This is a genomic window from Paenibacillus sp. JT22N1 (assembly GCF_059692155.1).
Genome location: NZ_JCAUAW010000009.1, coordinates 1 through 115,343, shown reverse-complemented (window position 1 = coordinate 115,343; position 115,343 = coordinate 1). Strand labels below are relative to the sequence as shown.

General features: G+C 43.1%; 84 protein-coding genes (1 of these 84 running past the window's edge). 72 read left to right on the top strand and 12 right to left on the bottom strand.

The features are described 5' to 3' along the window. The 7 genes from AC58UU_RS18290 to AC58UU_RS18260 all read left to right on the top strand — a co-directional run. Positions 1 to 475, top strand: the final stretch of a protein-coding gene (locus tag AC58UU_RS18290) for an ABC transporter permease (protein WP_497318011.1). Its footprint begins 494 nt before the window's first position; only the last 475 of its 969 coding nucleotides appear in the window; the start codon falls outside the window, past its left edge; the stop codon is at positions 473 to 475. 11 nt (positions 476 to 486) lie between these two features. Beyond that, positions 487 to 1,368 carry a carbohydrate ABC transporter permease gene (locus AC58UU_RS18285; protein WP_497318009.1) on the top strand — a complete coding sequence of 294 codons (882 nt, stop codon included), beginning with the start codon at positions 487 to 489 and terminating at the stop codon, positions 1,366 to 1,368. Positions 1,369 to 1,433: 65 nt separating this feature from the next. Continuing rightward, entirely contained in the window at positions 1,434 to 3,017 is a 1,584-nt protein-coding gene (locus AC58UU_RS18280) for an ABC transporter substrate-binding protein (RefSeq protein ID WP_497318007.1), read from the top strand. A gap of 107 nt (positions 3,018 to 3,124) precedes the next feature. After that, positions 3,125 to 9,712, top strand: a complete 6,588-nt coding sequence (locus AC58UU_RS18275) for a glycoside hydrolase family 66 protein (RefSeq protein WP_497318005.1) — start codon at positions 3,125 to 3,127, stop codon at positions 9,710 to 9,712. 154 nt (positions 9,713 to 9,866) lie between these two features. Further along, positions 9,867 to 10,934 carry a Gfo/Idh/MocA family protein gene (locus AC58UU_RS18270; RefSeq protein WP_497318003.1) on the top strand — a complete coding sequence of 356 codons (1,068 nt, stop codon included), beginning with the start codon at positions 9,867 to 9,869 and terminating at the stop codon, positions 10,932 to 10,934. A gap of 437 nt (positions 10,935 to 11,371) precedes the next feature. Further along, positions 11,372 to 11,953: a class I SAM-dependent methyltransferase gene (locus tag AC58UU_RS18265; RefSeq protein ID WP_497318001.1), complete on the top strand. Its 582-nt coding sequence runs from the start codon at positions 11,372 to 11,374 to the stop codon at positions 11,951 to 11,953. Position 11,954: 1 nt separating this feature from the next. After that, entirely contained in the window at positions 11,955 to 12,167 is a 213-nt protein-coding gene (locus tag AC58UU_RS18260) for a hypothetical protein (RefSeq protein WP_497317999.1), read from the top strand. A 129-nt stretch (positions 12,168 to 12,296) separates the two neighbouring features. Here AC58UU_RS18260 and AC58UU_RS18255 read toward each other — a convergent pair whose 3' ends face one another. The 3 genes from AC58UU_RS18255 to AC58UU_RS18245 are packed head-to-tail and all read right to left on the bottom strand — an operon-like array spanning position 12,297 to position 14,711. Further along, positions 12,297 to 13,409: a HAMP domain-containing sensor histidine kinase gene (locus AC58UU_RS18255; protein WP_497317997.1), complete on the bottom strand. Its 1,113-nt coding sequence runs from the start codon at positions 13,407 to 13,409 to the stop codon at positions 12,297 to 12,299. Next, positions 13,399 to 14,088, bottom strand: coding sequence for a response regulator transcription factor (locus AC58UU_RS18250; RefSeq protein ID WP_497318300.1), 690 nt, complete (start codon positions 14,086 to 14,088; stop codon positions 13,399 to 13,401). Before AC58UU_RS18250 ends, AC58UU_RS18255 begins: the two co-directional genes overlap by 11 nt. Before the next feature lie 2 nt (positions 14,089 to 14,090). Next, entirely contained in the window at positions 14,091 to 14,711 is a 621-nt protein-coding gene (locus AC58UU_RS18245) for a DedA family protein (protein ID WP_497317995.1), read from the bottom strand. Positions 14,712 to 14,832: 121 nt separating this feature from the next. Between AC58UU_RS18245 and AC58UU_RS18240 the strand changes: the two genes are divergently transcribed. Further along, entirely contained in the window at positions 14,833 to 15,420 is a 588-nt protein-coding gene (locus AC58UU_RS18240; RefSeq protein ID WP_497317993.1) for a sigma-70 family RNA polymerase sigma factor, read from the top strand. A gap of 615 nt (positions 15,421 to 16,035) precedes the next feature. Here the strand turns inward: AC58UU_RS18240 and AC58UU_RS18235 are convergent. Continuing rightward, complete coding sequence (locus AC58UU_RS18235) at positions 16,036 to 17,019, bottom strand: LacI family DNA-binding transcriptional regulator (protein ID WP_497317991.1); 984 nt, start codon at positions 17,017 to 17,019, stop codon at positions 16,036 to 16,038. Positions 17,020 to 17,252: 233 nt separating this feature from the next. Here AC58UU_RS18235 and AC58UU_RS18230 point away from each other — a divergent pair, with 233 nt between their 5' ends. The 4 genes from AC58UU_RS18230 (at position 17,253) to AC58UU_RS18215 (ending at position 22,103) form a co-directional block, all read left to right on the top strand. Next, a complete protein-coding gene (locus tag AC58UU_RS18230; RefSeq protein WP_497317989.1) occupies positions 17,253 to 18,896 on the top strand; it encodes an inositol monophosphatase family protein in 1,644 nt (547 codons plus the stop codon). A 55-nt stretch (positions 18,897 to 18,951) separates the two neighbouring features. Then, positions 18,952 to 19,839: a carbohydrate ABC transporter permease gene (locus tag AC58UU_RS18225; RefSeq protein ID WP_497317987.1), complete on the top strand. Its 888-nt coding sequence runs from the start codon at positions 18,952 to 18,954 to the stop codon at positions 19,837 to 19,839. Beyond that, the gene (locus AC58UU_RS18220; RefSeq protein WP_497317985.1) at positions 19,836 to 20,657 is read left to right on the top strand and encodes a carbohydrate ABC transporter permease; all 822 of its coding nucleotides are present in this window, start codon (positions 19,836 to 19,838) and stop codon (positions 20,655 to 20,657) included. The genes AC58UU_RS18225 and AC58UU_RS18220 overlap by 4 nt, the downstream gene beginning before the upstream one ends. 63 nt (positions 20,658 to 20,720) lie before the next feature. Continuing rightward, the gene (locus AC58UU_RS18215) at positions 20,721 to 22,103 is read left to right on the top strand and encodes an ABC transporter substrate-binding protein (protein ID WP_497317984.1); all 1,383 of its coding nucleotides are present in this window, start codon (positions 20,721 to 20,723) and stop codon (positions 22,101 to 22,103) included. Positions 22,104 to 22,243: 140 nt separating this feature from the next. Here the strand turns inward: AC58UU_RS18215 and AC58UU_RS18210 are convergent, their stop codons facing one another. Next, entirely contained in the window at positions 22,244 to 22,993 is a 750-nt protein-coding gene (locus AC58UU_RS18210; RefSeq protein ID WP_497317982.1) for an esterase family protein, read from the bottom strand. A gap of 15 nt (positions 22,994 to 23,008) precedes the next feature. Continuing rightward, positions 23,009 to 24,013: an ATP-grasp domain-containing protein gene (locus AC58UU_RS18205; protein WP_497317980.1), complete on the bottom strand. Its 1,005-nt coding sequence runs from the start codon at positions 24,011 to 24,013 to the stop codon at positions 23,009 to 23,011. A 535-nt stretch (positions 24,014 to 24,548) separates the two neighbouring features. Between AC58UU_RS18205 and hppD the strand changes: the two genes are divergently transcribed. The 17 genes from hppD to AC58UU_RS18120 all read left to right on the top strand — a co-directional run bounded on the left by hppD (position 24,549) and on the right by AC58UU_RS18120 (position 49,356). Then, a complete protein-coding gene (gene hppD, locus AC58UU_RS18200; RefSeq protein WP_497317978.1) occupies positions 24,549 to 25,664 on the top strand; it encodes a 4-hydroxyphenylpyruvate dioxygenase in 1,116 nt (371 codons plus the stop codon). Positions 25,665 to 25,701: 37 nt separating this feature from the next. After that, positions 25,702 to 26,655, top strand: a complete 954-nt coding sequence (locus AC58UU_RS18195) for a hypothetical protein (protein ID WP_497317977.1) — start codon at positions 25,702 to 25,704, stop codon at positions 26,653 to 26,655. 3 nt (positions 26,656 to 26,658) lie between these two features. Then, on the top strand, positions 26,659 to 27,930 hold the full coding sequence (gene fahA / locus AC58UU_RS18190; RefSeq protein WP_497317975.1) for a fumarylacetoacetase: 1,272 nt from the start codon (positions 26,659 to 26,661) through the stop codon (positions 27,928 to 27,930). Positions 27,931 to 27,998: 68 nt separating this feature from the next. Then, positions 27,999 to 29,156 carry a homogentisate 1,2-dioxygenase gene (locus AC58UU_RS18185; protein ID WP_497317973.1) on the top strand — a complete coding sequence of 386 codons (1,158 nt, stop codon included), beginning with the start codon at positions 27,999 to 28,001 and terminating at the stop codon, positions 29,154 to 29,156. 577 nt (positions 29,157 to 29,733) lie between these two features. Next, entirely contained in the window at positions 29,734 to 30,876 is a 1,143-nt protein-coding gene (locus AC58UU_RS18180) for a substrate-binding domain-containing protein (RefSeq protein ID WP_497317971.1), read from the top strand. 20 nt (positions 30,877 to 30,896) lie between these two features. Beyond that, the gene (locus AC58UU_RS18175) at positions 30,897 to 31,715 is read left to right on the top strand and encodes an MBL fold metallo-hydrolase (protein WP_497317969.1); all 819 of its coding nucleotides are present in this window, start codon (positions 30,897 to 30,899) and stop codon (positions 31,713 to 31,715) included. A gap of 69 nt (positions 31,716 to 31,784) precedes the next feature. Then, entirely contained in the window at positions 31,785 to 32,897 is a 1,113-nt protein-coding gene (locus AC58UU_RS18170; RefSeq protein WP_497317967.1) for an extracellular solute-binding protein, read from the top strand. An 85-nt stretch (positions 32,898 to 32,982) separates the two neighbouring features. Next, a complete protein-coding gene (locus AC58UU_RS18165) occupies positions 32,983 to 33,993 on the top strand; it encodes an ABC transporter ATP-binding protein (protein ID WP_497317965.1) in 1,011 nt (336 codons plus the stop codon). Between the two features lie 12 nt (positions 33,994 to 34,005). Next, positions 34,006 to 35,715, top strand: coding sequence for an ABC transporter permease (locus tag AC58UU_RS18160; RefSeq protein ID WP_497317963.1), 1,710 nt, complete (start codon positions 34,006 to 34,008; stop codon positions 35,713 to 35,715). A gap of 398 nt (positions 35,716 to 36,113) precedes the next feature. Next, the gene (locus AC58UU_RS18155; protein ID WP_497317961.1) at positions 36,114 to 37,883 is read left to right on the top strand and encodes a sensor histidine kinase; all 1,770 of its coding nucleotides are present in this window, start codon (positions 36,114 to 36,116) and stop codon (positions 37,881 to 37,883) included. A gap of 17 nt (positions 37,884 to 37,900) precedes the next feature. Further along, positions 37,901 to 38,635 carry a response regulator transcription factor gene (locus AC58UU_RS18150; RefSeq protein WP_497317959.1) on the top strand — a complete coding sequence of 245 codons (735 nt, stop codon included), beginning with the start codon at positions 37,901 to 37,903 and terminating at the stop codon, positions 38,633 to 38,635. Positions 38,636 to 38,879: 244 nt separating this feature from the next. Then, entirely contained in the window at positions 38,880 to 39,380 is a 501-nt protein-coding gene (locus tag AC58UU_RS18145; RefSeq protein WP_497317957.1) for a TRAP transporter small permease, read from the top strand. Position 39,381: 1 nt separating this feature from the next. Further along, positions 39,382 to 40,677, top strand: coding sequence for a TRAP transporter large permease (locus tag AC58UU_RS18140; RefSeq protein WP_497317955.1), 1,296 nt, complete (start codon positions 39,382 to 39,384; stop codon positions 40,675 to 40,677). 39 nt (positions 40,678 to 40,716) lie between these two features. After that, a complete protein-coding gene (locus tag AC58UU_RS18135; protein ID WP_497317953.1) occupies positions 40,717 to 41,766 on the top strand; it encodes a TRAP transporter substrate-binding protein in 1,050 nt (349 codons plus the stop codon). A 136-nt stretch (positions 41,767 to 41,902) separates the two neighbouring features. Further along, positions 41,903 to 44,554 (top strand): glycoside hydrolase family 3 N-terminal domain-containing protein, encoded by a 2,652-nt coding sequence (locus AC58UU_RS18130; RefSeq protein ID WP_497317951.1) that lies wholly within the window; start codon positions 41,903 to 41,905, stop codon positions 44,552 to 44,554. A 173-nt stretch (positions 44,555 to 44,727) separates the two neighbouring features. Then, positions 44,728 to 47,505, top strand: coding sequence for a glycoside hydrolase family 3 C-terminal domain-containing protein (locus AC58UU_RS18125; RefSeq protein WP_497317949.1), 2,778 nt, complete (start codon positions 44,728 to 44,730; stop codon positions 47,503 to 47,505). Positions 47,506 to 47,577: 72 nt separating this feature from the next. Then, positions 47,578 to 49,356, top strand: a complete 1,779-nt coding sequence (locus AC58UU_RS18120) for an S-layer homology domain-containing protein (protein ID WP_497317947.1) — start codon at positions 47,578 to 47,580, stop codon at positions 49,354 to 49,356. A gap of 84 nt (positions 49,357 to 49,440) precedes the next feature. Here the strand turns inward: AC58UU_RS18120 and uidA are convergent, their stop codons facing one another. Then, positions 49,441 to 51,234, bottom strand: coding sequence for a beta-glucuronidase (uidA, locus tag AC58UU_RS18115; protein ID WP_497317945.1), 1,794 nt, complete (start codon positions 51,232 to 51,234; stop codon positions 49,441 to 49,443). A 22-nt stretch (positions 51,235 to 51,256) separates the two neighbouring features. Beyond that, entirely contained in the window at positions 51,257 to 52,621 is a 1,365-nt protein-coding gene (locus AC58UU_RS18110; RefSeq protein ID WP_497317943.1) for a glycoside-pentoside-hexuronide (GPH):cation symporter, read from the bottom strand. Between the two features lie 250 nt (positions 52,622 to 52,871). On the opposite strand from AC58UU_RS18110, the gene AC58UU_RS18105 reads away from it, so the two are divergent. The 25 genes from AC58UU_RS18105 (at position 52,872) to AC58UU_RS17985 (ending at position 85,306) form a co-directional block, all read left to right on the top strand. Beyond that, entirely contained in the window at positions 52,872 to 54,227 is a 1,356-nt protein-coding gene (locus tag AC58UU_RS18105; RefSeq protein WP_497317942.1) for an ABC transporter substrate-binding protein, read from the top strand. Between the two features lie 233 nt (positions 54,228 to 54,460). Further along, a complete protein-coding gene (locus AC58UU_RS18100) occupies positions 54,461 to 55,801 on the top strand; it encodes an ABC transporter substrate-binding protein (protein ID WP_497317940.1) in 1,341 nt (446 codons plus the stop codon). Between the two features lie 106 nt (positions 55,802 to 55,907). Continuing rightward, on the top strand, positions 55,908 to 57,713 hold the full coding sequence (locus AC58UU_RS18095; RefSeq protein WP_497317938.1) for a cache domain-containing sensor histidine kinase: 1,806 nt from the start codon (positions 55,908 to 55,910) through the stop codon (positions 57,711 to 57,713). Further along, the gene (locus tag AC58UU_RS18090) at positions 57,697 to 59,292 is read left to right on the top strand and encodes a response regulator transcription factor (protein WP_497317936.1); all 1,596 of its coding nucleotides are present in this window, start codon (positions 57,697 to 57,699) and stop codon (positions 59,290 to 59,292) included. Before AC58UU_RS18095 ends, AC58UU_RS18090 begins: the two co-directional genes overlap by 17 nt. 76 nt (positions 59,293 to 59,368) lie before the next feature. Then, the gene (locus AC58UU_RS18085; RefSeq protein WP_497317934.1) at positions 59,369 to 60,835 is read left to right on the top strand and encodes a spore germination protein; all 1,467 of its coding nucleotides are present in this window, start codon (positions 59,369 to 59,371) and stop codon (positions 60,833 to 60,835) included. Positions 60,836 to 60,891: 56 nt separating this feature from the next. Then, the gene (locus tag AC58UU_RS18080; protein ID WP_497317932.1) at positions 60,892 to 61,977 is read left to right on the top strand and encodes a GerAB/ArcD/ProY family transporter; all 1,086 of its coding nucleotides are present in this window, start codon (positions 60,892 to 60,894) and stop codon (positions 61,975 to 61,977) included. Positions 61,978 to 61,991: 14 nt separating this feature from the next. Beyond that, positions 61,992 to 63,176: a Ger(x)C family spore germination protein gene (locus tag AC58UU_RS18075; protein ID WP_497317930.1), complete on the top strand. Its 1,185-nt coding sequence runs from the start codon at positions 61,992 to 61,994 to the stop codon at positions 63,174 to 63,176. A gap of 517 nt (positions 63,177 to 63,693) precedes the next feature. Continuing rightward, positions 63,694 to 64,524, top strand: a complete 831-nt coding sequence (locus AC58UU_RS18070; protein WP_497317928.1) for a carbohydrate ABC transporter permease — start codon at positions 63,694 to 63,696, stop codon at positions 64,522 to 64,524. 11 nt (positions 64,525 to 64,535) lie between these two features. Further along, positions 64,536 to 65,366 (top strand): carbohydrate ABC transporter permease, encoded by an 831-nt coding sequence (locus tag AC58UU_RS18065; RefSeq protein WP_497317926.1) that lies wholly within the window; start codon positions 64,536 to 64,538, stop codon positions 65,364 to 65,366. A 290-nt stretch (positions 65,367 to 65,656) separates the two neighbouring features. Then, a complete protein-coding gene (locus tag AC58UU_RS18060; RefSeq protein ID WP_497317924.1) occupies positions 65,657 to 66,517 on the top strand; it encodes a sugar phosphate isomerase/epimerase family protein in 861 nt (286 codons plus the stop codon). A 361-nt stretch (positions 66,518 to 66,878) separates the two neighbouring features. Next, positions 66,879 to 68,648, top strand: a complete 1,770-nt coding sequence (locus tag AC58UU_RS18055) for a sensor histidine kinase (RefSeq protein ID WP_497317923.1) — start codon at positions 66,879 to 66,881, stop codon at positions 68,646 to 68,648. Position 68,649: 1 nt separating this feature from the next. After that, complete coding sequence (locus AC58UU_RS18050; protein ID WP_497317921.1) at positions 68,650 to 70,254, top strand: response regulator transcription factor; 1,605 nt, start codon at positions 68,650 to 68,652, stop codon at positions 70,252 to 70,254. Between the two features lie 279 nt (positions 70,255 to 70,533). After that, positions 70,534 to 71,898, top strand: coding sequence for a glucarate dehydratase (gene gudD / locus AC58UU_RS18045; protein ID WP_497317919.1), 1,365 nt, complete (start codon positions 70,534 to 70,536; stop codon positions 71,896 to 71,898). 35 nt (positions 71,899 to 71,933) lie between these two features. Further along, positions 71,934 to 72,824: a 4-hydroxy-tetrahydrodipicolinate synthase gene (gene dapA, locus AC58UU_RS18040; protein WP_497317917.1), complete on the top strand. Its 891-nt coding sequence runs from the start codon at positions 71,934 to 71,936 to the stop codon at positions 72,822 to 72,824. After that, positions 72,824 to 73,711: a 2-hydroxy-3-oxopropionate reductase gene (gene garR, locus AC58UU_RS18035; RefSeq protein ID WP_497317915.1), complete on the top strand. Its 888-nt coding sequence runs from the start codon at positions 72,824 to 72,826 to the stop codon at positions 73,709 to 73,711. The genes dapA and garR overlap by 1 nt, the downstream gene beginning before the upstream one ends. Before the next feature lie 105 nt (positions 73,712 to 73,816). Beyond that, positions 73,817 to 74,959, top strand: a complete 1,143-nt coding sequence (locus AC58UU_RS18030) for a glycerate kinase (protein WP_497317913.1) — start codon at positions 73,817 to 73,819, stop codon at positions 74,957 to 74,959. A 90-nt stretch (positions 74,960 to 75,049) separates the two neighbouring features. Next, positions 75,050 to 75,751 (top strand): FadR/GntR family transcriptional regulator, encoded by a 702-nt coding sequence (locus AC58UU_RS18025; protein ID WP_497317911.1) that lies wholly within the window; start codon positions 75,050 to 75,052, stop codon positions 75,749 to 75,751. A 340-nt stretch (positions 75,752 to 76,091) separates the two neighbouring features. Next, entirely contained in the window at positions 76,092 to 77,024 is a 933-nt protein-coding gene (locus AC58UU_RS18020; protein WP_497318298.1) for an ABC transporter permease, read from the top strand. Positions 77,025 to 77,046: 22 nt separating this feature from the next. Beyond that, a complete protein-coding gene (locus AC58UU_RS18015; protein WP_497317910.1) occupies positions 77,047 to 77,928 on the top strand; it encodes a carbohydrate ABC transporter permease in 882 nt (293 codons plus the stop codon). 54 nt (positions 77,929 to 77,982) lie between these two features. Beyond that, positions 77,983 to 79,491 carry an extracellular solute-binding protein gene (locus tag AC58UU_RS18010; RefSeq protein WP_497317908.1) on the top strand — a complete coding sequence of 503 codons (1,509 nt, stop codon included), beginning with the start codon at positions 77,983 to 77,985 and terminating at the stop codon, positions 79,489 to 79,491. 99 nt (positions 79,492 to 79,590) lie between these two features. Next, complete coding sequence (locus AC58UU_RS18005) at positions 79,591 to 81,846, top strand: helix-turn-helix transcriptional regulator (RefSeq protein ID WP_497317907.1); 2,256 nt, start codon at positions 79,591 to 79,593, stop codon at positions 81,844 to 81,846. Positions 81,847 to 81,892: 46 nt separating this feature from the next. Further along, positions 81,893 to 83,047 (top strand): glycoside hydrolase family 88/105 protein, encoded by a 1,155-nt coding sequence (locus AC58UU_RS18000; RefSeq protein ID WP_497317905.1) that lies wholly within the window; start codon positions 81,893 to 81,895, stop codon positions 83,045 to 83,047. A 13-nt stretch (positions 83,048 to 83,060) separates the two neighbouring features. Continuing rightward, a complete protein-coding gene (gene garD, locus AC58UU_RS17995; RefSeq protein ID WP_497317903.1) occupies positions 83,061 to 84,599 on the top strand; it encodes a galactarate dehydratase in 1,539 nt (512 codons plus the stop codon). Between the two features lie 135 nt (positions 84,600 to 84,734). Continuing rightward, the gene (locus AC58UU_RS17990) at positions 84,735 to 85,037 is read left to right on the top strand and encodes a hypothetical protein (RefSeq protein ID WP_497317901.1); all 303 of its coding nucleotides are present in this window, start codon (positions 84,735 to 84,737) and stop codon (positions 85,035 to 85,037) included. A 134-nt stretch (positions 85,038 to 85,171) separates the two neighbouring features. Further along, positions 85,172 to 85,306, top strand: a complete 135-nt coding sequence (locus AC58UU_RS17985; protein ID WP_497317899.1) for a hypothetical protein — start codon at positions 85,172 to 85,174, stop codon at positions 85,304 to 85,306. Here the strand turns inward: AC58UU_RS17985 and AC58UU_RS17980 are convergent. Further along, on the bottom strand, positions 85,303 to 86,118 hold the full coding sequence (locus AC58UU_RS17980; protein ID WP_497317897.1) for a ThuA domain-containing protein: 816 nt from the start codon (positions 86,116 to 86,118) through the stop codon (positions 85,303 to 85,305). The two genes, AC58UU_RS17985 and AC58UU_RS17980, sit on opposite strands and share 4 nt — an antisense overlap. A 155-nt stretch (positions 86,119 to 86,273) precedes the next feature. On the opposite strand from AC58UU_RS17980, the gene AC58UU_RS17975 reads away from it, so the two are divergent. The 8 genes from AC58UU_RS17975 (at position 86,274) to AC58UU_RS17940 (ending at position 95,235) form a co-directional block, all read left to right on the top strand. Next, the gene (locus AC58UU_RS17975) at positions 86,274 to 87,926 is read left to right on the top strand and encodes a GMC oxidoreductase (protein WP_497317895.1); all 1,653 of its coding nucleotides are present in this window, start codon (positions 86,274 to 86,276) and stop codon (positions 87,924 to 87,926) included. A 428-nt stretch (positions 87,927 to 88,354) separates the two neighbouring features. Then, positions 88,355 to 88,936 carry a glycerol-3-phosphate responsive antiterminator gene (locus AC58UU_RS17970; RefSeq protein ID WP_497317893.1) on the top strand — a complete coding sequence of 194 codons (582 nt, stop codon included), beginning with the start codon at positions 88,355 to 88,357 and terminating at the stop codon, positions 88,934 to 88,936. Between the two features lie 149 nt (positions 88,937 to 89,085). After that, positions 89,086 to 90,471 (top strand): alkaline phosphatase family protein, encoded by a 1,386-nt coding sequence (locus tag AC58UU_RS17965; RefSeq protein ID WP_497317891.1) that lies wholly within the window; start codon positions 89,086 to 89,088, stop codon positions 90,469 to 90,471. Next, positions 90,452 to 91,234, top strand: a complete 783-nt coding sequence (locus AC58UU_RS17960) for an HAD-IIA family hydrolase (protein WP_497317889.1) — start codon at positions 90,452 to 90,454, stop codon at positions 91,232 to 91,234. The genes AC58UU_RS17965 and AC58UU_RS17960 overlap by 20 nt, the downstream gene beginning before the upstream one ends. A 14-nt stretch (positions 91,235 to 91,248) precedes the next feature. Then, complete coding sequence (locus AC58UU_RS17955) at positions 91,249 to 92,412, top strand: extracellular solute-binding protein (RefSeq protein ID WP_497317887.1); 1,164 nt, start codon at positions 91,249 to 91,251, stop codon at positions 92,410 to 92,412. 22 nt (positions 92,413 to 92,434) lie between these two features. After that, the gene (locus tag AC58UU_RS17950) at positions 92,435 to 93,310 is read left to right on the top strand and encodes an ABC transporter permease (protein ID WP_497317885.1); all 876 of its coding nucleotides are present in this window, start codon (positions 92,435 to 92,437) and stop codon (positions 93,308 to 93,310) included. Then, entirely contained in the window at positions 93,311 to 94,147 is an 837-nt protein-coding gene (locus AC58UU_RS17945) for an ABC transporter permease (protein WP_497317883.1), read from the top strand. Continuing rightward, a complete protein-coding gene (locus AC58UU_RS17940) occupies positions 94,144 to 95,235 on the top strand; it encodes an ABC transporter ATP-binding protein (RefSeq protein WP_497317881.1) in 1,092 nt (363 codons plus the stop codon). The genes AC58UU_RS17945 and AC58UU_RS17940 overlap by 4 nt, the downstream gene beginning before the upstream one ends. A 135-nt stretch (positions 95,236 to 95,370) precedes the next feature. On the opposite strand, the gene AC58UU_RS17935 is transcribed toward AC58UU_RS17940, so the two are convergent. After that, positions 95,371 to 95,547 carry a hypothetical protein gene (locus tag AC58UU_RS17935; RefSeq protein WP_497317879.1) on the bottom strand — a complete coding sequence of 59 codons (177 nt, stop codon included), beginning with the start codon at positions 95,545 to 95,547 and terminating at the stop codon, positions 95,371 to 95,373. Between the two features lie 99 nt (positions 95,548 to 95,646). Here AC58UU_RS17935 and AC58UU_RS17930 point away from each other — a divergent pair, with 99 nt between their 5' ends. Beyond that, positions 95,647 to 97,455: a glycoside hydrolase family 66 protein gene (locus AC58UU_RS17930; RefSeq protein WP_497317877.1), complete on the top strand. Its 1,809-nt coding sequence runs from the start codon at positions 95,647 to 95,649 to the stop codon at positions 97,453 to 97,455. A 139-nt stretch (positions 97,456 to 97,594) separates the two neighbouring features. Here AC58UU_RS17930 and AC58UU_RS17925 read toward each other — a convergent pair whose 3' ends face one another. Beyond that, positions 97,595 to 100,144 (bottom strand): glycoside hydrolase family 31 protein, encoded by a 2,550-nt coding sequence (locus AC58UU_RS17925; RefSeq protein WP_497317875.1) that lies wholly within the window; start codon positions 100,142 to 100,144, stop codon positions 97,595 to 97,597. 833 nt (positions 100,145 to 100,977) lie between these two features. Here AC58UU_RS17925 and AC58UU_RS17920 point away from each other — a divergent pair. The 3 genes from AC58UU_RS17920 to AC58UU_RS17910 are packed head-to-tail and all read left to right on the top strand — an operon-like array spanning position 100,978 to position 105,654. Beyond that, complete coding sequence (locus AC58UU_RS17920; protein ID WP_497317873.1) at positions 100,978 to 102,780, top strand: sensor histidine kinase; 1,803 nt, start codon at positions 100,978 to 100,980, stop codon at positions 102,778 to 102,780. Further along, positions 102,777 to 104,357 carry a response regulator transcription factor gene (locus AC58UU_RS17915; RefSeq protein WP_497317871.1) on the top strand — a complete coding sequence of 527 codons (1,581 nt, stop codon included), beginning with the start codon at positions 102,777 to 102,779 and terminating at the stop codon, positions 104,355 to 104,357. Before AC58UU_RS17920 ends, AC58UU_RS17915 begins: the two co-directional genes overlap by 4 nt. Before the next feature lie 16 nt (positions 104,358 to 104,373). Next, on the top strand, positions 104,374 to 105,654 hold the full coding sequence (locus AC58UU_RS17910; RefSeq protein WP_497317869.1) for an extracellular solute-binding protein: 1,281 nt from the start codon (positions 104,374 to 104,376) through the stop codon (positions 105,652 to 105,654). A 132-nt stretch (positions 105,655 to 105,786) separates the two neighbouring features. On the opposite strand, the gene AC58UU_RS17905 is transcribed toward AC58UU_RS17910, so the two are convergent. Next, positions 105,787 to 106,335, bottom strand: a complete 549-nt coding sequence (locus AC58UU_RS17905) for a GbsR/MarR family transcriptional regulator (protein WP_497317867.1) — start codon at positions 106,333 to 106,335, stop codon at positions 105,787 to 105,789. A 319-nt stretch (positions 106,336 to 106,654) separates the two neighbouring features. On the opposite strand from AC58UU_RS17905, the gene AC58UU_RS17900 reads away from it, so the two are divergent. The 6 genes from AC58UU_RS17900 to AC58UU_RS17875 all read left to right on the top strand — a co-directional run. Beyond that, positions 106,655 to 107,749 carry a putative 2-aminoethylphosphonate ABC transporter substrate-binding protein gene (locus tag AC58UU_RS17900; protein WP_497317865.1) on the top strand — a complete coding sequence of 365 codons (1,095 nt, stop codon included), beginning with the start codon at positions 106,655 to 106,657 and terminating at the stop codon, positions 107,747 to 107,749. Positions 107,750 to 107,838: 89 nt separating this feature from the next. Continuing rightward, the gene (locus AC58UU_RS17895) at positions 107,839 to 108,873 is read left to right on the top strand and encodes an ABC transporter ATP-binding protein (protein ID WP_497318296.1); all 1,035 of its coding nucleotides are present in this window, start codon (positions 107,839 to 107,841) and stop codon (positions 108,871 to 108,873) included. Positions 108,874 to 108,886: 13 nt separating this feature from the next. After that, complete coding sequence (locus tag AC58UU_RS17890) at positions 108,887 to 110,587, top strand: putative 2-aminoethylphosphonate ABC transporter permease subunit (RefSeq protein WP_497317863.1); 1,701 nt, start codon at positions 108,887 to 108,889, stop codon at positions 110,585 to 110,587. 35 nt (positions 110,588 to 110,622) lie between these two features. Beyond that, a complete protein-coding gene (locus AC58UU_RS17885) occupies positions 110,623 to 111,417 on the top strand; it encodes an HAD family hydrolase (RefSeq protein ID WP_497317861.1) in 795 nt (264 codons plus the stop codon). Then, positions 111,407 to 111,748, top strand: a complete 342-nt coding sequence (locus tag AC58UU_RS17880) for a DMT family transporter (protein ID WP_171686616.1) — start codon at positions 111,407 to 111,409, stop codon at positions 111,746 to 111,748. The genes AC58UU_RS17885 and AC58UU_RS17880 overlap by 11 nt, the downstream gene beginning before the upstream one ends. 320 nt (positions 111,749 to 112,068) lie before the next feature. Continuing rightward, the coding region (locus AC58UU_RS17875; RefSeq protein WP_497317859.1) for an OmpL47-type beta-barrel domain-containing protein at positions 112,069 to 115,343 on the top strand (3,275 nt) is incomplete at its 3' end.

Genomic DNA, 115,343 nt, shown 5'->3' with positions numbered 1-115,343 from the left:
GGGAAATGAACCAATCGCTTGGTATGCGTCTCCAGATTACTGGCCATATATCTTGACAATTGTAAATACTTGGAAGTCGGTCGGATATGCGGCTATCGTGTATTTGGCGGCTATCATCGGAATTGATCAGGAATATTATGAAGCGGCGTTGATTGATGGTGCGGGTAAATGGAAGCAAATGACGAAAATTACGATTCCTTTGATAACACCTGTCATTATCATCCTGACCCTTCTAGCCATCGGCCGGATTTTCAATGCGGATTTCGGATTGTTCTATCAAGCTACCATGGCGTCCGGGATTCTGAAGGAAACGACGGAAGTTATTGACACCTATGTATATAACGCATTGCTGGTAACAGGTGATACGGGACTGGCATCGTCCGCAGGTCTTCTTCAGTCCATCGTCGGCTTCGTGCTCGTCATCTCGGTTAACTTCATTGTGAAGAAATTCAGCAAAGAAAATGCGTTATTCTAGGGGGGCGGAACATGGCAGCGAAAAAAGGTACAAATCCGTTTATCTTGATCATCTTAAGTCTCTTCAGCTTGGCTTGTATCATTCCATTCTGGCTAGTTCTAACCGTGTCTATATCCGATGAGAACTATGTGACGAAACACGGTTACAGCTTCTGGCCCAAAGAACTGGATTTTGTAGCCTACAATTATCTCATTCAGGATTCTGAAAATATCCTTCGTGCTTACGGGGTTTCCATACTCGTCACCATAATTGGAGTAGCTGTAAGCTTGTTTATTACTTCCGCGATGGCATACGCTTTGTCGCGGAGTGATTTCCCTTACCGAAACGCCCTTAGCTTTTACGTCTTCTTTACGATGCTGTTTTCGGGCGGGTTGCTTCCCTGGTATTTGGTCTATACGCGCTTCCTTCATGTGCAGGACACGCTGTTCGCATTGATCCTTCCAGGGCTGATAGGCGGATTCAACATATTCATTATCCGGACGTTTTTTACGAACAGCATTCCCCCATCACTGATCGATTCCGCACAGATCGACGGCGCCAGCGAGTACAGAACCTATTTCAGCATCATTCTTCCACTTTCGCTGCCCGTGATGGCAACAATCGGCTTGTTCACTATCGTATCTTACTGGAATGACTGGTTCACAAGCCTTGTTTTCATCAAAAATGAGAATCTGTATTCCTTGCAGTATTTGCTCAATAAAACACTGATGAATGCCGCATTTCTTCAATCCATTGCCAATAAGGCTTACAGTAACACAGCCAATGTAACGCAGCCGCTTGAATCCATACGTATGGCAATGGCGATGGTTGCGATTGGACCGATGGTGCTAGTATTCCCCTTCCTGCAGAAGTATTTCATTAAAGGCTTAACGGTAGGCGCAGTCAAAGGCTAATTCCGGCTCGTCCGGTTTAGTATATAGAACAGAAGAAGAGTGAACTTAATAGGGAGGTTTAACCAATGAAACGGTTTAAAAAAAGCTCTGTGGTCCTAACGTCGGTTATGCTTACGGCAGCGCTGGCGGCAACGGGATGTTCAAGCAAGAACTCGGGTACAGAAGCTTCCAGCTCTCCACAAGCATCCGCAGCTGCAACAGCCGGTACTAAGGCGCTTGCGCCATACGAAGTCGTTATGGTTTATCCCGATGGTCCGCAGAAGGATTTGGGAATCGTCCAAAACGCAATGAATGATTATTTGAAAAAGACATACTCGGATTTGAACATGACGGTAAAGCTGAATCCCATCGATTGGGGCGCATGGAGCGACAAAACGAATCTGATGATGGCTTCTGCCGAGAAATCGGACTTGATCTTTACCGCTGACTGGATGGGCTTCCAACAGCAGGTATCCAAGGGAGCTCTTCTCCCGCTTGATGATCTGCTTGCCAAATACGGCAAGGATATTGAGGCAGTTGAGAAAAACTATCATGATCCGGCAAAACGTGGCGGCAAGCTGTACGGCATCCATACCCATCAGGAATTGGGCGGCGCACAGGGGATTAATTTTGATAAAGCGTTAGTGGACAAATACAAATTTGACCTGAGTGTTCTGAAATCGGGTGATCTTAAAGATTTGGAACCCATGCTGAAGACGATTAAAGAAAACGAGCCTAATGTAACACCGCTCGTCGGGCCCAGCTTTCCGCTTGAAGCCTTTTACTCCTCAGGCAGCTTGGATACGATTGGAAGCGTAGCTGCTTTAAATGCGAAGAACGCAGATCCTAAAGATTTCAAAGTCATTAATTTATATGAAACACCTCGATATATGGAGCTAGCTAAGTTAACCAACAAATGGTTTAAGGCGGGCTATATCAACAAAGACGCACTTACTGCAGGACTTGATCCTTGGAAAAAATTCCAAGCGGGGAAAGCTTTTGCACTGGTAGGGGATGTCGAAATCCTAGCGAATATGGAAATTGGCTCCATCTCAAAATCGCCGAACGCGTCTTCAAGGTCTGGAAGAGAGATTCTTCAAGTACCTTTAAATATCGACAGGCTGCAGACCGGTAAAATGACTGCAACGATGCAGGCCATTTCCAAAACATCCAAAGACCCGGACCGCGCTATGATGCTCTTGAATTTGTTCTTCAAGGATAAAAATTTGCTGACCTTGTTTAATTATGGAGTCGAGGGCACGCATTATGTGCTGAAAGACGGCCAGATTGGTTTACCGGGAGGTAAGACATCAAGTGATGCCGGATTTTATCACGATAATATGTGGCAAATCGGAAATCAAATGCTGAACTACACTCGCGTAGGCGAAGATCCGAAGAAATATGAGAATTATGAGAAGTTTAACCAAATGGTTTCGAAGAACCCGTCCCGGATGTTCGGATTTGTCTTTGACCCGGAACCGGTAAAAAATGAAATGATTGCCATCGATAATGTAGCCAAAACGTTCGCAGATGGTCTTAAAGCGGGTCAATTAGACCCGGAGGAAAATCTTCCGAAGTTCCTTGAGAAACAAAAAGCGGCAGGCTCTGATAAAATTATCGCCGAGGCGCAAAAGCAGCTTGACGCTTGGCGTAAAGCAAGCGGCAATTAAGTAAGACGCTGGAAGGGTATAATCCTTGGGGGTTATACCCTTATCCATTCATACCTTCCATGCATTCTTCCTACAAAATGAAGATACAACGAAAGGATGATACAAATATGGCAATAAGAAGCAAGTGGTTCAGGGGACTGATAGCAGGGTTTTTCATGCTGCAGACCGTTGCCTTCCAGGCCGGATCAGCGGTAGCGAGCAATGCACCACCACTTATTAAAATGGAAGCGGAATCAGGCCAGGCGGGCTGGGAGCCGGTTGTAGCCAAAACCGGCGGAGTTTCCGTAGAGTACGGCAGAACGGATGAACACGGGCATACCGGCCAGACGCTCATATTCAACGTAGATATGAAGAAAGAAGCATCCGAACTGGTATTCCATTACCGTACGGGCAACAACCCTGTCTTTGATGTGGTTGTCGATGACACCGTCATTGCCCATGAAGTGACATTCGGCCAAACCCAAGGTGGTTGGAGTGGCGGTATGGTTGAGAAGGCAATCAAAGCACCTACACTTATTTCCGCATCTACGCATAACGTTAAGCTTGTTATGGTTTCGGAAGGGCAATACGTGCATGTAGACAGCTTGGAAGTAGCAAGCCAGGAATATGAAGCCGAAGATGCAACGCTGGTTGCAGACACGCAAGGACGAGCTATCAAAACAACAATTGGTTATATTTATGAATTTAAAAAAGAAAGTGATTTTCTTACCTTCGATGTAAACGCTGCCAATTCGGGCCCTATGGATTTGGTGTGGAAATATAAGAACGACGGTTCGTCTCAAAGAGTGGCTAAACGGACGCTTTATGTGAATGATGTCAAGCAAGATAATGTTACCTTTCCATATACGGGCGATGTATGGGGCTCCCTTACAATCCCTCAGGTTCCCCTTCTAAAAGGCTCGAACCGAATAACAATCAAGCTTGAAAATCAGGATGACGATGGGGTGAAATTGGACTTTCTGAAGGTCGGAACGCTTAAATATCAAGCGGAGAAAGCCAATTTTGTCTCCCCTATGCATATTTACAAAAATTTGCTGCTCAATTTTGGTCATATCGGGGATGTTGTAAACTTTAATATTCAAATTCAGCAAGCTGGAGAAACTTCCCTTATCTTCACTTATGCCAATGCAGCTTCTGCTTCTACGAAGACCCTTTATTTAGATGGCAATCCCGTGATTGGCGGAGACGGGAAGCCGGTTAAGATTTGGTTCAACGGAACAGGAAGCCGGGATAAATTCAACGAAGATACGTATTATATCGTTCCTTACTTGGCAGCGGGTTTCCACACGGTAACTTTGAAGCATGATTCGGATGACAAAGGAACCATCGATCTTCGAAGATTGACGCTCGGATTTTTCAGCGAACCATCAATTCGTTTGATGGATGCCGGATTGGCTGCCATGGGCGCAACGCATATCGAACTGGGCACCTCCGAGATGCTTGAAGAGGGCCCGAATATGCTGGCGTCCGAGTATTACCCAAATCGCAGCAAGAAAATGAAGACTTCGCTTAAACAATCGATGAAGGATTATTATAAGTTCTTAACCGCTTACGAGAACGTATTATTCGACAGTAAAGAAGACCAGACTGTGAACGCCAGTGTTTACACGAAAGGCGGGGACTCTGTAGCGGTTAGCGAAGATGGCGCTCCTAACACGCTTTGGACGATTGCCCGCAAGAACACCGACAATATCAGCTTTGGCCGGTATGATATCCTTCATCTTATCAACTTGTTGAACAATGATGGCAACTGGAGAAATGCTGCCAATGCACCGGCTATTCAAAGCAATCTGAAAGTTACTTACCCGGTTGGAACGACAAAAGCTGCTGCTCCGAATCTGAAAGTATATGCAGCGTCTCCAGACCGTGACGGCTGTTTATTGAAAGAATTGTCGTTTGCATGGAATGATACGAATCTGGATATTTCTTTGCCTTCCTTACAGTATTGGGAACTGATTCTTATTGACCGTGATGGAACTGGTTTGGGTCAAGGCTCCGATACAAGCGGGTCGGCAACCACTCCGATTCAGAACATTACTGTGGGTAAAGCCCGGTATAACCCTTCCGAGGAGGCTGTTTTCCATGTTCAAGTGGATCAAAGCACCCCTTGGAGCGGTAATCTTCAGGTTGAGTTTTATCAATTGAATCGCTTGGTCGGTACCAAAACCGTAGCGGTGAGTCAAGGAGCAGCTTCTGTCGATGCAACTTGGACCCCGCCTACAGCTGATTTCCAAGGATACTTAGTTAAAGCTTATGTGGAAGGACAACCTGGCGCATACAAAACCGCTGCTTTGGACGTTTCCAGTGACTGGACGCATTTCCCGAGATACGGCTATGTTACAGAGTTCCCGCAGGAAACCGCCGAACAAAGTGATGCGAAGCTCAAACAATTGTCCACGGAGTATTACTTGAACGGTTATCAGTTTTATGACTGGATGTGGCGTCATGATGTTTCCGTCTATTCCAAAGTAGGGAGCGATGGCAAACCTTTAAAAGATGAGCAGGGCAATTTTATTACGGAGAATATCGAAGCAGATTCTTCTTATACCGACTTGCTAGGTCGTCATCTGTATCCAAAATCGATTATGCAGGAAGTGACAGCCGCCCAGAAATACGGTTCTGCGGCTATGGCTTATGAAATGAACTATGCTGCTCGTGAGAAATATGAGGATTTCGGCGTCAAGCGAGAATGGGGCTTATATAACAAAAATGCGACTTTCCCCAATCCTGATCTGGTTAAATACCAGAACGGCTTCTTCTTTGATTGGGTATCTCCGCCTACGGCCCTGTATCTGCAGGATCCAGGCAATACGGAATGGCAAGCGTATATTACCAAACAGTTCGATCGAGCGGTAAATGTATTTGGATTCGACGGCATTCACTTGGATCAGTGGGGAGCTTCGGATTCGGACTTCCTGTACAGTTATACAGGAAACCCGCGATATTATTCGTTAGATTACAATAAATTAATCAACTCGGTCAAAGATTCTCTGACAACCAATAATTCTGGAAAGAACTATGTTGCTTTCAACATGGTTGGGGGTAATGCCGGTTATTCAACTGTTCCAAGCTCGAATACCAAGACGGATTTCGATTACAGCGAGATTTGGCAGGATAAAGACCAGTACAAGGATTTGAAGCAGGTAATAGATGATACCCGGCAAAAGGACGGCTACAAAGCGATGGTCATCGCAGGGTATATGAATTATAAGCAAGCGGTGGGTGATCAGTACGAAGTTGCCGATGTGGTCGGAGTCCCGAAGACGACGCAATTCATCTCCCGAATTGACAAAGCTCCCGGTTGGGTTGGAGATTTCGGCAAGAAGGATGAAGACCAGATCATCTGGACCGTCAATGTACCTGAAACCGGCGACTATGATTTGGACATCAAGTACGGACATGGCAATGACGGAGGCAACCCGAACGGCAAGCTTAGCGTGAATGGAAATATAGTGGCTCCTTCCATTCCGTTCACTCAGAAAACGGGGTGGGGGAACCCTATAGCGGATGCCGTCGTACACACGACTCTTCAAGCAGGTACAAATACGGTGACGCTCCAGTTAAACACGAGTGATTTGTGGCTCAACGTTGACAGCCTAGATCTAAGCGGTACTGTAAAAGGGGCATCGGTTCAAAAAGTGTATGAGGCCGAATACGCCCAGCTCGTCAGTTGTCATATTGACAATATTGGTAATGTGTACAATTTCGAAACGGATGGTGATTTTATCGCGTTTGATGTCAATGTTCCTATGGCAGGATCCTATGACGTGGCTTTCAATTACGGGATCGAATCGTCTCCTGTACGGAGAGACATTATGGTAAACGACCAACCGGCTATTACAGACGTATCGTTCGCTTCTTCAGGCGGCTGGGATACGTACAAGGAGCAGAATGTATCATTGGCGCTTCATGAAGGCCGCAACACGATTACTTTGAAGACCCATACATCCGACAGCGGAATCAAGGTTGATCGATTGCGTATCGGCAGCGACCGTTATGAAGCGGAGATGGCAGAGATCGGCTGGAATCCGACGCAAGCGGCCCAAATTCAGGTTCATCCTGATGTCTCATCTGAAGTTTACGTCAACAATATCACTAATGCTCCGGATTACGTAGAGTTTAACGTGACGACAGTAACCGAGGGAACCTATCAGTTGGGCTTCAAATATGCTACTCAGAATAACGCTGCTGCTGTGATTTCTGTAAACGGCGTGGAGAAAGCAACGAACGTCGCTTTTAAATCGACAACTGGTTGGGGCGGAGACGGCAAATGGGGATTAAAAACCATCGACCTTCCACTTCAGGCAGGAATGAATAAAGTCAGACTTGCTCTGACATCTAACGGGCAATATGTAAATCTGGACAATGTGCTGGTACAACCGTCAATTGTAGCGGTGGATGATCCCCAACACGTGTCTGCAACCGGAGGAGTAGCTCTTAATAGCACGGGCATTGATGCAAAAACGGATAACTTTAATGGGGAAGCGACTAAATCCGTCACCTTTACATTGGATACGTCGGATGCAGGTCCATATACACTTGGATTCATGTATCGTTCAGGAAACAACAATACCGGCGTAATCACCGTGAATGGTTCCGACATTCCTATAACTTTGCCAAATAACGATTGGTACGGTAGCGACGGTAATTGGAACTACATGAATTTCCAAGCAGCTCTAAACAAAGGCCGCAATACCATTACTCTCATGCTGAATAACTCAAATAACTGGCTCAACCTGCACGCGCTTGTTCTGGAAACGGGCAAGATTGAGGCAGAGGGCACCGACACCACAGTAAACGGCATCACGAAAGGTACCTACTGGTTGGATGACTTTGGTAAATCCGGAGATAGCATTACTTTTGCCTATCATCGTACAGAAGCTGCAACAGTTCCTGTCGTTTTCACTTATAAGGCTGGAACCCAAGGGTCCTATCAGTTGGAAGTGAACGGCATAACAGTTCCGGTATCCTTCGCTGCAACCACTGATTGGCAGATTGTATCGGTAAACGTGACGCTGCAATTGGGCAGCAACACACTGAAGCTGGTGCCGGCATCCAATCAGCAAGCGTCGATTATGTTAGATAAATTGACGATAGGAACGACAGATCTACAAGCAGAAGCAGCTGTTCTTGCTGGAAGTGCCGCAGTTGAAACCGTAGCAGCTGGCAGAGGTTACATCTATGACTTTAAGCAACAGGGAGATTTCTTTACCCTGTCCACGGGTCCGGTTAGTTCCGATGGAAGCTACAACTTAACTTTTAAGTACAGAAATAAAGGTTCTGACACCAAGAGAAGCGTATACATCAACGGTCAAAAAGCAGGCGTCGTCACCTTAGCTGGTGGAACGACCGACTGGGCGGAAGCAGTTATTCCGGTATACGTGTCCTCAAAGTCAAGTAATAACGTCTTTAAGATCAAAATGGAGGAAGCGACCGAACAGACCGGAATTGACATTGATTCCTTGACGTTAGCTTATACGACTCAAGAACCGTCTCCGGACGTAATACCTTGGTTAGAACCGACGCCTTCAGTAACACCGACGCCAACACCTTCACCAGATCCGGTGACCGTACCGTCCGTAAATCCTCCTTCCACTCCGTCGGACACGGTCGTCGTAAATAATGAAGACCTGAAGAATGCAAAAGGCGGGAAGTTTGAAGTCGAGTTGAAAAATGCCGAGAAGAAGGCTCTTCTGCCAGTTCGTGCGGTGAAAGAATACATCACCGATATGCTGGTGCTGACGAAAGGTAAACAGAAGCTGACAATACCAAACAGCATCTTGAATGAAGCAGTTGCTCTTGCTTCCGGCATAAGTAATGCTCAAATTGCCGTGTCGATCAACGATTTGGACGCAGCTCCATTTATTCCAAGCCAGAATTCCAACACGAAGATCGTTGCTATGAGCAATATTCTTGAATTAAGCATCCAGGTAGTGAAAGACGATAAGGTACTGTTTACCGTATCGCAATTCCAAAACCCGGCTGAACTGAGCATTTCCTACGAAGGCTCTAATGCAAAAGAGAACCTTCTGGGAATCTACTACTTCAATGAAAACAAACAAGTTTGGGAGTATGTTGACGGCACAATCGACAAGGCGAACAATAAAGTAGTGGCGCAATTGAACCACTTCAGCAAGTACGCTCTTATCGAATATGTGAAATCCTTCCACGACGTTCCATCCGAACATTGGGCTTCGGAGGCTGTACAAACCTTGGCGGCTAAACAAATCGTCGATGGCAAAACGGATTCGACGTTCGATCCGGATGGACAAACAACCAGAGCGGAGTTTGCAGCATTGCTAGTCCGTGCCCTGGGACTGAAGGCAACAAAAGCAGCACCTTTCCAAGATGTACACCAATCGGCATGGTACGCTGACGTTGTGTCTGCTGCATTTGAAGCTGGCCTCATTACTGGGAAGAGCGATACCAACTTTGCTCCGCAAGACTTGATTACCCGTGAAGAAATGTCGGCCATGATCGTTCGGGGGATGGAGTACAAGAACGGGAAGGCTATCAGAGGCAGTACAGTGGAATTCGTGGACACCGACCAGATTTCTGATTGGGCTATGGGATATGTGAGCAAAGCGACTTCTGCTGGACTGATGCAGGGTCCGGGGGAAAAACGGTTTGATCCGTTACACCTAGCTAAACGTTCCGAAACCGCACAAGTGATTTTCAATCTATTCCAACAATGACAAAAGGGGAATGACTGCTGATGAGCCGCAAACGGCTCGCCTGCGGTCATTCCCTTTTTTAGAATTGAATATCATCTTTCGACTATAGCTAGGTCACAAAAACGGTGGGGAGATCTGTGCTATGGCTGTATACTAAGATCATTAACAAATGAATGTGAGGAGAGAAAGAATCATGAACACGTTTCGAATCGGTTTGATCGGCTTGGGTGGTATGGCCCAAGCGCATATTCGGGGGTTAACCGCTGAAGGCCGTTTTGAGTTTATTGCGGCTAGTGATGTGGAGGCAGAGGTGCTGACCAAAGTAGGGGATCAGCTCAATATCGCCGTTGAAAAGCGATATGCCGATTATATGCGTTTGATTGAAGATCCGGACGTCGATGCTGTTGTGGCCGTAACACCTAACCACGTCCATGCGGACATCGTCCGCGCGTGCCTGCAGGCGCGCAAGCCGTTCATGGCCGAGAAACCTTTTACACGTGTCTTCGAGGAGGCCGTGCCGCTGTTGAAGCTGTACGAGCAGCATCCGGTGCCGGCAATGATCGGCTTCAGCTACCGCTATACGCCCGCTTTCCGTTATGCACGGGAGCTCGCGCGCGAGGGGAAACTGGGTGCGATACGCAGCTTCTCGATCCAGTATTTGCAGGGCTGGGGTGCGGCACAGTACAACACCCCCTATGTATGGCGGTTTAATAAGGATATTACAGGAACAGGCACGCTGGGTGATCTTGGCTCCCATATGATCGATATGGCACGATTCCTCTTCGGGGAATTCCAAGAGCTGTCAGCGCAGTTGCACACGATCATACCCGAGCGTCTGGACCCCACGAGAGGGAAGATGGTTAAGATCGAAGTTGACGACTTCGCGAGCTTCCAAGCGAGGATGACAGGGGATGTCATGGGCGTCTTCCAGACAACACGTAATGCTATCGGATCGGGCAATCAGCACGAGGTGTCTATCTATGGAGACAACGGTACCGTTCACGCTTCAACACTTGAGCCGGATCAGCTCATTTGGATCCGTGCAGAAGAATCGGGCCAGCTCGCCAAGACGGTACTCGAAGCACCGAAGCGGTGTAGAGTTTCACAGTACGCAGATTTTCTAACGATGCTGGAAGGTTCCGTTCCGGAGGGATTTCCAGGCTTTATGGACGGCTACCGTAACCAAGAGGTGTTGGATGCAATCGTCAGTGCAAGTGAAAGGAAGATAACGGTTCATCTTTAAATTACTCTTATACAGACAACTGAAGTTAGAGTGGAACTCTCATTTTTTTGAACTTTTCATGTAATCGTTGTATTAGGGTGCCAGCATTGAGCGGTCGCTAATTGTACATTAACTATGCCGCAAGACCAAATATTTTATTGACCCATTGAACAGCAGAGAGGGCAGACGAATTATCAACAGCCTGCCCTAAACATCGATTTTGTTATTTTTTTTATATCTTGCTCAACAATGTTGTTTAGATACTTTGTCTGTCTAATCAAGGTTTCTTTTGGTTATGGCTTTTTCATTTATTCATTCTTGTATGGCTGATTGAATTCATGGGACGGAGCAAATTATGTTGGAAATGGATCTTTAGAATTAATTCATCATTACCCCTACTTTATCTTCAGATTTTTTAGATAGGATAAGAAGTGTGAAATAAAAGGGGGAATACATGGATGATGAATTTTAAAGTAAGGATGCAAGAAAAGCTTCTGTTTCTATATAAATTTCTACGTTCGCCCAGACAAATTGGAAGTGTAACACCAAGCTCAAAGTTTCTCGCCCAGAAAATGATGGAGCCTATCCCATGGAATAAGACAAAAAGCATTGCAGAGCTTGGCGCAGGTACAGGTGCTATAACCAAATATATTCAAGCAGCCAAAAGTAGAAGTACCAAGGTGTTTCTGTTTGAAAAAGATCCTTATATGCGAAAAGAATTAGAACAACAGTATCCCGAATTTTCCAACTATTCCGATTGCCACAACCTTCAGTTAACCGTTCGCCGCGAAGCCATTGAACAGTTGGATTGCATTATTAGCGGGCTTCCATTTTCCAATTTTCCTCAAACTATGCGAGATAAGCTTATGGAGCAAATCCTCATATCGCTTAAGGATGAGGGTCTGTTCATTGCTTTTCAATATTCTTTACAGATGAGAACGCAGCTGAGCCAACATTTTGAAATTGAAAAAATTACATTTGTTCCATTAAATGTACCTCCGGCTTTCGTATATGTCTGTCGCAAAAAGGAGGCGCAGTAACATGGAAGATGAGCATTTTCCAAGGTTGCAAAACAGCATGAAGACTAAGCTTAGAACTTTTGCACCGTTGTTATGGATATTATGCATTCCTGTATTGAATATCTTTTATGGTGTATTGAATCATGGAGGTGCTAACACCAGAAGCTTGATGACTGCTTTGGATGAACGAATCCCGCTCATTCCTTCATTCATTCTCCTTTATTTGATTTGGTAAAATATGGTGTAAATGGAGGAAGTATATATGAAAAGTAATTATTGGCAAAGGCTGCAGAGCCATGAAAAACGGATGTTTTTCTGGTGCAATCATGTGATAAGCCATACCTTGATTGGAACAGGAAGTGCATTATTCATCGTTATTTTGAGTAGTTAAGGCGAAGGTAGAGATGAGGGAAGGATGCAAGGGAAACTCTGTGCAGAATGCATAATGTCCTTGATGATGTTCGAGCCAAATCCGTCCGCCGTGCAGCTCAACAATATTTTTAGCAATAGAAAGACCTAGACCGAAGCCAGATGGCATATTTTTATCGTTCCGGGAGGGCTCCATTTTATAGAACCTTTCAAACAAGTGCTCCTCTTGCTCCCTGGTAATGGGTTTACCCATGTTCTCAACAGATAAGGTAATTCGGTCTTCCTTAACGAATAGCTGCACCATAATCTCTGAGGGTCTCACGGAAAATTTCAAGGCATTCATTAATAAGTTATCTATAGCTCTAACCATCTTCTCAATATCCATATAAACCATAACAGGTATAGAAGGTAAAGCCTTTATTATTGAGATTTCCTGCTCTTTGGCAACAGGCTCAAATTCATTGATCATTTGCTTCAATAAACTCTTGAAATCGACTTCTTGAAAAGATAACCGTACATTAGGGTCGCTAAGCCGTGTATATTCAAACAAATCGTCAATAAGTCTCTTAAGCTGCTGGGTTTTATTAAACGCATGATCGATAAACATTTCTTGCTCTTTTGCGTCATGAAAAGCATGGGTTTTCAATAAATCCAGATAGCCGATAATGCTGGTTAGCGGTGTTCTTAAATCATGCGAAACATAGGTGATTAGCTCCATTTTTGATTTTTCCAATTGTCGTTCTCGTTCCATTTGGATTTGCAATTGTTCTGCCATATCATTGATGTTTTGCGCTACAAGCCCCAACTCATCCTGTCTGGATAAGGGAAGCCGGTAACTCCAATTTCCATTGGACATCGATTTCAATCCATCCGTAATTGCCTTAAAGTAACGAACGATATGGCGAGTCAATAATACGAAGCTGAGGAAGAAGGAGAAGATAAAGGCGCCTAAGGGAAAAAACTTATAAATATATCCTGATTGCGGGCGGTAGATGGTTACGATTGTGCTCATGAAAGTGGCCAGTATCAGGCTGAAAACAAAAGCCCACAACATTTGGCCACGAATACTTTTTTTGCCGTTCAAGTAGGTCCAGAGTTTATTTCTCAATCTTGTATCCCACTCCCCAGACCGTTTTAATATATTGCGGTTCTCTTGGATTGATCTCAAGCTTCTCACGGATATTGCGAATATGAACCATAACCGTATTATCGGAATAAAAGGCGGTTGGTTCCTTCCATACACTTTGATATATTTTATCAACATTAAACACTAGCCCACGATGAGTGGCTAACAATTCCAGTATGGCAAATTCAATGGGAGTTAATGATTTTTCATGGCCACGTACGATGACGCTATGCTGGCCTTTTTTAATTACCAAATCATCTAGACATATTTCGGAGTCATCCACATCGGGATTGCTAGCCGTGAAATTTTGCCTTCTGAACTGGGCTTTTACTCGCGCGATTAACTCCAAAGGGTTAAACGGTTTCGTCATATAATCATCTGCCCCCGTTGAAAGACCCATGATTTTATCCAGATCTTCTCCTTTTGCCGAGAGCATAATAATAGGGATATTGGATTCCTCACGGATTTTTAGACAGGCGCGAATGCCATCCAAATTAGGCATCATGATATCCAGAATGATCAAATGAATGTTCTCCTGTTGAAGAATTTCTAAAGCCTGAACCCCGTCTTCCGCTTCGATAACATGATATCCTTCATTCCGAAGATAAATCTGAATGACGTTGCGAATTTCCCGGTCATCATCAGCAACTAATATCGTCATGTTCAATCTTCCATCCCCCCTCTAATAACTTTTTTATGTCGAAAAAACAATCGAATAAGCATAGCGACTAGAGCTATTGCGAAAGGAATCCACAACAATCGTATTCCGTAAGTATAGATTATATTTCCTATTTCTTGTACATGATCCCCCACAAAACGTCCCGCCGTAAAAAAGAATAGCGTCCAAACAAAGCCTGTCGTAAAAGAGAAAAGAGCATAACGCCTAAAGCTCATTTTATTCATCCCAACCAGATAAGGCATGACGTGTCTGACAACTGGGAAAAAGTAACTGATGCAAAGTGCAAAGCTGCCATACTTTCGTATCAAATTTTCTGAAAAGGTGAAGTATTTCTCGAATTTTTTCTTTCGACGCAGCTTATCTAAAATAGGTAAACCGACAAATCGACCCAGCACATAACCTAAAGATAATCCGGATATTACTCCAAAGTACGTCAGCAGAAACGCAGGAAAGATCTGCAAGGTGCCGTTAGCCGTTACAGCGCCACCCGTCATAACTACGACCTCGTCGGGTATCGGCATACCCGCTATGCCTAGCCATAGAGCAAAAAATAAAGCCGCGTAGCCAAAATGTTGAATCATGTATAGCAGCGTATCGAAGCTCATAATCATTCACTCCTTCTTTGTTTAATATCTTCAATGATACTTATAAAATCTTAGGAAAAAATAAAGCTTATCTGAATTTTTTATAAGGATAAATTAAGAATAAGCCCTACTATTTCCGAGTATGGAGTTCTTCTGTAATTTGTTACCCGAAATTACGTTGCTTCAAGTACACAACCTCAAAAAATTCGACAACACAGGAGAAGATTTGGAAGATTTGATCTCGATCGGGACGATTGGATTGATCAAAGTTATCGAATCCTTTTCCCCAAACAAAGGGACAAAGCTGGCGACTTTTGCAGCACGTTGTATCGAGAATGAGATCTTGATGCATCTGCGCTCTTTGAAGAAAACACGCAAAGATGTGTCCTTGCATGATTCCGTCGGAACGGACAAAGAGGGGAATGAAATAACGCTCATCGACATTCTCGGTACGGAAGCCGATGACGTGGTGGATAAGGTGCAGCTCAAAATAGAGAAGAGCAAAATCTATCGGAATTTAGAGATATTGGACGAACGTGAGAAAGAAGTCGTAGTCGGGCGGTTTGGGCTAGAGCTCGGTAGGGAAGAGCGGACGCAGCGGGAAATTGCGAAGGAGCTAGATATCAGTCGCTCCTATGTACGTACGGTAATCTTGATTACGCATTATTGGCAGGTAGCGAAGAAGGCGAAGCGGTTTATGCGGTTTTGGGAAAGACAGATAGTCCATTAACTAGGAATTAATGAATACTAGATTTAGGGGTCATTGAGGTTGATTTACTAGACTAATCCGTCCAGGAATCTTAAGGTACTCTATAGTTACTCTTTTTCTAAATAAAGAATTTCATTTAAGTATGTGCATTCACCTCTTTGGCCTGAGGTCGAGATTTAAGGAAAATCCCAATGAAACTCATGATATATAGGACAGTTATATGTATATCTAAATAAAAAGAGTCTCTTCAAAATAGAGACTCGACTCAATAATCATCTCTCCATAACCAAAATTTATCACCTTGACATACAATGATCCGATCTAACCATGTTCGAAAATTAATAGCTAAATTCAACGAATTCTCAATCTTATTACCTGATTCAAACCAAAATAAGTAATCACTACGATTAGCTCTCATTCTATCGGAATCAATGAACAAAACATCGCCTAGGTATCTGCAAATAATATAATGAAAGCAATTTGGAATAGGATTAGTTTGCTGTATGTGTTTGTCCCACCATATGCGCGAGGTAAGATATGGTGGACTTCGTAGTATATATCGAGGTTCCATTAGAGTGAGTAGATTATTCATAATAAAATAGGGACACAGTCCACTTTAAAAAGTTTAGTAAGAAATTATTTAGAGCTTTCGCGAATTTTCAACTCTGTCGGAACTAAAACTTTTTTGGTTAAACTGCGAACTTCCTCAATTTTTTCAATTAGCGTCTGTACAGCGACCCTACCCATATATTCCGTGGGGATTTGTACGGTAGTCAACGCAGGGGTAGTATATCGCGTCATTTGGTGGCCATCAAAACTTACAATGCTGAACGTCTCGGGAATCGGGATGTTCTTCTCCTTCAGGAAGTCTAGCGCCCCAATCGCAAGTGGATCGTTAGCTATAAAAAAGGCTGAAGGCAGCGGACCATCATTCATCGCTCGTTCCATTAATTTGTATCCGTTCTTAAGACTGTTCTCGTCAATGTACATCCTCGTACTATTAAATTCAGGGAATTTCGACATATATCGTAGAAAGATTTGATCTCTTCGCTCTTCCATATCGATATCCACGCTTTCATAACTTCCAATGTAACCAATGTCATGATGCCCAAGCTCCGTGAGATAATTTAGCGCTGAATGGATGGCTCGCTTCGTATCGAACCAAACGGAGTCATATTTGTTATCGTCAGGACATCTGCCGATGATCAGAATATGATCCGTGTGGAGCGAAGCTACCATATCCTTAATCTCTTCATTCGTATAGTTTCCCTGTATGATAGCCCCGTGTAAATTTTCGAAGGCGACGTTTGAAGCATTAAATACGTTGACGATATCGATTTCGTACTGTGAACAAATTTTATCGATGCCACTGCGGATAGAGAAATGAAAATCATTTTCCAAATGGTTGTAAAATATGGCGGGTTTGTATACCAGGGCCAGCCGATAATATTTCTTATTGTACCGTTCCACAACCGTCTTGTATCCCATTTGCTTGGCAACTTCCATCACTTTGTTTCTGGTCTTGTCAGAGACGTTAAAGGATTGATCGTTGTTCAGCACCCGTGAAACGGTAGTAGTCGAAACATTAGCTTGCTGGGCAATATCTTTAATGGTAACCAAAAGGGTTAACCTCCTAAAATAATTAGTAATAGTTTTAGTTATATTATAACTAATTATACGCCAAAAACTATAATTTGGAAGTGGGAATACCTAGATTTACTTAATATTAATATAATAAATGATTTAAATTTACACTTATATAGTAAATTATACACTATAAATAAGATTATTTATTTACCAAATATGTATCGGTGAACAAATGATTAAATGATCGATCAAGGAGCTGGCAAATCATGCAAGTGGAAAACGAAACTTATCAGATGGCAATCGATTGGGTAGTGGAAGCAGGCGAAATGATTAAGAAACGAATGAAGGAAAGTATTGATGTTAAGCATAAAACGAACCATTCCGATCTCGTGACAGCGGTAGATCGTGAGATAGAAACGTACTTTGTGAACAAAATTATGGAGAATTATCCGCTTCACAATATTTTGGGCGAGGAAAACGTCGGAAATCAGGTTTCAGACAGTACTTATTTATGGATCATTGATTCTATTGATGGGACGAGTAATTTTATTAATCGCAAAAAAGATTTCGCCATTTCGGTAGCCTTCTGTAACAACAATCAGGGAGTATTCGGTATTGTTTACGATGTGATGGCAGGGAAGTTATACCGTGCTCAAAAAGGCAGCGGAGCTTTCTTGAATGATACAAAGCTTGATTCTATTAATAAAAGCAGCTTACTCGAAGATGAGCTGGTTGCTATTAATACACCATGGAAAGACATGGAGGAAATGAAACAATGGCAACAATTGTACAAGTTAGCTACCCAAGTTCGAGGCGTAAGGGTTTACGGAGCAACAACGATAGAGTTGTGTGAAATGGCCACGGGTACCTTAGGCGGTTTTGCCCAATATTTTGTGAATGCGTGGGATTATGCTGCAAGCCGAATTATTTTGGAGGAAATTGGCGGTAAGTTTTCAGATTTGGATGGAAATGACATTGACATGGTATACAAAGGTGGAGTTGCTGCAGCAAGCATTTGCATTCATGAACAAATAATCCAGTCACTAAGAGGTACGAACTTGGAAAATAGTACCCAATCGTCCTTCGAACAAATTTACTCTGATTATCTAGATCCTAATGGCAGGGTATTAACAGTTGCTCATCGAGGAAACTGGAAGCAGGCTCCAGAAAATTCTCTTAAAGCCATTCAATTTTCAATGAATTCAGGTATAGATATGATTGAAATCGATGTTCAAATGACGAAAGATGGCAAATTAGTTCTAATACACGATGATACGGTCGATCGTATGACGAATGGCTCCGGTAAGATTACGGATCTCACATTTGAAGAAGTTCGCGCGCTTCGTCTCAAACAAGGTGAAGGCGGAGAGAATTCTCACCTCACAAGCGAAGTAATTCCTACACTCGAAGAAGTATTGTTATTGATAAAACATAAAGTCATGGTGAATTTAGATAAATGTTGGCACATACGCGAAGAAGTTTACCAGATCCTTGTTAATACGGGAACAGTGAGACAAGCATTATTCAAGAGTTCAGCAGAAATTGATGAAGTTGAGGAATTCTTAACGAACAAAACCGAGTGCCCGGAATATATGCAGATTATTGATGAGTCAAATCAACATTTATTGGGTCAATTGGATCAGATTCTTACGAGGATAAAACCTAAAGCGTTTGAGTTATCATTCCTTCAAGATGATAGCAGCATCATTTCTACAGAAACACTTCAGCATTTAAAGGGAAAGTGCAGAATTTGGACCAATACGATGTGGGACTCTTTATGCGGAGGGCATTCGGATGAAGTATCGTTCGTAAATCCGCCAATGGGATGGGGCTGGCATATCAGTCGCGGGGTCAATATGATTCAAACGGATTATCCGCAAGAGTTATGCGATTATTTCAATAAACAGTGAGGAAAAGATGCGCAATATAGTCAGTTACTCGATTTAATAGGGAGGCTTCAAAGTTTTGATCAAGCGATTAAAAGCATTTAAAGAAGCAGCGGTCGGATATGGATTTTTACTGCCATCATTATTAGGCTTTAGCATCTTTTTATTTTATCCGTTGTTCATGTCGATCTATTTAAGCTTGCATAGCACGAATGCACGTGGGAAGATCACCGAGTTTGTTGGACTCTCGAATTTTATTGAATTACTCAGTTCCGAGCATTTTTATCAGAGTTTAAAAATCTCGTTGATGTTTGCTCTGTTGACAATACCAACAACGATAATCATTTCTTTACTGCTTGCCGTCTTGACTCAAAAAAAGAATGTGTACAATTTGTTTTTTCAATTCATATTTTCGATTTCGATTGCGATGCCGGTTGGTATAGCATCTGTCATTTGGAAAATTTTATTCCATCCTTCCGCTGGTATGTTGAACTATTTCGTAGGTTTAGTTGGTATACCCCCAGTCGGATGGTTAACAGATCCTGCTTACGCGCTGATATCTATTTCAATTATGACGGTTTGGTTAAATATTGGTTTTGTATACCTTGTCATCCTGAGCGGGGTCAAAGGTATTCAAGAAGATATGTACGAAAGCGCCAAAATAGATGGGGCAGGATCGCTCTCCATGTTTTTCAAAATTACCTTGCCATTATTATCGCCCACCTTGTTCTTTATAAGCATTATATCCGTGATAAACGCACTTCAGAGTTTTGCTCAAATCAAGATTTTAACCGAAGGCGGTCCTTTGGGTTCAACGAATGTAGTTGTCTATGATTTGTATCAGGAAGCCTTTATCAATTATCGATTCGGCACCGGAAGTGCTCAAGCGATTGTGCTATTCCTGATTCTTCTTGTATTTACGCTAGTACAGTTCCGACTAGGGGAAAGGAAAGTGCATTATACATGAATATGAAAATGAAGGATGCAGCCATATTTATTGTACTTACCCTATTGTCTTTGGTCATGATTTATCCTGTGTTCTATTCCTTCTCAGCCTCTTTGATGACAGCGAAGGAGATTGATTCCTTTCCTCCGGCTCAGCTGCCGTCAAGCTTTTACCTGGAAAACTTCAAATCTGTGTTTGCTTTTGTGACTGTCGCCCAATTCATGCTTAACAGCTCCATCGTCTCTTTAGCGATTACAGGAGGGCATTTGCTTACTGCAAGTCTGGCGGCTTATGCCTTCGCTTTTGTCCGGTTTCCAGGCAAAAACGTTATTTTCTCATTGTTTTTGGCAACGATGATGATCCCGTGGGAAGTGACGATGATTCCTAACTTTCTGACGATGCGCAGTTGGGGATGGATTGATTCTTATTGGGGGCTGATCGTGCCGTTTATGGCAACCGGGTTTGGTACATTTTTATTGAGGCAGTTCTTCTTGCAACTGCCCCGGGAAATCTTTGAAGCGGCAAAAATGGACGGATATGGGCATTTTAGAATGTTTTTGAATATTGTGCTCCCACTATCCCGTTCCGCTATGGCGACATTGACGGTATACAGCTTTATTGGGGCGTGGAATAGTTATCTTTGGCCTTTATTAGTTACCAATGAACCGACCATGCGAACCGTGCAAATCGGAGTTACGATGTTGAAATCCGAAGAATTCAACTCATGGAATTTGATCTTGGCGGGTGTGTCACTGATGATGCTCCCTCCATTATTGATGCTGGTATTCGGATTAAAACAGCTCGTCGGCAATATTACACTAGGCGCACTCAAAGGCTAAAATACCCGAGATTCTCGGTTTCATATAAAAATCATCCAACCATTTAAGGGAGAGAATAATCCAATGAAACAATTAAAAGTGAAAGCCTCTTTATCCATTTCGCTTATACTTGCCATGCTGTTCGTTCAAGGCTGCGGAACGTCAACAAAGTCTCCAAATACTGCAGCAACTCAACCGACGAAAGAAACAGCCGCCATTCCTGCAAGCACCGCTCCAATCTCCATCACCTGGTGGCATGCGATGGGAGGAGATAACGGTAAGGCAATCGATCAAATAGTAAGTGATTATAATGCCTCACAATCAAAAATTATCGTAAAGGCATCGTTCCAAGGGAGCTACGACGAATTGCTGACTAAAATGAAGGCGTCCTTCGATTCGAAAAGCGGACCCTCCCTAGTTATGGTAAACGATGTAAATACCCGTTACATGATTGATTCCAAGGCTATTTCACCCGTGCAAACCTTTATCGAAAAAGACAAATTTGATATTTCCCAGTTCGAAGAACACATCTTGAATTATTACACAATCAATAACAAACTCAATTCGATGCCGTTTAACACCTCAAATCCTATTTTGTACTATAACAAGGATTTATTTAAAGCGGCAGGCCTAGACCCGGAAAAACCGCCGGCAACGTTTGAAGAAGTAACAAAAGCGGCCAAAACGCTCACCAAGAATGGAGTTGCCGGCTTCAGCTTTTATATTGAACCTTGGTTAATGGAACAGTCCTTTGCAAGACAAGGAGAAGAATATGTAAACAACAGCAATGGCCGTACGGCGCTCGCTACAGAATCCTACTTGAATAAAGAAGCAGGTGTTAAGACGCTGACATGGTGGAAGAGTATGGTTGATGATAAAAGTGCGCTGAATTTCGGCAGAACGGGCGATGATGCTAAAAAAGCCTTTTTAGCGGGACAAACTGCTATCTATATAACTTCGACTGGCGCTCTTCGTGGCGTTGTTGATTCGGCGAAAGGTAAATTTGAAGTAGGAACCGGCTTTTTGCCAAAACCCGAAAGTTCTTCAAAAGATGGAGGAGTGGCTATTGGCGGGGCAAGTAACTGGATCTTGAACAATAAATCTCAAGACGAGCAAAATGCGACTTGGGAGTTTATGAAATACTTGTCATCCACTAAAGTTCAGGCTTATTGGTCCGTTAGCTCCGGTTATTTCCCGATAACAAAGAAGGCATATGACGAGCAAATAGTTAAAGATAATATCGTAAAATATCCGCAATTTAAAACAGCAATTGATCAACTTCATCAAACAAAATCGACCTACAATTCCCAAGGTGCTGTAATCGGGGTGTTTCAAGAGCAGCGGGAGCTTGTTAAAACAGCTATAGAGGAAGCGTTAAACGGCAAGAAAACACCTCAGGATGCCTTAGATACTGCGGCGGAAAACGGCACGAAAGCGATTGTAAAATACAACCAAGCGAACAAATAGGATAGAATTTCACACGGAAAGCTGGAAGAGGAAGGTTCCTTCCAGCTTTTTGTCATCTATCACGCCTAGCCAAGCTTGGAGCAACTAAACGTGGTGCAAAACGATGATTTAATTTGATTTCTGTTGAATCAATTCCGGTTTTATAAACAATGATTTACATAATAGCTGATTTGCTTCCTCCACCAATACCAATCATGATTTACATCATATCCCCAAAATTCTACACATGCTGGGACATTTTTCTCCTGTAATACTTCTTTGAGTTTCTGAGTCTCCGACCTCATTAAATCCTCATAGGCGCCTTGTCCTGTGCAAATAATGATTTTGCTATTCCTATATTGATTCAGATAATAATCTTCATCTAAGTTTTTTAAATAATGCAGAGGCGAATGATAATAAACCGTCAAATTCATATAATCTCCAAAAAAACGATTTGTCGAATACAAACCACTTAAAGCAATTAAACTATCAAAATATTGCGGATGCCGAAAGAAAAAATTGGCGCTGTGATAAGCACCCATCGAACATCCAGTCACTAAAATTTTATGATCGCGCCCCCCATTGTTCTCTTTACTTTGCTGAAGAATGGTTGGAATGAGTTCTTCTTTCACGTATTTATCATATTTGTCATGGCCGTTGATTTTTTCTTCAATTCTCAAGTTATTCGCATAAAAAGTTTCTTCATCAATACCGTCGCAAGTCCATACTTGAATTTGACCTTGAGTAATAAAACTTTCTAAAGCGTCGATCATTCCGTTCTCTTCATATTGAAAAAATCGTCCGCAGGAGGTTGGGAACACGAGCAAAGGTTTTCCTTGATGTCCATAGGTTTTGTATTCCATATCTCTATGTAAACTATTGCTGTATTTTTTTTGATAGGTTACTTTCATTAAGTCACCTCTTCATCATGTTTCCATGGCATGAATATAATCAACGATTTCTTTCACTTCATCTAGTCTCTTAGAGCGAAATTGATACGCATAATTCCCCCTTGACTGACTTTGTAAACCTTTGATCCTATCGTGATTAACCATTTTTTCCCGAAATTTATGCATGATCTCGTCATGCCCATGCACGTATTTGAGATGGTTTTTACGGCTAGCAAACCCGGTATAGTACTTTCCAACATAAGGCCCTTCAACCTGATTGTGCACAACCATATTCGCCCATTGTTTATAGATATCTATATCGAATGTGTAATTAATCGCATCTGTCATCCAAGTGCCGGGCGGCCTCATATTTACTTCAAGCGCAATAATTTTTCCATCTACATTGGATTTGAAAAACTCGATATGAAAAAAACGTTCCTTGATCCCATAAGCATTGATGATCTTACTTCCGGCTTCTTCAATTTCCTCACTCATTTCTTTTAAACAAAAATAATTGAGATGATTTCCTGAATTGACTGCTTCCATAATACTATGAGGAAATTCGTGACTTGCAGCGAATACGATCTTACCATTCTTGTCCACAAGCCCGTCATAGGTTTGAATTATACCATCAATAAACTCTTGCATAATAAAATCGACTTCAGACGGCTTATTTTTTAAGAAATGCTCCAACTCAAAATCATTGGTAATTTTATAAGTCATATTCGCTCCTGAGCCTTGATTCGGTTTTACGACGATGGGATACCCCACTTTCGTGACAAATTTCTTTGCTTTCACCCGATCAACACTCGTTATGGAGCGTATCGTGTTCACGCCGCTCTTATTAAAAAACTTTTCCATTTTCGATTTATGCTTCAGATTGTAAATAAAATCGAGCTTTGTCCCATAAATATTAAAATCTGTACGGATTTGCGCCTCGAGCTCCAGCCAATGTTCATTAAGCGATTCAAAGCGATCTATTCTACCATATTTATGGGTATAGTAACCGACCGCTCGTAGAACCTCATCGAAATTTTCCATGTTATTGATCTTTTTATATTCTGTAAGAGAATGTTTAAGCTTTTCGTTCAGAGAGTAATAATCTGCATCGCCGATTCCGAGTACATTTATTCCACATTTTTTTAAGTGATAGCAAAATTCCATACAGTACTTTGGAAAATGTGGCGAGAAAAATATAAAATTCATCATATTGGCCTCCCTGACTACTTTTATCTAAAATCTTATCCTGTCGTTACCCTGTTTTCAAGAGGATAATCAATTGTAAAGATCAACTTTATATTACAGCTTTCATGCCAACAATGGGTACTATCGTTAAAGATCCAATAACATAGAAGTTTGTCATCTTGAACGGCAAAATCATATGCTTTAGGAGGACGAAAAAAGGTGTAGAAATTGAAGTTTGAATTTTGGAGCACTCTGCAAGCATTTTAACAGGTTAAAGCGGATGTGCGTCGATACGGGTATACTCTGTCGTGTGTTTTTGCAGGATTTTTTGAATCGCACTATACTCAAAATGTGGGAAAAGGATATTATTCCCAAGGAGGCTGTGAAAATTATGAAAAAGGGAGCTTCGAAGAATAACGGAAAGCAGCAGGATTTCTTCCCGATTCATGACTTTGATTATGTTGAATTTTATGTTGGAAATGCCAAGCAAACAAGCTACTTTTTGTGCAGAGCTTTCGGATTTAAGATTGTTGCTTATGCAGGGTTGGAAACTGGACAGCGGGATAGAGTTTCCTATGTGCTGGAACAGAAGAAAACCCGGTTTGTCGTGTCCGGTTCTTTGAAAGATGATCATCCGATCAGCGATTTTGTGAAAAAGCATGGCGAAGGAGTAAAAGACATTGCACTTCGTCTAGAAGACGTTGAAAAGGCTTACATGGAGGCTATCTCAAGGGGGGGTATCCCGATTCAGGAGCCGCAAGTATTAACGGATGAAAACGGTACAATCACAAAAGCAACGATAGGAACTTACGGCGATACGGTGCATACACTCGTAGATAGAAAGAATTACAAGGGGATTTTTATGCCTGGTTATCATCAGGTTGATCACATGATTCCTTATGAGGAAGCGGGCCTGATTGGCGTCGATCATGTTGTTGGAAATGTGGAACAGATGGAAGAGTGGGTTTCCTATTACGAAAACGTTATGGGATTTACACAAATGATTCACTTTGATGATAAGGATATCAGTACGGAGTACTCGGCGCTCATGTCGAAAGTCATGCATAACGGAGGACGAATTAAATTCCCTCTGAACGAACCGGCAACCGGAAAGCGCAAATCGCAGATTGAAGAGTTTCTTGAATTTTATAAAGGCGCGGGCGTTCAGCATGTAGCGATCCTGACAAACGATATCGTGCATACCGTGCATAAGCTTCGCGCTAATGGCGTAGAATTTCTCGACACTCCGGATGCCTACTATGAAATGCTTTCCGCTCGGGTAGGTACGATCGATGAAGACATTCAAAAGCTTCACGAAAATAAGATTCTGGTTGATCGTGATGATGAAGGATATTTATTGCAAATTTTTACAAAGCCTGTCGTAGACCGTCCTACTTTATTCTTTGAGATCATCCAGCGCAAAGGATCGAGAGGTTTCGGAGAAGGGAATTTCAAAGCGTTGTTTGAATCGATTGAAAGAGAACAGGCCCGCCGTGGGAATCTATAATCTTGATTTTTAGTTGCGGATGAAAGGAGGTGCGGCGATGTACCAGAGCGTTCGGCTTTTCATGGAGAAGCTAATTGATTATGCGGGGCTTTTTCCTCCGGCAGGGCTGCCGATTGAAGCAGCAATCCGGAATTACCAAGCATATAGTCTCGATCAAGATAGCTGGATGATAGGCAAATTTATTATCCCTGTCTCAAGGTTGCAAGAACTAGTCCCTTATATGCCATTGTTTTCGAGAGATCGTCCACTTATGCTGTCGGTCATTGGAGATCGAAGCAGCGATGCTGATGAATGTAAGGAACTGTTGGCGGAGAGCCTTGAGAAGATTCAATCGTTCGGAGATCAATTTCAAGCAGTAGCCCAGATTGATGTGCTCGATTTACCGCTGCCGCCGATTCCGTTACAAGCTCATCTTCTGGAGGCGATCGGAAGAGAGACCTCTAAGCTCGGGTTGCAGACATTCTGCGAATTGACATATGTGTTAAATGAGGAATGGGAATCAAGAATGATCGCTGCTTTGGATGAAATTGCTGCATATAATGAAACAAGTGGGTTGAGTTTTGGTATTAAACTAAGAACCGGAGGCATTACAGCCGAAGCATTCCCTACAGCCAATCAGGTTGCCCTTGTACTGGCAGGGTGCAGGGACAGAGAGCTCTCATTGAAATTTACAGCAGGGCTGCATCATCCTGTTCGCATGTACCGCAATGAAGTTAAGACGAAGATGCATGGATTTCTTAATGTGTTTTTTGCGGGATTACTGGCTTACTCGTACAAGTTGGAGATTCAAAATATTGCGGAAATCCTTGAAGACGAGCTTCCGGAAAGCTTCAAATTTTCAAATGACGGCTTGCATTGGAGGCATCTCTCTATGACTTCTTTTGAAATCCAGGCCTATCGCAATGAGGGAGTATGCTCTTATGGGAGCTGCAGCTTCGATGAACCGCGTGACGAGATGCGAGAATTTCAATTACTGGAGCAGAGGAGTTAAACCATGGTCCGTTCTTTTATACAAGTGGAGCCGGATTCGCATTTTCCTATACAAAACCTGCCATATGGTGTATTTCGCCCCCTAAAAGGCGGACTACCGCGAATCGGCGTTGCGATCGGAAAGTATGTGCTGGATCTGGCCGTGTTAGACACTGCCGGCTGTTTTGACCAGACGGCAGTGTCTGGTAAAAACATATTTAGTCAACCGTCGTTGAATGCGCTAATGTCTCTTAGCCGTCCAGTTTGGAAGGAACTTCGGTGGGCCATCCAGCGACTGTTAGATGCCGAAGAACCGACTTTACGCGATAATGAAGAACTGCGAGCCATCGCCTTTTATTTTCAAAACGATGTAGAGATGCTGCTGCCTGCAGAGATTGGCGATTATACGGACTTCTATGCTTCAAGAGACCATGCAACTAATGTTGGCATCATGTTCCGCGGTAAGGAAAATGCGCTTATGCCGAATTGGCTGCATCTGCCTGTGGGTTATCACGGGAGAGCCAGCTCCGTAGTTATCAGCGGATCGGAGGTTCGTCGCCCGCAAGGGCAGATGAAGCCGGCGGACTCGGCTGCGCCTATCTTTGGCTCAAGCCGTCAGCTGGACTTCGAATTGGAAGTGGGCTGTCTGATAGGAACAGGGAATGAGCAAGGTTTGCCGGTTTCTGTTGAAGAAGCCGAAGATTATATATTTGGGCTTGTACTCGTAAATGATTGGAGCGCGCGGGATATTCAATCATGGGAATACCAGCCGCTAGGACCTTTCCTGGCTAAAAATTTCGCTACCTCTATATCGCCATGGGTCGTGCCTCTTGAAGCATTGGAGCCATTCCGCGTTCCTGCCCCGAAGCAAGATCCGGAACCACTTCCCTATTTGCGGCAGAACAGCCTGGGATCTTTTAATATCCAATTAGAGGTTTATTTGCAGAGTGAGTCCATGAAGCGACCGGACCGCATCTCGGTCAGTAACTTCCGCTATTTGTATTGGACGATGGCACAACAGATTGCTCATCATACGATAAGCGGCTGTAATTTACGTCCCGGGGATTTGTTGGCTTCCGGAACAATTAGCGGCCCTGTGAAGGAGTCTCGAGGCTGCATGTTGGAATTGACATGGCGTGGAACTGAGCCGCTACAATTGGAGAATGGCGATGATCGTGTTTGGCTGGAGGATGGCGACTGTTTAACGCTCACCGGCTGGTGTCAGGGAGACGGCTACAGAGTCGGTTTCGGAGAGGTAACCGGTCGTGTGCTGCCGGCAAATTACCCCATAAAGTGACGACAAGCTCTGGAGCATATTCCGATTACTTTGGGGGGGCCCCAAGTGAACCTAAGGAGGATGATCATATGCCTTTTTATCACCGTATGGGTGAGATTCCCAAGAAAAGACATACGCAGTTCAGGAAACAAGATGGCTCCTTGTACCGGGAACAGGTCATGGGTACAAAGGGATTTTCGGGTATACAGTCTATTCTTTATCATCATTCCGCTCCGACAGATATCGTAAAGGCCGATATCTATGCACCCTTTAAGATAGAGTTTGAAGAACAAGGAGCTTTGACATACAGGCACTTCCTGGCTGGACAGTACGTAGATACGGGAGATGCGGTAAACGGCAGGCACTACTTGCTTGGAAATGAAGATATATTAATATCCGTTTCCAATCCTACGCAAACCATGGATTATTATTATCGCAATGGGGACGGGGATGAATTGTTGTTTGTTCATCGGGGGACGGGCAAAGTTGAGACGATATTTGGCACACTCAGCTACCGTCCAGGGGATTACATCGTGATTCCGGTGGGCACAATTTATCGGATCGTTCCTGAGCCGGGTGATTCTAAATTTTTGAACGTAGAAACGAATAGTTGGATTAGCACACCAAAGCGCTATCGGAATGAGCATGGACAGCTTCTAGAGCATAGCCCTTTCTGTGAAAGAGATATTCGGCTGCCTGAAACATTGGAAACACATACAGATACAGGCGAATATGAGGTAAGAACCAAAACCAGAGGGTATTTGCACTCCCATATCTACAATCATCATCCATTGAACGTTGTAGGTTGGGATGGCTATTTGTACCCTTATGTTTTCAACATTGGGGACTTCGAACCGATTACAGGACGAATTCACATGCCTCCGCCCATTCACCAAACGTTCGAAGGGAATAACTTTGTCGTTTGCTCGTTTGTTCCAAGATTGTTTGATTACCATCCGGAATCTATTCCGTCTCCGTATTATCATAACAATGTTGACAGCGATGAAGTGCTCTACTACGTCGAGGGCAATTTTATGAGCCGCAAGGGCGTTGAGGAAGGCTCGATTACCTTGCATCCGTCAGGGATTCCTCATGGACCTCATCCGGGTAAAATTGAAGCCAGCATCGGTAAGAAAGAGACTTTAGAGTTAGCGGTTATGATTGATACCTTCCGTCCATTACGTGTGGTGAAAGAAGCTGCACAGTTAGAGGATCAGAATTATCCATACAGCTGGGTTCAAAAATAGCTAGGAAGCATACATGCACAGGGTCGGACGATTATTTTGATTACACATGACTTATTGATTGCGCAGCAGGCGAAGCGGATTGTGTGGTTTCGGGATGGGCGGTTGAATGAAGTTGTATAGTGTTTATAAGACCTGAACTCCTTGGGAAATAAGGAGTTCAGGTTTTTTATTTTTAAAATGGTACAGCATTCAAATAAAAGCTGCTACTTTTTGGGTGGTAATTTTTATTTACTTCTCGAATAATTAAATATCTTTTAGTTATTTGTGAAGTATGTAAAGAAGTGGAGGGGCGAGCCTAAATCAATTTTGTAAATTTAATGGCATGGAAGTATGGATATAAATTGATATAGAGATCGTTGATGAATCTAGAATTTTTGAAGCGAAATGCTTATTTTACAAAAACTTAACGACCTATGTCATTGTATATGTCAGTGACATGGATTAAGCTCACTATAGATCACTGATCTATGTGTGATTCTTAGCAGTATGTGAAGCAACATTAATCATATAAAGGAATGATGAACTAACCGCCAATGCTGCAGTTCATGATTTTGATTAAAACGAGGGATAACTAGTAATGAAAAATGCACACGCGTCAAAGAAACCGAGTCTACTGTACCTGCAAATAGCTGATAAGGCCATAGGCATTATCCAGAGCCGCAGGCTTCAACCGCATGATCCCGTCCCTTCGGAAGGAGAGCTTGCGAAGTTGTTCGGTGTTAGCCGGATGACGAGTAAGCTGGCGCTGGAACGGTTGGTCGAGCAGGGTCTGGTGTACCGTTTGCCGAGAAGGGGGACCTTCCTTTCCGGACCAAGGGATGGAGAGCCTTACAACGGAGTACTTTCGTCGGAAAGTAAAGCGCTTCCAGTTGAGGAGAAGCGGAGTAAGCAGATAGCTCTCATAGTGCCCCATCTATCTGATTACACATCAAAAATTATCGCAGCAGCAGAGATCGAAGTGCGAAAACACGATTGCGATCTTATTCTGAAAATCAGCAAAGATAAAGATGATGAGGATCGTTGCCTGCAGAGACTTGTTGAAGGGGGAATAGACGGCATCGTATTATTTCCCCAAGGGCGCAAGACATGCAGTGACCAGGTGCTAAGATTGAAATTACAGCAGTTTCCGATTGTTATTATCGATCGAATTTTTCGTGAGGTTCAGATTGATTGCGTGTATCACGATCATTATAAGGGTTCTTACCAGATGACCCAGTATTTGATCGAGAAGGGGCACCGGGAAATCGGATACACCTCGAACTCGATAGATAATATCACTAGCAGGGAGGAGAGGTATCTAGGTTATATCCAGGCGCTGCTCGATCATGCGATTCCCGTCAAAAACCAATATATTCATTTTAAAAGCGTGGAATGCAATCCAAGTCGTATTAACGAGAGCGACCCTGAACAGGAACGGTTTATTCAGGAAAATCCGCAGATGACAGCTCTCATGTGCGGGGATGATCATGTGGCCATTTCAACCTTATATACAGCCTTGAGTATGGGGATCCCTGTCCCAGATAAGCTTTCAATTGTTGGGTTCTCCGATATCCATTTATCAGCGTTAACGCCGATTCCTCTTACAACGGTCAGACAGGATACCGGGCAGCTTGCCCAATCGGCATTTAATCTTCTTATGAAACGCATAAATCATTCACATGAGAAAACGATTACCATCAAAATTCAAACGAAGATCGTAGAGAGGAAATCCGTTCTTTAGGATTGACAGAAGGAGTTAATATGAAAATTCATTTTCTTGGAACCGCAGCTGCAGAGGGCTTTCCGAATGCATTTTGCCGCTGTGAGCATTGTCTCAAAGCTCGGAAGCTTGGAGGAAAAAACATACGTACACGAACCTCGGCCATCATTGACGATGTAATCAAGTTCGACTATTCGCCAGATTCTTACATGCAGGCGCTTCGCGACAACATTGATTTGGGCGCTATCGAGCACCTGCTTGTCACCCATACGCACTCCGATCATTTTAATGCTTATGATTTGGAATGCCGGAGAGCGGGAATTGCTCACGAACTTCAGCATCCGATGCATATCTATGGGAATGATGCCGTGATGTACCATACGCGTGTTGCCATCGGCCGCTTTGAAGGAGAAAGGTTTGCTTTTCATCTGCTGCGCCCATTCGAGACGATAGAGGTAGGTGATGCACTTGTTACACCGCTCCTGGCGGATCATGACCGTATGGAAACATGCTTGTTGTATGTGATCGAAAAGGATGGCAAAAAGCTGCTGTATGGACATGATTCGGGCTGGTTTCCAGAAGCTACTTGGGCATGGTTAAAGGGGAAAAATCTGGATTGTGCTATACTCGACTGCACGCACGGATACACGGGGAATTCACGGGATCGCAATCATATGTGTATTGAGACGGTGCTGGAGGCTCAGCGTGAATTTCGGAAAGAAAACATATTGAAAGAGGAAGGGCACATCATCGTCACGCACTTTAGCCATAATTCCAAACTGCTTCACGATGAATTTGACGAAATTTTCAAACCCGCTGGGGTTGTGGTGGCCTATGATGGATTGATTTTTAATATCTAGAAATCCAGATGCTAATAGTCCCGCTTTTTATAAAAAATCAATCTATAACCTAAAGGAGAGTCAAAAAAAATGATGAGAAAAATGGTAAGCGTATCTTTGATATCAATCATGTGTTTAGCGGTAACTGCCTGCGGTGGAGGCAATACAAACGGTAAAACTGCGGGGACTACCGCACCGACTAGTACACCGGCCGCATCTGCACCTGCATCGAAAGAACCAGTTAAGAATGAAAAGTTGATTGTTTATACGAACGCGAATTCAGACGGCAGAGGCGATTGGTTAGTCCAGAAGGCGAAAGACGCTGGGTTTGAAATCGAAATTGTCGGGGCAGGCGGAGCCAATTTAACGAATCGCTTGATAGCCGAGAAAAACAATCCGGTTGCGGACGTCATTTACGGATTAAACAATATGCTTTATGAAAATTTAAAGAAAGAAAAAGTTCTTGCCAAATATGCCCCAGCATGGGCGGGAGAAATTGAAGCGGGCTTGAACGACGCGGAAGGATATTACCACGGTTTGGTCAAGCAAGCCATTCTGATTGGCTATAATCCAAAGACTTATACGGCGGATACAGCACCGAAGGATTGGTCCGATGTGTATAGTAATTCTCAGTTCAAAGGGAAATATGAGACTCCAACTCAGCTTGATCAAATTACTCCTCAGCTAATAGTGGCAAGCATATTGACCAAATACAAAGATGACAAAGGCCAGTATGGAATTTCAAAGCAAGGCTGGGATGAAATCAAGAAGTTGTATGACAACGGTGTCCCAGCTGTTAAAGGTGAAGATTTCTACCAAAATATGGTTAACGGAAAATCCCCGATTGGAGCCGTCGTTTCGGGCACTCTGCAGGCAAAAGAGAAACAATATGGGGTTAAAGCGGGAATTGTAAGTCCAAGTAGTGGAGTACCAATGATTGTAGAACAAGCGGCCATTGCGAATGGGACTAAGAAAATGGAAACGGCAAAAAGGTTTATCGACTGGATCGGTTCGGCGGACGTGCAAGGACAATTTGCCGCACAATTCAATGCCATGCCTGCGAATACGAAAGCTGTTGCAAAAGCAAACAAAGATGTACAAGCTCTTTATGCTTCAATCAAGCCAATAGCTTTTGACTGGGTATTTGTTGCTGGAAATCTTGGGAAATGGGTAGAAAAAATTCAATTGGAAATTATGAAATAAGGTTTGATGATTCAGGGCTGCATGTTGGAATATTCCATGCATGCAGCCTGTTATATTTAAAAAATACTTTTTACAGAGGTTAAAAATGATTACATTTAAAGATGTTCAAATTCATTTCGGCGATTTCCATGCTATCAAGAACCTCAATCTTAACATCAGAGAAGGAGAATTTTTTACGTTTCTCGGGCCTTCGGGATGCGGGAAAACGACTATTCTTCGGAGCTTGGTCGGTTTTATTAAACCTACGAGCGGACAGATTCTGTTGAATGACCGGGATATCACCCCAGTACCTATTGAAAAGCGTGAAATCAGCATGGTCTTTCAAAGCTATGCTCTGTTTCCCACATTAAATGTATACGAAAACATTGCTTTTGGCATGCGGGTGAAAAAGTTCTCTAAAGCCGAAGTAGATGCGCAGGTTAAAGAGATTGCCCGAAAAGTAGATTTAAGCGAGGAACAGCTTGTCAAAAAAGTGTCCGAGTTATCGGGCGGTCAGCAGCAGCGTGTGGCTATCGCGAGGGCTCTTGTGCTCAAGCCAAGCATACTTGCATTGGATGAGCCTTTGTCCAATTTGGACGCCAAGCTGAGAGTGCAATTGCGTAATGAATTAAAGGATCTTCAGAAGAAGTTTGGGATCACTACGGTATATGTAACGCATGACCAGGAAGAAGCTTTGACTTTATCGGATCGAATCGCTGTATTTAACAAGGGGATTGTTGAACAAGTCGGTACGCCGCGGGAAATTTACAATGAATCTAAGACGGAATTTGTTTGTAACTTTATAGGCGATATTAATCTGATTCAACCGGCGATTATTCAGAACTCTCCCTTAAAGGATTTCATTGATCCTGCCAAAAAATCGTATATTCGAAACGAAAAAATAAGCCTCACACCAATAGCTCAGGGTAAAAATGCCGTACAACTAAAAGGGAAAATTGTGGATCAGGAGTTTTATGGCATTTACACAAAGTATTCGGTGGAGATTACAGACGGCGGGATATTGAAGACCGTTGAAACAGAAAAAGGACATGACCAATACCAAACGGGAGATGAGATTGACATTTATATGCACGCTGGCGATATTTTGCAGTACTAGGGGGTAACATTGTTGAACGTACAGATTACTAAAAAAGCGCGGTCGTCCGTCCCTTTGTCCACATTGATATTCTATGCTTTGATAGCATGGTTTGTCATCGCCTTTCTGATTTATCCGAATCTTAATGTTTATTATGAAATCTTTTTCGGTAAAGGAAATTTTTCATTTGAACCCGTTCAAAAGCTATTATCCTCCGCTCGTGCCATGAAAAGCTTGTACAACAGCTTTATTTTAGCGATTTCGCTTATTTTTACGGTAAACCTTGTCGGGATCTTTTTGGTTCTGGTTGTCGAGTACTTTGATATCAAAGGCGCAAAAATATTAAGGCTTGGCTATTTTACAACTCTCATCTACAGCGGCGTTGTGTTGGTATCCGGTTACAAATTGATTTACGGTGAAACGGGACTTATGACGAAAGTCTTGGCCTTTGTATTTCCTTCCTTTGATACGACGTGGTTTCACGGCTATTGGGCAGTGCTATTTGTCATGACGTTCGCCTGTACATCCAACCATGTCCTTTTTCTAAGCAATGCTATGCGTAAAGTGGATTTTCAAACAATCGAAGCAGCGAAAAACATGGGGGCATCGCCCTTTTATATTCTGAGACGCGTCGTACTTCCCGTTTTGAAGCCGACTATTTATGCGTTGACGATTCTCCTCTTTCTTACAGGATTAGCTGCAACTTCGGCGCCTCTGATTCTGGGAGGGACGGAATTTCAAACGATTACGCCTATGATTCTTGCCTTCGCCAACAGTACTTATTCCAAAGATTTAGCCGCGTTGCTCGCGCTCGTTCTCGGATTGGCAACCATGGTTTTGCTGTCCATCATGATCCGGTTTGAAAGAAAAGGAAATTTCATGTCGGTATCCAAAGTTAAATCCGAAATGGTTAAGCAAAAAATCATTAATCCGCTTGCGAATGTGCTTACCCATGCCGCAGCCTATCTTCTGTTTCTGATCTATGTCATTCCGGTCATTCTCATTATTGCTTTTTCCTTTACAGATGCCCAAAGCATTGCAAAAGCATCGATTTCCTTTAGCAATTTGACATTGAACAATTACATCCATGTGTTTTCAAGTCTTTCCGCTTTTAAACCTTATCTGGTAAGTGTCTGCTATGCAGCGGCAGCGTCAATTACCGTCGTGGCTTTGGCTTTAATGGCTTCCCGGATATTGCATAAATATAAAAACTCCTGGACGAATATGTTGGAGTATTCCCTGCTGATCCCGTGGATGCTGCCTTCAACCTTAATTGCAATCGGCCTGATTGTCACCTTTGGCACACCTCGGCTTATTATTGGCAATAACGTGTTGGTCGGATCCGTATGGTTGCTGTTCATTGCCTATGTGATCGTCCACATTCCATTTACTCTTCGTATGGTGAAGGCATCCTTCTTCAGTCTTGACAGCAATCTTGAGGATGCAGCCAAAAATTTGGGCGCCAAATCCTTTTATACCTTCAGAAGGGTACTTCTGCCCATCATTCTTCCCTCTACGCTGGCTGTCCTTGCTTTGAATTTCAACGGGATATTGGCGGATTATGACCTGACGGTATTTCTGTATCACCCTCTGTACCAGCCGTTAGGCATCGTTATCAAAAATAGTACAGACGCAGATGCGGTGGCTGATACAAAAGCGCTGACTCTTGTCTATTCTGTGATTTTGATGATTATGTCTGCCCTTACCTTATATTTTGTATACGGTAGAAGAAGTAAAGGCTAGCATTGAAAATGAAAAAACCTTCCTACTGATATTATCCCCTTATGGTTGACAGTGAAGAAAAGTCCATGGGTACAAAGGACTTGAAGCTGCTAAACTGGAGGGGATTTTTTTATGGCAAAAAAAGGGACAAGTATTTATCCATTACAGAAAAAATAATTCCAAATGCGTAAAATTTGTTGCATGTATTTGGAATAGGATTGAATTATAATTCATTTGTAATTGCTTACATTTATTTTATCAGAGATTAAATTGCGAGATTAAAATTGATTCGATGTAACCTACATTTCATCTTAAATGTGTACAAACGTTTTATCCTATCGAGAAGGTGAAACTTGAAAATCTGCTTAAAACAAGGCATAAAAGCATTCATCCGAATCATTTTTTTGCGGGACCAAAGTTTGGCTACAAAACTTCTTGCGTACTCCGCCCTTCTTGTGGTTGTTCCAATGTGCTTTATCGGCATCATATCCTATCAACGTGCCGCCAATGTCCTGGAGCGCGAATCCCGCCAGTCTAGCTGGCAGATTATCGAGCAGGTGACCACTCATGTCGAATATTATGTAAACGACTTTGAAATTAGCATTTTAAAAATATTAAACAGTACAAACATGAACAACTATATAAAAATGAAATCGCGGGAAGAAATTGATCAAAGCCGCATTCGCGATATCGTAAAGCAGGAGCTGCGCAATGCGGTCTATTCTAGGTCGGATATTTCAAACATCACCGTCGTCCTGGACGGGATTGAAACGATCGATATCATTGATAACAATTTTAAACACCCCGAAAACACAATAGTCAACGAATACTGGTATTCGACCATCCCTTATACGAGTGAACCGAAGATATTCACCAGGACGTTGCTATGGGGCGATCATAAAGAACAAGTCATCAGTATAGCAAGACGTCTGGTGAGCCCGATGACACTAGAGCCGATTGGGATGATTGTGATGGATGTTAACTTCAAAAGATTTCAGGAAATTGCAGAAAAAGTCATTATCGGCCATACCGGTTACCTGTACATTATTGATTCGGAAGGTCATTTTGTATATCACCCCAACTTGTTGGAATTGGGCAGTTCAGCGAATTTTGAAAAGTTAAACGATATTTTGAATGGTGAGAGCGGTTCATTTGTCACTTCCGGAGTCCCCAAGGGACTGGTAACATACAGCCATTCATCTTTTCTCGACTGGACGCTAGTTACCTCGATTCCTTACAACGAACTGATTCAAGGCACGGAATACATTCGACGTACCATTCTGTATATCGGCATTATTACACTAGCTATCGCTTACTTATTAGCTTTCGTCTTTGTGGATAGTATCACAAGGCCGGTTCGACGGCTATATCAGTATATGAGAAGGGTTGAATCAGGCGACTTCTCCGGTCATATTCTAGTTGAATCCAAGGACGAAATTGGTATGCTTGTTCATGGATTTAACACAATGGTAACACGGCTGCAAGGCTTGATGGATGAAATCTATTTCTCCAAGCTTAGAGAAACTGAGCTCGCTTTGCGGCAAAGAGAAATCGAATTGAAAGTGCTGCAATCCCAAATCAATCCCCATTTTCTGTACAATACGCTTGAGACGATTCGAGGAATGGCGCTCGAACATTCACAGTATGATATTTCATCCATCGCGTCTTCAATGGCCCGTCTTTTGAGGTACAATTTAAAAAATAAAGGGCAAACAGTTACATTGGAAGAGGAACTGCACTCCGCCGAAATTTATTTACGCATCCAAAAGTATCGGTTTGAACATAGATTGGTGTACGAAATGAATATACCGGATTGGGCCCAACAGCAATCTATGCCCAAATTCTCCATTCAGCCCGTCGTGGAAAATAGTATTATTCATGGTATCGAACCAGCCCTAGGCACAATTAGAATCACCATTTCTGCCATCCTGAATTCAGAAGACAACTCATTCATAATCCGAATTCAGGATACCGGGATGGGCATTTCCGAACAAACGCTTCAGAATATACGCCGCAACCTTGAGCAAAAAGATGTCATAGCGGACGGAACTAACATCGGGATTATCAATGTACATCAGAGAGTTCGCTTGCTATTCGGAGAGTGCTACGGCATTTCGGTAGAAAGCGAGGTTGAACATGGGGTCGTAATTGACATTAAATTACCGCTATCTGCCCCGGCAAAGATGTAGGATGGAGGTAATGGTGAATGTATACAATTTTGCTGATAGAAGATGAGAGATGGGTCCGTACTGCCTTTAAACGGACTGTGGAACTGACGGGCCTGCCTTTTGCGGTAACCCATGAAAGCAGTAATGGTTTGGAAGCGCTTGATTGGCTGAAGAATAACCAGGTCGACCTGATTATGGCAGATATAAGGATGCCTGTTATGGACGGATTAACGTTCGTTGACCAGTTTCACGAAGGTAGCCACAGACAATCCGTTATCATAGTCAGCGGCCATGACGATTTTTCTTATGTCCAGCGGTGTTTGCGAGCAGGCGTTTTTGATTATTTGTTAAAACCCGTGGAAGTCGAAGAAATGAGAAGCTGCCTGAATAAATGGATGAAGGAACAGACCAGATCATTGGAAGCTATCGCCCGTCCTAACCTCGAAGACAGGATTGGCATGTCCCCAATCGAAAAGGTAATCGAACTCATCAAGGTTAACCTTCCAAAAAATATTAGCTTAACGGAGGCTGCGGCTGCAGTACAATTGAATCCCAGCTATTTAAGCCAGCTCTTCAAGCAGCGAATGAATCAAACATTTTTGGATTATACGCTGCGATTGCGAATGGACGAAGCGGAACGGCTGCTCGTTCACACTTCGCTTAGAGTGTGGGAAATTGCCCAGCGACTCGGATACACGGATTTGTCTTATTTTGGAAATACATTTAAGAGAATAAAAGGAAAAACGCCAATAGAATTTCGCAAATCGGTTTAATCAATATAGGAAAGGGTCAAGGCGCAACATAAGGCCTTGTCCCTTTTTTATATTAGCGAGCGGGCGTAACTGCTCCATGGTATTAAATTATTTGTGATATCTAAAAAAGTTACCATAAAACCTAAAAACCGGGCAGTTATCAGCAACGTACCAATTCATTACAATAGATATTGTACAAGAATATGAAAGTGCTTACAAAAAATACAGGGCATTTTTCCATGAAAAGGAGGTGAGAGAGAGGGCTATGAGAACGATCAAAAAAGTCGCTTTAATTATTGATAGTTTTTTTGAAAACTTCGCCCAAGTTTCTTTATTAGCGATGATTCTCATCGTTACAATGCAAGTCATAACCCGCAAGCTGTTCAATTATGTTTTTTTCTGGTCTGAAGAAATTACAATGGTGCTGCTGATCTGGTTCACCTTTATGGGGATCGCCATCGGGTTTCGGGAAAAGCTGCATTTGGCCATCGATTCGTTTACTGCCAAATTACCACGGAAGGTTAATCTCGGTATCGATAAACTTGTAAGTTTTGGAAGCCTTGCTTTCGGGATTTTTATGATCAAATACGGCTGGGACTTTACCGTTCTGATGAACAGCTCAACACTGCCAGCAACGAAACTGCCGAACAGCGCATTTTACGCTGTAATGCCGCTGGCTGGAATCATGATTAGCTTGTATGCCATGCTAGAGCTCCTGGGAGTCAACACGAGACGTCATGAAGGAATGGAGGAAGGAGGACACTAACATGGATACGACTACAATCGCCATATTAATTTTGGCCATCAGTTTTACAGTTATGCTTGTTTTACGCTTTCCTGTTGCGATTTGCCTCGCAGGTTCAACCATATTAACGCTTATTTATATTCAGGTACCTCTGGAAGTTGTCGGCCAAAGGATGATTCAAGGGGTTAACTCGTATGCTTTGCTGACGATCCCATTTTTTATTTTAGCTGGACAGATCATGGGTGAAGGCGGACTTGCCCTGCGGTTAGTCAATTTTGCACTTCTCATTGTCGGACGTATCCGGGGCGGATTGGCTATGGTTAACTGTGTTGCCTGTCTATTTTTTGGTAATATTTCTGGATCCGCAGCAGCCGACGTATCCTCCATCGGTTCTATCATGATTCCGATGATGAAGAAAAAAGGGTACAGCGAAGATTTCGCGGTAGGATTGACGACTACGGCTGCCATTCAAGGCGTTGTCGTACCGCCAAGCCACAACCTGATTCTATATTCCCTGGCAGCAGGGGGGACATCCATTGCCGCTTTGTTTCTAGCCGGTGTTGTTCCCGGCATTATCCTTTGCGTTTGCTTGATGGTTGCAAGTTATTTTATGGCTATCAAAAAAGGGTTTACACAAAAACATGTGACCGAACGCAAAGATATACCTAAAATTTTGTTTGACGGCATCATTTCGATCATGCCAGCCATCATTATTCTTGGCGGAATTTTTTCAGGTTGGTTTACCGCATCAGAATCCGGCGCAATCGCCTGCTTATACGCATTCATTGTCACCTTTTTCGTATATCGTGAAATTCCGCTCAGCCGGATGTGGATTATCTTAAAAAGATCACTTCGTACCGTCTCCATGGTATTGTTCCTGATTGCCGCTTCGGATGCCTTCAGTTGGGTGCTCGCGTACCTGAAAATACCTGCGCTCGTTACGGATGCTTTATTGCAGATTTCTCACAATCCAATTATTATTTTGCTAATCATTAACGTTTTGCTGCTAGTTTTGGGAGCACCAATGGATATGGCACCCCTGATTTTGATCATGACGCCGATCCTGCTTCCTGTTGTTACGGCACTAGGGATGGATCCGGTTCATTTCGGCATTATCATGATGTTAAATTTGGGAATCGGGCTGCTTACTCCGCCTGTCGGAACCGTATTATTCATTGGCTGCGCCATCGGCAAGATTTCGATCGGGCGTGGAACAAGAGCTATGGCGCCGTTCGCTCTCGTGCTTGTCGCCGTATTAATGGTATTAACTTATGTACCGTCGCTAACCATGTGGTTGCCTAATTTAATGAAGCATTAACCAATGCAATTATAATGAAAACATTTAGGGGGAAGAAAAATGAAACTTTTCACGAAACAAACAACGGTGATCTTAGGTTCGACGCTTTCCATCAGCTTGCTGCTGGCTGGCTGCGGAGGCGGTGCCGACACCACCAAACCTGCTAACTCTGCTAACTCTTCAGCTACGCCCAAAGCCGAAGGCAAAAAGTATACCTTCCGTCTGGCTGATACGCATCCGGATAATTATCCGACTGTCCTTGGTGACAAGAAATTCGCCGAGCTCGTTAATCAAAAATCCAATGGACGAATTAAAATCGATGTGTTTCCGAACTCCCAGCTTGGAGAAGAAAAAGCGGTCATCGAACAGGTACAGCTCGGCGCCATTGAGTTTACCCGTGTAAGCTCAGGCCCTCTCGCCGAGTTCAATAAAGCATTAGGCGTATTCAGTCTTCCGTACATCTTTGACAACGCAGAGCATGAATGGAAGTTTCTCGAAAGCGACAAAGGTAAAGAATTATTAAGCAGTCTGGAATCCTCGAAATTGAAGGGCTTAGCCTATTATGATTCCGGCGCGCGGAACTTCTATTCGAAAAAACCGGTGAAGAGCGTCGATGATCTGAAAGGCATGAAACTCCGCGTTCAACAGAACAAAATCAATATTGATCTGATCGAAGCTCTTGGCGCCAACGCAAGCCCGATGGCGTACGGCGAAGTTTTTAGCTCCCTGCAGACTGGTGTTATCGACGGTGCCGAGAACAACTATCCGAGCTATGATTCCTCCAACCATTATCAAGTTGCGAAAAATTTAGTTTTGGATGGCCACCAACGTGTTCCTGAAGTCGTGATGATCAGTAAAGCAACTTGGGATAAATTGGGCGACGAAGATAAAAAGATTATTCAAGAAGCGGCAACTGAATCCGTGAAGACTCAACGTGAAGAATGGGCCAAATTCGAGAAAAACTCCGAAGCGAAAGTGAAAGCCGCCGGTGCAACAGTTACTGAAGTAACGGATCTGAAGCCTTGGCAGGATAAAGTGAAACCAGTAATTGACAAATACCGCAACGACTACAAAGATGTGCTGGATGGTATTGATAAAGCAAGAAAATAAGAAAAAGGAAAAACAACAAGACTATGTGCAATTAAAATGCTACATTGTCTTGTTAATCCCCTTGATTCCGGATTAGGGTATTTAATTGTATTTGAAAGCGCTTTTAAAAAACGAGGTATGTAGGAGGATAAAAAATATGACGTTGAATTCGAATCAATTTAAAAAACTTGCGCTATCTTTAACGATGCTATCTTCGTTTGCTATATCTAATGTAAGCGCTGCCGACGGCAAAGATCAGCCTGAAATCTCCAATCATGTAAAGAACGTTCTTGCAGTCGATGGCAAGCAATTCAAAGATTTAAACGGGAACAGCAAATTGGACCCTTATGAAGACTGGAGACGTCCCGTTGACCAGCGGGTAGACGATCTCGTATCCAAGATGACGATCGCGGAAAAGACCGGAATGATGCTTTCCATGTCGCATTATATGGGAAATAGCAAATCCTGCCCGGCGCCGGATGCAGGCGGAACACCCAATGGCATACTGTGTGAGAATGACCTGTGGCAAACCATTAACAACTTTGCTGTTCCGGGAAGCGAAATGTATGTGCTGGATCCGCCGGTGCTTGGTGCATCTGCTGCTACCAAAGGCATTACAGAGCGTAACTTGCGCTACTTTATCATTCGTGACAATCCAAATGCAAAAGATCTAACGATCTGGACCAATAAGATGCAGGAAGTAGCGGAGAGCACAAGGTTAGGCATTCCAGCCATCATGATCTCGAACCCGAGAAACCATACGTCAAGTCTGGGTTTCGGATTTAGCGAGGCTTCAGGGCAATTTTCTACCTGGCCGGGCGAACTGGGACTTGCAGCAACGAATGACCCGGACCTGGTGAAGAAATTCGGTCAAATTGCCAGACGAGAATGGGACGCATCCGGCATTCGCAAGGGCTACCAGTATATGGCGGATATCGCTACAGACCCTCTTTGGATGCGATACAACGGTACACTTGGCGAATCGCCTGAATTATCGGGGAAAATGATTACTGCTCTTATTGAGGGCTTCCAAGGCGAACAACTCGGTCCACATAGCGTTGCCCTGACCACCAAGCATTTCCCTGGCGGCGGTACGCGTCTGGACGGCCATGATCCCCATTATTCATGGGGGAAACCGAATCCTTATCCGACTGAGGGCAGCTTATTCAAGTATCATGTTCCTTCTTTCCAAGCAGCTATCGCTGCGGGTACCTCTTCTATCATGCCTTATTACGCTAAATTCGATAATTCGTTGAACGCGCCTCAGCTTCCAAACGGACAGACGTTTGAAGAAGTAGGCTTCTCTTACAACAAATACATCATAACGGACGTATTGAGAGGTCAACTTGGATTCAAGGGGTATGTGAACAGCGACACCGGAATTATTACTGCCATGCCTTGGGGCGTCGAAAATCTGACTAGGGTAGAGCGGTATGCCAAGGCAGTGAATGCCGGTGTTGATCTCATTGCTGGAGATCACAATCCTGCAGACCTTGCCCAAGCAGTCAAGGACGGCTTGATTACCGAAGAGAGAATTAATCAATCGGTAACACGGCTGCTGACAGAATCGTTCGAGTTGGGATTATTCGAGAACCCTTACAGGAATCCGGAAGCTTCCCAAGCTATTGCCGATGACCCAACTTCGCAGCAATTAGCGGATGAAGCGCATCGTAAGTCGGTCGTGCTCCTGCGTAACGATAATAATATTTTGCCTCTGACGGACGCGAAACTCGCAAATCAGAAGCTGTATGTTGAGGTCGTGGCCAAATCGAATGCTGCGACGCAAACCGCTAATCTGAAAGCTGCAATCAAGCAATATGATCCTGCAATCATTCTAACGGATAGTCTTGAAGAAGCAACACGTGCCTTAGTCTACGTAATTCCTAGCGGTATATCGGATAAACCGGACGTGCCGTTATCCGTAGTGCTTAACGCTGATACTGGAGTCGATGTAGCGAAGATCAAAGCGATTGAAGACAAGGTTCCCACCATCTTGACTATCAATATGAGCAGTCCTTGGCTGATCGGGGAAATAGAAGAAAAGGCTGCTGCTGTCGTGAGTGTGTTCGGAGTGAAAGCCGAAGCATTGGTTGATGTGCTTCGTGGCCGTTATGCTCCTACCGCTAAGCTTCCTTTCACGTTGCCAGCTAACCAAGTAGCGGTTAACAACAACAAGAGCGACGTCCCTGGCTACGATGAAGGTCCTGACTACGTCTATCGTGACAAAAATAACAACGCATACGGGTTTGGTTTTGGTTTAAGTTATAAGAAAGAAAATCTTGATTCTTACGATTGGGCGAAAAAACAGCTTGAAGAGCTGGCTTCCAAAGAAATTTTGGATAAAAGTGTAAATCTTGGCCAATTCGTTACGCGTGGTGACTTTGTAGTCACATTGCTGCATGCATTAGGTCTGGACAGTAGCAAGAGATTGGGCGAACGATTTGCCGATGTAAACGAAAGTGACTATTATAATAATTCTTTGAGAATTGCCAAAGGTTTAAACATTATTGATGGCACGGGCAACAATGTATTTGATCCTCAAAAACCGATCTCAAGAGAAGACATGATCGTATTGACTGAGCGTGCGCTCCAAGCAGTCAAACCGTTATCGGTCAGCCCGAAGGCCGAAAAGCTAAAACAATTTAACGATTATCTCGAGGTATCGGATTATGCGGTACCTAGCATGGCAGTACTCATCGAGCTGAAGCTTGTTTCCGGTTATAATAATGCGATCCATCCTAAAGAATCTACTAACTGGGCACAAGTAGTCGCTTTGATGTCTAACATTTACGCTAATATCAGAAAATAATTGTTATTATTTACAAAAAAGCTTCTCGAATCCATGAATTGGTCGTTGACTTGTCTGTAATGAAAGGGTGGAAAAGCACTTTAGGAGTGTTGACCATGCGGTTAAAAGGGGATTTACGAATACATTAATCTCTTTTTTCTTTTGATCTATCATACCATTAGGAGGGATTCGGTTTGGCTTCAAATTTTCTTTCAAAAAAACTTACATTGACTTCACTTATTTTTACGTTGATTTTCACCATCGCCAGTGGCAACATCGCAAGCAGCGCCGTTGCCGCTGAGACAACGAATACTTCAACGCCTTGGCTGAATGCATCGCTCACTCCCGAGGTACGTTCCGGACTTCTCATTGACGCGATGACATTGGACCAGAAGATCCAGCAGCTCGCCGGGAGTCCCGGAATTAACCCGCAGCTTCCCCAATGTGGAAATACTTTTCGGCACGTTAACGGCATCCCCGAGCTCGGGATCCCGAATTTCCGGATCACCAATGGTCCCGTTGGTCTTGGTGGCGGTGACTGCAACCCGCAGGACAAGGCCACCGCTCTGCCCGTCGCGCTCGGGCTCGCGGCCAGTTTCGATACTGACCTCGCGTACTCCTTTGGAAACTTGATGGGTGGCGAGGCTCGGACGCTCGGCCTTCACGAGCTCGAAGGGCCCGGCATGAATCTTGCACGCGTAGGGGAAGGCGGCCGCAACTTCGAGTACATGGGTGAGGACCCTTACCTCGCTGGCCTCCTATCTTCGAGCGAAATTCACGGAATTCAAGACAACAACGTCATCGCGATGGCGAAGCACTACGTGCTCAACGATCAGGAGCAGAACCGTGGCACGGTTAGCGTAAACATCGCGGAGAACGTGCTTCACGAGCTCTATCTGCTGCCGTTCGAGATGTCAGTCAAAGATGGCAAAGTCGCCTCGATGATGTGCTCATACAACCGAGTAGGCAACATATACGCTTGTGAGAACGAGTACTTACTGAAGACCGTCCTTCGTGACCAGTGGGGTTTCAAGGGTTACGTCCAGTCCGACTTCGGCGCAACGCACTCGACAGCCAATGCGCTTAATGCCGGTTTGGATTTTGAGATGCAGTCCGGCACGTGGTTCTCGAACGCGAGAATTAAAGCGGCACTCGCCGACGGAAGCCTAACGATCAACACGATCAACCAGGCTCTTGACCACCGATACGTGCAGATGTTCAAGTTCGGCGTCTTTGACCGGCCGGCCGTGCAGGGCACCATCGACGCTCAGGTCAACGGGGCTAAATCCCGTGAGATAGCCGAGCAAACTGCCGTCCTGCTGAAGAACAATGGTAACCTGTTGCCGCTCAAATCCTCCGTGAAGTCAATCGCTCTGATCGGCCAGGCAACCTTCGCCGACGCCGCAGTAGCCGGTGGCGGCGGCAGCTCGCGAGTCTCACCGTTATACACGGTTGCCCCGCTTGCGGGCCTGCAAAATACTCTTGCGAAGCTGGGTTCGAACGCGACGATCACGAAGGTGATCGTGGCCAATGACAACAGCAACCTCGAATCGGCAGTTGATGCAGCGAAGAATGCCGATGTCGTGATCCTTATGGCCGGCGTCGTGACCAGCGAGGGCAGGGATCGTCCCAGCCTTTCCTTGCCGAACAACCAGGACGTGATGATCTCAGCTGTCGCAGCTGCGAACAAGAACACCGCGCTCGTGCTCAAGGACGGCGACCCTGTCCTCATGCCATGGATCAACGAAGTCCCAGCGATTCTCGAAGCCTGGAACCCGGGCCAGGAGGACGGCAACGCTGTTGCCAACCTGCTTTTCGGGCTATCCAACCCATCCGGTAAGCTCCCGGTGACCTACCCGGTCTCCAAGGCTGACACGCCCACGAGTACCGTCGAGCGCTACCCCGGTGTCGGTAGCGGTACTGGCGTGATTCCCCAGGTATACTACTCTGAGGATCAGAAGATGGGTTACCGTTGGTATGATGCCCAAGGTATCACCCCACAGTTTGCCTTTGGTTACGGCCTTTCTTACACCAATTTCAAGATTTCTAAGCTTGAAGTCACACAGAAAACAAACGATGGGACTAAACCGATTCAGGTGTCAGTCTTCGTGAAAAACACTGGATCCGTCGCAGGTGCTGAAGTGCCTCAGGTCTACCTGGGTCTGCCTGAGAACGCGAACCAGCCGCCAAAGCGCCTAGTTGGATTCGATAAGATCTGGCTCGCTCCCGGTGAGGAGAAGAAGGTTACCATCACCATCGACCCGGCCGCTTCGAACCACCCGCTTTCCATCTGGGACGCTGACGCTGACGCGTGGAAGACCCTCGATGGTAATTACAAGGTGTACGTCGGCAACTCCTCGAACAACATCACGTTGACCGACTCCTTCACGGTTGGGAAAATGGCTACACTGACCGGGAAAATTTCCGCAACAGCCGGAGAAACATTTAGCTTGAACTACGGCTTGAAAAATGTAACAAGTAGTGTTTATCAGGCAGTTTACGCGCAGGATCTGACACTTAATTTTGATCCGACTCAATACGAATTTGTTGGTGCACAGTCCTTGAAAACAGGCTTATCTGTTGTAAAACAAGATCAAATCGAGCCCGGCTTAATACGAATTCTGCTCGCAAGCTTAGGGGCAGACAATGCGGTCAAAGCGGAGGGTGATTTGCTAAGTATCCAAATGAAAGCAAAAACAAACATACAGTCGGCGAACCCCATTTCCTTAATACGCATCGTTGTATCTAATGCGAATGGGGTAACGACTCAACTGGGCGATGTTTCTCAAACCTACTATAAATCTGATTTTAACGGTAACGGCGTGATGGACATCGGTGACTTGGGTATCATTGCCGCTGCATACGGTAAGAAATTAAGTGATGTGAATTGGACTAATTATCAGTTAATGGATCTGAATAATGATGGCATTATCGATATTATCGATCTAGCCACGGTAGCACGACTAATTTAATCATACAAATGTAAAGGCAGGGGGAAAGTTTAGAGACTTTTCCCTGCTTTTATCGAAAGGATGGTCTTCAAAGTGAGACGAAACTTACAGTCATTCGGCTTAATGGTATTGCTTAGTATCGTGTTTTTGCTGCCGCAGGTCGCTTTTGCTGAGACTACTCAATCATTTTCCTTGGGGCTGAATAACTCTCAGGTGACGCTAGGGAATGAGATTCAGGTTACCGTCACGGGAAACAATGTCACTGATCTATATGCTTATGAACTGAATCTCGATTTCGATAATACGATGCTTGAGTTTACAGGAATTAGAAGCGGTGTTTCCGGAGGGTTTTCAGTCGATCCTCAGGTGAATGGCAATCATCTGCAATTTGCGTTTACTAAGGTTAGCAAAGTACCGGGTGAGAATGGAACTGTAAATCTTGCCACCGCAACATTTAAAACGATCCGTCAAGGGAGCGCTGGGCTTCAGCTGAAAAGCGTGAAGCATGTCGATAGTAAATTGAATTATAATACGAACAATGTTGATGCGATGGTGACCGCGTCGATCGGCTCGAGTAGTAACGGTAATAACGGTAATTCAACGCCATCAACAGGAGCCATGAGCGGAGGTTCGGGTGGAAATTCGGTTGGTATTGGCGATATCACGCAAAATGGCCAAGCTAGCGAGGGAACCATTCACTTACAAACCGGGGATGCAAAAATGGACGTGGCAACGAAAACGGCAACCTTTGCCTTAAGTGAAGCCAATTGGGAAAAGGCAATTCAACAGGTAGCAGCAAATGAAAATGGAATCAAGAATATCAAAATTGAAATGAAGGAAGTACCGGGTGCGGAAGCCTATAAACTGCAAGTTCCATCGAAGTTGCTCTCAAATAGCGTGTACTCGGTTCAAATACAAGTTGTATCGCCTCTTGCTACGGTATACATCCGAAATAATATGTTTCATGCAGATGAACTATCTGGCGACAATGTCTCGCTGAAAATCGGGAAAGCTGATGTCAGCAAGCTGGATAATAATGTGAAGAATCGAATTGGCGAGCGGCCCGCCATTGATATAAGCGTGCAAGCTGGCGACAAGATTATAGCCTGGAACAATCCGAGTGCTCCGGTGACAGTACGCATGCCCTATTCGCCGAATGATGATGAAAAGCAGCACCTTGAGCATATCGTTGTATGGTTTTTGTCCGACGATGGACAAACGATCCCAGTACCAAATGGCAGATATGATTTGAAAACGGGTACAGTTGTATTTACGACAACACACTTTAGTAAATATACAACAGCATTTGTTCAAAAGACGTTTGATGATATTACTTCCTTGGATTGGGCAAAAAACCAGATTGAAGTACTTGCTTCTAAGGGAATTATCAGCGGAATCTCGGACAAATCATTTGACCCTGGTAAGCCGGTCACACGCGCGGACTTTTTAGTCTTGTTAGTACGCACTTTAGAGCTAGATAGCAGTAGAGGAATGGGAGACAAATTTGCAGATGTACGTGAAGGCGATTACTACGACCAAGCTTTGAGAATCGCAAGAGGAATTGGCATTACGGTAGGAGTAGGCGATAATTTATTTAAACCTAGCGAACCAATCACAAGAGAAGACATGATTGTGTTGGCAGAGCGTACGCTAAGAGTGGCGAAACAAATGACTACCAATCCGAAAGAAGAACAACTAAAACAATTTAGTGATTATACAAATGTATCGGATTACGCGGTTCATAGCGTGGCTGCACTAATCGAGATGGGGCTTGTTCATGGTTATGATAATGCTATTCATCCTAAAGATACTACGAATAGGGCCCAAGCAGCTGTTTTGATGTATAACATTTTCACAAATTTATATAAGTAATATACGGATCAGTTCAATCATTGAAAGGACAGTCGAATGATATTCGGACTGTCCTTTTCTAATCGTATCCTTGTTTGAATTTATTTATTTTTTATAATTGTAATTCTTGATATTCTGATATCTTTCACGCAGTAAATAAGCTGCTTTCTTTGGTTTTCGATCTCTGGTGAATACACCTTTCTTATTGCCTTCAACTCTCATTATGCCTTGTTTGGTTGCGAAATCGGCAAAGTTCCAGACATGCTCCCCGATTACAAAATCAAGCTCGTCGAACACTTGGTGATATGTCTTCAAGAATTCACATTGGAATTCTTCAGTCCACATGGTCGGTACAGATGAGGTAAGTCCTTGCATCGTGTCTGCGCCAAACTCTGTTAGGAATACTGGTTTTTCAGCTGTTTCCCGCCATTCAAGCAATTCTTTTTTTAGTTCCATTCCGGCTGTTTCTAAATCGCCGCTATTTACATACCAACCGTAGTAACGATTGAGACAAATCACGTCGCTTAAGCTATGAATCTTACAAGCCTTTGGAGTTGCTGCCAGGAAACTGACTATAGTAAGCGGACGAGTAGGGTCAAGTTCCCTAGTAAGTTCTACCAACGGTTTAAAATATTCATAAGCGCCTTCTTCTTCGCCTGCAGGTTCGTTGGCAACAACCCACATCACTACGCTTGGGTGATTTTTATCGCGTCGAATCAATTCTTTGATCGCTTCTCTATGGCTTTCTTGCGATTGGACGGTATCCCAAGTATTCCTTTTCTGTGATGACATGAAGCCGCCTAGTGTCAAATGCAATCCTACAGCAGCAACTTCATCTACTACCACAATGCCTTCGCGGTCGGCCATTCGCATGATTTCTTCGGAATACGGATAGTGAGACGTCCGGAACGAGTTCGCTCCAATCCATTTCATCAAACTGAAATCTTTTACATTTATAGCGTCATTTAATCCTTTGCCATGAATGTCAGTATCTTCATGTTTCCCAAAACCTTTAAAATAAAATGGTTTTCCATTAATCAGGAATTGAGTGCCTTCTACTTTTACCGTACGAATCCCGAAGGTTTCATCATAGGTGTCCACTATTTGACCATCTGGGCTAAGTACTTGTACCCGAAGCGTATACAGATATGCAGCCCCTGGTTCCCATAACACTGGATTATTTACCTGAATGACGCCGTTAATTCTTGATGCTTCACCGACAATGATCTCATCTTCATTTAGAATACTAATTTGTACCTTGGAAGTTCCTTCGACTTGTACCTCGTATTTAACAATACCCGTAAGATCTGCTAAGTCAGTTTGAATCGTAATATCTTTGACATATTGTTCGGATGTCGTGTATAGCTTTACAGGTCTGTGAATACCGCTGTAATTAAAGAAATCATGGAAGTAATTTTGTTTTTTGATTTCTTCGCCTGCACTATTTTTTCTGATTTCCAATTCTCCAATAGGAATTGTAGTTAAGTCTAATACGTTATTAACCATAACAGTAACTCTGTTTTTACAATCAAACCGAACATACGGAGCAATATTTTCTTCAAAAGGCGTATAGCCTCCTGAATGCTCCATGACTTCTTGTCCGTTGACCCATACTTTTCCGTAATGCGTTACACTATCAAAACGAAGTACGATTCTTTTACCGCTCCAAGATTCAGGCACGTAAAACTCTCGTTCATACCATACGTTACCTACATGTTCTTTAACTTTTAAATCCTCTGTGAGTTCATTGTAGCTTGCGGGAACAGGCATCGGGATCGTATCTTGAAGCTTACTTTTTGTTGGGTCAAATGGGACTCCATGTTGATCCTCTAGTTTAAAATTCCAAATACCATTTAATTCGACTAGTTCTCTTTTCGTATTATTTTGTGGATATAGCATTCGTAATCGCTCCTTCAATTTTTTATTTTGAATCCTTGCTCACTGCTAATTCATCTAAAATTTGCTTATGTTTAACATCCGTAAGATTATAGAAGAAAGCAAATATGATAGCTGCAACAAGAAAAGACGCTGCAGGAAGCAAGAAATATAACCATTTTAAACCTTCTAATGTTTTTGCGGATTGAACTGTATTAGGTACATAACCGATTACACCAAGAACAACGCCAGGTAAAAAGCCAGCTAACGCTTGAGCAAGTTTTCTGAAAAAGCTATAGGAAGAATAAATAATACCCTCCGTACGCTTTCCGGTTTTCCATTCGTTGTACTCAATGATATCGGCAATATGAGCCCACAGTAGAGTATTCGGGATGGCCAAACCAAAAAAAGAGATACTATAAAATATTAAGAATGTGGAGGTTTGAGTAGGTAGACCAAAGTTAACCAGTTCAGCAATGATACAAATGCTTAGGCCAATAAGGAATGTGTTCTTCTTTCCGATCCTTTTGGTAATCACTGGTGTAAGGAATATTGCAAGTAAAGTGACTCCCATTCCCAATGATGAGAAGATGCCAATCAGATGAATGTTATTTAGATTGTACTGCGCATAGTAGATTTGAACCGCCTGTTTGATATAGGTTGCAGAAATAATAAAAATAGACATAAGACAGATGACAACCATCGGACGGTTAGTTATGATCGATTTATAAATTTCAATTAACGGAACTTTCTTCGATTTGTGGACTCCGCTAGACCCAAAATTTTCTTTTACATTTCGATAACATAAATAATGCGCAATAATACCTACTATTGCCATAACGGCCATTGCTACAGGATATCCTACTTTTGGATCTTGAAACTTGGTAATCATAGGTATAACCGCAATTCCGGTTATAAAGAGAGCGATTTGGAATCCTAATCCTCGGAAAGCGGCAAGCTTTGTACGTTCGACGGGATCGTTCGTCATCACAGAGGACAGTGAACCGTATGGAATATTGACTACAGAGTATGCAAGTCCGAACAGCATATATGTAGCGAAAGCATAGACCACTTTTGAAGAATAAGAGAAATCGGGAGCAATGAAAGTCACTACTGTCATTGCAGCAAGGGGAATAGAACCAAATAAAATGAAAGGTCTAAATTTACCGTTTTTTGAATTGTACTTCCTTGAATCTACAAAAGAGCCCACTGCTGAATCAGCAAATGCGTCAAAGATTTTGGATATCAGAAAAACGAGCCCCGCCGTATAGGCAGAAATCCCTAAAACATCTGTATAAAATTTCAAGAGATAGATTTGTCCCAAATCGAACATCAATCCATTCCCAAGGTCCCCAGCTCCGTACCCCAATTTTTCTCTAAGACTTAATTTTTGTTTTGTCAGGCTGTTCATAACTGTTGCTCCTTCCCTTGCTGGCGAGGTGAATCTCATTTTTAAATATATAGAAGTTCATAATTGAATACATCGAAGGATTTTTTCTAAAATGAAAAAAATTTGACTTGCAGAAAAAATAATTCAAAATGCGCAAAAATTGTTGCATGTTAATGGAATTGATCTGTACTATAATTCATCTGTATCCGCTTACATTTAAATCGAAAATGCAATGTATAGTGGAATTAAAGATGAAAAGGGGATTGATTCGATGTTCAATAAAACAATTCGTAGTCTAGCAGCTATCTCAATCATCGCGGGATTGTTGGCCGGTTGCGCTACCAGTACTGGTACTACTGCTACTGGAACCAATACTCCGGGGGCTGCCGACAAGAAAGCCGAGCAGGTAACACTGAGATTCCACTTTTGGTATAATGAAGACCAGGACAATTGGAAAACCGTCTATAAGGAGTTTGAGAAAAAGTATCCAAACATCAAGATTGAATCAGTAACCGCTGGAGACAACAATTCAATCGAGTATTTGAAAAAACTTGATCTTGCCGCCGCATCCGGCGATCAAATTGATGTGATGATGTTCTCGGCTCCTCAATATTACTCGCAGCGAGCGGCTATCAATATGCTGGAGCCTCTTAACACTTACATAGCAAAAGATGGCTATAAGGTTCAGGACGACTATTATTTTGACCCATCCATTGGTGACAAAACTTATGCGCTTCCAGCCAAAAAAGTTTCTTTCTTTGTCATGATGAATAAAAATCATTTGGATGAAGCAGGCTTACCGGTTCCCAAGGATTGGACCTGGGATGAATTCCTCGACTATTCGAAAAAGCTGACCAAAGGTGAGGGAACGAATAAGCGGTATGGAAACTACTTCCATACATTCCCTCTATTCTATCAATTTGCTCAGCTGACTCAGATGGACGATTACCTCCTGTATAAGGCGGATGGTAAGACTTTGAATGTAGATACCCCGTTAAATAAAAAATGGCTTGATATCCGCAAGCAAGCGGAAGTGGTGGACAAATCCACAACACCATATGCAGAAGTAATCAGCCAAAAGCTGAATTATAGGCCTCAGTATTTCAATGAAAAAGCAAGTATGATTATAACAGGAGACTATATGATTCCAGAAGCTGGCGGAACTGATAAAGTGCCCGCTAACTTCAAGACTGTTTTCGCACCTTTGCCAAAAGTGAACAAAAGCGACCCGATCACAACAACCTCAGGCTCAGATCTCATGGCTGTCTACGCAAAGTCGAAACACAAGGAGGAAGCTTACCAATTCGTCCGTTGGTACACGACAGAAGGAATCCAATTGCAAGGGAAGTATATCTCATCTTGGAAAAAAGCAGATGTTAGCAAAACAATCGATAACCTGATAGCAGCTTCCAAAACACCGGATAAGGTCGATAAGGAATCTTTGTTGTACGTGATGAAAAACAGCATTCCACAAAAATTCCGCATCCCGGCGCCTTATAGCGATGAAGTTGACAAAGCTTATGTTAAAGAAGTGGAAAGATTTCTGCTTGGCGAGGTAGATACGGATACCGCAATTAAAAATGCGTCTCAAAAGGTGCAAGAAGTCATTAAAAATAACAACAAATAAAAAAATCAACGGTCTTCTCAGTCGAACTGAGCTGGCCGTTGATTTTTTCTTGTATAAGGATACTTGTCCCAGACACACTAGGTAAATGTTGCGGAAAAATTTTTTTGTTATTTGCAAAAATTGTTGAATGTTTATGAAAGAAGTTTGACGTATGATTCATAAATAGCCACATGAACCAGCTTTCATAACATGAGATTATAAGTGGTGCTATTAAGGAGAAAAGGGGATTAACGATGCTCAATAAAACAGTTCGAAGTCTGACTGCTATTTCAATCATCGCAGGATTGCTTAGTGGGTGCACGGGTAGTCCTAATGCTAAAAATTCGGAGGTTACCGACAAAAAAGCCGAACAAGTAACACTGAAATTTCACTTTTGGTATAACGAGGATCAAGACAATTGGAAAAACGTCTACAAGGAGTTCGAGAAAAAATATCCAAACATTAAGATTGAAGCGGTAACTGCCGGGGACAACAATTCTATAGAGTATTTGAAAAAACTTGATCTTGCCGCCGCATCCGGTGATCAAATCGATGTGATGATGTTCTCTCTCCCACAACAATACGCGCAGCGTGCTGCCATAAATATGCTCGAACCTCTCAACGATTACATTGCAAAAGACGGATATAAGGTACAGGATGAATATTTCATTGATCCTACCATAGGAGATAAGGTCTATGCACTTCCCGCAAAGAAAGCTACCTTCTTTGTCATGTTAAACAAAAATCATTTGGATGAAGCAGGTCTGCCGATTCCCAAAGATTGGACCTGGGATGAGTTCCTCGACTATTCGAAAAAGCTAACAAAAGGTGAAGGAGCAAATAAGAGGTATGGAACCTACTTCCATACGTTCCCTCTATTTTATCAACTGGCTCAGTTCAATCAGATGGACAATTACTTCCTTTATAAGGCCGATGGAAAGACGCTTAATATAAACACCCCGCTAATAAAGCGTTCGCTCGATATCCGCAAACAAGCGGAGGTTATAGACAAATCGGCAACGCCGTACTCGGAAACCATCAGTCAAAAACTAAGCTATAGACCTCAATATTTTAGTGAGAAAGCGAGTATGATTATTACTGGGGATTTCATGATTCCTGAAGCAGGGGGTACGGATAAAGTCCCAACTAACTTTAAGACAGTTTTCGCACCTTATCCAAGAGCGAGTAAGAACGACCCTATCACAACTACTTTAGGTGGAGATCTTATGGCTATGTACGCAAAGTCGAAGCATAAGGAAGAGGCTTACCAATTCATTCGTTGGTACACAACGGAAGGAATTCAGCTACAAGGGAAATATATCCCGTCATGGAAAAATGCAGATGTATCTAAAGCACTCGATAACCTAATTGCTTCATCTAAAACTCCTGATAAGGTTGACAAAGAATCTTTACTATACGTAATGAAAAACAGCATTCCGCAAAAATTCATTATTCCAGTATCTTATCATGACGAAATAGACAAAGTTTATAATAAAGAAGTTGAAAAGTTTTTACTCGGTGAAGCAGATGCGGATACTGCCATTAAAAATGCTACTCAAAAAGTGCAAGAAGTCATAAAAAATAACAGCAAATAAAAATCAAAATCAACGGTCTTCTCAAATGAACTGAGATTGCCGTTGATTTTGATTTTCCTTATATAATGTCTTATGGTAATCCCACTAGGAAAGTGGTGCAATAAACATGAAATGGTTGAACGGTTTAAAATCTTCTTTACGAAAACAAATCATTTTAACATCATTGCTCTGTTTAGTGATTCCTGTCGGGGCGATTATATTGCTCTCTAGTTTCTTTACAATTGATTTAATCAAGGGACGTGTAGTTCAAACTGCTTCGGAATCCTTACAAGTTACTGGGGCTCATGTGACAAATATTATGGACAACATGATTAGGATTACGAATAACATTCAATTTGATGTGGAAATGAAATCCTTATTGAAGAGTCCTAAATCGGAAGGTAGTAAATTAATTGAAATGCAAAAGAAGGTGGAGGAGAAACTAGATCCACTTATTTCAAATAGTCCTGGAACCTATATTACGATATTGCTCCCTGGTTCCAGGTATTATTCGAATTACAGTTTTTATGAATATGATCCTATACGATTTAAAAGCGAACCCTGGTATCCGAACCTTGAGCAGATGGACACTTTCGATACGTACTGGGTAGGCGTTCATCCTACGTATATTCAATCTGAACTTGGGCGAAATCCTTATATGGTAACCGTTGCCCGTGCTTTGCGGGATGTATCTTCAGAACCTTATGCCTACGTTATTGTTAGCGTAAATGAATTACAGCTTCGTTCCATCATTACAAAGTACAGCGAAAGCCAAAATATTATGCTGCTTTCAAATGAAGGCAAAATCATATCGGGTTTGGATCGGATAGGAGAGACATATTCGCAAATCGAGGAGTTGAATAAATCAAGTGAGAATTCCTTGCTCACAATCGGTGGAGTGGAACAGATTCTCGTCAAACAAAATCTCCCTTTTGCCGGTTGGATACTAGTCAGTTTGACTCCTTACATGAAAGCCACATCTCCAATTTATGCTCTTTTCCAATCCAACTTTCTGCTAGAAATCAGCTTTGTCATTTTATTTTTATTCATTCTAATTTATTTATTGCGCCGGTTTACAAAACCGATCTTCCGCTTAGTTCAAGTAGCAAACAGTATAGAAGCAGGTAATTTGTCAGTCCGATCTAATATCAAGGGAGCAGATGAGTTCGTAAAACTGGGTCGTTCAATTGACCATATGCTTGATAGTATAAAGTCGATGGTGAAACAAATTACTTATGAGCAAGAAATGAAGAGAAAAGCAGAGTTTGCTATGTTACAGGCTCAAATTAATCCGCATTTTTTATTTAATATTTTAAATGCCATTAGACTCAAAATTATGCTCCGAGGAGATCGAGAGCATGCTAGCATCATCCTTTCTTTAACGCATCTGCTTCGCCAAACGATCAATAATGAGCATGAATTTGTCCACTTACAAGATGAAGTAGGCCTTGTACAAGATTATATGAAATTAATGTGCTTCACATCAAAGAATCTATTTCAGTATGAGATCGATTTAAGTTCAGAAACATTGCTTGAGATGGTGCCGCGTTTCATCCTACAGCCCATTATTGAGAATGCATTAATCCATGGTTTAAAACAAAATGAGGGAATGATTCGAATCCAGGCATGGAAAGAACAAGAAAAACTGTTAATTAGCATCCAAGACGATGGAACTGGAATGACGATGAATGAATTGGAGGTATTGCGAAAAAAACTTCAATCCGGCTTAAGAAGCAGTAATGTACAAGAAGAAAACCGTAAAGCTATGTATGGCATTGGTTTAATCAATGTATACGAACGATTGAATTTGGTCTACGAAGGTCAATTTCAAATGGATCTAGAAAGTCAACCAGAGAAGGGCACAGTGGTTAAAATATGTATTCCAGGAGGAGGAGGAAGAAATGCCAATGTGGAAAGTGATTCTCGTCGATGACAGTTACCCTGTACTTGAGTTTTTATCTTACATTATCCCATGGGAATCGTTTGAAATGAAGGTCATTGGCATGCATCAAAACGGTAGGGACGCTTTGGAGCATTGTAAGGTTGATATGCCGCACATCCTCATTACAGATATTGGAATGCCAGATATAGACGGCTTAGAACTCACGAAGGCTGCTAAACAGCTTGCCCCTCCTTTGAAAGTTATTATTCTGTCGTGTTATAACGAATTTCAATATGCCCAACAGGCTGTCAAGTTAAACGTCACGGAGTATATCCTAAAGGAAACGATGGAGCCGGAGACAATAATCGAAATTCTAAAAACTACACAATTGCAATTAGAACAAGAAAATAAAGTACGAGAGGGTCAAGTGCGCTTAAAAACGATTCTAGACCAGAATAATTCTCTATTAAAGGAAACATTTATTCGCTCGACTCTTATTAATCCGATAAATGATACTAAACGTTGGCTGGCTGAAGCGTATGAGTTTGGAATCGATTTGGACAAGATCAGATATTTACCCGTTCTTTGCTTCGCAAATAGATTCCGTGAATTGAAACAAAGATATCAAACGGTCGAATTGTTCAAGTTTGTTTTTGAAAACGGTTTCTGTGATTTAGTTGATAAAAAAAGACTAGGATTGAGCTTTCTGTGCACAGCCAACGAAATCGTTTTATTGATTCCTCTACAAAGAAATCCTATGGTTAGAGAATACGATGAGATTCTCTATAAACTAACTAACATACAGGAGGAGTTTGAAAAACATTTAAAAATCAGCTTGTCTCTCATGATTTCGGCGCCTGCTCATACGCCGCAAGAAATCAAACAGAGATTGAAGGAATTAACGAACAGTAAGGATCAGCGGTTTTATGCTAAAGAAATGAGTATCTATAAATGGGAGGAGTTTCAATGCTCATCTGATGATATCTATAAATATTTCACTCAAGCATCAGATGAGCTAAAACAACTGATTGCAGAAGGTAGTAAAGATAGGATGGATGGAATTTTAACTGGTTTGGAAAAAATGCTTAGAACTTTTCGGTTTAAGGCGGAGGAAGTACGAGGGTGGGCGATTAAGCTTTTGTCCGATATTGATTTAAAGTATCGATCACAGCAACACTTTCAAAAGGCTTATACAAAAGAACTGATTCATAATACCGTACTGGAATTGGAATCATTGGACGAACTGTTTGATTATACGCAGCATTTCATCTTGGAAAAAATCAATCATGTTACAAGAACACAGCACGATAGTCAACGAAAAGAAGTCATTGAAGCGAAACAATATGTGATGACGCACATGTCAGAGAAAATCGTGATGGAGGAGGTTGCTCACATGCTTTTTTTAAATGCGAGTCACTTCAGTCGTATTTTCAAACTTGAAACGGGAGAGACCTTCATTGAATTCGCAACACGGTCTAAAATGGAACGAGCACAGGAGTATTTAATACAATCTGAAAAAAATGTAGAGCAAATTGCTGAAATGCTTGGTTATGAGAATACCAGTTATTTCATTAAATTGTTTAAAGCATTCTCAGGTATGTCACCAGTTAACTTCCGCAGGTTAAAGTGAGCATACATATATTGTTATAAATAGGGAATTATTTATCTAGTGGTAAAATATTTTTCTACATGAGTGGGGGAAGATTATGGGATTGGGAAGTCATCAAATACCTAAACTTCAGCATGTTTCTGATAAGTATAACCAACCCATCTCAGTTATTTTAGAAGAAAATAAGATGATGTTTGAAAACGTTTATGCGAATTGTTCAGATGTGGTAATTCGTCCCTTTCAGCTAAAGGAGAAAACAGATGCGTTACTTATATATATAGACGGATTATCAAATATTCAAGAACTGGATTCCCTTCTCTCCACCTTAATGACTGTTTCAATAAACAATAGTCTACCGCTATTTCAACAAAATATCGCAGTAGCTAAAGTAACAGAAATCAAGACGTTCGCGGAGGGGATTGAGTCTATATCTGCCGGAAATCCTATTCTTTTTTTCGATGGGGCGAAGGAAGGCGTTTCATTAGGTCTTCAAGAGTGGGAAAAACGTTCAATTATTGAACCCGATGCTGAGAGGGTAGTCCGCGGTCCTAGAGAAGGATTTACGGAATCATTGGGGGTGAACACATCACTTCTTAGGCGTAAACTTAGAACTCCAGAACTTAAAGTGGTGTCGTTACAAATTGGAAACTACACACGTACGAGTGTTATCATCGCTTATATTGAAGGCATTGCTGATCCTCATATAGTTGAGCAAGTAAATGATCGATTACAGCGCATTCAGATTAAAGGAATAGTCGATAGTGGATATATACAGGAAATGATCTCTGATTCCCGCTTTTCCCCTTTTCCTCAATTATTAGATACAGAAAGGCCTGATAACGTCGTTGGATCTTTATTGGAGGGACGAGTAGCTGTTTTAACTGATGGCAGTCCCTCCGTACTGATAGCTCCTATTACTATTTTCTCCTTTTTACAAGCAGGAGATGATTATTATCAAAACTTTTGGAGCGGTACATTGATACGGTGGTTCAGGTATATATTTGTCTCATTTTCTTTACTATTGCCCTCTATTTATGTAGCTGCACTTACTTTTCATCAAGAGATGATACCAAGCATATTGCTGATTAGTATCGCAGCTTCCCGAGAACATGTACCTTTTCCGGCGCTAATAGAAGCTCTATTAATGGAGGTAAGTTTTGAAGTATTACGGGAAGCTGGTCTCCGACTCCCCAAACAGGTTGGCCCAGCAGTAGGTATTGTGGGTGCCTTAGTCATTGGAGAAGCTGCAGTGCAAGCAGGTTTAGTTTCTTCTCCTATGGTGATGGTCGTGGCTCTAACTGGAATAAGTTCTTTTTTAATACCTCGCTATTCCATGTCCGTTTCTCTTCGGATGCTTCGTTTACCATTGATATTTCTATCAGGAACATTAGGTTTCGTAGGAATAATCCTTTTTCTATGCGGTCTGCTGATCCATTGCTGTTCCCTACGCTCTTTTGGTGTCCCTTATCTTTCACCTATGTCACCAGTCAATATTAACGGATTAAAGGATGTACTTGGCCGATCCCCTTTGTTTTATTCGGAATTGAACAGAAAAGAAAAATGAGTACTGCCGTAATTTGAGAAATAAGAGAAGAAATCAGTCAAAGGGGGAGAAAACCCTTGATAGACAAAGGAAAAGTAACTGGTTTACAAATGGGCATCTTGATCTATTTGTTAGTCTTAGGCATGGATATTATGTTTGTTCCTATGGCTACTGGAAAAGATGCGCAACGGGACTTATGGATTTCGCCAATCTGGGGATCAATGATTGGTATATTAACTTTTTGGATTGCGTATCAGTTGAACAAATCTTTTCCTAATGAAACAGTTTTTGAGTATAGTGAACGTGTAGTGGGAAAAATTTGTGGAAAAGTAATAGGGGTCATTTTTTTGTTTCACTTTTTTCATGAAACAGGAATTCTTGTGCGAGAATATAGCGAATTTATTATAGGTAACTTCCTACCTTCCACACCGATGGCTGTTGTAAGCGGAAGTTTTGTTTTGGTTTGTTCCTTTGCAGTTCGTGGCGGAGTTGAAGTCATTGGAAAAATGGCGCAATTTCTATTCCCAATTTACTTTCTCTCTATACTGGCCATACTTCTATTAGCGGCCAAAGAGACAGACACTGAATTCCTATTTCCCATTTTCGAGAATGGTTTGTTGCCTTCCGTCAAAGGTTCAATTTCGACTTTAAGTTGGTTCAGTCAAATTTTTGTAATATCCATGATATTACCTAACGTAACTGTTTTGAAAAAAGCCCTGAAATGGGGAATGCTCTCCATCTTAACTGTCGTGTTGACTTTTATTCTTGTTAATATAATAGCTCTTCTAGTACTAAAAAATATATCATGGAACACAGAATATCCCTTTCTAGTGATGATACGTTATATCAGTTATGCAAGCTTTTTTGAACATATCGAATCCATTGTTATGCCCGTTTGGATTACGGGGATGTTAATTAAAGTTTCGTTGTATTACTATGCTTTAGTTTTGGGAACAGCGAAATGGCTGCATCTTCCTAATTATCGACTGCTGGTTTTTCCTTTTAGCTGGCTTGTAGTGCTTACATCGTTTTGGGTTGCTCCAAGCTATCTGGATTTAACGGTATATTTTAAATCATGGATAGGATATATCCCCTCGGTTTTGACATTTATCCCTTTATTACTAATAACTTTAGCCAAAGTAAGAAAAAGAGGCTTAATATAGGAGAGGTGGTTGTAATGAATGGAAAAGTTCAATGGATGACAGTAACAACCACTCTTATTTTCAGTACTTTACTCTTAACTGGTTGCTGGGATAAAAAAGAAATCATTGATTTGGCCATTATCAAAGGAGCCGCCATTGATAAATCAGAAGACGATAATATTGAACTGACAGTCGAAGTATTGGATCCAAAAGCAGTCGGAGGAGTTGGAAAAGGAGGAGGCGGAGGAAAAAGCCGCAGTACCATTAGCTACACAGCGAAAGGAGTTACAGTTGCTGATGCTGTGAATAAACTCCAGAAAAAAATCTCGCGTAAAATTTTTTGGGGACAAAATGACGTTTTTATTTTTGGGCAATCGTTAGCAAAAGAAGGGATTAGTGGAGAAATTGACTATCTCGTTCGTGAAGGTCGAGAACATTCTTATATTTTTGTAAGTAAGAGAAAGGCTAAAGATATGTTCAATATCCAGCCTCTAATTGAAATAGATGAATCGAGGGTACTTCGAAAGATGGCAGAAACTAAGGATGTGATGGGGGTCACTATGCTAGAAATGTGGCAAGCTATGAAAGAGCCATCTCTTTTAGAATTAGCTTTACCATCAATAGACAAATTAACTACGAGTGGAACCCAAAACTCTGAGAATCAAATTGGAATCATCACAGGCATTGCTGTTTTTAAACAGGATAAACTAATTGGACAAGTTGAAACCGAATATGTTCGAGGAATTCAATGGTTGAGGAACGAGATAAGTAATCCAATTATTAGTGTGAAAACAGATCGTGGGAATGTATCCTTTAGAGTTCTTCATGCTAATAGCAAACTAGTACCTCAAATAAATAATGGTGACTGGAAGATAACGGTGAAGGTAGAAACCGATAATGTAGTCGTACAGAACGAGACTAAATTGGAGTTAGCCAATCCCGAAGTTATCAAAGAATTGGAACAAGAAATAAAGAACGAGATAAAAAAGGAAACTTCATCTGCCTTAAAGGAAGTACAAAAAAAAATGAAAATGGACATTTTCAAATTTGGAGAAGCTTTTCATAGGAAATACCCTAATGAATGGAAAAAAATAAAGAATAATTGGGTGGATTTGTATCCTGAGATTGATGTGAAGGTAGTCGTTGAAGCACGAATATTACGCACCGGCATTATTAGCAAACCGGCTGGAATTCCAGGAGATTCGGAGAAGGAAAAATGAAAGTAGCCCAAGTTTTTGGTGACTCGCTTATTGTGGTTATTATATATTTGTTCGAACGGTCTAAAGTGAAGACGTCCTCCAAAAATGTGAAATTTGCATTTATTGCTTTTCTCTGTGCGGGGTGGGTGTTAGGAATCCTCTTAATTTACTTTCCAGAGTTGCCAGGTCCTTCGCAATTGGTAAGAGCTATTTTTAGTCCTATTTCGAAAAAATAACCCCGTAATTAATAAATGTTTACTTTCAAGAATGAATCGCCGATCACTTGATCTGCGATTATTTGTGTTTGCTTGGCTTGAACATAAAACGCACAAATATTTTTCTGAAAAGAAAAAATATTTAGATGTGTTTGCTCTTTCTGCTCCCTATAATAAAAGCATAACCAAACAACTTTGAGGTGATCGATTTGAAACAAGGCTTGATAGAAAGCTCCACTGGAACCGTATCAAAGAAGGTTCTGCGAAATTCCCGAAAGCGCTCTCACAACGATGCATGGGCTGGTTTATTTTTTACTGGACCTATGCTTATTACGACTACCGTGCTTACGATTATACCCATTCTTCTTTCTGGTATCATTAGCTTCACCGATTGGAATTTTATATCGGGTCTAGGCAGCATCAAATCAGTTGGGTTCGCTAATTACCAAAAGCTGTTCCAAGATGTGGAGTTCATTCATTCCATGAAAAATAACATTGCGTTGATGGCCGTTGTACCCGTTTCACTTTTTCTTTCCTTAATATTGGCTGTGCTTATTAATAAAGTGACGTACTTCAAAACCTTCTTCAAGGTAGTCTACTTTATGCCGTTTATTTCCAGCTTTGTTGCAGTGGCTGTCCTTTGGAGGGTATTATTTCATCCGACCAACGGTCCGATCAATGGGTTCTTAAAGTCAATCGGGATCGCACATCCGCCGTTGTGGCTCGCTGACACGAATTATGCCCTACTTTCAGTAATGATTATCTTGGTATGGTCATCTTTGGGATTCAATATGATTATTTTTATGGCTGGGCTGCAAAACATACCTAAGGATTTGTATGAGGCAGCTGACATTGATGGGGCCTCACCCATTCGTCAATTTTTCTCCATCACTCTGCAAATGCTTTCACCAACTACTTTCTTTCTGTTAATAACGGGCTTGGTTGCTTCTTTCAAGGCGTTTGATCTCATCATGATCTTGACGAACGGAGGACCAGCCGGATCCACTTCCGTTATCGTATTTTACTTATATGAAACTGCATTTATAAATTTAAAATCCGGTTACGCTTCTGCGATGGGTATCGTACTACTTCTCTTCATTCTAGTGATTACTCTTATTCAATGGGTTGGTCAAAAGAAATGGGTAAACTACTAAGGGGTGTTCCAATGAAATCAATTCGTTTTGATCGTACATTAGTAACTTTGGTTATGGCAATATGCGGAATATTTTTTGCTATGCCTTTCTTATGGATGCTCTCTGCTTCATTCAAACCAGAACTCGAAGTGCTGGCTTATCCCATTCAATGGATTCCGAAGACATGGAGAGCAGCTGAAAATTATACAGAGGTTTGGGCAGGGGCTCTGCCTTTTACCATGTATTATTGGAACAGCTTGAAAGTATCTGTACTAACAACTCTGTTCTCATTACTGATCTCTTGTATGGCAGCCTATGGCTTCTCAAAAGTGTCCTTCAAGGGGCGTGATATTCTGTTCATTTTAGTGTTAGTAACTTTCATGATTCCTAGCCAGGCCATTCTGGTGCCGCAATTTATTATGATACGTTGGATAGGATTATTCGATAGTCATATTGGTCTGATTTTGATAGGTGCATCCGGGGTTCTCGGGACATTCCTGCTGAGGCAGTTTTTCATGGGTATTCATAATGAAATTATTGAATCGGCGAGGATCGACGGTGCGAATCACTGGACTATCTTCTCCAAGATTACAGTTCCGCTTGTCAAGCCAGCAATGGCGACTTATATGATCCTGCGATTTATCTGGACTTGGAATGATTACCAGAATCCGTTGATTTTTATCCGTTCGGATCAATTATTTACACTACAGCTCGGTATGCGTAAGTTTGCTGATGCGAATGGCGAGTTTTATTCCCTCATCATGGCTGGAGCCGTATCCGCTATTTTACCGTTGTTGATCATTTTCATCATTGGACAGAAACATGTTATTGAGGGCGTTGCCATGGGCAGTGTAAAGGGATAAACAAACAAGGAGAGATAACTATGAAAAACGTAAGATTAGGAATTATTGGAGCGGGAGCGCAAGGCGGATACTAGGTAAAGAAGTGGAGATTCCATTTACCGGATTTCTACTAATTTGGGGGAAGAAGAGTATGTGCATATATTGTATCAAATGCAATAAAATTGTTCCCTTAACGAACATAGCAATTACGTTTAAAACAGGATTTTACAAGTTGAAAACTCATCTTGGAATTTGCAAAGTTTGCGACACATCTATCACTTCTAATTTAGAAAAGAATGGAGAGGTACAAAATGAAAAAAGGTAAAATCGGTGTTCAAATGATGATGCTCAAAGGCAAAGTTGAGGAAATAGGTGTTTATAAGACCCTGAGAAAGGTAAGTGAGCTTGGCTACCGCTGCGTAGAGGTATCACAAATTCCAATGACGGCGGAAAACGTATCTGAGCTCAAAAGAGCCAGTGCGGATTTCGATATCAAAATTGCTTCGCTTTCCGCAGCACTAGAGCCAATGATGCCTGGAATGCAAGGAGAAACATTAGGTAACAATTTCGATAAAATTGTAAATGACTGTAAAACCTTAAATTGTAATTTTTTACGTATAGGGATGCTTCCGTTCAATTTAATCGGTAGTAAAGATAAAACTATGGAATTTGTCCAAAAAGCAGATGCAGTAGCAGAGAGATTAGCTAGGCATGGCATCGAACTTTATTATCATAACCACCATATTGAATTCCAGAAATATGATGGCGAATACCTATTAGATATTATTAAAGACAATACTTCTAATATTGGATTTGAGTTAGATGTTCATTGGATTCAAAGAGGGGGTGAGAACCCTGTTGAGTTTATTAAAAAATACGCAGGCCGCATCGCATTGCTCCACTTGAAGGACTATCGTATTGGACAGCTCGATTCGAGTGCCTTAGAGGGTGGAGACATGAGTAAATTCATGCAGGCATTTTCTAATGTTGTTCAATTTGCAGAGGTTGGTGAGGGCAGCCTTGATATGAAAGGTATTATTGAGGCCGGTCTTGAAAGTGGTTCACAGTATTTCTTAGTAGAACAAGATGATTTATACGGGCGGGATCCATTTGATTGCTTGAAAACTTCTGGTGACAACTTAAGAAAATTAGGTTATGCAGATTGGTTTTGAAATTAAAATGGATTTGAAATGGCGTGAAACACTGCTAATTACTTGGAAAATGACTGCATGAAATATTGCAGTCATTTTTTTATTTCAAATGGTCAATTATTGATGTAAAGAGAAGGAGCGGTTAACAAGCATCCTTCTCGCTCCGAGGAGTCCTTTTTGGACTTGAAATGATATAACCTCAGAAAAAATATTTCTTAATATGTCAAAATAATTGATGGTATAGTCGTTAGGCGTATCGTATGATTCAGAATAATTGGAAATCATTTCGTAAAAACTAAAAGGCTGCTTTAATCACGAGAGACGGTACAATAAAAATTCCTTCATCAGTTATGGTCCTTTAGTCTCTAAAAAGGAGCTTATCATGTTATTATTCTTCCGAAATCTGACCCTCAGGAAAAAATTGATTATTACATCAATCGCTTGTTTGATACTGCCAACCATCATCATGCTATATATCACAAACGTTTTTTCACAGCGAATCATTCGAGAACATACGTTAGAAAGTTCAAACCAGATTTTACAAAATGTGCAGGGTCAAATCAATAAGGTAATCGATGAAATGGTTGCCGTATCGAACATGATTCAATTTGATTCGGAGCTAAAGAGCTTGCTTAAGGGTAAGTATGATCCTTTAGTAATGAAGTCGGTAACGGAAAAATTAGAACAATTGGTTAGCGATAAACCCGATATACAGCTCACCCTACTTACTATGGATGGACGCTACTTTTCAAGTTATTCGTATTATGAGTTTGAGCCCTCAAATTTTAGGAAACAAGTCTGGTTTGATGATTTGTCTCGATTGTCAGCTTTAGACACGCTTTTTTTAGGCGTCCAACCCAATTATTTGAAATCCCAGGCAGAAGACAACCCTTATGTCATCATGACAGCTCGAGTATTAATGGATAATTCTGCGAATCCACTTGCTTATTTGATCGTAAGCCGAACGGAGAATACGTTCAGTAATATTTTCGATAAATTTTCCGAGGAAATTTTTCTGTTGGATACGAATAGTCGTATACTGGCCCACAGAAATAAGGATTACATTGGGGATAATTTTATAAACTTAATTCAAAAAGGTGTTGTTGAATCACCTGAGATTATTAGCTTAGATGGAAAATCTCACCTCTATTTAACTAAACCCCTGCGTCATGCGGGGTGGACCCTGGTCAGTCTGACTCCGTACGAACAATTAACCGATAAATTAAACAACATTTCTCGGTCCGGTTTGGTTTTACAGGTGCTTTTTGTAGTTGGATTTATCATCATTCTCGCTTATTTGATTCGGAAATTTACAAAACCAATTCAAGTACTTGGTGAAGTTGCGCTTAAGGTTGAAGCTGGGGATATAGAGGTGCGATCTAACATAAGAGGAAGGGATGAAGTTGGACGTCTGGGTCTTGCATTTGATCATATGCTTGATCGCTTACTCCAGATGCTCGCACAAGTCAAACTTGAACAAGAGCTTAAGCGGCAGGCCGAGATTGAGATGCTGCATTCGCAAATTCATCCTCATTTTTTATTCAATATACTAAGCTCAATTCGTTTAAAGCTACTAATGAAAGATGACGAAGAGAACGCCGAGCTAGTTGGATCTTTGTCATCTCTATTACGTTCTACTATCTCCACGCAGCAGGAGTTTGTGTCTTTGTTTGTTGAGGTTGAAATGGCCAAGCAGTATATGGAATTGATGAACTTTACTATGCGGCATCCAGCCGTTTCTCACATCCATGTGAATCCCGAGTTGCTTCCGGAAACTGTGCCAAGATTTATACTACAACCAATCATTGAAAATGCTTATAAGCATGGTTTTACTGGAAAAAGCGGATTTATTACGATAAATGCGGACAAAGTAGAAGAAAACTTACAGATTTCGGTTAGTGATAATGGGCTTGGTATGGATACTAGAACATTGAGTTCTTTACAGGAACGATTAATACTTAACAAAAGACAGATTATTGAAGAATCCGCTGACAATGGTAGTAAGCGTATATCAGGTATAGGGCTATCTAATGTGTATAAACGGCTAAAGTTAATTTACGGGGAGCAATTTCAGATGACGATACAAAGTGAGAATAATCTTGGTACCAGGGTTGTAATTATCTTCCCAATTTCAAAAATGGAGAATAAATGATATGTATAAAGTAATTATCGCTGACGATCATATGCCTGTTATTGATTACTTGACGGCAAAAATCCCTTGGCAAGAACTCGGTTTGGATCTAATTGAAGCCTGTTCTGATGGACAGGAAGCGGTTCAGGCTTGCAAAAATCTTATGCCTGATATTCTTATTACCGATATCGGTATGCCGATCATGAATGGATTAGATTTAATTGAAGAGGCTAGAAAAATCAATCCTGGCTTAAAGACTGTCATTCTGTCTTGTCATGAAGATTTTCAATTTGCTCAAAGGGCTGTAAAGCTGAGTGTTAATGATTATATTTTAAAAGAAACTCTTCGCATCGATCAGTTAGTAACTATTCTACGCGAACTTATTAAACAGTTGAACGAAGAAGAAGCAATGCTTCGTAACCTACAAAAACTTCAAGATGTCGTTTTTCATAGCCTCTCATCGGTAAGAACAACCTTTTTGCGTTCATTGATAGACCAACCTATTTGGAATGAGACAGAGTGGCTAGAGAGGGCTGAAAATAGTGGCATTCGATTAATGAAAGGAACTCCTTATATACCTGTGCAATGCATGCTAGAACGGTTTTCGGATTTAGAGACGAGGTTTGGAGGAGGGCACCAACTTCAATTTGTAATAGATAATGCGCTGAACGAATCTGTCAAAATCGAGGGGAATGTTGTCATAACACTTAATGAGAGACATTATTTTGTCCTATATCCCTATCCTAAGTCAATTAAAAGGAACATATTGCAAGAAATAAATATAGAATTACAAAATGTTCAAAAATCAATAAATCGTTATATGAAAATTGGAACTTCTTTTTATTTCGGTGAAGTCTGCAATACGATGTTAGAATTAAAAAAACAGACCACTCTATTACTAAATTCAAAAACTTTCCGTTTTTATTCTGGAGAAAATCGAATTTTAAAATTGCAGCAAATTGAGACAACTAAGGACGATATATTTGTCAATTATACAGCGGCTCTGGATGACTTTAAAAATTGTATTTTTAATTGCGATGTTGATTATGTAAAAGAAACAATTGCAAAGTGGATTGGGCAAATTGATGCAAATAAGTATCCAATGGATTCCGTTCGTAGTTGGGTGTTAAAAATCGTTTCTGATATAGAACTGAAGTACACAGTCATGCAGCATTTTTTAACGAACTATAGTGCAGAGGTATTGCAACAAACGGTATATGCAATCGATACACTAGATCATCTTCGTGAATGGTTAATCGAATTTTTGGTTGAAAAAATGGAAAACGTGAGATTGCACCAAGATCAATCTAGCCGAAAGGAAATCGTCGCGGCGCAACGTTATGTGATGATGCATTTGAATGAAAAAATCAGTATGGACGAAATGGCTAAACGATTAGATCTTAATTCGTCGCATTTTAGCCGTATTTTCAAAAAGGAGACTGGAGAAACATTTATCGAATTTGTCACGAGAAGTAAGATGGAAAGGGCTCGTGAATTGCTTGATAAATCGAATCAAAGCGTTGAACAAATTTCAGAAGAACTTGGTTTTGATAATAGCAGCTATTTCTTCAAATTATTTCGCACCTTTTCTGGCATGTCACCTACTGAATACCGTAAAAAAATATAACGATGGTGATCATATGAGGCTTCTTGCTAATTGCGAGGAGCCTCATTTTTATTTCCGGCAGTTGGTTTATGGTTTTGCCAATTCTGTGCTTTTAGATGTTTTCTAAAATCAGTGAGTAACTCATCCACGTAAGATGGATTTTTACAAACGCAAGCACGCAAAGTTCGCAGATCATAAAGAATAAATTGACGTATAATTTAATTTGTCTTACAATATGACTTATAAATGACTATTTCCTTATTTTATATTATTTTTTAATGAAGGGAAGAGAACAATCTGATGCAGGATATGAAACATGAGCAACTGTATAACCGTTTTTCAGGCACGCCAATCATTACTGAAATGCAGGTCATTCCTGTGGCTGGGTACGACAGCATGCTGCTTAATCTCAGCGGTGCACATGCTCCTTTCTTTACACGTAATATCATCATTCTTAAAGATAATGCAGGCCATACGGGTATTGGTGAGGTACCGGGCGGTGAAAAGATTCGTCAAACACTAGAGGATGCACGGGCGCTCGTCATTGGTCAATCCATAGGTCAATACAATAACATTCTGAACACTGCACGCAAGCTGTTTGGTGATCGAGATGCTGGAGGACGCGGTTTGCAGACCTTCGATCTACGCATCACAATTCACGCTGTTACTGCTTTGGAAGCAGCGCTGTTAGATCTTCTGGGGAAATTCCTCGGTGTTCCTGTTGCTGCGCTCCTTGGAGAAGGCCAGCAGCGTGACCGCGTAGAGATGTTAGGTTACTTGTTCTATATCGGCGACCGTAATAAAACGAAGCTTCCTTACTTGAGCGGGCAGGATAGTGAGGATGACTGGACACGATTGCGTAATGAGGAAGCGCTTACACCAGAAGCTGTCGTGAAACTTGCTGAAGCGGCCTACAAGCGATATGGCTTTAATGACTTCAAGCTGAAGGGCGGCGTGCTTCGCGGAGAAGAGGAGATCGAGGCCGTCACCGCACTAGCCGAACGATTTCCGCAAGCAAGAATAACGCTGGATCCTAACGGCGCATGGTCTTTGTCTGAAGCAATTCGCCTTTGCCGTGATCAACACCATGTACTGGCTTATGCCGAAGATCCTTGCGGAGCTGAAAATGGTTATTCTGGACGTGAGGTCATGGCAGAGTTTCGCCGTGCTACCGGGCTGCCGACAGCTACGAACATGATCGCCACGGATTGGCGCCAGATGGGACACACGATTCAAATGAACGCGGTTGATATTCCACTTGCCGATCCGCACTTCTGGACGATGCAAGGCTCTGTCCGAGTAGCTCAAATGTGTCATGAATGGGGTCTGACTTGGGGCTCGCATTCTAATAATCATTTTGATATTTCACTGGCTATGTTTACCCATGTCGCTGCTGCTGCACCGGGAAAAATCACAGCTATCGATACCCATTGGATTTGGCAGGACGGGCAGCGTCTGACCAAAGAGCCGTTCCAAATTGTCGGAGGTATGGTGAAAGTTCCGAACAAGCCAGGTTTGGGCATTGAGATTGATATGGTTGAAATTGAGAAAGCGCACCAGCTTTATAAGGAGAAAGGGCTTGGAGCACGTGATGATGCGATGGCTATGCAGTATTTGATTCCTGATTGGAAATTCGATCATAAACAACCTTGCCTTGTAAGGTAAGCGAGATAATCAAATGAAATGAAGGAGAGATCACTATGGACTTTAGTCTTATTCGCGGAGTCATACCGCCTATCGTTACACCCGTTGATGCTGATGAATGCGTGGAAGAGCAGGGACTACGAAGGGTAGTCGAGCACGTTATCGCAGGAGGAGTGCACGGTATCCTTTCTTTAGGAAGTAACGGAGAGTTTTACGGACTGGATCATGAGCAGCAGGAGCGGGCAGTTCGCATTACGATTGAGCAGGTTGCGGGCCGGGTGCCGGTTTATATGGGGATTGGAGCCATCACGACTAAGGAATGCGTTCAGTTAGCCAAATTAGGTGAATCGTTAAATGCTCAGGCGATTACAATATTACCTCCCATGTTTCTTGCGCCTTCGGAAGAAGAATTATATCAACATTTCCGTAAAGTAGCTGAAGCGACTGCCTTGCCGGTACTGCTCTATAACAATCCAGATCGTGTGGGGAATAATATTTCCGTTAACTTGATTGAACGGCTTGCCGATATTCCCAATATTGTAGGAGTGAAAGATAGCAGCGGCGATCTAACTTTGACTTCCGAGTATATCCGCAGAACACGGGAAAAGGGATTTAAAGTCATGGCGGGAAGGGATGTCATGATCTTAGGCTCATTGGTTTATGGCGCTGTAGGTTGTGTCGCTTCAACGGCGAATATTGTACCGGCATTGGTCGTTGAAATTTATGAGAAGTTTATAGCTGGTGATCTACAGGGAGCATTGGAAGCCCAGTTTAAGCTGGCTCCTCTTCGCATGGCTTCTAATCTCGCAAGTTTTCCGGTGGTGACCAAGGAGGCCATGAACCTCATCGGTCTTGAAGTGGGAGGCTCGATCTTACCGAACACGAGCTGCTCCGAAATCAATAGAAATAAGCTCGCTGACATATTGAAGCAGATGGGGGCTCTATAATGAAAATGAAAGTAGGATTCATCGGGTTGGGTATTATGGGTAAGCCCATGAGTAAAAACTTGTTAAAAGCGGGTTATGAGCTAGTTGTTCTCGATACGAGTAAGAATGGTTCGGAGCTTGCAGCGGCGGGAGCCAAGACAGCCTCAACAGCTAAAGCTATGGCTGAGCAGGTGGATGTCATTATCACTATGCTCCCGAATTCACCACAGGTGAATGAAGTGGTTTTGGGCCCGAATGGCGTCATCGAAGGGGCTAAATCAGGAACCGTTGTTATCGATATGAGTTCGATCGCGCCTCTGACAAGCCAGGAAATCGGCCGGAAGCTGGCGGAAAAAGGGATAGAAATGCTTGACGCACCAGTGAGCGGGGGAGAGCCTAAGGCGATCGCGGGGACTCTTTCCGTGATGGTTGGCGGAAAGAAAGAAGTATTCGATCAATGCTATGATGTGTTAAAAGCAATGGCTGCCTCTGTCATACGTACAGGAGACATCGGAGCAGGGAATGTGACGAAGCTGGCCAATCAGATCGTGGTAGCCATTAATATTGCCGCAATGTCCGAAGCGTTCGTGCTCGCCAGCAAGGCTGGCGTTCAGCCAGAGCTCGTTTATCAGGCGATTCGCGGTGGTTTGGCCGGCAGCACCGTCTTAGATGCGAAAGCGCCGCTGGTGATGGATCGCAATTTTGACCCGGGATTCCGTATCAACCTGCACATAAAGGACTTGAGCAACGTCTTGGAAACCTCCCATGAAGTAGGCGTGCCTCTACCGCTGACGGCTGCCGTCATGGAGATGATGCAGGCTTTGAAGGTGGATGGAATGGGTGATTGCGACCACGGCAGCTTGATTCGCTACTATGAGAAAATGGCAAAGGTTGAAGTTAATAGGTAAGAATCCAAGAATCCGAAGAAACCTCTTATCACCTATAAGGGGTTTTCTTTGTTAAGTATAGAATTATCAGATTTATGTGTGAAAGAAAGAGAGGAGAGAACCACCATGCGTATTATATTGGCACCCGATTCATATAAAGGGAGCTTATCTGCCCTTGCTGTTGCTGATGCGATGGAACGAGGGATTCGGGACGTATTCCCTGATGCTGCAGTGAGCAAGGTACCTATTGCTGATGGTGGAGAAGGTACGGTAGAAGCGCTTATTATGTCTACCGGCGGTCAAATGATCCATCAAAAAATAGTAGGACCTTTGGGTGAAGAAATCGATTCCTATTGGGGGATTCTCGGCGATGGAGAAACCGGGGTGATCGAGCTTGCGGCTGCTTCCGGATTACCATTGGTACCGAGGGAACAAAGGAACCCACTGATGACGACGACTTATGGGACTGGACAATTAATCAAAGCGGCTCTTGATTACGGACTGCGAAAGCTAATTATAGGTATCGGAGGCAGCGCAACTAATGACGGCGGAGCGGGAATGGCACAGGCCTTAGGAGTCAAATTCCTGGATTCGGACAACAACGAGCTACCCCAAGGTGGAGTGGCTCTTGCCAATCTCGCACGAATCGATTTATCCGATTTAGATAAGCGTATTGCCGAAACGGATATTAAGGTCGCATGCGACGTTGATAACCCGCTGTGCGGGCCGTTAGGTGCATCCGCGGTTTATGGTCCGCAAAAAGGTGCCACATCCGACATGGTGGCTCAATTAGATCATGCGCTTAAGAATTATTCGGTTGTTGCCCAATTGGCAACACGCAGGGACGTTGCACTTATTCCGGGTGCCGGTGCAGCCGGCGGTGTAGGGGCAGGACTGTTGTTTTTCACGAATGCGAAGTTGATCCCAGGCATTCAAATTGTGTTGGAAGCTGCAGATTTCGCTGAAAAGCTTAAGCAAGCGGACCTGGTCATAACCGGTGAAGGCTCCACTGACTTTCAAACCGCGCATGGTAAAGCCCCTGTTGGTGTGGCTAAGATCGCCAAACAGGCGGGCATCCCGACGATCTGCTTATCCGGCGGGTTAGGTACAGGTGCTGAGGATGTACTTCAACATGGGATCGACGGACTGATGAGTATTGTGCCCCGGCCCATGGAATTAGAGCAATGTATAGAATCGGCTGAAGAGCTTATTCAAACAGCCACAGCTAGAATATGCAGATTGATTAGCATTGGAATCAAGATGAAATAAAATCATGGCTATGGGGCTGCATTGTTATTTCATCTAATTCGTCTTACAATATGATTATACGTATTAGTCAGCTAAGAGAGAAGGGTAAATATGGTAGAACTTAAAGGAAGCGTTGAATTGGAGACTGTTAAACGAAACACGCTGCCCAAGCAAGTCGTTGACAGCATTGTTCAGCTGCTTATCAGCGGTCAGCTTAAACCTGGAGATAAACTGCCGTCCGAGATGGAACTGATCGATATGTTAGGCGTGAGTCGGCCAGTTCTGCGAGAAGCATTAAGTTCACTCGAAGCACTTGAAGTGATTACGAGAAAAACCCGTGGAGGTACCCATTTTAATAATAAAATCGGCAGCAATCCGTTCTCGGTAATGCTGGCTTTGTCCATTGGCAACCTTCCAGCGATCATCGAAGCACGGATGGCATTAGAATTGGGACTTGTGGCCATGGCGGCAGAAAAGATTACGAACGAGGAGTTGAAACGATTAAAGGAAACTATAGATGAAATCGCTGGCAGTGTTGATAACAACTATGGGGAAGCGGACAAGGAATTTCATCGGATTATTGCATTGAGTGCGAACAATCCGATCATTGAAGGGATGATAGATCCGCTGCTCATCACCCATGACAAAATGGACAGACAAATTAGGGAACGTGAACGTGATGTAACGGTCCAATTCCATACAGATATCTATAATGCGCTCGTTAATCGGGATCCACACGAAGCTTTTACTCATATGTACCGACATCTTAGTTATGTCCGAAATAAGCTTTTGCAGGTATATAAAAACGAATAAGCGGCCCATGACGGTCCATTAAAAAGTCTGCCCAATCTCTCGCGACTGCGATACAGAGACAAAGCAGACTTTTTTCGTTCAACTCTATCCACCATTTATATGTATATACGCTTCAATTCTATAAAGGGCAGAGGTTAAGATAGTACGATGCAACTGAAAAGAATGGTAACTGGGGTCCAATTTAAGCTATAAGCTGCAATTTCACTGAGAATTTAGATGGTTCGATCAGTACTATTGCCAGTTGTAACCGCGAAACTTATGATTTGAATTGTGATCGATACACAGATGAATTCAGTCAGGGGGACGGCGGATGAAGGAGCAGTATGAAGCTCAGTTACAAATGAGAACCAATTACCGTTTCTTTAAAGAATCTTTGTTCATAAGGGATATTGTCAGGGATCGATGGTTGTATGTAATCTTATTACCAGGCATTTTATATTTTATCATTTTTAAATATGTTCCTATGTTTGGTCTAGCCATGGCTTTTGAGGACTATAAACCGCATCTTGGTTTTATGAATAGTCCTTGGGTTGGGATGAAGCATTTCGAACGTTTTTTTTCAGAGCCTCAGTTTTGGATGCTGTTCCGTAATACCATTTTGTTAGCGATTTATAATTTGGTGTTTTTCTTCCCCTTGCCTATCGTACTAGCGCTTATGTTGAATGAAGTTCGTATTGGGATATTCAAGCGCTTTGCTCAGACGTTATTGTATTTGCCTCACTTTGTTTCATGGGTAGTAGCGGTTGGCATATTCTATGTCTTATTTACAACTGAAGGTGGAGTTGTAAACGAACTGATCCAGAAAATTGGTATCGAGAAGATTCCATTCATGCTGAGTGAGGATTGGTTCAGACCGATGATCATCAGCCAGTCGATCTGGAAAGAGGCAGGCTGGGGAACGATTATTTTCCTCGCAGCGCTGTCCGGAGTCGATCTTCAGCTATATGAAGCGGCTCGTATGGATGGAGCTGGGCGTTGGCGCCAGTTGTGGCATATTACGTTACCAGCTATTCGCAGTACGATCGTCATCTTGTTTATTCTGCGCTTGGGCAGTTTTTTGGACACGGGTTTCGAGCACATCTTTCTGATGCTTAACTCCATGAACCGAGAAGTCGGGGAAGTGTTTGATACTTTTGTATATATGAAAGGCTTGACGCAAGGACAATACAGCTATAGTGCTGCGGTCGGGATGTTTAAATCCCTGGTAGGGCTTGTCCTAGTACTCGGGTCCAATTGGATAGCGAAAAAATTCGGCGAAGAAGGCGTATATTAAAAAGCGTCAGGAGGCTGTCAATATGCTGGCAGAAGATAAGAATTGGAGCAATCGGCTGTTTAATACGGTAAACTATTCGTTGTTGACCCTTGTATCCCTAATCACAATCATTCCCTTCATATATATCGTTTCAATGTCTTTTGCTTCCCCAGAGGAGGTGGCTAAAGGCGGGCTGCTTTTATTTCCTTCTAAGTTTACTTTGGGGGCGTATAAATACATCTTTTCAACCGATACGATGGTTCGGAGTATTCTTATCTCGATTTATATTACGGTGTTCGGAACGTTGATCAACCTGCTGTTGACCTCGTTTACCGCTTACCCGTTGGCTAAAGCGACATTGCGAGGGCGCCGGACCATTCTTCTCATGATTTTAATTACGATGCTGTTCAGCGGAGGCTTGATCCCGACCTACTTTGTAGTCAAGGCCTTTGGTATGATCAACACGTACTGGTCTCTGATGATTCCGACCGCCATAAGCGCATTTAATTTAATCGTGCTCAAGAACTTTTTTCAACAAATTCCCGACAGCTTGGTAGATTCGGCGAAGATCGATGGCTGTAATGATGTAGGGATTTTGTTTCGTATTATTTTGCCATTATCGATGCCGGCGATGGCTACCTTTGGACTTTTCTATGCCGTAGGGCATTGGAATACATTCTTTAATGCGGTGATGTATATTAACGATGCGGAGAAATTTCCGGTCCAGGTTATTTTGAGACAAATTGTTTTGTTATCTCAGGATCAAATCGGGAACACCACATCACAGCAAGATCCAACGGACTTTTTACCGCAGACTATTCGAATGGCTTCCATTGTAGTTGCGACCGTCCCGATTGTGCTCGTCTACCCGTTCTTACAGAAGCATTTTGCCAAGGGTGTGCTATTAGGATCGGTAAAAGGATAACTCTATTTCAAAGAGGATCCGTTTACATAAACAAACATTCAGGAGGGGTTTTGTATGGTAAGTAAGCGCTTTATCACTGTGGTTTCATTGCTGACGACTGTAAGTGCTTTAGCGGGGTGCGCGGGCGAGAAGAGTTCGCCAACTGCACAGCAGGATAATACGCCGTTGGAAGTTACTATCGCTACACCTCAAATCGGAGAAGCTCCGAAAAAAGGCAGCGAAGTGGAGCAGGCTATCGAGAAATACACGAATTCAAAAATCGATATGCAATGGATTCCATCCGCTGCTTTCGAAGATAAGAAAAACATCATGATTGCCTCTAATGAAATGCCCAAAGCATTTAAAATTACATCGAACGCCACTACGCTTAGCGCGATCCAATCCGGCTTGTTTTGGGAGATCGGCCCTTTGTTGAAGGATTATAAAAACTTATCAGGTGTCAACGCACTGTATTATGAAAATTTAAAGGTTGATGGCAAGTTATATAGTTTGCCTTTGTACCGGGACATTGGCCGTGCCGGTATCACGTACCGGAAGGATTGGTTTGATGAACTTGGCCTAAAGACGCCGGTAGCCTTAGATGACTGGTATAACCTCATGAAGACCATCGCGGAGAAGGATCCAGATAAGAATGGTCAGAACGATTCGTATGGTATTTTTCTTGATAAGTCCTATAACGACCCGGTTGCCAGCAGCTCCTTTCTGACCCGACTCGCCGTTTCTCAGGGAGCACCGAATAAATGGGGTATAGAAGGAGGTAAGGTGACAGCTGAATTTATGACCAAACCATATTTCGAGTCCATGAAGCTGCTTCGCAGACTATATCAGGAAAAATTAATCAATCAGGACTTTTCCGTTGTACAAACAGCTGATGCCGATAATAAATGGAATGCAGGCAAGGTGGGGATTCGGGTTAATACCGTTGCCTCGGCAGCTGCGACCTCGCAAGACAATCTAAAAAAAGCTGTACCTAATGGTGTAGTTGATATTGCCCCTTATATGGGACCGTCAGGCAATCGTGTACCGGCTGAGCCCGGCAATAACGGCTTCTTCGTCTTCCCGAAATCGAGTGTCAAGTCAGAAGAGGAATTAAAGCGACTGCTGGGCTTCTTCGATAAACTGCTTGAGCCAGAGATGTCGACACTTTTAACCAGAGGGATTGAAGGCAAACATTTTATTAAGACGGCTGACGGAAAAGCGGAGTTTAAAGACTTGACCCAATTTAATCTCGAGGTTAAGCCTTATCGTGACAGTCTACCTTCATTTGAGGTGACCGGAACGGGTCTGCCTCTGAAATTATCAGATTTGCAGGCGAAGGGTTGGAAGGTCATTGCCGACAACCTGAAGAATGTGGTGCCCAATGTGGCGTTAACGATGAACTCCAAGATGTATTCTGAAAAAGGCGGAGAATTGGATACATTAATTCGTGATGCCCAAACCAAATTTATTATGGGGAAAATTGATGAGGCTGGTTGGCAAGCAGAAGTGGATAAATGGAGAAAAGCCGGCGGTGACAAGGTGATTGAAGAATATACGGCCGAGTATGCGAAGCAGAAGAAGTAAGACACTCTAGTTCTAGTATTTGTATGCATAGGCATCGTAGATTCCTCTGATATAATGGTAATGTCGAATCCTTGAAAGCGAAGAAAGGAGAGGTTTCCGTTGCCAAAATACTTATATCGAATGCTTGTCTTCTCTCTTCTGTTGAGCGCAGTTCCGGTCGTTTGCATTGGGCTCATCTCCTACTATATTGCCTCAAAGGATATTGGGAAGAAGGTTAATGAGGGGAATGTACAGATCCTGCTGCAAAATCAGATGCGAATGGAGCAAATCTTAAAGAACGTCGAAATGGGCGCTGTACAGTACATCAATTCACCGTTGGTAAGCGATTTCATCTACCATGATTTACAGAATGATGATTTTCAAACGATCAACAATCTCTCCAAAGGCTTGTATAATCTTCATTCGATTGCGGGTGTAGCCGACACGCAGCTGATTAATTTGGAGCACGACTGGATGATCAGCAATCTCGGTTTTACATCAACAGAAGATTTTGTGAATCGAGATTTACTGAGCGATTATGCCAAGCGCCCTCAAAATTTATTTTGGTTAGCTACTATCGGTAGTTCCTTAGATGAAAATAAGATCCGGTTGGTCGTCAAGCTTCCAATGATTTCCTCTACGACCACGACCACTCCTAAAGCATTGTTGATGATTGACATGTCGCATGATGCGTTACTGAGCAATTTGGCCCAAAACACCCAATTAGGAAATATTTATGTACTTAATCGAAATAGGGAGCCGTTCTTAGCTAGTTCCAGCAATGTAGGGATCCAGCCTTCCATCCTGCAAAGGATGAATGTCGCGACGGAACCAGAGGGGTCCTTTGAAATGGGCGATATGGGGGTCAACTATAGAGTTTCCTCTTATAACGGCTGGTCCTATGTTTCGATCGTGTCCATTGATGCAATTACGAGGGAATCTAAGAAAATTGCATTCATCACCTTAAATGCTTGTGTGATTATTTTTATTCTAATCGCATTAGCCGCCTTCTACGGAACCCGCCGCATGTATAGGCCGATCCATCGGCTATTTATGATGATGGAGCAGTTCGGAGGAGAGTCCATAGGGAACAAAAAGCGGGATGAATTCGCTTTAATCGAAGAGCGCTTTTCATCCTTGTTTAGCACGAGAAAGCAGCTTCAGCAGCAACTGCAGGTTCAGAGTGGGCAGGTGAAGGAATTTTTCCTGTTGAAGTTGATAATGGGACAGGTCACAGAAAGCGAATTCTCCTATAAGTATGAGACCTATGGCTTTGGGGAAAAGGGGAAGGCACTAGGAGTGCTTGCCCTGCAAATTGATTCTCTAGAGGACACCCGATACTTGGATAGCGATAAGGAGCTGCTGTTATTTGCGATCAACAATGTCGTTGGGGAGCTAATCCCTAACGACCGTATCTTGGGTACTTTGCTGCTGGATCAGTCTCAGGTAACGATACTGCTAGGCGATTCGGAGGATCCGGATGAACTGAAGGGCTACTTCTATGAAATGGCGGAGCTTATGAAGTCGAAGGTGCACGAGCTTCTTCAGCTCAAAATCAGTATAGGAATCAGTCGGCCATTTCATAGATACACGAATGCGATGGATGCATACTCAGAGGCTTTGGAGGCTTTGAAACGCAGAATTAGTCTTGGAAATGAGCTCATCCTGGGCTATGAAGATATCGAACCGGTTCACCGGAACAGCGTTCAGCCCTCTGCATCCTGGAATCACCTTGAAGAAAGCTTGATGAATGGACTTAAAACAGGCGATGCTGTTTCTGCTTACGAGTATTATAACCAGTATGCGTCAGCGATTTTGGAGAAGAGCGTTTCGTTCAATGATTTTCAAATATTTATGCTTCAATTAATCGTCAAAATTTATCGGCTTGTTGGGCAGCAAGGTGGCATGCTGGATGGATTAATCGGCGCCAAATCGGTCATTATCCGATTCATGAAATTGAATACGGCGGAGGAAATTATGACTTGGTTTAAGACAGAGCTGATCCCGCCCACCCTTGCTTTCCTACAGGGACGCATCGATTCACAATATATCAATATCGCACACCAAATGATCGAGCTCATTCACGAAAAATACGATCAGGATCTTACGCTGGAATTGTGCGCTGCACAATTCCGTTTTCATCCAGTCTATTTAAGCCGAGTGTTCAAGAAAGAGATTGGAACGACGTTTATCGATTATTTGACGAATTACCGGATGAATATGGCGAAACTGTGGTTAAAGGACAGCAATATGAAGATTACGGAAATCGCGGAACGTCTTAACTATACCAACTCCACTGGATTTATCCGGACCTTCCGCAAAGCTACTGGCATGACGCCGGGCCAGTATCGAGATGCCCTTTCGAGATCACAGTAATCGCCAGCTCGGCGACTGACCCACAATTGCGTTATCCATCAAGGAGGTGCACCTGTTGACCTATGAATTGGTAGAAAAACTGAAAGCAGCATATATGTCCAGTGAGAAGTGGTATTCCGTAAGGTGGCATTATATCGAGGGCTGTATCTTAAAGGCGTATTTGGACTGCTACGAACAAACCGGCAGTGAAAGAGATTATATCTTTGTAAAAAGCTATATAGATCAGCTTTTTGACTCGGGCGGCAATATCCCTGAAATCCAAATCAGCAGTTATAATATCGACCAAATCCGGATGGCTGGAGTTTTGTTTACGCTATACCAAAGGGAGCGGGAGCCCAAATATAAAAGGATCATGGATATGTTGTATCAGCAGTTGGCTTCTTATCCGAGAACGAGTTCCGGTTCGTTCTGGCATAAAGAAAACTACCCCTACCAGGTTTGGCTGGATGGATTGTATATGGGGCAGCCTTTCTATGTACAGTACGTGAAGCAATTCATAGAGGTCAAGGATTATTCCGATACGCTGCAGCAGTTCAAAAATGTCCGCCAATCTATATATAACCAAGAGAAGCGGTTGTACACCCACGCTTATGACGAGAGTCGCGACATTTTCTGGTGCGATAAATCAACAGGGCAATCACCAAATGTGTGGGGGCGTGCGGTTGGCTGGTTCGCGATGGCATTGGTGGATGTGTTGGAGCTGCTTGAAGGAGAGCCGGCAGACACCGGCATCCTCAAAGATTATATCAAGGAGCTTATAGATGACATGCTGCCGTACCAACATAGCGAGGGTATGTGGTATCAGGTCGTGGATAAGAAGGAGTATCCGGGCAATTATCTCGAAACCAGCGGTACGCTGATGTTAGCTTATGCCATTCTGAAAAGTGCGCGATTGGGATATCTGCCAAAAGAGTATGCCGTATACGGTATACAGGCTTTTAACGGAACGCTTGCTCGTTACCTGAGGGAAGAAGATGGTGAAGTGCTACTAGGCGGCATTTGCAGAAGTGCTGGCCTTGGCAAAAAGCCGGAAACCGGACAAATGCGAGATGGCAGTCTTGCGTATTATTTCTTCGCAGAACAAATCGTGGATAATAACGGGCATGGTGTAGCACCGCTACTGATGGCCTACAACGAGATTAGTCGGCTTGGTGTTAACTCCGACCCTGATGATATCCATGAGACCGGGATCATGATATAAGGAGGACATATATATGTCTGAGCGAGCAAAAAGTCTAAATGAAGCGCCTCTTTACATAAAGGTTCGCGCCGAGGATAATGTTGCGATTATCGTTAATTCCGGTGGGTTGTCTAAAGGCAGTATCTTTTCTTGTGGTCTAGAACTTAGGGAAAGCATTCCGCAAGGGCATAAAGTAGCCCTAACTGATTTAGAGCAGGATGAACCTATCGTTCGCTACGGTGAAGTTATCGGGTACGCGGATAGTCCGATCCCACAAGGTAGTTGGGTGGAGGAGAAGTTGGTAAGACTCCCCACGCCTCCTGAGTTAGATGAGCTGCCGATTGCCAATCATATACCGTTACCGCTGCCGCCGCTTGAAGGGTACACTTTTGAGGGATATCGTAACGAAGATGGCAGTGTCGGCACGAAAAATATTCTGGGAATCACTACAAGCGTTCAATGTGTTGCAGGGGTGCTTGACTATGCTGTGAAAAAGATTAAAGAACAATTGCTTCCGGGCTATCAAAATGTAGAGGATGTCGTGGCTTTAACTCATAATTATGGTTGCGGAGTTGCGATTAATGCTCCTGATGCTATCATTCCGATTCGCACCATCCAAAATATCGCGACCAATCCCAATTTTGGCGGTGAAGTTCTAGTGGTGGGGTTGGGTTGTGAGAAGTTAATACCGGAAAGATTGCTTCCGGACGGAGACTCCTCCAACATCGTATCTCTGCAAGATCATCATGGTTTTATGAGTATGATTCAGTCCATTATGAGTATGGCGGAAGAAAAATTGGTAAAGTTGAATCGACGACAGCGCGTAACTTGTCCTGTGTCCGATCTAGTAGTTGGTTTACAATGTGGAGGAAGTGATGCTTTTTCCGGGGTGACGGCGAACCCGGCGGTAGGGTTTGCCGCTGATCTGTTGGTTCAAGCTGGCGCAACGGTTCTATTCTCAGAGGTCACCGAAGTGCGGGATGCCGTTCACCTGCTAACGCCGCGCGTAATCAATCAAAAAGTGGGCCAGGCATTAATACAAGAAATGAAGTGGTACGATAATTATTTGCAAAAAGGTCAAGCGGATCGGAGTGCGAATCCGTCACCGGGAAATAAAAGAGGCGGATTGGTAAACGTGGTAGAGAAGTCACTTGGATCGATTATCAAATCGGGCAGCAGTCCCATTGTAGGCGTATTATCCCCAGGTGAAAAAGCGACTCAAAGAGGGCTCATCTATGCGGCGACACCTGCAAGCGATTTTGTTTGCGGTACTTTGCAACTAGCCTCGGGGGTAAATATGCAAGTTTTTACAACGGGTAGAGGCACACCTTATGGGTTAGCGATGGCACCAGTTATTAAAGTATCTACTCGAAATTCTTTAACGGAACAGTGGCATGATTTAATCGATGTGAATGCAGGAACGATAGCAACGGGTGAAGCAACTATTGAAGAAGTGGGCTGGGAGATTTTTCGCATGATAGTAGATGTAGCAAGCGGGAAAAAGAAGACTTGGGCAGACCACTGGGGATTGCACAATGCTTTGTGTCTGTTTAACCCAGCTCCAGTAACCTAATAGAGCCGCTCGTTTTACATGCACTAGAATCGGTGGACCTGTATCGAAGTTCAGATTGAATATAAGTAATGAATAAACGGCCCTGCTCGCTTGAAAAGCGAAAGGGTTGTTTGACATGCGTCTATCCGATTAATTATGGCAAGGACCTGGAATGCGTACTCCAGAGCATCATTGTGCCGATGTCTGCCTTATGAAGTCGGACGAAGCGAATCCATTCCCAACTTGCTGCAAGGCTTGCCGGTGATTAAAACCAATCTGCCAGAAGTGCCGAACTTTGGCTTCAACAATTCACCTCTTTATTTAGAAGCGGCTACACAAATCATTTTGGGTGAGAAACCTCTGGATTACTTTGATGAATTTGTCAAAAAGTACAGATCATTAGGTGGCAATGAAGTCATTGGTAAAGCCACAGAGTGGTATAAATCCAAAAATAAATAACAAAAAGGACGGCAGGGTTCAGTTGGCGTGCTGGGGAGGAAAGGTAAGTTCCCTGCACGCCTCTTTTTTAGAGTCACGCATAAAGGCAATTATCCTACTCAACGAAAGTGTGGTGTGATTATTTGATGAAAGAAATGAAACGCGAGGTAAGTATTTTGCTGGTTATGGCACTGTTTATCTCCTTGCTAGGTCAGTTTGGCACCGCAGCAGCCAGCACGGCTGTCGATGAATATGACACGATGAGACACTCAAGTGGAGGGAGAGTTTAATCAAATCCTTTTAATTGATTGATGTTATAAATAGGGGAGCTCAACCTTGCACTATTACAATTTTCGAGAGCCTTAGCATTGCCATAGACTGGAATAGCCCCATGAGCGGACGCAGCCCAACGTACAGCATTTGCTATGACCCGCAAAACGTCTTTATTGTGATAGGTCGGATACGCTTCATGTCCCGGCCGGAAATAAAATATCTTACCGAGACCGCGGAAAAATGTACATCCGCTGCGGAACACTTCCCCGCCTTGAAACCAACTTACAAATATAAGCTCACTGGGAGCAGGTATATCGAAAAATTCTCCATACATTTCTTCATGCTGCAGTTCAAAATACTGCCCGATGCCTTCCGTGATCGGATGAGCAGGATCGACAACCCACAATCTTTCCTTTTCGGCATCCTCTCTCCATTTTAAATCGCAGGTGGTACCCATCAATTTCCTAAATAGTTTCGATAAATGTGCCGAGTGCAGCACGATCAGTCCCATCCCCTGCAATACTCGCTTATACACCCTTTCGACAATTTCATCACTAACTTGATCATGAGCCACATGCCCCCACCAGATTAAAACATCTGTATGATTTAATACCTCTTCCGTCAAGCCATGTTCGGGTTGTTCCAATGTTGCAGTCATGATCCGGAACCCGTATGGTTTAAGACCGCCCATAATCGTTTTGTGTATCCCATTCGGATAAATGTTCGCTACCTTTGGGTCCGTCTTCTCGTGTACATACTCATTCCATATCGTTACATGAATTGGCCGTGTTTCAAAGAACAGCCTATTGCCAATTCTCGCATTTATCATTGTAATGTCCCCTTTGTTCGTCATATCCATATCACCATTTATTTATATGTGTGTTTGCCCAAAAGGGTCTCGATTTATCGCAGAATTCGATTCAAATACATAATCGGATTTCTTCATTCATACCTATTATTATTTCCATAAAGGGAGTGAGAAACTTGCGGATCCATGTCGCCCATGCAGAAGAAACCCTTATCGCCATTGCCCAGAAATATAACATCGAACTGGTTGACCTCATTCTTATCAATCCGCACATTCCAAATCCGGATCTCGGCATTGGGGGGCAAAAAGTAAATCTTCCTTCGGATTCCGCCAATCAGGCAAATTTAAATGTCCCATTTTGTTCGCCTATTGTTGAAGAAGGACGCCAGGATGACTGGATTCCGCTGACACCGCTTGAGCAAATGGCCAATACGGAATACGACGTCCTTATTGTCGGCACTGGTGCCGGCGGCGGAGCGGTTCTCTGGAGATTATGCGAAAAGTGGAAAAACAGCGGGAAGCGTATCGGCGTTGTTGAGGCAGGAGGTCTCGTGCTGCCGACACATATGAATAATGTTGCGACACTGGGCGGGGAGCGCGCGGTACGTTTTGCAGCGAGCCATAAAGTACTGTTCCCCGCAATCGAAGATCCGGTCGAATTCCCGTTAGCCAATCAGGTCCTTGCGCTTGGCGGTAAAACTATATTCTGGGGTTTGGTTTCCCCGCGCTTCCCTCCATCGGCGTTTGCCGAATGGCCGCTGTCTTACGAAGAAATTAATCCCTATTACAATATCGCCGAACAAGTCATGAATGTAGGGCCGGATTTCTTCGAAGATTCATCTGCGCAGCAAGTCTTGTTTAAACGTCTCCAGGAAAATGGATTTCCAAACGTGATCCCGTATCCATACGCCGTTTATACGAAATCGTCCAAATATGGAAAAGTTTTCTCTAACCCCTTTTTTAGTTCCATCGTGTTTCTCGCATATGCGTTAAACCTTCGCGCCTTCGATTTAGCCGTGAATGCCCGCTGCGTTCAAATTTCTCAGGATAAGGATAAAGTAACAGGGGTTACCGTAATGGATCCCGCTCTAAGATCCTATAATATCAAAGCAAAAAAGGTGGTTTTGGCGACAAGTACGCTAGAAAATCCCAGGCTGCTGCTTGCTTCCGGTATCCCGGGAAAAGCGATCGGACATTATTTGACGGACCATTCGTTCATCGTTGCCGGTGGAAAAGTAAGCCGAAAGGAATTCTCGGAGATACCCGGAATCGTAGGTTTGCTCATGCCTGCCTCGGAACACGAACCATTCCAGATTCAGATGGGAGGAGGGATAGGTAAAGAGGTTTATTTTCAGCAGTATCAAAATATCCCTTTTCAAGAGGAGTTATCCTTGCATATTTTGGGATTCGGCGAGGTTCAGCCCCGATACGAAAACAGAGTATTTCTTTCCCCGACCAAAAGAGACCGTTACGGCGTTCCGTTCATTAAAATTGATTTCTCTTACAGCAAGCGTGACTATGCGGTCATAAACCGGATGGAGGCGACTTTGAAACGATTTGCTGCGTCCGCGGGAGTTACTTTGCAAAAGGAACCAGGCCAAACTGAAATCTGTATGCGTCAACCCGGAGGAAGCATTCATGAGGCAGGCACATGCCGCATGGGTGATAACCCGCTTACTTCCGTAACCAATCGATTCGGTCAGGTGCATGGCATTTCCGGTTTATATGTAGCGGACAACAGCGTATTCCCCACGGTAAGCGGAACCAATCCTACACTGACCATCGTTGCCTTGGCGATTCGAACGGCCGATTATATCGCTTTACAGTAACATCAAGGTACTTTGGCGGAAGCGCCCAAAACGATAGTTGCGACAGTATGGCAACACCCAGACCTTCTTGTACCATGCTTAACGCCGTATTTACGTTTTTAACGACAAATCTTAATTGTAAGGTTTCGGGATGGGCGGTTGAATGAAGTTTTCTAGTGTTTATAAGACCGGAAACCCAAACAAGGGGTTCCGTTTTTTTGTTTTCTTTGAGTTATTCACTGAAAATTTTAAAAATGAGCAGCTTGCGGAAATTAAGCAAAACCACGAATGCAGTAGGGATTAACGTTGATACAAGGTCCGCGGTTACATTCATCATTTCGAAAATAGACGTCTCCATTTTAATATACTTTTTACAAACCATTGACATTCTCATAATAATTATTGGGTATGATAATAACAGAACCACAAGAAAGAAAGGTCAATACAACATGAATCTGCTTCATAAAGTTGGCCAGAAGCCGATTATTGCCGCTTTACGTAATGTGCGAGATGTTGGACAAGCAATCGAAAGTCAAGTGGACAATATCTTTTTCATGGGTGGAACGGTGAAGGAAATTATTAACGCCGTTCAGTTGGTCAAGCAAGCCGGAAAAGGTGCTTTTGTCCATGTCGATCTGATTAAGGGCTTATCCAATACCGACAAAGAAACAGTAAGCTTTATAGCAGATTACATTGGAGCGGACGGAATTGTCACGCCAAAAAGTCATCTGATCGCTGAAGCGAAAAAAGCTAATTTATTCGGAATACTTCACTTGTTTATTATTGATTCTCAAGCACTGCAAAATGGACTTAAAACAGTAGAGAATGTTTGCCCTGATGGTGTGGAGCTTATGCCTGGGGTTGTTCGTAAAACGATTGCTGCTTTTACGGATGCATATAATCATATCCCCATCATCGCGAGCGGGCTCATTCATACGAAAGAAGAGGCAGTCGAATGTCTAGAGGCTGGCGCAACTGCGCTTTCCGTCAGTGAACAAAGCTTGTGGTCATTAACTTTTCAAGATATATAAATATCCCTATTTGTTTAGAGTCGTGCCCAAGAGAAAGCTCTGAACAATAAACAGAAACTTAGCATTGCTATGTCTGTTTATTGTTGAGCTTTCTTTTTTTCTGTTCATTTCGTTTTACTGAAGAAAAACTATCTCTAAGGGGGAAGAAAATGAGTTCTGAAGCAGCTAGTCAACAGCCTTCTTATATCATTTTACTCAGCATTGACGGTATGGCGAACTTCTACTTGCAGGAACCGCAGGTTAGAATGCCGCATTTAAGATCTTTAATCAAGCAAGGTGTAGTGGCCAATGCGATGAAAAGCGTATTTCCAACGGCGACCTGGGCCATTCACTCGAGCATCGTTACCGGCACATATCCCCGTAAGCATGGGATACTAGGAAACTGGGTGATGAATCGCTCCACGAAAAGCGTCGGCGAATATTTTAGCGACAGCACGTGGGGCAAAGAAGATATTCTTCAAAGAGAGACCATTTATGACACGGCCAAACGTCTGGGATGGACAACGGCTTCCGTATGCTGGCCGGTTACCAGAGAAGCCAAATCGATTGATTATAATATTCCTGAATTTTATGATCAGGATTTATTTGAAAGCTATGCTACACCGAGTCTGTGGAAAGAGCTTAAAGAAGCTGGACTACCGGTTGAACATTACGGTTCCTGGAGCAAGGATCATGCTCGGGGGCACATGCAGGATTGGATGACGACGGAAGTTGCCAAGCATTTGATACGGAAGCATAAACCTAATCTCATGCTGCTTCATTATTTGCTTCCGGATAGCTACCAGCATGATTACGGCACCCGATCGCAAGAAGTGTACTGGTCCTTGGAGTATATCGACGAGCGTATCGGAGAAATCGTTTCGACTCTGAAAGAAGAAGGGATCTGGGAGGACACCGCTCTATGTATTGTATCCGATCATGGATTCGTCGATACCACGAAAACGGTTTTTCCAAATGTATGCTTCAAACAAAAAGGTTGGTTCGATCCGAACCGACCAGAGCAAAGCAAGGTGGCAGCGGTATCCAATGGCGGTTCCGGATACGTGTATATATTTGAAGAAGACCCCACTATGAAAGCTGAATTGAAGCAGCAAGTGAAACAAGCCTTGCAGAAAATGGAAGGGGTAGGAAGACTTTTTGAACCTCAGGATTTTGAGTGGTTGGGTTTGCCTGTAGAAGGAGAAATGGAGGATCAACGTCCCGATTTTGCTATAGAAGCTGAGATGGATTGTTTCATTCATTTTGAACACGAGGGAGATCTTGTGTTTATGCAAGGAACTAAGTTTCAAGGGATGCACGGCTATTTGCCTGATCATGACGAATTGAAATGCATCTTTGTTGCCGCAGGCAAATCGATTCCTACAGGCATGCAAATACCCGAAATTCATATCGTCGATGTAGCTCCGACACTTTTAAGTATGATGGGAGGTGATATCCTCGGGATGGACGGGCAGACCATTGATTTCAAAACTAATAGCGAAGGAGTAAGAAATGGGCAGTGTATCAATGAACAGCATGAAAGCATTTCTTTTTGATTTGGACGGATGTATCTATTATGGCGATACGCCGGCTGCCGGGGCTAAGGAGCTGTTGGAACTTCTCAAACATGAAGGGAAACGTTGTTTCTTCATTACCAATAATTCAACTCAGACGGCAAAAGAGATTGCTTCCAAAATGAGACGCATCGGCATAGAAGCCGAACCCGATGAAATTGTTACGGTAACGGACAACGCTGGTCATTACATTAAGGTGAAATTCGGCGGTTGTGTCAAGGTCAAGGTAGCGGGCAGCGAAGCATTGCAAAGCTCGGTACTTGATGCGGGACATGAACTTATTCCGATCGACAATCCGGAGCCGGCCGATGTCATCCTTGTCGGAAGAGATGTTACGTTTGATTATGACAAGCTGCAGATGATCGTCAATGATGCCTACCTAGGAACGAAAGTAATTGGGACGAATTGCGATTCGCACCATGTTGGAAGCGGAGGGAAGATTGTTCCTGAAACAGGTTCTTTAACCGCTGCGATTGAAACGATGACCGGCCAGAAGATCGAACACATCGGGAAGCCCTCGCCTTATTTGTTTGAATATGTGCTTAACCGATATGGACTTGACCCCGATCATTGCATAATGGTTGGAGATAATTTTATGACGGATATGGCTGGGGGCGTGCAAGCGGGGCTGCGTACCGTCTGGATTAATGAACACAATCAATATTTGCGAGAAAACAAGCTTGGAATTTTTCCTGATTTTATCGTTAGAAATATGGAACAGCTGTTAAATATGTATACAAAATAAAGGAGAAGATAAATATGAAATCCATGTTGAAGTTATCCGTCATTATGACATTAAGCTTATCTCTAATTGCCGGTTGTTCAAGCAGTTCTGTCGAAAGCACGAAGGACAATGCAAGTAAACCGTCTCCTGAGCAAAAAAACCAATCCATTACTTTTATCGATACCGCAGGCGGCGCAAACACGCAAAAGTTTTTTAGCGAGATGATTCCAAAAGCGTCAAACGAATTGGGAATCAAAATTAACTATGTCACAGGGGCTGGGGCTGAAATCCAGCAAAGATTAGCCGCTCAGAAAAAAGGTGATGGTGATATCGACGTGCTCTTGTTAAAGCCGGATGGCATCGGTAATATGATTCAAGCTGGAATCCCTTTTGAAACGCTTGAAAAGAACCCGAAAATCCCTAATATTTCGCTGGTTGAACCTAGTGAATTAAAAGATGCTTTAGGAATTGCGACGAACGGTAAAGCGGCTCCTTTCTGGCACGATCAATTTGGAATCTTGTATAACTCCGATAAAATCAAAAATCCTCCGAAATCTTGGGAAGAATTTTATGAAAGACGCAATGAATGGACCGGGCACATCGGAATGATCCGTTCGGACGCAAAGTCCGGCGGAGGAAGAATCATGCAGCGTGATATTCTTCTCGGTTACGGGGTAGACTTCTCCAAGCCTTTTGAAAGCATACAAAAATCAACCGAATGGACGAACGGGATTAACAAATTCAGCGAATTCTCCAAATCGTTCTTTAAGCCTTTAGCTTCTGAGCCGCCGGTATTGTTCCAGCAATTTGCCTCTGAAGATGTTTGGATTACCGAATATGCAATTGACTATACACTGTGGTCCAGAGACCAAGGATTGCTGCCTAAATCCGTGAAATCCACCTTCTTCCCAAGCGGCCATTATGGCGGTGCGGCTTATTTAGCGATACCTACTAATGCGCCCGACAGTCAAAAGGAGCTGGCTTCCAAGTTTGTGAACTGGATGCTTTCGGAAAAGACGCAAATATCGATGATGGAGAATCTGTGGATCTACATGGGAATCAATAAATACGACAACGTTCCTCAATCGGTATGGAATAACGTACCGTCATGGGACGTAGTTAAGAAATCCAGAATTCCATTGAATAATAATGAAGCTTTCACGTTCTTAAAAGAAAAAGGCATGGATTTGGTTAAGTAATTTCAGTTGGAGGTGAAGTGAAATGAGGAATCTCTCATCAGGATTCCTCATTTCCATATTAATGCTATTAAAAAAAGACAAACTGCTCACCTTATTGTTTCTATTTCCCGGGCTCGTCTTTTTCATCGGCCTCTTTATTTATCCGCTTTGCATTACTTTCATGAACAGCTTGACGATAAGAAATCATACCGGTTTTACCCTTCAGAACTATATCGATTTACTAAGCTCGGCAAAATATTGGAACGTTATCGGGATTACATTTGTTTTGGCTATTTCAACAACGATACTTTCCGTTCTTATCGCCTTGCCGCTGGCCTTAATCTTAAGGAAACGGGTAAAAGGCCATACATTCATCCGATTATTGATTTTACTGCCGTTAACGGTACTAGCGTTAATCAGTGCTCTCGGCCTGCTGATCGTCTGGGACAAGAACGGTTGGGTCAATTTGTTTCTTACGCAAGTGCTGCCATTTATCGATAAACCGTTGAAAATCAATTATACGCTTTACGGCTTGATCCTGTTCTATGCCTGGCTTTATTCTCCCCATACGATTCTGATGACATTATCATCGATAGAAGGAATCGACCGGAACGTAGAGCAAGCGGCTACGATAACCGGGGCCAAACCTTTTGAAGTATTCAGATATATTACTTTGCCTTTAAGCATGAGCGGTATTCGCTCCGGCTCGGTGATGACCTTCCTACTTGCTTTCGGCGCCTTTAATGTTCCGCTTATAGCCGGTGGAAATTACAGACCGCTGACGGTTGCGATTTATACGGAAGCGGGTGTTTTTAATAATTGGCCCAAAGCCAGCGCTCTTGCCATTATTATGGGAATTCTCGAGATTATTTTTATCTTGATTTACTTTAAATTGACTAAGAAAAGGAGCGCGGCATAAATGAATCCGATCACTCATAGCATCCGGGCCATCCGGACTGGAAAGAAAGTTGTGATTTACGCGTTCCTTTTGGGATTTGCCTTATTTATTCTTTCGCCATTTGCCGTCATCTTCGTGTCCGCTTTCGGAGAAGGCTGGTTCGGTGCCAGATGGCTGCCTCAAAAATGGACTTTGCGCTGGTTCGAGTGGGCTTTTCAAATGACAGATCTGGTTCAAGTTACGATGAATAGTATGATTATAGCAGCATTAACTATCATCATCAGTTTGTTGATTGGGATACCGACTGCTTGGGCAATAGGAAAAAGAAAGATACGCGCGAAGGAACTTCTGATCGCCCTTATTCTGCTTCCTAGAATGATACCAGAATTAACTTATGCGTTAGGGACAGCAAAAATATTTTATGCGATAGATCTGATTAACACTCATTTCGGTGTGGCGCTCGCACATTCAACGATTACCATTCCTTATGTAGTCCTAATCATGTCCGCTACTTTTGAAGCCTTGGATCAAAGGGTCATTGATGCGGGCGGGGTCTGCGGTGCGAATTGGGTTCAAAGGTTTCTTTATTTGATTCTTCCTATGTCCATGCCTGGCATCTTGGCAGCGGTAATTTTCGCCTTTGTCACCTCCTTTAATGAGTTTACTTTAAGCATGATGACGTACGGTCCGCAAACGGTTACCCTGCCGATCCAGACGTATCTTTCCATTGGCGACGGTTATAAAGAAATTGCAAGTGCCATCTCTGTAGTTCTTTTAATCCCTTCCATTCTTATTCTTGGTGTTATCGTGAAGCAAATCAAACCAGAAAATTTAAATGGAGGAGTGAAAGGTTTATGAGAGACAAGAAGGTAATGATTGAATTAAAGAATATTATGAAAAAATTTGGCAACGTAACGGTTGTGAATCAACTAAATTTAAGCATTTATGAGGGAGAAATGCTGACACTCCTCGGCTCCAGCGGCTGCGGTAAATCAACCACGTTGAACATGATTACAGGAAGTCTGACTCCAGATAGCGGAGAAATCTATATCAGAGGCAACGATTTGACGCATGTTCCGTCACACAAAAGAGAAATAGGATTGGTTTTTCAAAATTTCGCCCTTTTCCCACATATGACCGTTTTTGAAATCGTAGAATTCCCGCTTAAAATTCGAAAAGAAAATAAAAAAGATCGAAAAGCCAAAGTGATGGAGATGCTGCGGCTTGTTCAATTAGATCATTTAGCTGAACGATATCCGCGAGAATTATCAGGGGGACAGCAGCAGAGAGTGGGATTAGCAAGGGCATTAATTTATCAACCTAAGGTCGTGTTATTTGATGAACCTCTTTCGAATTTGGACGCTAAATTGAGAGAAGAATTACGATTTGAAATTATGAATTTAAAAGATAAATTAAAATTTACTTCGATTTATGTCACCCACGATCAGGAAGAGGCGCTTACATTGTCGGATCGAATTGCCGTGATGAAGAACGGAGTCATTCAGCAATTAGGGACGCCTCATGACATATATAATGAACCGCAAACACCTTTCGTAGCAGACTTTGTTGGTATATCTAATAAAATTGTCGGACAGTGTGTGGACAAAGATAACGGGTATGCAATCATTCAAAGTGATGGTTTTCAACTAAGAGGCTTAGTCAAACATAATGAAATCCAAATTGGGGACAAAGTAATCATATTTATTAGGCCTGAGGATATTCAAATCGGTAATGAATTCTCCACCAATGAAAATACACTTCAAGGGGAAGTCCGGAATATTGTATTTTCAGGAGAAAGAAAAGAGTGTATGGTTAGCGTTGCAGATGGGGAAACCATACGATTGTATATGAATAAAAAATCCGATGTTGCCGTTGGACAACGGTTAATTGTACATCTTCCGAGCGACAGCTGTAAAATTTTAAAGCATGAAGAAATGGGAGTTTAGAACAAACAAAGAGGATTATTTTGGTAAATAGCCCACACAAAAAGCACCGCGATTCTCGCGATGCTTTTTGTGTGGGCTGTAATGCTAAACGCTTCTCACTCCAGCATAGTCCTACCTCTCAAGCGATCAAAGGCATCAATAAATATCCGTTTTGCCTCCATAATCGTTAGTCTTGCTGGCTTGTATTTGCTGATCCAACAAATCTTCTAATAATTCCACAAGAAAAGAATAACCTCGTGAAACTGCATGATCCAATGTATGCGTGAGCATGGAGAGCACGACCTCATACATATCGGATGAAAAGGCTGACATACAGAAATATATGACACCAAGATCATAACGCAGTCTGTTTATTTTAATGCTAATCTTCCTGATAATGAAGGTACGCCAAATAGAATCAGGAGGTTTAGCATGACTGACAAAACAAGCAAGGCAAGAATCCTGCGTACGGCAGCGGCTTTTGTTGCAGGCACAGCCATTGTTATGACTACGGCTTGTGACAGCAGCCCGGACATCAAGATGATGGACCAGATTCAGATGGGCTCTCAGCTCAAAGTGCTGTCCACGGATAAAGCATCCTATAAGCCGGGTGAAGACGTTCATTTCAATTTAACCTTACAGGATGGAACGGCTGCAGGCGGCTCGTTTCATATCCGTTATAAGCATATGGATCAAATTATCGGACAAGAAACGAAGACGGCAAAAAGCGACAAGCTGTCTTGGAGCTGGAAGCCGCCGGAGGTCGACAATGAAGGCTATATGGCCGAAGTGGTGCTTGAAAAAGAAGGCATGTTTATCGGCCACATGAACATCGCCGTGGACGTTTCCTCCGACTGGGGGAAGTTTCCCCGTTACGGCTATTTGGCGGACTTCGCCGCTATGAGTCAAGAAGAAATGTCATCTGTAATCGACCGTTTGAACCGGTTTCATATCAACGGGATTCAGTTTTACGATTGGCAGTTTAAGCACCATGAACCTGTTCCTTACGATGGGACCAAGCCTGCTGGGCAGTGGAAGGATATTGCTAATCGTCCCGTGAATTTCAGTACAGTGAAAAACTATATTGATCTTGTTCACAATCACGGCATGAAAGCCATGAGCTACAATTTGCTGTTTGGAGCATATGACGATGCGGAACAGGACGGAGTGAAGAAGGAATGGGGATTATATAAGGATTCGCAGCACAATGACCAGGACAAACATATGCTGCCCAAAGATTGGGCCAGCGACATTTTCTTGTACGACCCATCCAATCCGTATTGGCAGTCGTATTTAGTGGACAAGGAAAAAAAGGCATTTGAATCGCTCCCTTTTGACGGCTGGCAGGTTGACCAGTTAGGTGAACGCGGACCGCTCTGGACATACGATGGCAAAAGCGTCAATCTGGCTGCGACTTTCCCGGAATTTCTCAAGAAAGCCAAAGAGAAGCTGAATATCGATTATGTCATGAATGCGGTCGGTCAATACGGCCAGGGTTACATCGCCCGTCAAGCGCCCGTCAAGTTCCTTTATACCGAAGTATGGAAGGATCATCCGGGCTACCAACAGTTGAAAGAAGTGATCGATCAGAACGGGAAGCTCAGCGAGAACCGGCTGAACACGGTTCTGGCCGCTTATATGAACTATCAATTCTCCAATAATCCAGGACAATTCAACACGCCTGGCATTCTGTTCACGGATGCAGTGATTTTTGCCTCAGGCGGCTCCCATCTGGAGCTCGGAGAGAATATGCTGTCCAAAGAATATTTTCCGCACAAAAACCTTGAAATTTCGCCAGTCTTGGATAACAAGCTCTTAGTCTATTACGATTTTTTGGTAGCCTATCAAAATCTGCTTCGGGACAAGCCTGATGAATCAGCTTTGCGTGCAGAAGGAACCGATAGCTTGGCTATATCCGATCATGCGGAGAAGGGTAAAGTATGGAGCTTTGCTAAACAGAAGGACGGGAAAGACATTCTTCACTTCATTAACTTCACAGACGCTTCCACGATGGACTGGAACGACACCAACGGCACGCAGACAGAACCGGCCGAAAAGCAAAACGTCATGGTGTCGGTGAAGACAGATAAACCGGTTGCAAAAATATGGTTCGCTTCACCAGACTATTACGGCGGGTCAGCGATCCCTGTGGATTTCCAGCAGCAGGACGGGAAGCTTGAATTAAAGCTGCCCAAGCTGAAATATTGGGATATGGTGGTTATCGAATATAAGGAAGGATAGATCAGGCAATGAAAATGAACAAGAATGGATTGACCTAAAACAAGCTTGCTATTCCTCTTTCGAGGGAACGGCAAGCTTGTTTTTTGTTGTGAAAAATGGTTTGAAGCGAAAGATAATTAAGGATTACATAGTCTTTTTATTATTGAATGTTTACTTTATGTTTCTCGTTTACAGGGATTTTGACATAAAGAACTTTTTCAGCAGCATCGAAATAGTAACCTGTCTGTTGTTTGTTCAGTTCTTCCGCGCTGCCGACTTTATCGTATTTGTTGTTTCCGGCTTGTACTTTCTTCGGATCTTCGGCATCATGCAGCTTTAGCGTGTAGGACTTAATATCGGATGCGAACTTTTGAGTCTTTTTGTCCTGCTCGAATTCGATATGATTGCCTTTCTTTTCTACCTTGAAGTTGGTTACATTGTATTCGCCTTTTTCGTAATCCAATGTACTAGCATCGTCCTCGTAGAAGCTGTAGCTTGCTTCTTTGTCCAAGTAAGTGTCAAGAATCAAGTTCTCCAGTTTCTTCTCACCCGTATACTGCTCAACTTCCTGACGAGGGATAATGGTATCTTTCTTCACAAAGATGGGCAGCGTACCAAGATCGGCATTTACTGTAATTGTTTGATTGCCGTCAAACTCTTTACCAGTCCAGTAGTCAACCCACTTCTCGCCAGCAGGCAGGTATACTTGACGGCTTGTTTGTCCTTGCGTTACAACAGGAGCCAGCATCAAGGAATCGCCAAACATGAATTGATCCTCGATATTGTACGTGTTCTTATCGTTCTGGAATTGGTATACAAGCGGCTGTTGAACCGGCTGTCCGTTGTCTGCAGATTTCTTGAATTGGTTGTACAGGTAAGGCATCAGCTCATAACGCATGGAAATGTATTTGCGGCTGATGTCTTCGACATCTTTACCGAATTGCCAAGGCTCTTGACCTTTCACAGTACCGTTCTTCGCGCTGCTGTCATAGTGATCGCGGGCAAATGGAAGGAAGGCGCCGACTTCAATCCAACGGGCAAATAATTCAGGTGTCGTGAATTCATCTTGTTTGGCAAATCCGCCGATGTCGTTGCCCACGAACGGAACGCCGGACAAGCCGATATTGGAGTTCATCGGGATCGACATTTGCAGATGCTCCCAATTACTTACGTTATCTCCGGTCCAAAGTGCCGCATAACGCTGCGTACCAGCATACATGTCACGCGTCAAGACGAACGGACGAGTATTCGGCTTATTCTTCAAGAAGCCGTTGTAAGTCGCATCCGCTTCATCGTGTCCATACAGATTGTGATATTCCGTATGTAGCAAGTCGTTTCCTTTGTCCCCTTCAAACTTAACATCAAGCGGCATTGTGTGGTACGGACCGTCAAATACGGCAGGTTCGTTCATATCGTTCCAAATGCCGTCGATGCCTGCGTTAAACAAGGAAGAAAGGCTGTTGCCCCACCAGTCGCGAACGTCCTTCTTATGGAAATTCGGGAATGCGGAAGGTCCTGGCCATACAGCTCCAATGAAGGTAGAGCCATCAGGATTTTTCGCCCAGAAATTTCCTTTTGTTCCTTCTTGATAGACGCTGTAGTTCTCGTCTTGCTTGACTGCAGGGTCATTGATGGCAATGGCGTGGAAACCGTTGTTTTTCAAAGTGCTAAGCGCTTTTTTGAATTTTTCATCCCAAGTGAATACACGGTAGCCGTCCATATAGTCAATGTCAAAGTGCATCGTATCCAAAGGAATCTTTTTCTCGCGGTACGTATTTGCTACATTGACGATATCATCGGCCGAGTATCCCCATTTACTTTGATGGAAGCCTAAGGACCATTGCGGAGGCATCGTGATTTTACCGGTAAGCTCGGTGTATTTATCGATTACGTCGCCGATTTTCGGTCCGTTGATGAAGTAATACGTCAATTTACCGCCGTTGGCATAGAAGTAGTAGTAGTCGTCCTTCTCGCTTGCCATTTCGTAGTAAGAGCGGTTTGTATTATCGAAGAAAATACCATAAGCTTTTTGATCTTTCAGCCCGATGAAGAAAGGGATCGTTGTATATAAATATTTGGTGTTTTTGTTATAAGAGTAAGCGTCCGTGTTCCACATGCCGATGCTTTTGCCGCGTTTGTTCAGTCCGCCGGACTGCTCGCCGAAGCCATAGAAGTTTTCGTTCTTGTCTGTTTTCTTGAACACGTAAGGCTTGCCGTTTTCATAGCCTACGCCTTGCTCGGCGTCTTCGTTGATGACATTGCCTTGCTTGTCCAAAAATTTGATGCCGAACTTATCTTTGCGAATTTGTACGGTAAGCTCGTCGGTCGAGAGGATGTACTCGTCCTTCGTTTCTTCTGTTTTAAAGCGCGGTGTATCCCAATCCTTCTTGGCGATTCCCGGGGAATTATATTCGTCTTCGCCTTTTTTCAAGACGGACACTTTCGCGATATCCTTATCGAGCAGGTGAACATAGCCTACATACTCACCTAAGTTGATTTTGACACCATTTTCTAATTTTTCTACAGATTGAACAGATAATGGCTTCAAGTTCTCTTTATTTAAAGGCGTGTCCGCTTCAGGCTGCGTTTCCGCAAACGCAGTGGTTGGAGGGATTACATTGCTAACGACAGTTCCTGTCAGCAAGCTAAAGCATATCGCAACTTGTGCTAACTTCTTAGAATTATTTAACATCTTGAATTTTTTAATCATTTAATTCACTCCCAGACATTTTTTTTGTGAGCAGCATTACTTTGTGAGCATTACATGAATGACATTGTCTGTTGTGCAAAATATTCGAAGCATATCGAGATTTTGGGTCCCAACAGTCAAGTCGTTTGCGCCGTTGATCTCATCCAACGCACAAACTTAAGACAGACTTCACATCAACCAATCCTTATTCATTGAATGGTTCCTCAGCTTCTCTCCCCTCGTCGATAAGTGGTGAAGCCCCGAATTTTTCGGAGCACACTTAAAAACTAACAGCAAAACGATGGTTGGATCAATGGAGAATAATGACTAGTGTTTATCGAATTATGTCGAAACTTACCTAATGATGTTTAGTGGGAAGCGAGGGAAATGTTTGTGGAAATAGGTTTGAAAGTGAGAAAAGGAGCGGTACGCTTGAGCTTTGACAGGTTTTTAGGTTGCTAAATCACTGCATTTGAAGATCGCTTATTTATCCATTTAGTAGCCAGATAGTTGGACTTATTTGGCAAAATGCAGTTCAGGGGAACTATAGGACTATCGTCTTATGAGTGATTATGGTAGTAACGGTCAACCGCTTATATTTCTATGAAGTAGTTAAATTAAATGCTATCAGAGCAATAATTTACAAATTAATGTAACTAATGAAAATAAAGGACTTTAAATTTCGACATAAACGATTAAACATGTGGGTGGTTAATATTTGGCAATTGTCATTAAAAAAGACACTTTCCTTATTGTATGCGTTTTCAAAGTGTTGTTCCCAACATCCGACATTGGTTTTATGCGCCTAATCATTATACAATTGGTAAATAAGATTCCTGAGGTGGGGGGGCGCTATGTCTCGAATATATCTTTTATTTAACCGTTTTTCTGCCAAAATCATTCTGGCTTTTCTGCTCGTGATTCTGATCCCGACTCTATTTACAAGCGTATTCTTCTACTTTGCTTCAGATTCCATACTAAAGAAGAACGTACGGGAGTCTACCGTCCAAATCGCCAAAAAGACAGCAGATTCACTCTCGTCCATATTAAACGTTGGGAGCGATACCTCAGACTTCATTTATAGCGATCTAAATATTCAGCACGCGGCACTGCATGTAAATAGCAGTAATTCGGAAGAGCAGAGCCGAATGTTTCAATATATGAATACGATGCTGAATAATATTGTATATTCGAATTCTTTCGTCAAAATTGTTTATGTGCTCAAAGAGGATGGGAGCGGGTGGGGAAGCGGCACCTTTTCCGATAGAAAAGTGAAGCGGATGCAGCTATCCAGCCAGAGTTGGGTGAAGGAAGCCAACAGCAAAAACGGCGAATTAGTGTGGCAGGGGATTCAATACGACCTTTTCAGCGGCGGTGGTGTCAATACGGACCTGGTTCTTCCTGTTGGCAGAGTGTTAAAGGATTTTAATTCGTTAAACAATATCGGGTTGATTCAAGTGAATTTGAACGGACGCGCGATACTAAATACGATTGAGGAGTTGAAGCTTGGAGAGACAGGTAAATTCTTCGTCGTGGATGCCGAGGGTAGGGTCATGATTGATCCCGATCTAAGATTGATCAACAAGAAAGTGGAGAATCCCGATTTGTACGGAAACATCGTCAACCATGATCGTGCGGAATTTGAGTTTCGTATAAAAGGAGTGTCGTATTACGGGGTCAAGCAGCTTCTTAGCAATGGTTGGATGATCGTAGGCACTGTTCCGATACATGAGATTACAGGTCCTTTGGACAAGTTTCAAACCTGGATTTTGCTTTCTTCCACTGTCTTCGCTCTGCTCGCAATTGGCATCGGTCTTTTCATCGCCAGCAGAGTGACGAGGCCAATCAATCAGCTGATCCGCGTTATGCAGCTCGTACAAGATGGGGATTTGAAAGTAAGGACTGAGGTTCACTCCTCCGATGAAATTGGCCTTTTAAGCAAACAGTTCAATAAGATGCTTCATGAAATTGAAAACTTGATGCAGCGGGTAGAAGATGAGCAGAGTCAGAAACATGATGCTGAGCTTCGCGCAGTCATACACCGTGTTCATCCGCACTTCCTGTATAATACGCTAAGCACCCTGAGGCTGTTGATCCGCTCGAATCAAAATAAACGTGCTTATCAAGGCCTGTCGGCGCTAACCCGGCTGTTGGAAGCGAATATGGCGAAAAGCGGGAATATGGTTACTGTGGAGGAGGAGCTGGACATCATCCACAAATATCTGGTTATTCTTGAGCTCCGCTACCAGAAGAAATTTAACCTGAAGCTGGATGTTGAGCCGGGAGCTGAGAAAATAATCATCCCCCGCATGCTCCTGCAGCCCTTGGTGGAAAACGCTATTTTCCATGGGATTGTCCCGAAAAATACGGACGGAGAAGTCTTCATTAAGGTTTATCAAACGGAGGAAATGGTTGGATTTATCGTGAAGGATGATGGTCTCGGTATTGATAAAGAGAAGCTGAAGGGGCTAAACGATCCTGAATCCTCTATTGCCAGCGGAGAAATCGGCATTGGCCTGCGACACATACATGACTCATTAAGGCTTCATTATGCCAATCAGTCGGAATGGTCCGTAACAACCGAACCGGATCAGGGAGCTACCATCCGGATCGTGCTCCACAAACCTCATAGAAACTTGGGAGAAGGAGGGGTATGATGTACCGAGTACTTATTGTCGATGACGAACCGGTGATCCGCAACGGCATTCATTCTTTTATTGATTGGCAGCATGAAGGGATGTCGGCGGAAGACGATTGCGCCAATGGAGTAGAAGCGCTGGCTGCCTTGGAGAGCCGTTCCATAGATATACTTATAACGGATATCAAGATGCCTCTGATGAACGGCATTCAACTTATGGAGCAGGCCATACAGCTCTACCCGTCGCTTAAGGTGATTTTGATCAGCAGTTATAATGATTTCGAATATGTGAGAGAGGGTCTTAAACTCGGCGCAGTCGATTATTTGTTAAAGCCAACCATGGAACCGGAAGACCTGCTCGCTGTGCTCAAACGGTGTATAGCCATGCTTGAGGAGGAGAGAAGGAAGGAGTCCGAGCTGAATCAATATCAGCAAGGGGCGATCTACCGTGAGCGAAAAAGCCTCGAACATGAGCTGAAAAAGCTGATCGTCCAAGAACATGCCACTTTAACGGAAGCCGATTGGGTTCCCTCATGGCTGCAGGAACGATACGCCTGCATGTATGTCCTGCTGGATAGTGCAGATGAATGGAGAGAAAATCGCGGCTATCTGTATGTGCAGCTGCTTCTTGAGGAACTGCAGGAGATGTTTTATATGCACGTGCAGGAAGGAGTCGCATTGCTAATGTCCGAAAGCAGTATGTTTCTCATACTGCCGGATCATGATGGAGGAGCTGAGCAGCTCCTCCATCAGTGGAGGGCGGTACTGGAAACCAAATGCGGACTCTCCGCTTCGACCGGGTTCACAATCGAACATGGCATCCGCAGACTGCTCCATGGCTTTGCCAACAGCCGAGCTGCTTGCCAGAGGCGGTTTTTCGAAGGTCTGGGCGGCCTGTATATGACAAGCGGACTGGACAGTGAGCGAACAACACAACCTGCAATAGATGTTATCCAGGATTGGACCCCTTTTATTGAAAGCATTCGTAATGGCGATCCGAGCACCTCGTTGATTGAATGTGCGCTTGAGCGCTGGAGAAGCGGTTTTCTGGATCCGGAGCAAGTGAAAAATGAGGCATGCCAACTTCTCTCGTGCGTTTATCATCTTCAGGCCGACGCGGGAACACTGCTTCCAGAACGGCTTGATTTGCTGCAGCGGGCTGAGACATTGGAACAATTATCAGCCCATTTGATCGGCCAGCTGGAGGAAACCCACAAGCCTGTCCTTCCGAACTTGACGGACAAAGGCTACGGAGGGCAGTTAATTATGAAGGCGCTCGAATATTTGGCTGAGCATTATACCGAGAATTTAACACTGCAGGGTGTGGCGGATATCGTTCACCTGAGCAAGAGTTATTTCAGTATTCTGTTCAAAAAGCAAACCGGCCGCAACTTTATCGATTATTTAATTGAGCTGAGAATACGGGAAGCCAAGCGGATATTAGCGCAAAAAGACAGTAAAGTATACGACGTAGCCGATTCCTCAGGTTTTAACGATGTGAAATATTTCAGTAAGGTGTTCAAGAAATTGACCGGATTAACGCCTTTGCAATATAGAGAAAAGCATCAGGTGTCAGAATCGTATTTCGAATCATAGGAGGGGGAGCTCTATCTTGAAGTGGCGATGGTTATCCCATTTACTGGTTATTGGTTTAGCATCAGGCTGCGGCAATCAATCCGTCATCTCCGATCCGAAGGAAGTCCAAACACTGCATAGGCACGAAGTGCCCGAGATTGCATTTTGGCATACGTATAGCGACGAAGAAACCAGACTGCTTGAGCAAGAGCTGATCCCGTCTTTTGAGCGGGACAACCCGAACATTCGGGTCAAGCCGGTACGCGTAGCGAACAATAACGAATTGAAAAATGCCCTGATCGCGCGGGCATCCTCCAACCGGGGGCCGGATGTGGTACGGATGGATATCGCCTGGGTACCAGAGTTCTCCCAAGATAGCCTGCTTGAACCGTTAAACCAACTGAGCGGTTTCGAGGAAATTAGTGCAAAGTCCCGCCGGCAATCTATGATCGTGGGCCTTTATCATAATCAATATTACTCGCTGCCGTTGAATGTGAATACGAAAGCAGCCATCTTTAACCGCGATCTTCTAAAGCGGGCGGGCTATTCCGAGCCACCGCAAACCATGGAGGAAATTGTGAATCTGGCTAGGAGCAATCACTACACCATCGGTCTCGGCGGTTGGGACGGCTGGAGCACGCTTCCATATATTTATAGTCTCGGAGGAGCTATTACGGACGGAGATTATAAGAAGGCCTCGGGGTTCTTGAATGGAGAGGGAACCATCCGGGCGGTGGAGCAATTGACCGCTCTGTACAAGGAGAAAATTATTGATCTCTCTGTGGTGACAGGCGGAGGCGACAATTGGGGCGGCGTGCAGAACGGAAACATTCTGATGACGGATGAAGGCCCCTGGTTCTACAGTATATTGAATGATGTGGAGATGGATCGGGCTCTTAATCTGACGATGGCTGTTCCTTTTCCAAACGGCAGCGGCCCTTCTTCCATTATAAGCGGCGAGAACATGGTTATTATGAGAGGAAGTAAGCAGCGGAATGAAGCTTGGGCTTTTATGAAATGGATGACGGGCAAGGAAGCGCAGCTGATCATGTCTCGCACCGGATTGATTCCGACCAATATGGATGCGGCGAAAGAATTGACGGTTAATAAGGATTCCTTCATTTATCCGTATATCGTGGCTCTGGATCATGCCTTTTTGCGGCCTCCGGTCAAGAATTGGAGTAAAATTAACGAAGTCTATACCCTATATTTGCGTAAAATATTTTTGGGTGAACTGCCTGCCAAGGATGGCTTGGACCGCGCCGCGGTCGAAATCGACATTCTGTTAGCCGAATCTGATTCGGGAAATAAGGAATGATCGGCATCGCGAATTTCGGATACACTAGCACAATGAAAAAGGGAAACAACAGGAGATGGATTCCTGTTATTTCCCTTTTTTAATTCCATTTTACAGAGGGGGAGATAAGATTCCTGAAGCAGAACCAAGCATTTACGGTGAAGAAATATCATTAAAATATTCCCCTCGCTTCAGGGTATCGACAAACTGCTGAAGCCATTCGTAATAGGTTTGCCCATGCCGAAGCTTATATAAATCTTGAAGAGCAAGATTACGCTCCTGGTCTGTTATATGTTCGTCAAGAATCAATTCTGTCAATTCAGGAAGAGCTTTACTTATGGCTTCTGTCATTACATTGATTTCACGCTGGAGCTTGAGCGTGAAGAAGTTTTGAAACGCAAGAAAAAAATCGACCTCAGCAGCATACAGTTCTTTTCGCTCCTGCTTTTCCTCCAACTTTTTGACCATTTGGGATTCTACCAATGATCTAACCGCATAGCTCATGTTGCTTTTACTCATATTCATTCGAATTTTCATTTCATCGAGAGTCATCGGTCGATTTTCAAAGAACATAATCCCGTACAATTGACCGGATGAATGAGTTGCTCCGTACAAATCCATCGTTTCTGCAATAGCATCAATGATGTCTTGTCTGATACGCACCCTTTGTTCTGATGCGTGATTTTCTTCTTTTTGAGACATTAGAATTTTCACTTCCCTATTTGATAGGCTGAAAGATTCAATAGATTTTGTTTGAATTACTCCTATTATAGCAAAAAAACACTTGTTTAAGACTAGGTTTATGCATTTACATAATCTTTACGCTGAGTTAACGGTCGTTTGACACAAAAGAGATATTCCTATTGTACAATAAATATTGTATTGATCGAATATATGGAAATAATTCGCAATAATATCTTATTAATTCAATATTTATTGAATTTATAAGATCTGCTTTTCGGTTTAGTTAGTGCGTATAGAATCATCTCAAAATTATGATATCGGGAAAAGGGGATTAACAATGAAAACGAAATGGAAATCACTTACGTCTATGTTACTTATTACTGGTTTATTGGCAGGATGCGGCACAGCAAAGCCGGAAAGATCAGCTCAAAACAGCAGCCAACCGAGTCCGGCAACAACAGCTGCTGCAAGCAAACCGGCAGAAATCACCGTATATTCCGCAATGGAAGAAGAACAAATTAAAACCTATCTTACTTCATTTAAGTCTCAGAATCCTACGATTAAAGTGAACATTGTTCGCGATTCAACAGGGATCATGACAGCCAAGTTAATTGCAGAGAAAGAAAATCCTCAAGCCGACGTCATCTGGGGATTGGCAGCAACAAGCTTGCTTGTTATGGATGATCAGAAAATATTGGAGCCTTATGCGCCTAAAGGTGTCGATCAAGTGCTCCCTGAATTTAAAGATAAATCGAGCGTTCCCAAATGGGTCGGAATTGACATCTGGGAGACTGCCATCATTGTCAACAAGGTGGAGATGGAAAAGCGTCACCTGGCCATTCCCCAATCTTACGAGGATCTGGCTAAACCGGAATACAAAGGATTAATCGCTATGCCAAATCCTGCATCCTCAGGTACGGGATACTTAACCGTTAATGCTCTTATGCAACTGTACGGCAAGGATAAAGCGTGGACTTTTATGGACAAGCTGCATGAAAACATGATGGTGTATACCCATTCTGGATCCAAACCGGCGAAAATGGCAGCTTCAGGAGAAGTTCCGATCGGTATCTCTTATGGATACAGCGGCATCCTGGAGAAGAAAAAAGGATCCCCGATTGAAGTCATTTTCCCTAAAGAAGGATCAGGCTGGGATATGGAAGCAAATGCATTAGTGAAAAAGAAAGACATTAAGCCGGAAGCGAAGTTGTTCTTGGATTGGGCGATTAGCGCTGAGCCGATGAAGGAATACAATAAAAACTACGCTATCTTAAGTATTAAACAAGAAGGAAACAAAATTCCTGATGGCTACAGTAAAGATCCGGTATCGCAATTGACCAAGTTGGATTTGTACCAAGCTGCTAGAGACCGTGAATCTGTGCTGGCAGATTGGGCAAAGAAATACGATTCCAAATCGGAGCCGAAAAAGTAGACGGTGGATTACTGCGGGATGCCGATGTTGGCATCCTTCCCATTTTTGGGAATTTATTTGGGGAAATTAATAAAAAAGGGGCATTTGTTATGAAGCAAGGATATTTATCGCTGCGCAACCTTTCCAAGCACTTTGGGAAGCAAACTGCACTGCAGGAAATAAATTTAGATATTCATCAACATGAATTCATCTGTCTGTTGGGGCCAAGCGGATGCGGTAAAACAACATTGCTGCGCATCCTTGCGGGTCTGGAAAAAGCGGATGGGGGCCATTTGACCATTGGGGGAAAAGATATCACCTCTGTACCGGCTGGCAAACGGAACTTCGGCATGATGTTTCAATCGTATGCTCTATTTCCTAATCTATCTGTTTCGGAGAATATTGCGTACGGACTTCGCAATCGGTTAACCAAGTCCCAAATCGAAGATCGCGTGGACGAGCTGCTAGGATTAGTGGAGTTAGAGGAACAGCGCCATAAAGTACCCTCACAATTATCAGGAGGCCAACAGCAGCGGGTAGCTCTTGCGCGAGCGCTCGCATTTTCACCGGATTGTTTGTTGCTGGATGAGCCATTATCCGCACTCGACGCTAAGGTGCGCGTCAAGCTGCGACGTGAAATCTGCCGTCTGCACAGGCAATTTGGGATGACGACAATTATGGTGACGCACGATCAGGAGGAAGCTTTAACTATGGCTGATCGCATTGTAGTTATGAACCAATCACGAATCGTTCAAATCGGCACCCCGAATGAAGTGTATGAACGTCCGAATAGTCCCTTTGTTGCCGATTTTATTGGAGCAGTCAGCTTTATCGAACCGAATAACGGAAAACAAGGGAACCCTATACTAGCTATCCGTCCAGAGCATGTTCAAATGGTTCGGGAAGGTCATGAGAAAGGCAGACAGGGAATCGTACGGGAAATTGAATATCGAGGGACACATTACCGCATGGTTCTAGAATTATTGGATCATCAGGATTCTCCGCTTATTCAATTTCTTACCGTTGATCTGACAACGCAAGCTATGGTGACTTTTAACATCAAACTAAAACAGAAGGTAACATTTAACTTACTGCCTGAACACGTCATCCGGTTTGATAAGGTATCCGATATAGCGGTTGGGTGAGGAGGTGAATGGCATGGATACGTGGTTAAAACGAATACGACCGAATGCTAACGAATGGAGTCAAAACAGTTTCATTTTAATAATGACACTCGCCTTAATTTTTACGATCCTAATGCCGCTTGGTGAACTCTTGATCAAAGCCGTTAGCAATCAAGATGGAAATTTTATTGGACTCGCTAATTTTGCCAAATATTTTTCTACACCGACGCTAGTAACTTCATTATGGAATTCCATTAAGGTTTCATTGATTACAACCGTAGTCGCTGTGACACTCGGATTCGGATTTGCTTATGCGCTTGAGAGAAGCGGAATCCGAGGGAAATGGTTTTTTCGTTCCGTAGCGCTGCTTCCGCTTTTTGCTCCTTCGATGCTGCACGGATTAGCATTAATCTATTTGTTTGGCAATCAAGGACTTATTTCAACTGGGTTCTTCGGTCTGCTGCCTGAATTTCGAATTGAGCTTTACGGGCAGAACGGGATTGTTCTATCTGAAATTTTATATACCTTTCCACAAGCATTTCTCATCCTCTCGGTTGCTTTTGCGAGTTCGGATTATCGATTATATGAAGCAGCAGAGACGCTTGGTGCGTCAAAATGGCGTACTTTTTGGACGGTAACCGTACCAGGTAGCAAGTTTGCGCTCATTAGCACGGTTTTTGTTTGTTTTGTCCTGACGTTTACTGACTTTGGAGCACCTAAGGTTGTAGGAGGACAATACAATGTTCTTGCGACCGATTTGTTCAAGCAAGTGATTGGTCAACAGAATATGCAAATGGGGGCCGCCGTCGGTGTGCTGTTGTTAATTCCGGCCGTGATTTCGTTTGTCATAGACCGAATTTCCCAGCGGAAACAGAGCGGGTGGCTTAGCGCAAAATCAATGCCATATCGAATTGAAGCAAACAAGCTGCGCGACGTCCTATTATTCATTCTTTGTTCGGTTGTATCAGCTGCCATTCTAAGCATTATTCTTGTGGCTCTCTATGGATCAATAGTGAAAGTATGGCCTTATAACTTACAGTTCTCTTTTTCCCATTACGATGGTTTTCTTGACGGGGCGGGACCGTTTGTGAACAGTTTGATTATTTCGGCTGGTGTTGCGCTGATTGGCAGTGTAGTGACATTTCTATTTGCCTATCTCATTGAAAAATCTCGCGGTTATGCATTATTACGCAATGCGGCTTATTTTCTGTCCATGCTGCCGCTTGCATTGCCAGGATTGGTACTAGGTCTCATCTATGTATTCTTCTTTAATAATCCGAACCAACCCTTACATGGGCTATATGGGACGATATGGATCATGATTATATGTAATATTGTACATTTTTATTCGGTTTCATTTTTAACGATGACCTCGGCGCTTAAAAAGCTGGATAGCGAGTTCGAAGCCGCATCAGAAACGATGAATGTACCCTGGTATAGGACAGTTGTCAGGGTAACGCTGCCCATGTCATTGCCGTGTATTTTGGAGATTTGTATGTATTATTTTATCAACAGTATGGTGACGGTGTCGGCAATCATCTTTTTGTATGCGCCAGACTTGAAACCCGCTGCCGTGGCGATTGTTAACATGGAGGACTCAGGTGATATCGCTCAGGCGGCAGCCATGTCGCTGCTAATCATACTGGCTAACCTGATTATGCGAACAGTTGTAATGTTATTGTCCGGAAGGATGCGTCGGCGAACGGAAGCATTATTGGTTAGGAAAGATAGTTAGTTTTCACCTACATGAGGACCTCGGGAGCGATGGGAATGCCAAAATTGATGATTAACAAGAGAAGTTATTCTGTAAAGGGGGTTTTATTTGATAAGGATGGCACACTACTCGATTTTATAAGTCTTTGGGGATATTGGAGCGAGTCGTTATACCGGAATTATTCAAGTAAAGTCTTGGCTGTTGCAACGGATGGGGTCATTGATCCCATCTCGGATTTGTGGGGAACGGTTCATGACGCCGCCGGGCATATGACTGATTATAGTAGAAACGGTCCACTCGCCATGGGATCGATTGGCGATTTGCTTGCTATATTAGCATGGCAAGGCTACCGGCGAGGACTCCCTTGGAGTGAATCCATGCGGATAGCAAGGGATAGTAAGCGTTTGGCGGATGAAGAAATGGAACAGGTTCGCCCCGTTTATCCGCTTCCGGGAGTTATAGACTTTCTGAAGCAATGCCATGATCAAGGAATGCCTATGGGCATTGTAACGGCTGATGAGACGGCGGATGCGGAAAAACATTTGCAGTGGTTGGGCATTCGGCAATTTTTTAAAGTTATTGTCGGGAACGATCTGGTGAAACAGGGAAAGCCTTTTCCCGAAATGGTACATAAGGCTTGCTTAGAGCTTGGATTAGCACCCAATCAAGTGGCCTTGATTGGGGATACCAACAGCGACATGCAGATGGGGAAATCTGCAGGGGTTGCAGCCACTATAGGGGTAATGATGAATCATGCTGCAAGGTCTGGCGATTGCTGGCTCAATGACGCGAGTGTGCTCATCTCTTCGTACGCTGAACTTCACTTGGAGGAATCCACAGATGAAGGGTGAGAGTGGTTTGGGATGGATCCTTTTAATACTTGCCATTCTCTTTGAATTATCGGGGACGACGTCAATGAAGCTATCCGAAGGTTTTACCCGATTTTGGCCATCTATATTGATGTTTGTTTTATACGGCTGCAGTTTTACCCTGCTTAACTTTGCTCTGACCTACATTGAAGTTGGAGTTGCTTACGCGATTTGGTCAGGCGTCGGTATTGTTCTAATTACACTGGTAGGATTTGTGCTTTTCAAGGAATCATTCAATATAACCCAATTAGCTTGGATGGTACTCATCGTTGTTGGTGTTATCGGCTTGAAGTTAAGCAGTAAGGTTCATTGATATGACGGATTGCAGCCTCATGTTTACAATAAATAAACCCGCATTTTACATGTAATTAACCTATAGATCGCAATTTCATTGTACAGTAAATTTTGTACAGAAATGAAATAGTAGATTTTTTAATGTAAACATTATAAATGTAAAAAATTTCTTGAATGTAAGCATCGAAATTGGGATGAGAGAAATTTTGGGAGGTGGTGCTTACGGATTGAGATGGCCTTTATTTATCGCATCAGACTTTGGTGAGTTTTGTTTTTTACTTAATTTTACGAGCTTTTTGAACAGATCCTTAAAAAACTAAAGTATGGAGGTTTTCTGTAGTGAAAAGAGTTATATCCTTTACCCTCGCATCAATGATGTTAATCGGTACGTTATCGAACACCGCAGTAAATGCAGAGAGTGACGTAATAAATGCCAACCCACTTATGGCATCGATTAAATTCGATAATAATTTAGATGACGATGCAAATCAAGGGCATTCGTTGATAGCACATGGAAATTATAGTTATGTAGACGGTGTATTACCCGGTACCAAAGCTCTGCACTTAGAAAGCGGAAACGGCAATTATGCCAGTACGACGCAAAGCTTGAATGTTGGTAATAACAGTTTTACCACATCCTTCTGGTATAAGGGCGACACTAAGGATAATCAGGTAATAGTATCGAACAAGGATTTTAGTAAGAGCTCTAACGCAGGCTGGGCGATTTATACATCAGCCAATTCGGTCAATATGAATTTAGGATTCCCGACCACATCAGTAAAATTTGGGCGCGACACGTTTAATGCTTCCGCTTGGCGTTACGTGACATTTGTTGTAGACAGAGATAAAATGCTCGGGTCGTTGTATATTGATGGTTACGAAATGGCTGAAACTTCGCTGGGGGTCGGAACTTTAGATACATCGAACCCATTAAATATAGGTAGCGACGGATTGGGCGGCAATGGTGGTAATTCATTCGATATCGCTGATCTGAAGGTTTGGAGAGGTGCACTAAGCATTGATGCAGTTCAAGCTAATTATAATGGTTACGGTTTAAATAAAGTAGATATGAACGCACTTAACGACACAATATCAGAAGCAAATACAATAGTAGCAGGCGGTCTCGGCAGCGGCTTCAGCCAAACCGATTTTGATTATTTGAAAAAGGTTTTGAATACGGCAGCTACGGTTGCAACAACGCAAAAAGTAAAATTATATACACAGGAAACCATCAATTATTACGAACGTGAACTAAACAACGCCATATTCATTTATCAAAAAAGCAATAAAACATTAACTCCCGCTGATTTAAATATAGCGGATAGCAGCGACCCGGAAATCTCTGCAAATCCCAGTACAATCGCGCGCGTGGAAGCAGATTATAGAAAAGCCCTGAAAGTATTCCCGCAGGCCGACGTATTGGTGCAGCCTGGCGACATTACCGGCGGTAACAATGCCAATGAATATGTGTGGATGGGTGAGCTTACAAAAGTATACAATAAACTTAAAGATGAGGGCTTATTTAACACTACGAAGTTATATATAGTAAAAGGCAATCATGATATGGGCGGCACCCAAAACTTAATACCTGTCGGTTCGGCGGGCGCGTGGAACGCCTCAACGAATTCGTACGATAACGATTTCTATAACAGTGCTTATAGGGTAAAGATAAAAGGATATAATTTGATTGGTTTTGATGCAAATATTAACAGCAGTAGCACGGTGGGAAAAGCCACCAATTACCTCAACCAAATTAAAAGTGAAGCGGATTATGATCCAACAAAACCCATATTTGCAATGTCTCACTACCCGATAAGCGGAACCGTGTGGGGATCGGCATGGAGCAGCGGTGCAAGTAATAATTTCGGTAAATTTATTGCCGACAATAATTTTTCGCAGGTATTCTATATGTCAGGTCATACGCAATATGACCCGACCGACGAACGTTCTCTCTATCAAGGTGCGGCTTCGTATCTCGATTCCGGTGGTTCGAACTATTCCAGTTATCAAGATGATGGTCCGTTCGGCGGATATATAGAAGGCTCGTATGGAAGCTATCATACCACACCTCGCATCTCGAATTTCATAGAGGTTTACGGTACAAAATTGATCCTCAAGCAGTATAATTTAGCTACAGATGAATTTGTAAGCATACCTCGTGTAGTCAACGTTGGCGAAGGCAAAGATGCCTTTAGCTATAGCAAGAGCGATATAAGAGAACTCATAGTTCCGCAGTTTGATGAGGGCATTAAGATCGATTCCTTGAATGCCAACGAAGTTGCTTTTACAATAAAGCAAGCAAATGACAATGTGCGGGGTATGGAATATAATATTCAGCTTATCAACAAGCTCACGGGGAAAGTGGACAAATCGTTTAACAGTCTTTCGTATCCGATGGATAAACCATACGATGTATACAGGCAATATAAGTTTACAAATTTGTCGCCGGGTACTCCATATAAAATCAGGGTGTTCGCCGACGATTCCGTGTATAACCGTTCGTCGCAGGATATTGAAATTAATGTTAACAGTGTTAATTTAAACAGCATCACTGCGCCTGCATCGGTATCTGCGAACAACGGAACGGCCAAGACAGCGGAAGCTCTTGGATTGCCCATAAAAGTAATTCTTGCAACCGATGGTGGTAATGTGGACGCAAGTGTGAATTGGGATTTAAGCGGCATTAGTTACGATCCGGCTATCAAGACGGTGCAGACCTTCTCGGTGCCTGGGACCGTAACCCTGCCTCTCGGAGTTGAAAACCCGAACAGCGTGCCATTGACAACAAGCATTAACGTTACTGTTAAAGAAGTTGGAGCAGCTTCCGACCATATAACACTAGACAAATCCCAATACATCCAAGGGGAAGCCATTACCCTATCCTATAATGGGGCTGCGTTAAACGGGAAAGATTGGGTCGGCATCTACAGAACCGGAGCTGTTCCTCCAGGTGCCGGTGTATCTTTGATATGGAGTTATTTAAAGTCTGGATCCGGAAGAGTTAGTTTAAACAATGGACTGGCCCCTGGCACTTATGATGCACTCTTTTTGCTCAATGACGGTTATACGGTAGTGGATCGCAAGACATTCCAAGTCGTTCAACGCGTCCCTGTGAGCGGGGTGACTCTTGATCAACAGAAGGTAACAATGACTCAAGGCGAAACCAGAACATTAACAGCTGCCGTTACGCCCGCGAATGCGAACGATACCCGAGTATCGTGGATAAGCAGCGACCCAACTGTTGTATCTATAATCTCAACAGGAAGAAGCGCTTCGCTGATCGGCAATCGTCCTGGGACGGCGACAGTGACGGTCAAAACTTTAGATGGGAATTTTACGGCTTCTGCGAATGTTACAGTGAACCCAATTGAACATCAACCGCCAACGACAACGGACAATGCGCCAAGCGGCTGGGTTAATCAAGATGTCACTGTAACCTTAAGCGCGAGCGATAACGAATCGGGTGTAGCCAATACCTTCTACATCGTAGACGATGGCGCTGAGCAAACGGGAACGACCGTCGTATTGTCGGAAGAAGGCGTGCATAAGCTTGTATATTGGAGTGTAGACAAAGCAGGCAACGTGGAACGGGCACATACAGTATCCGTTAGCAT

Coding starts and splice junctions, on each gene's coding strand:
- AC58UU_RS18285 (WP_497318009.1), top strand. CDS start 487: ATGGCAGCGAAAAAAGGTACAAATCCGTTTATCTTGATCATCTTAAGT.
- AC58UU_RS18280 (WP_497318007.1), top strand. CDS start 1,434: ATGAAACGGTTTAAAAAAAGCTCTGTGGTCCTAACGTCGGTTATGCTT.
- AC58UU_RS18275 (WP_497318005.1), top strand. CDS start 3,125: ATGGCAATAAGAAGCAAGTGGTTCAGGGGACTGATAGCAGGGTTTTTC.
- AC58UU_RS18265 (WP_497318001.1), top strand. CDS start 11,372: ATGATGAATTTTAAAGTAAGGATGCAAGAAAAGCTTCTGTTTCTATAT.
- AC58UU_RS18260 (WP_497317999.1), top strand. CDS start 11,955: ATGGAAGATGAGCATTTTCCAAGGTTGCAAAACAGCATGAAGACTAAG.
- AC58UU_RS18250 (WP_497318300.1), bottom strand. CDS start 14,088: ATGACGATATTAGTTGCTGATGATGACCGGGAAATTCGCAACGTCATT.
- AC58UU_RS18245 (WP_497317995.1), bottom strand. CDS start 14,711: ATGAGCTTCGATACGCTGCTATACATGATTCAACATTTTGGCTACGCG.
- AC58UU_RS18240 (WP_497317993.1), top strand. CDS start 14,833: ATGGAGTTCTTCTGTAATTTGTTACCCGAAATTACGTTGCTTCAAGTA.
- AC58UU_RS18230 (WP_497317989.1), top strand. CDS start 17,253: ATGCAAGTGGAAAACGAAACTTATCAGATGGCAATCGATTGGGTAGTG.
- AC58UU_RS18220 (WP_497317985.1), top strand. CDS start 19,836: ATGAATATGAAAATGAAGGATGCAGCCATATTTATTGTACTTACCCTA.
- AC58UU_RS18215 (WP_497317984.1), top strand. CDS start 20,721: ATGAAACAATTAAAAGTGAAAGCCTCTTTATCCATTTCGCTTATACTT.
- AC58UU_RS18210 (WP_497317982.1), bottom strand. CDS start 22,993: ATGAAAGTAACCTATCAAAAAAAATACAGCAATAGTTTACATAGAGAT.
- AC58UU_RS18205 (WP_497317980.1), bottom strand. CDS start 24,013: ATGGAAAATTTCGATGAGGTTCTACGAGCGGTCGGTTACTATACCCAT.
- hppD (WP_497317978.1), top strand. CDS start 24,549: ATGAAAAAGGGAGCTTCGAAGAATAACGGAAAGCAGCAGGATTTCTTC.
- AC58UU_RS18195 (WP_497317977.1), top strand. CDS start 25,702: ATGTACCAGAGCGTTCGGCTTTTCATGGAGAAGCTAATTGATTATGCG.
- fahA (WP_497317975.1), top strand. CDS start 26,659: ATGGTCCGTTCTTTTATACAAGTGGAGCCGGATTCGCATTTTCCTATA.
- AC58UU_RS18185 (WP_497317973.1), top strand. CDS start 27,999: ATGCCTTTTTATCACCGTATGGGTGAGATTCCCAAGAAAAGACATACG.
- AC58UU_RS18180 (WP_497317971.1), top strand. CDS start 29,734: ATGAAAAATGCACACGCGTCAAAGAAACCGAGTCTACTGTACCTGCAA.
- AC58UU_RS18175 (WP_497317969.1), top strand. CDS start 30,897: ATGAAAATTCATTTTCTTGGAACCGCAGCTGCAGAGGGCTTTCCGAAT.
- AC58UU_RS18170 (WP_497317967.1), top strand. CDS start 31,785: ATGATGAGAAAAATGGTAAGCGTATCTTTGATATCAATCATGTGTTTA.
- AC58UU_RS18165 (WP_497317965.1), top strand. CDS start 32,983: ATGATTACATTTAAAGATGTTCAAATTCATTTCGGCGATTTCCATGCT.
- AC58UU_RS18150 (WP_497317959.1), top strand. CDS start 37,901: ATGTATACAATTTTGCTGATAGAAGATGAGAGATGGGTCCGTACTGCC.
- AC58UU_RS18145 (WP_497317957.1), top strand. CDS start 38,880: ATGAGAACGATCAAAAAAGTCGCTTTAATTATTGATAGTTTTTTTGAA.
- AC58UU_RS18140 (WP_497317955.1), top strand. CDS start 39,382: ATGGATACGACTACAATCGCCATATTAATTTTGGCCATCAGTTTTACA.
- AC58UU_RS18135 (WP_497317953.1), top strand. CDS start 40,717: ATGAAACTTTTCACGAAACAAACAACGGTGATCTTAGGTTCGACGCTT.
- AC58UU_RS18130 (WP_497317951.1), top strand. CDS start 41,903: ATGACGTTGAATTCGAATCAATTTAAAAAACTTGCGCTATCTTTAACG.
- uidA (WP_497317945.1), bottom strand. CDS start 51,234: ATGCTATATCCACAAAATAATACGAAAAGAGAACTAGTCGAATTAAAT.
- AC58UU_RS18110 (WP_497317943.1), bottom strand. CDS start 52,621: ATGAACAGCCTGACAAAACAAAAATTAAGTCTTAGAGAAAAATTGGGG.
- AC58UU_RS18105 (WP_497317942.1), top strand. CDS start 52,872: ATGTTCAATAAAACAATTCGTAGTCTAGCAGCTATCTCAATCATCGCG.
- AC58UU_RS18100 (WP_497317940.1), top strand. CDS start 54,461: ATGCTCAATAAAACAGTTCGAAGTCTGACTGCTATTTCAATCATCGCA.
- AC58UU_RS18095 (WP_497317938.1), top strand. CDS start 55,908: ATGAAATGGTTGAACGGTTTAAAATCTTCTTTACGAAAACAAATCATT.
- AC58UU_RS18085 (WP_497317934.1), top strand. CDS start 59,369: ATGGGATTGGGAAGTCATCAAATACCTAAACTTCAGCATGTTTCTGAT.
- AC58UU_RS18075 (WP_497317930.1), top strand. CDS start 61,992: ATGAATGGAAAAGTTCAATGGATGACAGTAACAACCACTCTTATTTTC.
- AC58UU_RS18070 (WP_497317928.1), top strand. CDS start 63,694: ATGCTTATTACGACTACCGTGCTTACGATTATACCCATTCTTCTTTCT.
- AC58UU_RS18065 (WP_497317926.1), top strand. CDS start 64,536: ATGAAATCAATTCGTTTTGATCGTACATTAGTAACTTTGGTTATGGCA.
- AC58UU_RS18060 (WP_497317924.1), top strand. CDS start 65,657: ATGAAAAAAGGTAAAATCGGTGTTCAAATGATGATGCTCAAAGGCAAA.
- AC58UU_RS18055 (WP_497317923.1), top strand. CDS start 66,879: ATGTTATTATTCTTCCGAAATCTGACCCTCAGGAAAAAATTGATTATT.
- AC58UU_RS18050 (WP_497317921.1), top strand. CDS start 68,650: ATGTATAAAGTAATTATCGCTGACGATCATATGCCTGTTATTGATTAC.
- gudD (WP_497317919.1), top strand. CDS start 70,534: ATGCAGGATATGAAACATGAGCAACTGTATAACCGTTTTTCAGGCACG.
- dapA (WP_497317917.1), top strand. CDS start 71,934: ATGGACTTTAGTCTTATTCGCGGAGTCATACCGCCTATCGTTACACCC.
- garR (WP_497317915.1), top strand. CDS start 72,824: ATGAAAATGAAAGTAGGATTCATCGGGTTGGGTATTATGGGTAAGCCC.
- AC58UU_RS18030 (WP_497317913.1), top strand. CDS start 73,817: ATGCGTATTATATTGGCACCCGATTCATATAAAGGGAGCTTATCTGCC.
- AC58UU_RS18025 (WP_497317911.1), top strand. CDS start 75,050: ATGGTAGAACTTAAAGGAAGCGTTGAATTGGAGACTGTTAAACGAAAC.
- AC58UU_RS18020 (WP_497318298.1), top strand. CDS start 76,092: ATGAGAACCAATTACCGTTTCTTTAAAGAATCTTTGTTCATAAGGGAT.
- AC58UU_RS18015 (WP_497317910.1), top strand. CDS start 77,047: ATGCTGGCAGAAGATAAGAATTGGAGCAATCGGCTGTTTAATACGGTA.
- AC58UU_RS18010 (WP_497317908.1), top strand. CDS start 77,983: ATGGTAAGTAAGCGCTTTATCACTGTGGTTTCATTGCTGACGACTGTA.
- garD (WP_497317903.1), top strand. CDS start 83,061: ATGTCTGAGCGAGCAAAAAGTCTAAATGAAGCGCCTCTTTACATAAAG.
- AC58UU_RS17990 (WP_497317901.1), top strand. CDS start 84,735: ATGGCAAGGACCTGGAATGCGTACTCCAGAGCATCATTGTGCCGATGT.
- AC58UU_RS17985 (WP_497317899.1), top strand. CDS start 85,172: ATGAAACGCGAGGTAAGTATTTTGCTGGTTATGGCACTGTTTATCTCC.
- AC58UU_RS17980 (WP_497317897.1), bottom strand. CDS start 86,118: ATGATAAATGCGAGAATTGGCAATAGGCTGTTCTTTGAAACACGGCCA.
- AC58UU_RS17970 (WP_497317893.1), top strand. CDS start 88,355: ATGAATCTGCTTCATAAAGTTGGCCAGAAGCCGATTATTGCCGCTTTA.
- AC58UU_RS17965 (WP_497317891.1), top strand. CDS start 89,086: ATGAGTTCTGAAGCAGCTAGTCAACAGCCTTCTTATATCATTTTACTC.
- AC58UU_RS17960 (WP_497317889.1), top strand. CDS start 90,452: ATGAAAGCATTTCTTTTTGATTTGGACGGATGTATCTATTATGGCGAT.
- AC58UU_RS17955 (WP_497317887.1), top strand. CDS start 91,249: ATGAAATCCATGTTGAAGTTATCCGTCATTATGACATTAAGCTTATCT.
- AC58UU_RS17950 (WP_497317885.1), top strand. CDS start 92,435: ATGAGGAATCTCTCATCAGGATTCCTCATTTCCATATTAATGCTATTA.
- AC58UU_RS17945 (WP_497317883.1), top strand. CDS start 93,311: ATGAATCCGATCACTCATAGCATCCGGGCCATCCGGACTGGAAAGAAA.
- AC58UU_RS17940 (WP_497317881.1), top strand. CDS start 94,144: ATGAGAGACAAGAAGGTAATGATTGAATTAAAGAATATTATGAAAAAA.
- AC58UU_RS17935 (WP_497317879.1), bottom strand. CDS start 95,547: ATGTCAGCCTTTTCATCCGATATGTATGAGGTCGTGCTCTCCATGCTC.
- AC58UU_RS17930 (WP_497317877.1), top strand. CDS start 95,647: ATGACTGACAAAACAAGCAAGGCAAGAATCCTGCGTACGGCAGCGGCT.
- AC58UU_RS17925 (WP_497317875.1), bottom strand. CDS start 100,144: ATGATTAAAAAATTCAAGATGTTAAATAATTCTAAGAAGTTAGCACAA.
- AC58UU_RS17920 (WP_497317873.1), top strand. CDS start 100,978: ATGTCTCGAATATATCTTTTATTTAACCGTTTTTCTGCCAAAATCATT.
- AC58UU_RS17915 (WP_497317871.1), top strand. CDS start 102,777: ATGATGTACCGAGTACTTATTGTCGATGACGAACCGGTGATCCGCAAC.
- AC58UU_RS17905 (WP_497317867.1), bottom strand. CDS start 106,335: ATGTCTCAAAAAGAAGAAAATCACGCATCAGAACAAAGGGTGCGTATC.
- AC58UU_RS17900 (WP_497317865.1), top strand. CDS start 106,655: ATGAAAACGAAATGGAAATCACTTACGTCTATGTTACTTATTACTGGT.
- AC58UU_RS17895 (WP_497318296.1), top strand. CDS start 107,839: ATGAAGCAAGGATATTTATCGCTGCGCAACCTTTCCAAGCACTTTGGG.
- AC58UU_RS17890 (WP_497317863.1), top strand. CDS start 108,887: ATGGATACGTGGTTAAAACGAATACGACCGAATGCTAACGAATGGAGT.
- AC58UU_RS17885 (WP_497317861.1), top strand. CDS start 110,623: ATGCCAAAATTGATGATTAACAAGAGAAGTTATTCTGTAAAGGGGGTT.
- AC58UU_RS17880 (WP_171686616.1), top strand. CDS start 111,407: ATGAAGGGTGAGAGTGGTTTGGGATGGATCCTTTTAATACTTGCCATT.